The organism is Solwaraspora sp. WMMB762, assembly GCF_049179115.1.
Taxonomy (GTDB): Bacteria; Actinomycetota; Actinomycetes; order Mycobacteriales; family Micromonosporaceae; genus Micromonospora_E.
This window is the reverse complement of sequence record NZ_JBMHMD010000001.1, coordinates 6,946,932-7,060,007: the sequence shown is the minus strand read 5'-3', so window position 1 is coordinate 7,060,007 and position 113,076 is coordinate 6,946,932. Positions and strand designations below refer to the sequence as shown.

The 113,076-nt window shown below is 71.3% G+C and carries 111 protein-coding genes and 1 pseudogene (1 of these 112 cut by a window edge); 50 read left to right on the top strand and 62 right to left on the bottom strand.

The window, feature by feature from the left end:
- Positions 1-6 precede the first annotated feature (6 nt).
- The 14 genes from ACN27J_RS31835 to rimP form a co-directional block, all read right to left on the bottom strand.
- Entirely contained in the window at positions 7-2,352 is a 2,346-nt protein-coding gene (locus tag ACN27J_RS31835) for a polyribonucleotide nucleotidyltransferase (protein WP_421371849.1), read from the bottom strand.
- 238 nt (positions 2,353-2,590) lie between these two features.
- A complete protein-coding gene (gene rpsO / locus ACN27J_RS31830; RefSeq protein ID WP_123600601.1) occupies positions 2,591-2,860 on the bottom strand; it encodes a 30S ribosomal protein S15 in 270 nt (89 codons plus the stop codon).
- A 234-nt stretch (positions 2,861-3,094) separates the two neighbouring features.
- Positions 3,095-4,057: a bifunctional riboflavin kinase/FAD synthetase gene (locus ACN27J_RS31825; RefSeq protein WP_278167963.1), complete on the bottom strand. Its 963-nt coding sequence runs from the start codon at positions 4,055-4,057 to the stop codon at positions 3,095-3,097.
- 62 nt (positions 4,058-4,119) lie between these two features.
- Positions 4,120-4,962, bottom strand: coding sequence for a tRNA pseudouridine(55) synthase TruB (gene truB / locus ACN27J_RS31820; RefSeq protein WP_421372647.1), 843 nt, complete (start codon positions 4,960-4,962; stop codon positions 4,120-4,122).
- Between the two features lie 110 nt (positions 4,963-5,072).
- Positions 5,073-6,455 carry an MATE family efflux transporter gene (locus ACN27J_RS31815; RefSeq protein ID WP_421371848.1) on the bottom strand — a complete coding sequence of 461 codons (1,383 nt, stop codon included), beginning with the start codon at positions 6,453-6,455 and terminating at the stop codon, positions 5,073-5,075.
- A gap of 420 nt (positions 6,456-6,875) precedes the next feature.
- Positions 6,876-7,094 carry a DUF6186 family protein gene (locus tag ACN27J_RS31810; protein ID WP_421371847.1) on the bottom strand — a complete coding sequence of 73 codons (219 nt, stop codon included), beginning with the start codon at positions 7,092-7,094 and terminating at the stop codon, positions 6,876-6,878.
- Positions 7,091-7,498 (bottom strand): hypothetical protein, encoded by a 408-nt coding sequence (locus ACN27J_RS31805; protein ID WP_421371846.1) that lies wholly within the window; start codon positions 7,496-7,498, stop codon positions 7,091-7,093. Before ACN27J_RS31805 ends, ACN27J_RS31810 begins: the two co-directional genes overlap by 4 nt.
- A 121-nt stretch (positions 7,499-7,619) precedes the next feature.
- Entirely contained in the window at positions 7,620-8,654 is a 1,035-nt protein-coding gene (locus tag ACN27J_RS31800) for a DHH family phosphoesterase (protein WP_421371845.1), read from the bottom strand.
- On the bottom strand, positions 8,651-9,184 hold the full coding sequence (gene rbfA, locus ACN27J_RS31795; protein WP_421371844.1) for a 30S ribosome-binding factor RbfA: 534 nt from the start codon (positions 9,182-9,184) through the stop codon (positions 8,651-8,653). The genes ACN27J_RS31800 and rbfA overlap by 4 nt, the downstream gene beginning before the upstream one ends.
- A 100-nt stretch (positions 9,185-9,284) precedes the next feature.
- On the bottom strand, positions 9,285-9,578 hold the full coding sequence (locus tag ACN27J_RS31790) for a DUF503 domain-containing protein (RefSeq protein ID WP_278167956.1): 294 nt from the start codon (positions 9,576-9,578) through the stop codon (positions 9,285-9,287).
- Between the two features lie 169 nt (positions 9,579-9,747).
- Positions 9,748-12,708 carry a translation initiation factor IF-2 gene (gene infB / locus ACN27J_RS31785; RefSeq protein WP_421371843.1) on the bottom strand — a complete coding sequence of 987 codons (2,961 nt, stop codon included), beginning with the start codon at positions 12,706-12,708 and terminating at the stop codon, positions 9,748-9,750.
- 93 nt (positions 12,709-12,801) lie between these two features.
- Positions 12,802-13,101 (bottom strand): YlxR family protein, encoded by a 300-nt coding sequence (locus ACN27J_RS31780; RefSeq protein ID WP_278174420.1) that lies wholly within the window; start codon positions 13,099-13,101, stop codon positions 12,802-12,804.
- A gap of 42 nt (positions 13,102-13,143) precedes the next feature.
- Entirely contained in the window at positions 13,144-14,181 is a 1,038-nt protein-coding gene (gene nusA / locus ACN27J_RS31775; protein WP_278167954.1) for a transcription termination factor NusA, read from the bottom strand.
- Positions 14,178-14,825, bottom strand: a complete 648-nt coding sequence (gene rimP, locus ACN27J_RS31770; protein WP_421371842.1) for a ribosome maturation factor RimP — start codon at positions 14,823-14,825, stop codon at positions 14,178-14,180. Before rimP ends, nusA begins: the two co-directional genes overlap by 4 nt.
- Positions 14,826-15,115: 290 nt before the next feature.
- On the opposite strand from rimP, the gene ACN27J_RS31765 reads away from it, so the two are divergent.
- From ACN27J_RS31765 to ACN27J_RS31755, 3 genes are all read left to right on the top strand, one after another.
- Positions 15,116-15,724 carry a hypothetical protein gene (locus tag ACN27J_RS31765; RefSeq protein ID WP_421371841.1) on the top strand — a complete coding sequence of 203 codons (609 nt, stop codon included), beginning with the start codon at positions 15,116-15,118 and terminating at the stop codon, positions 15,722-15,724.
- Positions 15,725-15,757: 33 nt separating this feature from the next.
- Positions 15,758-16,171: a ferritin-like domain-containing protein gene (locus ACN27J_RS31760; RefSeq protein ID WP_421371840.1), complete on the top strand. Its 414-nt coding sequence runs from the start codon at positions 15,758-15,760 to the stop codon at positions 16,169-16,171.
- A 123-nt stretch (positions 16,172-16,294) separates the two neighbouring features.
- Positions 16,295-16,822 carry a PadR family transcriptional regulator gene (locus tag ACN27J_RS31755; RefSeq protein ID WP_421371839.1) on the top strand — a complete coding sequence of 176 codons (528 nt, stop codon included), beginning with the start codon at positions 16,295-16,297 and terminating at the stop codon, positions 16,820-16,822.
- Here ACN27J_RS31755 and map read toward each other — a convergent pair.
- On the bottom strand, positions 16,809-17,669 hold the full coding sequence (map, locus tag ACN27J_RS31750; protein WP_278167949.1) for a type I methionyl aminopeptidase: 861 nt from the start codon (positions 17,667-17,669) through the stop codon (positions 16,809-16,811). The genes ACN27J_RS31755 and map overlap by 14 nt on opposite strands.
- A gap of 128 nt (positions 17,670-17,797) precedes the next feature.
- Between map and ACN27J_RS31745 the strand changes: the two genes are divergently transcribed.
- Entirely contained in the window at positions 17,798-18,184 is a 387-nt protein-coding gene (locus ACN27J_RS31745; protein WP_421371838.1) for an STAS domain-containing protein, read from the top strand.
- Here ACN27J_RS31745 and ACN27J_RS31740 read toward each other — a convergent pair.
- Both ACN27J_RS31740 and ACN27J_RS31735 read right to left on the bottom strand, forming a co-directional pair.
- A complete protein-coding gene (locus ACN27J_RS31740) occupies positions 18,141-21,845 on the bottom strand; it encodes a SpoIIE family protein phosphatase (protein ID WP_421371837.1) in 3,705 nt (1,234 codons plus the stop codon). The two genes, ACN27J_RS31745 and ACN27J_RS31740, sit on opposite strands and share 44 nt — an antisense overlap.
- A gap of 159 nt (positions 21,846-22,004) precedes the next feature.
- Complete coding sequence (locus tag ACN27J_RS31735) at positions 22,005-22,559, bottom strand: pyridoxamine 5'-phosphate oxidase family protein (RefSeq protein WP_421371836.1); 555 nt, start codon at positions 22,557-22,559, stop codon at positions 22,005-22,007.
- Between the two features lie 201 nt (positions 22,560-22,760).
- Here ACN27J_RS31735 and ACN27J_RS31730 point away from each other — a divergent pair, with 201 nt between their 5' ends.
- Both ACN27J_RS31730 and ACN27J_RS31725 read left to right on the top strand, forming a co-directional pair.
- On the top strand, positions 22,761-23,744 hold the full coding sequence (locus tag ACN27J_RS31730) for a hypothetical protein (RefSeq protein ID WP_421371835.1): 984 nt from the start codon (positions 22,761-22,763) through the stop codon (positions 23,742-23,744).
- Between the two features lie 35 nt (positions 23,745-23,779).
- A complete protein-coding gene (locus ACN27J_RS31725; protein WP_421371834.1) occupies positions 23,780-24,298 on the top strand; it encodes a DUF309 domain-containing protein in 519 nt (172 codons plus the stop codon).
- Here ACN27J_RS31725 and ACN27J_RS31720 read toward each other — a convergent pair.
- The 7 genes from ACN27J_RS31720 to ACN27J_RS31690 all read right to left on the bottom strand — a co-directional run bounded on the left by ACN27J_RS31720 (position 24,249) and on the right by ACN27J_RS31690 (position 32,125).
- Positions 24,249-26,411, bottom strand: coding sequence for a putative bifunctional diguanylate cyclase/phosphodiesterase (locus tag ACN27J_RS31720; protein WP_421371833.1), 2,163 nt, complete (start codon positions 26,409-26,411; stop codon positions 24,249-24,251). The genes ACN27J_RS31725 and ACN27J_RS31720 overlap by 50 nt on opposite strands.
- A 2-nt stretch (positions 26,412-26,413) precedes the next feature.
- Complete coding sequence (locus tag ACN27J_RS31715; protein ID WP_421371832.1) at positions 26,414-27,235, bottom strand: SAM-dependent methyltransferase; 822 nt, start codon at positions 27,233-27,235, stop codon at positions 26,414-26,416.
- 186 nt (positions 27,236-27,421) lie between these two features.
- On the bottom strand, positions 27,422-28,627 hold the full coding sequence (gene pcaF, locus ACN27J_RS31710) for a 3-oxoadipyl-CoA thiolase (protein ID WP_421371831.1): 1,206 nt from the start codon (positions 28,625-28,627) through the stop codon (positions 27,422-27,424).
- Positions 28,628-28,656: 29 nt separating this feature from the next.
- On the bottom strand, positions 28,657-29,454 hold the full coding sequence (locus tag ACN27J_RS31705) for an ABC transporter ATP-binding protein (RefSeq protein ID WP_421371829.1): 798 nt from the start codon (positions 29,452-29,454) through the stop codon (positions 28,657-28,659).
- 63 nt (positions 29,455-29,517) lie between these two features.
- Positions 29,518-30,300 (bottom strand): ABC transporter permease, encoded by a 783-nt coding sequence (locus ACN27J_RS31700; protein ID WP_278167939.1) that lies wholly within the window; start codon positions 30,298-30,300, stop codon positions 29,518-29,520.
- Positions 30,297-31,166 carry an ABC transporter permease gene (locus ACN27J_RS31695; RefSeq protein ID WP_421371828.1) on the bottom strand — a complete coding sequence of 290 codons (870 nt, stop codon included), beginning with the start codon at positions 31,164-31,166 and terminating at the stop codon, positions 30,297-30,299. The genes ACN27J_RS31700 and ACN27J_RS31695 overlap by 4 nt, the downstream gene beginning before the upstream one ends.
- Positions 31,163-32,125, bottom strand: a complete 963-nt coding sequence (locus ACN27J_RS31690) for an ABC transporter substrate-binding protein (RefSeq protein ID WP_421371827.1) — start codon at positions 32,123-32,125, stop codon at positions 31,163-31,165. Before ACN27J_RS31690 ends, ACN27J_RS31695 begins: the two co-directional genes overlap by 4 nt.
- A gap of 154 nt (positions 32,126-32,279) precedes the next feature.
- Here ACN27J_RS31690 and ACN27J_RS31685 point away from each other — a divergent pair, with 154 nt between their 5' ends.
- The 12 genes from ACN27J_RS31685 to ACN27J_RS31630 all read left to right on the top strand — a co-directional run bounded on the left by ACN27J_RS31685 (position 32,280) and on the right by ACN27J_RS31630 (position 42,318).
- Positions 32,280-33,503 (top strand): 4-hydroxybenzoate 3-monooxygenase, encoded by a 1,224-nt coding sequence (locus ACN27J_RS31685; RefSeq protein ID WP_421371826.1) that lies wholly within the window; start codon positions 32,280-32,282, stop codon positions 33,501-33,503.
- Positions 33,504-33,539: 36 nt separating this feature from the next.
- Complete coding sequence (locus ACN27J_RS31680) at positions 33,540-34,379, top strand: CoA transferase subunit A (protein WP_421371825.1); 840 nt, start codon at positions 33,540-33,542, stop codon at positions 34,377-34,379.
- A gap of 38 nt (positions 34,380-34,417) precedes the next feature.
- Complete coding sequence (locus ACN27J_RS31675) at positions 34,418-35,143, top strand: CoA-transferase subunit beta (RefSeq protein ID WP_421372646.1); 726 nt, start codon at positions 34,418-34,420, stop codon at positions 35,141-35,143.
- A gap of 35 nt (positions 35,144-35,178) precedes the next feature.
- A complete protein-coding gene (gene pcaH, locus ACN27J_RS31670) occupies positions 35,179-35,925 on the top strand; it encodes a protocatechuate 3,4-dioxygenase subunit beta (protein WP_421371824.1) in 747 nt (248 codons plus the stop codon).
- Positions 35,922-36,509 (top strand): protocatechuate 3,4-dioxygenase subunit alpha, encoded by a 588-nt coding sequence (pcaG, locus tag ACN27J_RS31665; protein ID WP_421371823.1) that lies wholly within the window; start codon positions 35,922-35,924, stop codon positions 36,507-36,509. Before pcaH ends, pcaG begins: the two co-directional genes overlap by 4 nt.
- Entirely contained in the window at positions 36,484-37,929 is a 1,446-nt protein-coding gene (gene pcaB, locus ACN27J_RS31660; protein ID WP_421371822.1) for a 3-carboxy-cis,cis-muconate cycloisomerase, read from the top strand. The genes pcaG and pcaB overlap by 26 nt, the downstream gene beginning before the upstream one ends.
- Positions 37,929-38,747 (top strand): 3-oxoadipate enol-lactonase, encoded by an 819-nt coding sequence (pcaD, locus tag ACN27J_RS31655; RefSeq protein ID WP_421371820.1) that lies wholly within the window; start codon positions 37,929-37,931, stop codon positions 38,745-38,747. Before pcaB ends, pcaD begins: the two co-directional genes overlap by 1 nt.
- Positions 38,725-39,237, top strand: coding sequence for a 4-carboxymuconolactone decarboxylase (gene pcaC / locus ACN27J_RS31650; RefSeq protein ID WP_421371819.1), 513 nt, complete (start codon positions 38,725-38,727; stop codon positions 39,235-39,237). Before pcaD ends, pcaC begins: the two co-directional genes overlap by 23 nt.
- A gap of 29 nt (positions 39,238-39,266) precedes the next feature.
- Positions 39,267-40,073, top strand: coding sequence for an IclR family transcriptional regulator domain-containing protein (locus ACN27J_RS31645; RefSeq protein WP_421371818.1), 807 nt, complete (start codon positions 39,267-39,269; stop codon positions 40,071-40,073).
- A 115-nt stretch (positions 40,074-40,188) separates the two neighbouring features.
- Entirely contained in the window at positions 40,189-41,163 is a 975-nt protein-coding gene (locus tag ACN27J_RS31640; protein ID WP_421371817.1) for a hypothetical protein, read from the top strand.
- A gap of 46 nt (positions 41,164-41,209) precedes the next feature.
- The gene (gene rnhA, locus ACN27J_RS31635; RefSeq protein ID WP_421371816.1) at positions 41,210-41,707 is read left to right on the top strand and encodes a ribonuclease HI; all 498 of its coding nucleotides are present in this window, start codon (positions 41,210-41,212) and stop codon (positions 41,705-41,707) included.
- A 38-nt stretch (positions 41,708-41,745) separates the two neighbouring features.
- The gene (locus ACN27J_RS31630; RefSeq protein WP_421371815.1) at positions 41,746-42,318 is read left to right on the top strand and encodes a GNAT family N-acetyltransferase; all 573 of its coding nucleotides are present in this window, start codon (positions 41,746-41,748) and stop codon (positions 42,316-42,318) included.
- A 73-nt stretch (positions 42,319-42,391) separates the two neighbouring features.
- On the opposite strand, the gene ACN27J_RS31625 is transcribed toward ACN27J_RS31630, so the two are convergent.
- Positions 42,392-43,798 (bottom strand): MFS transporter, encoded by a 1,407-nt coding sequence (locus ACN27J_RS31625; RefSeq protein WP_421371814.1) that lies wholly within the window; start codon positions 43,796-43,798, stop codon positions 42,392-42,394.
- An 81-nt stretch (positions 43,799-43,879) separates the two neighbouring features.
- Between ACN27J_RS31625 and ACN27J_RS31620 the strand changes: the two genes are divergently transcribed.
- Positions 43,880-44,539: a TetR/AcrR family transcriptional regulator gene (locus ACN27J_RS31620; protein ID WP_421371812.1), complete on the top strand. Its 660-nt coding sequence runs from the start codon at positions 43,880-43,882 to the stop codon at positions 44,537-44,539.
- Positions 44,540-44,580: 41 nt separating this feature from the next.
- On the opposite strand, the gene ACN27J_RS31615 is transcribed toward ACN27J_RS31620, so the two are convergent.
- Positions 44,581-44,964: a PIN domain-containing protein gene (locus tag ACN27J_RS31615; protein WP_421371811.1), complete on the bottom strand. Its 384-nt coding sequence runs from the start codon at positions 44,962-44,964 to the stop codon at positions 44,581-44,583.
- Positions 44,961-45,209, bottom strand: a complete 249-nt coding sequence (locus ACN27J_RS31610) for a type II toxin-antitoxin system Phd/YefM family antitoxin (protein ID WP_421371810.1) — start codon at positions 45,207-45,209, stop codon at positions 44,961-44,963. Before ACN27J_RS31610 ends, ACN27J_RS31615 begins: the two co-directional genes overlap by 4 nt.
- A 143-nt stretch (positions 45,210-45,352) precedes the next feature.
- Here ACN27J_RS31610 and ACN27J_RS31605 point away from each other — a divergent pair, with 143 nt between their 5' ends.
- Positions 45,353-46,726 carry a hypothetical protein gene (locus tag ACN27J_RS31605; protein WP_421371809.1) on the top strand — a complete coding sequence of 458 codons (1,374 nt, stop codon included), beginning with the start codon at positions 45,353-45,355 and terminating at the stop codon, positions 46,724-46,726.
- Positions 46,727-46,755: 29 nt separating this feature from the next.
- Here ACN27J_RS31605 and ACN27J_RS31600 read toward each other — a convergent pair whose 3' ends face one another.
- The gene (locus ACN27J_RS31600; RefSeq protein WP_421371808.1) at positions 46,756-47,136 is read right to left on the bottom strand and encodes a MerR family transcriptional regulator; all 381 of its coding nucleotides are present in this window, start codon (positions 47,134-47,136) and stop codon (positions 46,756-46,758) included.
- Positions 47,137-47,230: 94 nt separating this feature from the next.
- On the opposite strand from ACN27J_RS31600, the gene ACN27J_RS31595 reads away from it, so the two are divergent.
- The gene (locus ACN27J_RS31595; RefSeq protein WP_421371807.1) at positions 47,231-48,007 is read left to right on the top strand and encodes an NADPH-dependent F420 reductase; all 777 of its coding nucleotides are present in this window, start codon (positions 47,231-47,233) and stop codon (positions 48,005-48,007) included.
- Here the strand turns inward: ACN27J_RS31595 and ACN27J_RS31590 are convergent.
- Complete coding sequence (locus ACN27J_RS31590; RefSeq protein ID WP_421371806.1) at positions 48,000-48,839, bottom strand: helix-turn-helix transcriptional regulator; 840 nt, start codon at positions 48,837-48,839, stop codon at positions 48,000-48,002. The genes ACN27J_RS31595 and ACN27J_RS31590 overlap by 8 nt on opposite strands.
- Positions 48,840-48,952: 113 nt before the next feature.
- On the opposite strand from ACN27J_RS31590, the gene ACN27J_RS31585 reads away from it, so the two are divergent.
- From ACN27J_RS31585 to ACN27J_RS31575, 3 genes are all read left to right on the top strand, one after another.
- Complete coding sequence (locus ACN27J_RS31585; protein ID WP_421371804.1) at positions 48,953-49,948, top strand: aldo/keto reductase; 996 nt, start codon at positions 48,953-48,955, stop codon at positions 49,946-49,948.
- Between the two features lie 205 nt (positions 49,949-50,153).
- Entirely contained in the window at positions 50,154-50,429 is a 276-nt protein-coding gene (locus tag ACN27J_RS31580) for a type II toxin-antitoxin system Phd/YefM family antitoxin (protein ID WP_421371803.1), read from the top strand.
- On the top strand, positions 50,426-50,689 hold the full coding sequence (locus ACN27J_RS31575; RefSeq protein ID WP_421371801.1) for a Txe/YoeB family addiction module toxin: 264 nt from the start codon (positions 50,426-50,428) through the stop codon (positions 50,687-50,689). The genes ACN27J_RS31580 and ACN27J_RS31575 overlap by 4 nt, the downstream gene beginning before the upstream one ends.
- Positions 50,690-50,695: 6 nt before the next feature.
- Here the strand turns inward: ACN27J_RS31575 and ACN27J_RS31570 are convergent, their stop codons facing one another.
- A complete protein-coding gene (locus ACN27J_RS31570) occupies positions 50,696-50,878 on the bottom strand; it encodes a DUF397 domain-containing protein (protein WP_281553935.1) in 183 nt (60 codons plus the stop codon).
- A complete protein-coding gene (locus ACN27J_RS31565; RefSeq protein WP_421371800.1) occupies positions 50,875-51,678 on the bottom strand; it encodes a Scr1 family TA system antitoxin-like transcriptional regulator in 804 nt (267 codons plus the stop codon). The genes ACN27J_RS31570 and ACN27J_RS31565 overlap by 4 nt, the downstream gene beginning before the upstream one ends.
- A 141-nt stretch (positions 51,679-51,819) precedes the next feature.
- Between ACN27J_RS31565 and ACN27J_RS31560 the strand changes: the two genes are divergently transcribed.
- Genes ACN27J_RS31560 through ACN27J_RS31540 form a run of 5 tightly spaced genes read left to right on the top strand, consistent with a single transcriptional unit; the run spans position 51,820 to position 55,238 of the window.
- A complete protein-coding gene (locus ACN27J_RS31560; protein ID WP_421371799.1) occupies positions 51,820-52,137 on the top strand; it encodes a hypothetical protein in 318 nt (105 codons plus the stop codon).
- Entirely contained in the window at positions 52,124-52,441 is a 318-nt protein-coding gene (locus ACN27J_RS31555; RefSeq protein WP_421371798.1) for a hypothetical protein, read from the top strand. Before ACN27J_RS31560 ends, ACN27J_RS31555 begins: the two co-directional genes overlap by 14 nt.
- 43 nt (positions 52,442-52,484) lie before the next feature.
- A complete protein-coding gene (locus ACN27J_RS31550) occupies positions 52,485-53,117 on the top strand; it encodes a DUF998 domain-containing protein (protein ID WP_421371797.1) in 633 nt (210 codons plus the stop codon).
- Between the two features lie 10 nt (positions 53,118-53,127).
- A complete protein-coding gene (locus ACN27J_RS31545; RefSeq protein WP_421371795.1) occupies positions 53,128-53,703 on the top strand; it encodes an ArsR/SmtB family transcription factor in 576 nt (191 codons plus the stop codon).
- Positions 53,700-55,238, top strand: a complete 1,539-nt coding sequence (locus tag ACN27J_RS31540) for a serine hydrolase domain-containing protein (protein WP_421371794.1) — start codon at positions 53,700-53,702, stop codon at positions 55,236-55,238. The genes ACN27J_RS31545 and ACN27J_RS31540 overlap by 4 nt, the downstream gene beginning before the upstream one ends.
- Here ACN27J_RS31540 and ACN27J_RS31535 read toward each other — a convergent pair.
- From ACN27J_RS31535 to ACN27J_RS31525, 3 genes are read right to left on the bottom strand one after another with little or no spacing between them, the layout of a single operon-like run.
- Positions 55,213-56,163, bottom strand: coding sequence for a glycosyltransferase family 2 protein (locus ACN27J_RS31535; RefSeq protein ID WP_421371793.1), 951 nt, complete (start codon positions 56,161-56,163; stop codon positions 55,213-55,215). The genes ACN27J_RS31540 and ACN27J_RS31535 overlap by 26 nt on opposite strands.
- The gene (locus tag ACN27J_RS31530; RefSeq protein ID WP_421371792.1) at positions 56,160-56,990 is read right to left on the bottom strand and encodes a sugar phosphate isomerase/epimerase family protein; all 831 of its coding nucleotides are present in this window, start codon (positions 56,988-56,990) and stop codon (positions 56,160-56,162) included. Before ACN27J_RS31530 ends, ACN27J_RS31535 begins: the two co-directional genes overlap by 4 nt.
- A complete protein-coding gene (locus ACN27J_RS31525) occupies positions 56,990-57,787 on the bottom strand; it encodes a hypothetical protein (RefSeq protein ID WP_421371791.1) in 798 nt (265 codons plus the stop codon). The genes ACN27J_RS31530 and ACN27J_RS31525 overlap by 1 nt, the downstream gene beginning before the upstream one ends.
- A 55-nt stretch (positions 57,788-57,842) precedes the next feature.
- Between ACN27J_RS31525 and ACN27J_RS31520 the strand changes: the two genes are divergently transcribed.
- From ACN27J_RS31520 to ACN27J_RS31510, 3 genes are read left to right on the top strand one after another with little or no spacing between them, the layout of a single operon-like run.
- A complete protein-coding gene (locus tag ACN27J_RS31520) occupies positions 57,843-58,988 on the top strand; it encodes an FAD-dependent oxidoreductase (protein ID WP_421371790.1) in 1,146 nt (381 codons plus the stop codon).
- Positions 58,967-60,013 carry a glycosyltransferase gene (locus ACN27J_RS31515; protein ID WP_421371789.1) on the top strand — a complete coding sequence of 349 codons (1,047 nt, stop codon included), beginning with the start codon at positions 58,967-58,969 and terminating at the stop codon, positions 60,011-60,013. Before ACN27J_RS31520 ends, ACN27J_RS31515 begins: the two co-directional genes overlap by 22 nt.
- 22 nt (positions 60,014-60,035) lie before the next feature.
- A complete protein-coding gene (locus ACN27J_RS31510; RefSeq protein ID WP_421371788.1) occupies positions 60,036-61,715 on the top strand; it encodes a hypothetical protein in 1,680 nt (559 codons plus the stop codon).
- A 4-nt stretch (positions 61,716-61,719) separates the two neighbouring features.
- Here ACN27J_RS31510 and ACN27J_RS31505 read toward each other — a convergent pair whose 3' ends face one another.
- The 5 genes from ACN27J_RS31505 to ACN27J_RS31485 are packed head-to-tail and all read right to left on the bottom strand — an operon-like array spanning position 61,720 to position 66,821.
- Positions 61,720-62,559: a GNAT family N-acetyltransferase gene (locus tag ACN27J_RS31505; RefSeq protein WP_421371787.1), complete on the bottom strand. Its 840-nt coding sequence runs from the start codon at positions 62,557-62,559 to the stop codon at positions 61,720-61,722.
- A gap of 57 nt (positions 62,560-62,616) precedes the next feature.
- On the bottom strand, positions 62,617-63,645 hold the full coding sequence (locus tag ACN27J_RS31500; RefSeq protein ID WP_421371786.1) for a LacI family DNA-binding transcriptional regulator: 1,029 nt from the start codon (positions 63,643-63,645) through the stop codon (positions 62,617-62,619).
- Positions 63,646-63,695: 50 nt separating this feature from the next.
- Positions 63,696-64,580, bottom strand: a complete 885-nt coding sequence (locus ACN27J_RS31495; protein WP_421371785.1) for a carbohydrate ABC transporter permease — start codon at positions 64,578-64,580, stop codon at positions 63,696-63,698.
- Positions 64,580-65,515 carry a carbohydrate ABC transporter permease gene (locus ACN27J_RS31490; protein ID WP_421371783.1) on the bottom strand — a complete coding sequence of 312 codons (936 nt, stop codon included), beginning with the start codon at positions 65,513-65,515 and terminating at the stop codon, positions 64,580-64,582. Before ACN27J_RS31490 ends, ACN27J_RS31495 begins: the two co-directional genes overlap by 1 nt.
- Positions 65,516-65,522: 7 nt before the next feature.
- On the bottom strand, positions 65,523-66,821 hold the full coding sequence (locus ACN27J_RS31485; protein ID WP_421371782.1) for an ABC transporter substrate-binding protein: 1,299 nt from the start codon (positions 66,819-66,821) through the stop codon (positions 65,523-65,525).
- Positions 66,822-67,002: 181 nt separating this feature from the next.
- Between ACN27J_RS31485 and ACN27J_RS31480 the strand changes: the two genes are divergently transcribed.
- From ACN27J_RS31480 to ACN27J_RS31470, 3 genes are all read left to right on the top strand, one after another.
- Positions 67,003-69,006, top strand: coding sequence for a beta-galactosidase (locus tag ACN27J_RS31480; RefSeq protein WP_421371781.1), 2,004 nt, complete (start codon positions 67,003-67,005; stop codon positions 69,004-69,006).
- A gap of 157 nt (positions 69,007-69,163) precedes the next feature.
- Positions 69,164-70,768: a glycosyl hydrolase 53 family protein gene (locus ACN27J_RS31475; protein ID WP_421371780.1), complete on the top strand. Its 1,605-nt coding sequence runs from the start codon at positions 69,164-69,166 to the stop codon at positions 70,766-70,768.
- Positions 70,765-72,375 carry a glycoside hydrolase family 53 protein gene (locus tag ACN27J_RS31470; protein ID WP_421371778.1) on the top strand — a complete coding sequence of 537 codons (1,611 nt, stop codon included), beginning with the start codon at positions 70,765-70,767 and terminating at the stop codon, positions 72,373-72,375. Before ACN27J_RS31475 ends, ACN27J_RS31470 begins: the two co-directional genes overlap by 4 nt.
- 102 nt (positions 72,376-72,477) lie before the next feature.
- Here the strand turns inward: ACN27J_RS31470 and ACN27J_RS31465 are convergent, their stop codons facing one another.
- Entirely contained in the window at positions 72,478-73,362 is an 885-nt protein-coding gene (locus tag ACN27J_RS31465) for a PaaX family transcriptional regulator C-terminal domain-containing protein (protein ID WP_421371777.1), read from the bottom strand.
- 211 nt (positions 73,363-73,573) lie between these two features.
- Here ACN27J_RS31465 and ACN27J_RS31460 point away from each other — a divergent pair, with 211 nt between their 5' ends.
- Positions 73,574-74,638, top strand: a complete 1,065-nt coding sequence (locus tag ACN27J_RS31460) for a cellulose-binding domain-containing protein (RefSeq protein ID WP_421371776.1) — start codon at positions 73,574-73,576, stop codon at positions 74,636-74,638.
- A 162-nt stretch (positions 74,639-74,800) separates the two neighbouring features.
- Here ACN27J_RS31460 and ACN27J_RS31455 read toward each other — a convergent pair whose 3' ends face one another.
- Together ACN27J_RS31455 and ACN27J_RS31450 are read right to left on the bottom strand one after the other, a co-directional pair.
- The gene (locus tag ACN27J_RS31455) at positions 74,801-75,259 is read right to left on the bottom strand and encodes a DUF5980 family protein (RefSeq protein ID WP_421372645.1); all 459 of its coding nucleotides are present in this window, start codon (positions 75,257-75,259) and stop codon (positions 74,801-74,803) included.
- A 247-nt stretch (positions 75,260-75,506) separates the two neighbouring features.
- Positions 75,507-75,854, bottom strand: a complete 348-nt coding sequence (locus tag ACN27J_RS31450) for a beta/gamma crystallin domain-containing protein (RefSeq protein WP_421371775.1) — start codon at positions 75,852-75,854, stop codon at positions 75,507-75,509.
- 121 nt (positions 75,855-75,975) lie between these two features.
- Between ACN27J_RS31450 and ACN27J_RS31445 the strand changes: the two genes are divergently transcribed.
- A complete protein-coding gene (locus ACN27J_RS31445) occupies positions 75,976-76,407 on the top strand; it encodes a hypothetical protein (RefSeq protein WP_421371774.1) in 432 nt (143 codons plus the stop codon).
- Positions 76,407-77,837 carry a hypothetical protein gene (locus tag ACN27J_RS31440; RefSeq protein WP_421371773.1) on the top strand — a complete coding sequence of 477 codons (1,431 nt, stop codon included), beginning with the start codon at positions 76,407-76,409 and terminating at the stop codon, positions 77,835-77,837. The genes ACN27J_RS31445 and ACN27J_RS31440 overlap by 1 nt, the downstream gene beginning before the upstream one ends.
- Here the strand turns inward: ACN27J_RS31440 and ACN27J_RS31435 are convergent.
- Positions 77,816-79,285 (bottom strand): SDR family NAD(P)-dependent oxidoreductase, encoded by a 1,470-nt coding sequence (locus tag ACN27J_RS31435; RefSeq protein WP_421371772.1) that lies wholly within the window; start codon positions 79,283-79,285, stop codon positions 77,816-77,818. The genes ACN27J_RS31440 and ACN27J_RS31435 overlap by 22 nt on opposite strands.
- Before the next feature lie 214 nt (positions 79,286-79,499).
- Between ACN27J_RS31435 and ACN27J_RS31430 the strand changes: the two genes are divergently transcribed.
- From ACN27J_RS31430 to ACN27J_RS31410, 5 genes are all read left to right on the top strand, one after another.
- A complete protein-coding gene (locus ACN27J_RS31430) occupies positions 79,500-80,051 on the top strand; it encodes an RNA polymerase sigma factor (RefSeq protein ID WP_199757477.1) in 552 nt (183 codons plus the stop codon).
- Positions 80,048-80,857 (top strand): hypothetical protein, encoded by an 810-nt coding sequence (locus ACN27J_RS31425; protein WP_421371770.1) that lies wholly within the window; start codon positions 80,048-80,050, stop codon positions 80,855-80,857. The genes ACN27J_RS31430 and ACN27J_RS31425 overlap by 4 nt, the downstream gene beginning before the upstream one ends.
- A 131-nt stretch (positions 80,858-80,988) precedes the next feature.
- On the top strand, positions 80,989-81,792 hold the full coding sequence (locus tag ACN27J_RS31420) for an ABC transporter ATP-binding protein (RefSeq protein ID WP_421371769.1): 804 nt from the start codon (positions 80,989-80,991) through the stop codon (positions 81,790-81,792).
- Entirely contained in the window at positions 81,789-83,201 is a 1,413-nt protein-coding gene (locus ACN27J_RS31415; RefSeq protein WP_421371768.1) for a hypothetical protein, read from the top strand. Before ACN27J_RS31420 ends, ACN27J_RS31415 begins: the two co-directional genes overlap by 4 nt.
- Positions 83,198-83,812, top strand: a complete 615-nt coding sequence (locus ACN27J_RS31410) for a hypothetical protein (RefSeq protein ID WP_421371767.1) — start codon at positions 83,198-83,200, stop codon at positions 83,810-83,812. The genes ACN27J_RS31415 and ACN27J_RS31410 overlap by 4 nt, the downstream gene beginning before the upstream one ends.
- Positions 83,813-83,884: 72 nt before the next feature.
- On the opposite strand, the gene ACN27J_RS31405 is transcribed toward ACN27J_RS31410, so the two are convergent.
- Together ACN27J_RS31405 and ACN27J_RS31400 are read right to left on the bottom strand one after the other, a co-directional pair.
- Positions 83,885-84,286, bottom strand: coding sequence for a hypothetical protein (locus ACN27J_RS31405; protein WP_421371766.1), 402 nt, complete (start codon positions 84,284-84,286; stop codon positions 83,885-83,887).
- A 108-nt stretch (positions 84,287-84,394) separates the two neighbouring features.
- Positions 84,395-84,808 carry a hypothetical protein gene (locus ACN27J_RS31400; RefSeq protein ID WP_421371765.1) on the bottom strand — a complete coding sequence of 138 codons (414 nt, stop codon included), beginning with the start codon at positions 84,806-84,808 and terminating at the stop codon, positions 84,395-84,397.
- A 390-nt stretch (positions 84,809-85,198) separates the two neighbouring features.
- Here ACN27J_RS31400 and ACN27J_RS31395 point away from each other — a divergent pair, with 390 nt between their 5' ends.
- The gene (locus ACN27J_RS31395) at positions 85,199-85,540 is read left to right on the top strand and encodes a DUF4212 domain-containing protein (protein ID WP_421371764.1); all 342 of its coding nucleotides are present in this window, start codon (positions 85,199-85,201) and stop codon (positions 85,538-85,540) included.
- Complete coding sequence (locus ACN27J_RS31390) at positions 85,537-87,222, top strand: sodium:solute symporter family protein (RefSeq protein WP_421371762.1); 1,686 nt, start codon at positions 85,537-85,539, stop codon at positions 87,220-87,222. Before ACN27J_RS31395 ends, ACN27J_RS31390 begins: the two co-directional genes overlap by 4 nt.
- Before the next feature lie 141 nt (positions 87,223-87,363).
- Here the strand turns inward: ACN27J_RS31390 and ACN27J_RS31385 are convergent, their stop codons facing one another.
- Positions 87,364-87,567: a hypothetical protein gene (locus ACN27J_RS31385; protein WP_421371761.1), complete on the bottom strand. Its 204-nt coding sequence runs from the start codon at positions 87,565-87,567 to the stop codon at positions 87,364-87,366.
- Between ACN27J_RS31385 and ACN27J_RS31380 the strand changes: the two genes are divergently transcribed.
- Positions 87,562-90,006 (top strand): low temperature requirement protein A, encoded by a 2,445-nt coding sequence (locus ACN27J_RS31380; RefSeq protein ID WP_421371760.1) that lies wholly within the window; start codon positions 87,562-87,564, stop codon positions 90,004-90,006. The genes ACN27J_RS31385 and ACN27J_RS31380 overlap by 6 nt on opposite strands.
- 48 nt (positions 90,007-90,054) lie before the next feature.
- On the opposite strand, the gene ACN27J_RS31375 is transcribed toward ACN27J_RS31380, so the two are convergent.
- On the bottom strand, positions 90,055-90,591 hold the full coding sequence (locus ACN27J_RS31375) for a DinB family protein (protein WP_421371759.1): 537 nt from the start codon (positions 90,589-90,591) through the stop codon (positions 90,055-90,057).
- A gap of 87 nt (positions 90,592-90,678) precedes the next feature.
- Between ACN27J_RS31375 and ACN27J_RS31370 the strand changes: the two genes are divergently transcribed.
- Positions 90,679-91,188, top strand: coding sequence for a MerR family transcriptional regulator (locus ACN27J_RS31370; protein ID WP_421371758.1), 510 nt, complete (start codon positions 90,679-90,681; stop codon positions 91,186-91,188).
- Between the two features lie 154 nt (positions 91,189-91,342).
- On the opposite strand, the gene ACN27J_RS31365 is transcribed toward ACN27J_RS31370, so the two are convergent.
- The 5 genes from ACN27J_RS31365 to ACN27J_RS31345 all read right to left on the bottom strand — a co-directional run bounded on the left by ACN27J_RS31365 (position 91,343) and on the right by ACN27J_RS31345 (position 98,111).
- On the bottom strand, positions 91,343-93,487 hold the full coding sequence (locus tag ACN27J_RS31365) for a cellulase family glycosylhydrolase (protein ID WP_421371757.1): 2,145 nt from the start codon (positions 93,485-93,487) through the stop codon (positions 91,343-91,345).
- Positions 93,488-93,773: 286 nt separating this feature from the next.
- Positions 93,774-94,946 (bottom strand): flavodoxin-dependent (E)-4-hydroxy-3-methylbut-2-enyl-diphosphate synthase, encoded by a 1,173-nt coding sequence (gene ispG / locus ACN27J_RS31360; RefSeq protein ID WP_278167805.1) that lies wholly within the window; start codon positions 94,944-94,946, stop codon positions 93,774-93,776.
- A gap of 6 nt (positions 94,947-94,952) precedes the next feature.
- Entirely contained in the window at positions 94,953-96,200 is a 1,248-nt protein-coding gene (locus tag ACN27J_RS31355; protein WP_278167803.1) for a M50 family metallopeptidase, read from the bottom strand.
- Positions 96,200-97,393, bottom strand: a complete 1,194-nt coding sequence (gene dxr, locus ACN27J_RS31350; RefSeq protein ID WP_421372644.1) for a 1-deoxy-D-xylulose-5-phosphate reductoisomerase — start codon at positions 97,391-97,393, stop codon at positions 96,200-96,202. Before dxr ends, ACN27J_RS31355 begins: the two co-directional genes overlap by 1 nt.
- A 91-nt stretch (positions 97,394-97,484) precedes the next feature.
- Complete coding sequence (locus tag ACN27J_RS31345; protein ID WP_421371756.1) at positions 97,485-98,111, bottom strand: Uma2 family endonuclease; 627 nt, start codon at positions 98,109-98,111, stop codon at positions 97,485-97,487.
- 177 nt (positions 98,112-98,288) lie between these two features.
- On the opposite strand from ACN27J_RS31345, the pseudogene ACN27J_RS31340 reads away from it, so the two are divergent.
- Positions 98,289-99,095, top strand: a pseudogene (locus tag ACN27J_RS31340) (YhjD/YihY/BrkB family envelope integrity protein); the annotation flags it as partial.
- Here the strand turns inward: ACN27J_RS31340 and ACN27J_RS31335 are convergent.
- Positions 99,082-101,277: an MMPL family transporter gene (locus tag ACN27J_RS31335; protein WP_421371755.1), complete on the bottom strand. Its 2,196-nt coding sequence runs from the start codon at positions 101,275-101,277 to the stop codon at positions 99,082-99,084. The pseudogene ACN27J_RS31340 and the gene ACN27J_RS31335 sit on opposite strands and share 14 nt — an antisense overlap.
- A 54-nt stretch (positions 101,278-101,331) precedes the next feature.
- Here ACN27J_RS31335 and ACN27J_RS31330 point away from each other — a divergent pair, with 54 nt between their 5' ends.
- Complete coding sequence (locus tag ACN27J_RS31330; protein WP_421371754.1) at positions 101,332-102,942, top strand: phytoene desaturase family protein; 1,611 nt, start codon at positions 101,332-101,334, stop codon at positions 102,940-102,942.
- A gap of 37 nt (positions 102,943-102,979) precedes the next feature.
- Here ACN27J_RS31330 and ACN27J_RS31325 read toward each other — a convergent pair whose 3' ends face one another.
- A complete protein-coding gene (locus ACN27J_RS31325) occupies positions 102,980-104,572 on the bottom strand; it encodes a Rieske 2Fe-2S domain-containing protein (protein WP_421371753.1) in 1,593 nt (530 codons plus the stop codon).
- A 282-nt stretch (positions 104,573-104,854) separates the two neighbouring features.
- Between ACN27J_RS31325 and ACN27J_RS31320 the strand changes: the two genes are divergently transcribed.
- A complete protein-coding gene (locus ACN27J_RS31320; RefSeq protein WP_416594474.1) occupies positions 104,855-105,076 on the top strand; it encodes a DUF2631 domain-containing protein in 222 nt (73 codons plus the stop codon).
- Positions 105,077-105,159: 83 nt separating this feature from the next.
- Here the strand turns inward: ACN27J_RS31320 and ACN27J_RS31315 are convergent, their stop codons facing one another.
- The 8 genes from ACN27J_RS31315 to ACN27J_RS31280 form a co-directional block, all read right to left on the bottom strand.
- Complete coding sequence (locus tag ACN27J_RS31315) at positions 105,160-106,284, bottom strand: DivIVA domain-containing protein (protein WP_421371752.1); 1,125 nt, start codon at positions 106,282-106,284, stop codon at positions 105,160-105,162.
- 37 nt (positions 106,285-106,321) lie between these two features.
- Positions 106,322-107,449 (bottom strand): 23S rRNA (adenine(2503)-C(2))-methyltransferase RlmN, encoded by a 1,128-nt coding sequence (gene rlmN / locus ACN27J_RS31310; RefSeq protein ID WP_421371750.1) that lies wholly within the window; start codon positions 107,447-107,449, stop codon positions 106,322-106,324.
- Positions 107,450-107,533: 84 nt separating this feature from the next.
- Positions 107,534-108,937 carry a phosphatidate cytidylyltransferase gene (locus ACN27J_RS31305; protein ID WP_421371749.1) on the bottom strand — a complete coding sequence of 468 codons (1,404 nt, stop codon included), beginning with the start codon at positions 108,935-108,937 and terminating at the stop codon, positions 107,534-107,536.
- On the bottom strand, positions 108,937-109,494 hold the full coding sequence (gene frr / locus ACN27J_RS31300) for a ribosome recycling factor (RefSeq protein WP_123604413.1): 558 nt from the start codon (positions 109,492-109,494) through the stop codon (positions 108,937-108,939). The genes ACN27J_RS31305 and frr overlap by 1 nt, the downstream gene beginning before the upstream one ends.
- 82 nt (positions 109,495-109,576) lie before the next feature.
- Positions 109,577-110,344: a UMP kinase gene (gene pyrH, locus ACN27J_RS31295; RefSeq protein WP_370461410.1), complete on the bottom strand. Its 768-nt coding sequence runs from the start codon at positions 110,342-110,344 to the stop codon at positions 109,577-109,579.
- Positions 110,345-110,540: 196 nt separating this feature from the next.
- Complete coding sequence (gene tsf, locus ACN27J_RS31290) at positions 110,541-111,371, bottom strand: translation elongation factor Ts (RefSeq protein WP_278167786.1); 831 nt, start codon at positions 111,369-111,371, stop codon at positions 110,541-110,543.
- Positions 111,372-111,410: 39 nt separating this feature from the next.
- A complete protein-coding gene (gene rpsB / locus ACN27J_RS31285) occupies positions 111,411-112,259 on the bottom strand; it encodes a 30S ribosomal protein S2 (RefSeq protein WP_123600508.1) in 849 nt (282 codons plus the stop codon).
- Between the two features lie 223 nt (positions 112,260-112,482).
- Positions 112,483-113,076: the 3' portion of a hypothetical protein gene (locus tag ACN27J_RS31280; protein ID WP_421371747.1), read on the bottom strand. The gene runs 300 nt beyond the window's last position; only the last 594 of its 894 coding nucleotides appear in the window; its start codon lies beyond the right edge, outside the window; the stop codon is at positions 112,483-112,485.

Here is a 113,076-nt window from a genome sequence, read left to right as displayed (position 1 = left end):
CCGGCGTCAGCTGTGCCGGTTACGTCGGCGGCGCTCGCCGCCCTCGCCACCGTCGCCCCGGCTGGGGCCCCGGTCGCCACGGTCCCGGTCACCACGGTCACGCGGCCCACGGTCGCCACGGTCGCGGCCACCGGGACGCTCGCCGCCGTCGGACGCGGCCGGCGCCTCGGCGCCCTCCGGGCGGACCTTGTCCAGGTAGATCTTGCCCCGGGCGTCGATGTCGGCGATCTGCACCTCGACCTTGTCGCCGACGTTGAGGTGGTCCTCGACCCGCTCGACCCGCTTGCCGTCGCCCACCTTGGAGATGTGCAGCAGGCCGTCGCGGCCGGGCAGCAGCGAGATGAACGCGCCGAACGCGGCGGTCTTGACGACCGTGCCGAGGAACTTGTCGCCCACCTTCGGCAGCGTCGGGTTGGCGATCGCGTTGATCCGCTCGACGGCGGCCTCGGCGGCCGGCCCGTTGGTGGCGCCGACGTAGATGGTGCCGTCGTCCTCGATCGAGATGTCCGCGCCGGTCTCGTCCTGGATCGCGTTGATGGTCTGGCCCTTCGGGCCGATCACCATGCCGATCTTGTCGACCGGGATCTTCACCGTGGTCACCCGGGGGGCGTGCTCGCTCATCGCGGCCGGGCCCTCGATCGCCTGGCGCATGACCTCCAGGATGGTCATCCGGGCCTCGCGGGCCTGCTGCAGGGCGCCGGCGAGCACGTCCGACGGGATGCCGTCGAGCTTGGTGTCCAACTGCAGCGCGGTGACGAACTCGGGGGTGCCGGCCACCTTGAAGTCCATGTCGCCGAACGCGTCCTCGGCGCCGAGGATGTCGGTCAGCGTGACGTACCGGGTCTGCCCGTCGACCTCGTCGGAGATCAGGCCCATCGCGATCCCGGCCACCGGGGCCTTCAGCGGCACCCCGGCAGACAGCAGCGACAGCGTGGAGGCACAGACCGAGCCCATGCTCGTCGAACCGTTGGAGCCGAGCGCCTCGGACACCTGGCGGATCGCGTACGGGAACTCCTCACGCGTCGGCAGCACCGGCACCAGGGCCCGCTCGGCGAGCGCACCGTGGCCGATCTCCCGCCGCTTCGGCGAACCGACCCGGCCGGTCTCGCCGGTGGAGTACGGCGGGAAGTTGTAGTTGTGCATGTAGCGCTTGGACTTCTCCGGGGAGAGGGTGTCCAGCGTCTGCTCCAGCCGCAGCATGTTCAGCGTGCTGACCCCGAGGATCTGCGTCTCGCCGCGCTCGAACAGCGCCGAGCCGTGCACCCGGGGCAGCACCCCGACCTCGGCGGTGAGCGGGCGGATGTCTCGCGGGCCACGGCCGTCGATGCGTACCTGCTCGCGCAGCACCCGGGCCCGGACCTCGGACTTGGTCAACGACCGGAAGGCCGCGCTGATCTCCTTCTCCCGGCCCTCGAACCGCTCGCCGAGCTCACCGGCGACCTTGTCCTTGATCCGGTCCAGCGCGTCCTCACGCTCCGCCTTCGAGGCGATCTTCAACGCCTCGGCGACCTCGTCGCGGCCGGCGGCCACGACCGCGTCGTAGGCGTCGTCACCGTAGTCGAGGAAGACCGGGAAGTCGGCGACCGGCTTCGCCGCCACCTCGGCCAGCTCGCTCTGCGCCCGGCACAGCTCGCGAATGGTCGGCTTGGCCGCCTCCAGCCCGCTGGCCACCACGTCCTCGGTGGGGGCGGTGGCGCCACCGGCGATCAGCCCGACCGCGTGCGGAGTGGCCTCGGCCTCGACCATCATGATCGCCACGTCACCGTCCGGCAGGGCCCGGCCGGCGACCACCATGTCGAAGGTGGCCCGGGACAGCTCGTCCAGGGTCGGGAAGGCCACCCACGCGCCGTCGACGTGGGCGATCCGGGTCGCCCCGATCGGCCCGGAGAACGGCAGGCCGGACAGCTTGGTGGACATCGATGCCGCGTTGATCGCGATCACGTCGTACGGGTGGGCCGGGTCCAGCGCCAGCACGGTGGCCACCACCTGGACCTCGTTGCGCAGGCCCTTGGCGAACGTCGGGCGCAGCGGCCGGTCGGTCAGCCGGCAGGTGAGGATCGCCTCCTCGCTCGGCCGACCCTCGCGGCGGAAGAACGAGCCGGGGATCCGCCCGGCGGCGTACATCCGCTCCTCGACGTCGACGGTGAGCGGGAAGAAGTCGAGGTGCTCACGCGGCTGCTTGCTGGCGGTGGTCGCGGAGAGCACCACGGTGTCGCCCAGCTGGGCGATCACCGAGCCGGCGGCCTGGCGGGCCAGCCGCCCGGCGGAGAAGGTGACCTCGCGGGTGCCGAAGGCTCCGTTGTCGATCACGGCGGTGCTGCGTTGGGTGCCGAGATTGTGCTGCTCGGTCATGGTTGGGTCGCGCTCCTTTACGCGTCGTGGGGCCACGACCTCGGGGAGCTGCTCAACCGGCCGGTCATCGATCGAAGCGCCCGGGGGAGCCGGCGTGATGGCCGGCTGGCCCGGGGGCCACTACCGAGGACCGGTACGTTGACCGGCTCCCTTCGACGGGTGGGGTCGTGGTGCCCGGTGTCGAATGGTGGTGGTGTGGCGCGGCGGGGCCGCGGACGGCCGCCGCCGCGCCGCTACGTCACCGCCGCAGGCCGAGCCGCTCGATGAGCGACCGGTAGCGGTTGATGTCCTTCTTCTGCAGGTAGTTGAGCAGCCGGCGGCGCCGGCCGACCAGCAGCAGCAGACCACGACGGCTGTGGTGGTCCTGCTTGTGCACCTTGAGGTGCCCGGTGAGGTCGGCGATCCGCTTGGTGAGCACCGCGACCTGGACCTCCGGCGAACCGGTGTCCGCGTCGGCGGTGGCGTACTCCTCGCGGATCTTGCGCTTGGCTTCCTGATCGAGCGCCATGGTCTCCCTGAATCTGTGTGGGGTCGTCCCTCGCCTCGCGCCCGCGGCGTCGTGCAGGCAGGCGAGACGAATCGTCGGTGGTCCGACGCTGCGTTCAGGCTACCAGCCGGTCGGCACGGGGGCCGGCAAGGCCACGGTGCGTCGTATCGCCGCTGCCCACCGGGGTTGCCGACGCCGGGGGCCAGGCCCCCGCTAGTCGGCTCGGGTCAGGCCCCGAGCACCGTACGGGTCGGGTCAGGCCCCGAGCACCGTCCGGACCTGGGCGACGTCCTCGTTCATCTGGGCGACCAACGGACCGACCCCGTCGAACCGGCGGGTCTCCCGCAACCGGGCGACGAAGTCGATCGCCACCTGCTCGCCGTAGATGTCCCGGTCGAAGTCGAGGACGTACGCCTCCACCCGGCGGTCGCGGCCGGCGAAGGTGGGGTTGGTGCCGATGGAGGCGGCGGCCGGCAGTCCGGGGCCTCCGCCGCTGAGCCCGTCCGGGCGGACCGGGCCGTCCGAGCGCACCAGCCGGGCCGCGTAGATGCCGTCCGCCGGCACCGCCGCGTATCGCGGGGTGAGCAGGTTCGCGGTGGGAAAGCCGATCTCCCGGCCGCGACGGTCGCCACGGACCACCACCCCTTCGAGGCGGTGCGGCCGGCCGAGCGCGGCGGCGGCGGCGGTCACGTCCCCGGCGTCGATACAGGCCCGGATGTACGTCGACGAGAAGACCGTGCCGCTGTCGGTGACCAGGCTGGCGTCCTCCACGGCGAACCCGAACCGGCGACCGAGCCGCGCCAGCAGCGCGACGTCGCCGGTGGCCCGGTGCCCGAACCGGAAGTTCTCCCCCACCACCACCACGGCGGCGTGCAGGTGCTCGACCAGCAGGTCGTGGACGAACTGCTCGGCGGTCAGCCGGGAGAACTCGACGGTGAACGGCAGCACGCAGAGCACGTCCACGCCGAGCGATTCGATCAGCTCGGCCTTGCGGGCCGGCCCGGTGAGTACCGCCGGATGGCTACCGGGCCGCACCACCTCCGCCGGATGCGGGTCGAAGGTCACCACCACGGACTGGATACCGAGGTCACGGGCCCGCTTGACGGCGTGCCCGATGGTTGCCTGATGCCCGCGGTGGATGCCGTCGAACACCCCGATGGTGACCACCGCGCGGCCCCAGCCGCCACCGGCCGCCTCCACTCCCCGCCACCGCTGCATGATGCCTCCCGCCTGTGCCGCCAAGGTTTGCCCAACCGGGTGACCGGCCGGGTTCGATGCTGTCACGCCGGCGCGAGCACGATCTCCGCCCGGGCCCGGCCGTCGCGTTCCGACACCACCGCGAGCAGTTCGCCGTCCGGGGCGTAGACCGCGTACGGTCCGGGCCGGCCGACCGGAGTTATCGGGCCACCGTGGCCGAGCACCCGGGCCTCCTCCGCGCCGACCTCACGGCCGGTGAGGAGCCGACCGGCGGCGGCCGCCATGGGCAACTGCACCACGTCCGGTGCCCGCTGCTCAAGCTCGGCCAGGGTGGCGGCTTCGGCCGCCGTGAACCCACCGACCGCGGTCCGGCGCAGCGCGGTGAGGTGCCCACCGACGCCGAGCGCGGCCCCCAGGTCCCGGGCGATGGCCCGGATGTACGTGCCGGACGAGCAGGCCACCTCGACGTCGACGTCGACGCTGCCGTCGGTCGGCGGGTGGACGGCGACCGCGTCGAGGCGGGAGATGGTCACCCGGCGGGCGGCCAGCTCGACCTGCTCACCGGAGCGGACCCGCCGGTACGCCCGCTGTCCGTTGATCTTGATTGCGCTCACGGCGCTGGGCACCTGGTCGATCTCCCCGGTCAGCGCGGCCAGGCCGGCCCGGATCTGCTCCTCGGTGACACCGTCCACCGGCGACCGCTCGGTGACCTCCCCCTCGGCGTCGTCGGTCACCGTCGACACGCCGAGCCGGATGGTGGCCGTGTAGGTCTTGCCGACGCCGATCACGTAGGTGAGCAGCCGGGTGGCCCGGTTCACCGCGACCACCAGCACGCCGGTCGCCATCGGATCCAGGGTGCCGCCGTGGCCCACCCGCCGGGTGCCGGCCAGCCGCCGGATCCGGGCGACGACGTCGTGCGAGGTCATCCCGGCCGGCTTGTCGACCACGATCAGTCCGTGCGTACTCACGACTGCCAAGCCTGCCAGATCCCGATGCGCCGTGGCGATCAGGTCCGGCCGGCCGACGGCCGCGGCGATCAGGTCCGGCCGGCCGGCACGCCGAGCACCGTCCACCGCGGCGACTTCAGCCGGTGGACCAGCCCGACCAGCCGGACCAGCATGAACACCGCCAGCCCGGCCCAGATGCTGGCCAGACCGAGGTCGAGCAGGTAGCCGGCCCAGATGACCGGCAGGAATCCGCCGAGCGCGCCGCCGATCGTGAGGTCACGCAGGTAACGCAGATCACCCGCCCCGATGAAGACCCCGTCGAGAGCGAAGACCACCCCGGCTACCGGTTGCAACGCCACGAACCACGGCCAGATGACCATCGCCTGGTCGTGCACTCCGGGGTCGGGGCTGAACCAGCCGGGAATCACCGGGGCACCGACGGCGAACAGCACCGCGAACCCGACGCCGGCAACGGCGCCGAACAGCACCAGCCGGCGGGCGAGCAGCCGGGCGCCCGCCGCGTCTCCGGCGCCCAGCGCCGCGCCGACCAGCGACTGCCCGGCGATCGCCAGCGCGTCCATCGCCAGCGCGGTGAAGAACCACAACTGGATGGCGATCTGGTGGGCACCGACCTGGATGGTGCCGTACCGGGCCGCGACTGCGGTGGCGGACAGGAAGCTCACCTGGAACGCGGCGCCTCGGATCAGCAGGTCACGTCCGACGGTGAGGTGGGTCAGCAGGAGGTGCGGCCGGGGGCGCAGCGGTGCCCCGGCCGTCACCAACGCCCGGACGAAGAGCAGACCGCCCAGGGTCTGCGCGACGACGTTGGCCACCGCCGATCCGGTCAGCCCCAGACCCAGCGGGTAGACCAGCACCGGGCAGAGCACAGCGGAGACGACGTTGGCCGCCAGCACGTACCGCACCGGACGGCGGGTCTCCTGCACACCGCGCATCCAGCCGTTGCCGGCGGCGGCCAGTAGCAGACCCGGCGCGCCCCAGGCAGCGATCCGCAGCCACTGCTCGGCAGCGTCGGCGACCGGGCTGTGCTGCCCGGCGAGCCCAGCGGTGATCGGACCGGCGAGGATCTGCAGCGCCACGGCGAGCAGCAGTCCGGCGAACGCCCCGAGCCAGGACGCCTGGACTCCCTCGGCCAGGGCGGCGGTCCGGTCGCCGGCGCCGTAACGGCGGGCGGCGCGGCCGGTGGTGCCGTACGCCGCGACGGTGCCGAGCCAGGCGGCGACCGACATCACGGTGCCGCCCACCGCGACGGCGGCGAGGGCCACCGGCCCGAGACGGCCGACGACGGCGGTGTCGACGAGGACGTAGATCGGCTCGGCCGCCAGCACGACAAAAGCGGGCAGTGCCAGGCGCACGATCCGTCGGGTGGACGCCGACTGTGGTTCGGGCCCCGGGCCTGGTTCGGGCCCCGGGCCTGACGGTGGAGATGGGGGCGCCGTGCGGGAGGTGGCCATCGAGGTACAGCCTGACAGCCGGTTGGTAAGGAGTGCTATTGCCTGGGTCACTTACCTAGGCGGATCACCGCACACCGAGGCGACGGCACCGGCCCAGGCCGCGCGGTTTCGTGCGACGACGCGGCCGGCGGCGGCCCACAGACGTTACTGGCGGGTATCCATCGACATCTGCAATGCCCGCCGGGCCTGCTCGCGCGCTTCGTCGGCGGATTCGGGCTTGGGCTTGCTGGGCATGACGCCACGACCTTCCCACAGGTTGACACCGGATTGCCGACGACGACACTTCCGGGATCACCGGGGCCGTGACCAGGCGGACAAGCGGCGGGCAGGTGTGGCCCGCACCACACCCAAGTTATCGTTCAGGTCCACATCCTGCGCACTGTTCCCAGAATGCGAGAGGATTATATTTGGCCACGTCGATCACCGCGCGAAGAAGTGCCACCCGACCCACCACCAGAAACCGAAGACCCCGATCCGACCAACCGGCACCCTGCCCACCTCGTACTGCATCACGTACGCGCAGACGTCACCGAACGTCGGAATCCGCGAGCCCGGCCGCCGGGCGAGCAGCTCCAGCACCCCGAACAGCGCCAGCGCGACGACGAAACCGCCGATCACCGCCGCCCGAACGGCGCTCATCGCCGCACCAGCACCCAGAACGCGGCCAGCCAGCCGAAGTACGCCGCCGACCGGGACACCTGACCGTCCAGCACCGGATCGGCCAGCTTGGAAAAGGTCGGGAAGTCGTCGGTCGAGCCCATCGCGAACGTGGCGCCCTCGACGACGGTGAACATCGCGACCGGCACGATCCACCACACCGCGCCGTCACCGAGTCGACGCGGGGTCGGCCGACGTGGCACCCGGTGTGACAGACCGAACCAGATCAGCGCCCCGCCGGTGCCGATGGTGTACAGGTTCGCCGCCGTCGAGAACGACGGCAACTGCCCGCCCACCAGCGACAGCACGGCAATGACCGGGATCGAGACGACCGGTCGGTCCCAGGCCCGCGGCACCTCCGCAGTGAGCTCAGATGACTGCTCCATCACTCGATTGTCCCTGGTCGGTGACGACGAGTGAAGTGTCTATGCAGGCGGTCGAGGCTCGGTTGGCGGAATCCGGCACCCGTGGACACCGGCCCGCGCCCGGGTCAGCGGTCGGGGTCACTCAGCCAAGCTGGGCGCGGATGGCGGCGATGACCTCGTCGGCACTGCCGGCGCCGGTGAAGCCGGCGGCGAGCCGATGCCCACCGCCGCCGAGCGCCACCGCCACCGCACTCACGTCGACACCGCCCTTGCTGCGCATCGAGACCGCCCAACCGGTCTCGCTCACCTGCTTGAGCACGCAGCTCACGTCCGCCTCGACCGTGCACCGGACCGAATCGATCAACGCCTCAAGCACGTACGGCGGCTGGTCGTAACGTTCCAGATCGGCCAGGGTGGCATGGGTCCAGACAAGACCCTGGCCGCCGGCTGCCGCCGGCTCCAGGACGCTACGTTGCAGCACCGCACCGAAGAGCTGGACCGCCCCGAAGGGTCGGCTGTCGAAGACCCGCCGGGAGACCTCGGCCGGGCTGATGCCGGTGGCCAGCAACCGGGCGGCGAACTGGTGCACCGCCGGGGTGGTCATGTCGAACCGGAACGAACCGGTGTCGGTGATCAGCGCGACGTAGAGACACTCGGCGATCTCCCGGTCCAGCGGTACGCCGAGCCGGCCGAGCAACTGGTCGACCACCACCGAGGTGGCCGCCGCGGTCGGGTCCACGAGATGGATACCGCCGAACCGGGTGTTGGAGGCATGGTGGTCGACCACGATCGCCGTCCGGGCCGTCATCCGATCGGCGAGGGCGTCCAGCCGGGACGCGCTCGCGACGTCGAAGCAGAGCGCCAGATCCGGATCGGCCCACGCCTCGTCCGGCTGGACCAGCAGGTGGGAGCCAGGCATTCCGCGCAGGGACGGCGGCAGCTCCTGATTGCCGGGAAACGCGGCCTGCACCGCGCAGCCGCCGAGCCGGGCCAGGCCCAGCCCGAAGCCGAGCATGCTGCCGAGCGCGTCACCGTCGGGATTGACGTGGCACAGCAGCAGGACCCTCCCGCCGGGCGGGACCGCACGGACTGCGGCGACCGCGGCCGCCCACTCGTCCCCGGTCGGCCCGGTCGCCTGGTCGGCGACCGGGCCGACCGGGGACGGAACGCTGATCATCGAGGTCGCCCGTCCGAATGGGGCTGGCCGGACCCGGCTGCCTCGGCGGTCGCCGCGCCCTTCGGGGCCCCCTCCGCCGGGTCCTCGTCGTCCGCTGCGTCCTCGTCGTCGTCCGACTCGGCCCGGTACGGCTGGGCGTCACCGGCGTACTCGGCGTTCGCTGCCAACCGTTGCACCTCGGCGTCGGCGCTGCGGGCGGCGGCGAGCAGATCGTCGATGTGCTTGGCGTGCTCCTGCACGTTGTCGAGGACGAAGGTGAGCGTCGGTGAGTGGCGCAGCCCGAGCGCCTTGCCGACCGTGCTGCGCAGCAGCCCGTTCGCGCTGTCCAACGCCGCCTTGGTGCCGGCCTGGGCGGCGGCGTCACCGAGGACCGTGTAGAAGACCGTCGCGTCGCGCAGATCAGCGGTGATCCGCGCGTCGGTGATGGTGATCATGCCGAGTCTGGGGTCCTTGATCTGGGTACGTACCACCGAAGCCACCAGCTCGCGCACGCGCTCCGCGTGCCTGCGCACCCGCGCCGGGTCCGTCATCTCTACCTCCGCGGTGTCCGGTCAACGTGTCGACCCTACCTGTGCGCCGTACGCCGGACCGGTCGGTGCGCCTGCGTGCCGGACCGGTCGGTGTCGTAGATCAGTCGTCGGCACCGTAGAGCCGGCGCCGGACGGAGAGCAGCTCGATCTCGGGCCGACCGGCCACCGTCCGTTCGCAGTTGTCCAGCACTTCACGTACGTGCGCCGCGTCGGCCGCGACCACGGCCACCGCGATCTCCGCCCGGCCGTGCCGGTCGAGCGCGCCGACCTCGGCGGCGGAGACCTCGAAGCGACGCAGCGCGGCGACGATCGGGCGTACGTAGGAGCGTTTCGCCTTCAGCGACTGGGAGTCGCCCGGCAGCAGCATGTCGAAGGTGGCAGTTCCGGTGAACATCGTCCCGAAGGATACGCGGTGACCGGCGGACTCGACCGGCACCCGACGCCGACCGGCCGGCGGCACCCGACCGACAGGCGGCACCGACGCCGACAGGCGGCCGGCAACCGGTGAGCTGCACCGGTCGCGGACCGCCTGTCGGCGTACTGCGAGCCCTACGCCGCGCGGATCAGGTACGTACCTTCTCCCGCATCTCGAAGGTCTCGATGATGTCGCCCACCTGGATGTTGTTGTAGTTCCCCAGGGTCAGACCGCATTCGAAGCCCTCCCGGACCTCAGTCGCGTCGTCCTTGAAGCGCTTGAGCGAGCTGATGGTGACGTTGTCCGCCACCACCGCGCCGTCGCGCAGCAACCGGGCCTTGGCGTTGCGTCGGATGATGCCCGAACGGACCATACAGCCGGCGATGTTGCCGATCTTGGACGAACGGAACACGTCGCGGATCTCCGCGCTGCCCAGCTCGACCTCCTCGAACTCCGGCTTGAGCAGGCCCTTGAGCGCCGCGTCGATCTCCTCGATGGCCTGGTAGATGACGGTGTAGTACCGGATCTCCACGCCTTCGCGGTCGGCGATCTCCCGGACCTTGTTGGAGGCCCGGACGTTGAAGCCGATGATCGTTGCCGCCTCGGCGGACGCGCTCGCGAGCATCACATTGCTCTCGGTGATCGCACCCACACCCCGGTCCAGGATCCGCAGCTGGACCTCGTCCGGGATGTCGAGCTTGAACAGCGCGTCCTCCAACGCCTCGACCGAGCCGGAGACATCGCCCTTGAGGATCAGGTTGAGCGAGGTCTTCTCGCCCTCCTTGATCTGCTCCATGAGCGTCTCCAGGGTGGCCCGGCCGCGGGAGTTGGCGAAGCTCGCCGCCCGCCGTCGGGCCTGCCGCTGCTCGGCGATCTGCCGCACCGTCCGGTCGTCCTGCGCGGCGAGGAAGGTGTCGCCGGCGCTGGGCACCGCGGTGAGGCCGAGCACCAGCACCGGTCGGGCCGGACCCGCCTCGGCGACCTGCTTGCCGTTCTCGTCGAGCATGGCCCGGACCCGGCCGTGCGCGCCGCCCGCCACGATCGAGTCGCCGGTACGCAGGGTGCCCTTCTGCACCAGTACGGTCGCCACCGCGCCCCGGCCCTTGTCCAGGTGCGCCTCGATCGCGATGCCCTGCGCCGGGCCGTCGACCGGAGCGGTGAGCTCGAGCGCCGCGTCGGCGGTCAGCAGCACCGCCTCCAGCAGCTGATCGATGCCGGTGCCGGGCTTGGCCGCCACGTTGACGAACATGGTCTCGCCGCCGTACTCCTCGGCGACCAGACCGTACTCGGTCAACTGCTGACGAACCTTGTCCGGGTTGGCCTCCGGCTTGTCGATCTTGTTGACCGCGACCACGATCGGCACGTCGGCCGCCTTGGCGTGGTTCAGCGCCTCGATGGTCTGCGGCATGACTCCGTCGTCAGCCGCGACCACCAGCACCACGATGTCGGTGACCTGCGCACCACGGGCACGCATGGCGGTGAACGCCTCGTGACCCGGGGTGTCGATGAAGGTCAACGCGCGGTCCACCCCGTCGTGCGGCACGTGCACCTGGTAGGCACCGATGTGCTGGGTGATGCCGCCGGCCTCGCCCTCGACCAGGTTGGTCTGCCGGATCGCGTCGAGCAGCTTGGTCTTACCGTGGTCGACGTGACCCATCACGGTCACCACCGGCGGTCGGGTGACCAACCGGTCGGAGTCCACCTCGGCGTCGAGGTCGATGTTGAACTGCGCGAGCAGTTCGCGGTCCTCGTCCTCCGGGCTGACGATCTGCACGTTGAATCCGAGGTGCTCACCCAGCAGCTGCAGCGTCTCGTCCGAGCAGGACTGGGTGGCGGTGACCATCTCGCCCAGGTTGAACATCTCCTGGACCAGCGACCCCGGATTAGCGTTGATCTTGTCAGCGAAGTCCGACAGCGACGCCCCACGCGACAGCCGTACCGCCTGGCCCTGGCCACGCGGCGCACCGGAACTCATCGTCGGCGCGGAGAGGTTGTCGAATTCCTGTCTGCGCTGCTTCTTGGACTTGCGGCCCCTGGTCGGACGGCCTCCCGGCCGGCCGAAGGCACCTGCGGTGCCGCCACCACGGCCACGACCGCCGCCACCGGGCCGACCGCCGCCACCGGCAGGGGCACCACCACGGAAGCCGCCGCCGCCACCGGGGCCGCCACGGTAACCGCCGCCGCCACCGCCGCCGCCACCGGGGCCGCCACGGTAACCGCCGCCACCGCCGCCGCCGGGGCCGCCACGGTAACCGCCGCCACCGCCGCCGCCACGGCCGCCACCGGGACCGCCGGGGCGACCGGCGCCACCGGGACCACCCGGGCGACCCGGGCGTTGCGACGGCATCGAGGCCGGACTCGGCCGCGGGGGCATCGACGCCGGACTCGGCCGCGGGGGCATCGACGCCGGGTTGGGCCGCTGCCCGCCACCGGCGGCGGGTCGTTGCCCGCCACCCTGGCTGATGCCGAACGGATTGTTGCCGCCCCGCGCCGGCGGGCGGGCACCCGGCCGACCGGGTGCCCCAGGCGACGGCGCACCGGGCGTCGGCGGCCGACCACCGGCCGAGCGACCGGCTGCCGGGCTACCCGGACGCGGCGGCACCGACCCCGGCCCGGGCTTGGGTCGGGGACCGCCGTCCGCCGGGGGCTCCCGCCGGCCGGTGTCCCGCTGCTTCGCCGCCTGCTGGGCGGCCTTGACGTTGGCCTCCTGCTCGGCCTTGAGCGCTGCCGCCCGCGCTTCGGCGGCGGCCACCTCGATGTCGTGCGCACTCGCTGGCTTGGCCACCGGGGCCGCCGACGGCGGCGGACCGGGCACCGGGGCCTTGGGGCGCATCGACGACGGCGCCGCCGGCCGGCGCGGTGGCGCCGGCTTGGCGGAGACTCTCGGCTCGGTGCTGTTCGTCGGCGACGCGGCCGGTCGGGCCGGTGCCGACGGCGACGACTGGGAAGCCGCCGCGAACGCACCACGGAGGCGTCGGGCGACGGGTGCTTCCACCGTGCTCGACGCGGATTTCACGAACTCGCCCATCTCCTTGAGCTTGGCGAGAACGGTCTTGCTTTCGACCCCGAGCTCTTTGGCGAGCTCGTGTACGCGGGCCTTGCCTGCCACTGCACTCCTCACTCCGAGGTCGTGCGGGCAGCACCCGCAGCGACCTCACTCGTGCACTAGAAGCCTGCTCATTGCTGGGACTTCATCGTGTGCTCATGTCGGTCGTCCTACCTTGCTGTGCGACCCTCGTCCGGCCGGATGACCGGACGTAGCGGTTGACGTGCTGATGTACTCGGCCAGCTCGCCGGTGTCGACGACACCGGACACTCGCAGCGCCCGCCCGAAGGCGCGACGCCGCTGCGCCAGCTCCAGACATGCCGGATCGGGATGCAGGTGCGCACCCCGCCCCGGCAGACCACGGATCGGATCAGGTCGCAGGCGCGACACGTCCTCGCCTCCAACTACGACAACCCGTAGCAGCTCGTGAACCGGTGCACGTCGTCGGCAGCCCACACAGGTGCGCACCGGCAACGCACGTCGTACCACGAGAAAAGTCTACCCCGACGCGCCAGAGACCGCGCCGCCCGGTTCCGGGGCCGGATCCCGACCGGCGGAACCGGCCTCGGTGTCCGGCCGGATGTCGATCCGCCAGCCGGTCAGTCGGGCAGCAAGCCGGGCATTCTGCCCTTCCCTGCCGATGGCCAGCGAGAGCTGGAAGTCCGGGACCGTCACCCGGGCGGTACGGGTAGCCGCGTCGACCACCTCGACCCGCAACGCCTTCGCCGGCGACAGCGCGTTGCCCACGAAGGCGGCCGGGTCGTCGGACCAGTCGATGATGTCGATCTTCTCGCCGTGCAGTTCGCTCATCACCGCCCGCACCCGCTGGCCCATCGGACCGATGCAGGCGCCCTTGGCGTTGACCCCGGAAGCGGTCGACCGTACCGCGATCTTGGTCCGGTGGCCCGCTTCCCGGGCGATCGCCGCGATCTCCACGGTGCCGTCGGCGATCTCCGGGACCTCCAGCGCGAACAGCCGCTTGACCAGATTTGGGTGGGACCGGGACAGGGTGATCTGCGGCCCTCGGAACCCTTTGGCCACGTGCACCACCACGCACCGGATCCGCTGGCCGTGCGGGTAGGTCTCGCCCGGCACCTGCTCGGCGGCCGGCAGCACCGCCTCCAACTTGCCCAGGTCGACGGTGACGATCCCCTTTTCGGTACGTGCCTCATGGGCCTGGATCACCCCGGTAACGAGGTCACCGTCGCGCCCGGCGTACTCCCCGAAGTGAACTTCGTCGGTCGCTTCCCGCAACCGCTGCAGAATCACCTGTTTGGCAGTCATCGCGGCGATCCGCCCGAAATCATGCGGTGTGTCGTCCCACTCGCGCAGCACCGCGCCCTCGGCGTCGAGATCCTGGGCGTAGACCAGCGCCATCCCGCTGCGCCGGTCGATCTCGACCCGGGCATGGGTCTGCGCACCCTCGGTGTGCCGGTACGCGGTCAGCAGCGCGGCCTCGATCGCCGCGAGAATCGTGTCGAACGGGATCTCCCGCTCGCGCTCCAGTGCGCGCAGCGCCGCGAGGTCGATGTTCACCTCTCCTCGTCCTCCACTTCGTCGTCGTCGGACGGGTCGTCGACATCCGCCGGGTCGTCGTCGACGACCTCGTCGAGGCGGTTGAACTCCACCTGGACCCGCCCGGGGCCGAGGTCGTCGTAGGGCCACCGCTGGACGCCACCGTCGACGTCCAACTGCACCGATTCGTCGTCGGCGGTGACGATCCGGCCGGTCACCTGGCGCTGGGCCGCGGTCACCCGCACCAGCCGGCCGGCGTTGCGGCGCCAGTGCCGGGGCAACCGCAGCGGCCGGTCCACGCCGGGCGAGCTGACCTCGAGCTGGTACTCGCCGGCGATCAGCTCCGTACCGGCCGCCGACTCGGCCTCGTCCAGGGCCGCCGAGACCGCACGGGACACCTCGGCCACCGAGTCGAGCCCGACACCGCCGTCGGCGTCGACGATCACCCGGACCAGGTGTCGACGACCCACCCGGGAGACCGAGACGTCCTCCAGATCGAAGCCGGCCGCCCGGACCACCGGCTCGACGATCGCCCGCAACTGGTCGCGCCGGGCCGCAGCTGCGACCTGGGGCCGTTGGGCGCCGTCCGGACGGGGCCGTGGGGTGGCGGCCCGGCGGGCGCGGGAACCGGGTGACCTGCCACCGGCACGGTCACGCTGTGTCATCTCCGCACCCTTCCACCGTTATCTTCTTCGTTGGCCGCTCGAGGCGACACCAGCAGTGCCGTCGGATGTTACTCCGACGCGACTGGGCAGAGCGTAACGCGCGGCCGAGGCGATCGACCCCCCGGCGCACCGAGGGAAACCGGACACCCGACCGCAAGCCGACACGGGTAGCCACCGGGACAGCAACGACCACACTGAGTCGCTACTGCAGGACTTTCCGGATAGGCTCTCGCGGACCGATCCCCGGGAGGCGCGGACCGATTGCGGCGCCGATGGTGTTGACTGGTCCGGTGTTCGCGAACCAACCAGGCCGGCGGGCGATCGGCAGGACCGCGTACCCGGCCACCTCCCCGGCCGGCCGCTGCAGCCGACGTGGAGTGCTCCGGGGTGCCGTCGGTGCCACCGTCGCCGTCGCCGTCCCGGCCGGGCTGGCCGGATGCGGCCTGCTCGGCGGTGAGCCGGAGCCCGCACCGGAGCCGGATCCACTCGCCGGCCTGCTCGCCGCCACGCTGGACCTGGTAGGTCGCTACGACGCCGCGATGACCACCACAGCCGAGCTCGGCCCGCTGCTGACCCCGGTCGTCGCCACCCACCGGACGCACGCCGAGGAGCTCAGCCAGCTGACCGGGATCGCCCTACCCGGCCCGACGACGACCGCCGACCCGGGCGGCCAGCCCAGCGCTCCGGGCTCCGCCGTACCGTCGGGCACGGCCACACCGGGGACCGGCACCTCGGCCCCGCCAGTCGACCGGGCCGCCGCACTCACCGCGTTGCGGTCCGCAGAGGAGGCCGCCGCAGCCGAGGCCGCCGCAGCGTGCCACACCGCCGCAGCCGACCGGGCCGCGCTACTGGGCTCGATCGCCGCGGCCCGCGCCTGTCACCTCGAGGTGCTCCGATAAACGTGGACCACCGAATCAGAAGGAGCGCCGACCGTGGCTGACGGATGGGAGCAGGCACTCACCGCCGAGTACGCGGCGATCTTCGCCTACGGCGTGCTCGGGGTCCATCTCGACGGCGACGCCGCTGCCCGGGCACGCGACGCCGAGGCCGCCCACCGGGACCGGCGCGACCAGCTGATCCTGCGGGTCGGTGCCGCCGCGCCGCCGGTCGAACCGGCCTATCAACTGCCGTTCCCGGTCACCGACGCGACCAGCGCCCTGCGGCTGGCCGCCGAGGTCGAGGAGCGGGCCGCCGCCGTCTGGCGGGCGGTGCTGCCGGTCACCTCCGGCGCGGACCGCGAGGCGGCGCTCACCGTCCTGATCGAGTACGCGGTCCGCGCGACCCGCTGGCGACAGGCGGCCGGCGTCACACCGGCTGTGCCGACCTGGCCGGGCCGGCCCGGCTGAGCGTGACCTGGCCAGTCCATCCCGGCGCAAGCGCGACCGGGCCGGGCCGGCGCAAGCGTGACCGGAACCGCGATTCATGATCCCGGTTGCCGCCCACCTACCCGGTATGCATACTCAGCTGGCATGTCGATCCGCCACGGACTGCTCGCGCTGCTCGACCGGGGCCCGATGCACGGGTACCAGCTCCGGGCGGCCTTCGAGGAGACCACCGGTGGGGCGTGGCCGCTCAACATCGGACAGGTGTACACCACGCTCGCCAGGCTGCAACGCGACGGGCTGGTGCGTGCGCTGGCGGGCAACTCGGCCGGGCAGCGACCGTTCGCCATCACCGCCGCCGGCCGGGACGCGCTGGCCGCCTGGTTCAGCAGCCCGGTCGGCCGCGTCGGCCAAGGCCGCGACGAACTGACGGTGAAGATCGCCCTCGCGCTGAGCACGCCAGGGGCGGACGTACGCGGGGTGGTCGCGACGCAACGGGCGGCAACCCTGGACGCGGTACGGGAGTTGACCCGTGCCAGAGCGAGGTCCGCCGACGTCGACCGCGTCGGCCGGCTGGTGCTCGACGCGGTGCTGTTCCGGGCGGAGGCGGAGATCCGCTGGCTCGACCACTGTGAGACCAGTCTGCTGGGCCCCGGTCCGGTCAGGGCAGGGTAAGGATCTCGAAGCCGTCCTCGGTGACCACGATCGTGTGCTCGAACTGGGCGGTCCACCGGCGGTCCTTGGTGACCACCGTCCAGCCGTCCCGCCACATGTCGTACTCGTGCGTGCCGAGCGTGATCATCGGCTCGACGGTGAACGTCATCCCCGGCTCCATCACGTCCGTGGGTCGTGGACTGTCGTAGTGCGGGACGTACAGCCCGCTGTGGAACGCCTCGCCGATGCCGTGGCCGGTGAAGTCGCGTACCACGCCGTAGCCGAACCGCCGGGCGTAGGACTCGATCACCCGGCCGATCACGTTGATCTGCCGCCCCGGGGCCACCGCCCGGATGCCCCGCATCATCGCCTCGTGGGTCCGCTCGACCAGCAACTGGGCCTCCTGCGAGACCTCACCGACGCAGAAGGTCGCGTCGGTGTCGCCGTGCACCCCGCCGATGTAGGCAGTCACGTCGACGTTGACGATGTCGCCGTCGGCCAGCACCGTGGAGTCGGGGATGCCGTGGCAGACGACCTCGTTGAGGCTGGTGCAGCAGGATTTGGGGAACCCCTTGTAGCCCAGGGTCGACGGGTAGGCGCCGTTGTCACAGAGGAAGTCGTGCACCACCGCGTCGATCTCGTCGGTGGTGACCCCCGGTTTGCAGTGCTCACCGGCGAGCTGCACGGCCCGGGCGGCGAGCCGACCCGCCACCCGCATCCGCTCGATGGTGTCCGGGGACTGGACGTGCGAGCCGCGCCAGGGCGCGGGCTGCTTGCGACCGACGTACTCCGGCCGGGTGATGTGCGCCGGCACCGGCCGCCACGGTGAGATCTTTCCAGGGGTCAGCGGAGCGCGGACGGAGGTCATGCGTCCAGCCTAGCGCCGTCGGTGCCGACCCGACCGGCCGGCGACCGGGCCGCCACCCACACGCTGAGCAGTCGACCGTTTACCGCCGAATCTTGCTGGATCCGCACAGTTGTGCCATCTTAACGTTCGTGGATCAGCAGGGTCCGGAGCAGCTCTTCTCCGTCACCAGTGACCTGGACGGTGACCACCTGACCGTCACTGTCAACGGCGAGGTGGACATGGCCACCGCCGAGCACATGTACCAGGCCGCGATCCACGAGGACGCCGGCAAGGTGACCCTCGATCTGCGTACGGTCTCGTTCTTCGATTCGGCGGCCATCCACGCGCTGCTCCAGCTCACCGACCGCTACCCGCAGGCGCTGACGGTGCTGCCGTCCCGGCAGGTCCGCCGGGTCCTGGACATCTCCGGCCTCGGCGGGCAGCCGTGGCTGGCCGCCGAGGCGATCCGGGCCGGCAGCCCGGCCCGGATGATCAGGCCGGATCCGGTCGGGGAGCCAGTCGACGGCGCAACGTGACCTCGCTGCCCTGCCCGTCCCGGTCGATCCGCAGTTCGGCCAGGGCGGCGATCAACGCCAGTCCCCGACCTCGAAACCCGGTGTCGGAGGCCTCCCGCCAACCGCCGCTGTCCCGCACGCTCGCGACCAGGTCGTCCCCGTCGATACCGACCTCCAGCCAGATGTCCGGCCGCGCGGGGGTGACCGGGTGCTCGATCGCGTTGGCCGCCGCCTCGGAGATCGCCACGGTCAGATCGAACTGGTCGGTGTCGCCGATCCGGTGCGCGGCAAAGAAGTCCGCCAGCCGTCGACGCAGCAGCGCCAGTGCCCGCGCCTGCGCCGGCAGCCGCATCCTGAGACGGTCCAGGTCGGTCGCTTCCAGCACCAGCACCGCGACGTCGTCACGACGGGGCCGGCGGGCCACCCGGCGCAGCAGCCGGTCGGCGAGCTCCTCGACGTGGTCACCGCCGGCTCTGGCGTCGGCCCGGACCTGGTCCAGACCGGCGTCGATGCCCACGGTGCGGTCCTCGATCAGCCCGTCCGTGTAGCAGATCAGTCGGCTGCCGACGTCGAGCCGGTCGGTCGACGTGTCGTAGCGGCTGCCCCGGATCGCCCCGATCGGTGGGCCGAGCGCCCGGTCGTGCAGCAGCCCCACCGTTGCGCCGTCGGCCACCACCGGTGGCGGATGGCCGGCGCTGGCGTAGCGCAGCACACCGCTCGACGGTTCGAACCACAGGCAGACCACGGTGGCGAGGGAGCGCCGGCCCATCGTCGTGACCAGCCGGTTCAGCCGGGTGAGGGCGTCACCGGGCGAGAACCCCTCCAGAAGGTACGCCCGCAGCGCGTTGCGCAGCTGGCCCATGGTGGCCGCCGCGTTCACACCTTTGCCGACCACGTCGCCGATCACCAGGACCAGCCGGCCACCGCCGACCTCCACCACGTCGTACCAGTCGCCGCCGACCTCTGCCTCGGCGTTGCCGGGCAGGTAGCGGCTGGCGATCAGCGCGCCGGGCACCCGGGGCAGCGTCTGGGGCAGCAGGCTGTGCTGCAGGGTGCTGGCGATGCGGTGTTCCGCCTCGTACAGCCGGGCGTTGCCCAGTCGTAGCCCGACCATCCGGGCGAATTCCGCCAGCGCCGCCTCGTCGGTGTCCGGATCGGCGCCGGCGCCGTCGAAGGGCCAGACCGACAACTCGCCCAGCCGTTCCCCGTCGGCACCGATGAACGGGGTGACCGTCGCCGGGTCGGCGGAGGGCTGGCCGCCACCGTCCGCCTCGTAGCGGGCACCCGGGGCGGTGGCGACCACCTTCGACGCCCGGACCAGCTGCTGGATGTGCTCGACCGCGACCCGCAGCACCTCGCTGGTGGTCTGCGCGGTGTTGACCGCGACGGCTGCGTCGGCGAGCGCCCGCAGCTGGTGGATGATCCGGCCGCGCAGCTGACCCAGTTCGACGTTGGCCCGCACCCTGGCGACGAGTTCCTGCGCCGCGAACGGCTTGACCAGGTAGTCGTCGGCACCGGCGGACAGGCCCTGCACGGCGGCCTCGGGCCCGGCCCGGGCGGAGAGCACGACGATCGGCACATGCCGGGTCCGCCGGTCCGCACGCAACGCCGTTACCAGGCCGAAACCATCCAGTTCCGGCATCATCACGTCGGTCAGGATCAGATCGAAGGGGGTACGGGTGGCGAGGGCCAGCGCCGCGGCACCGTCGGCCGCAGCGACCACCTGCCAGTGCGGTGCCAGCAACCGGGTCACGTGGTCCCGCAGGTCGGCGTTGTCGTCGGCCACCAGGACCCGCCCGACGGGCTGGTCGACCCGTGGCTGCTCGATCACCTCCCGCGCCGGCCCGACGCTCCACCGCTGCGTCTCGGCCAGGTACAGCTGTCTGGTGTCGCCGACCTTGTCGCGCCCGGCCGGGCGTTCAGGGTCCTCGCCGGCCGGCGGGGTCGGCCCGGTGCCGACCGGGATCTCGACCGTGAAGACACTGCCCTGACCGGGTTCGCTGCGGACCGTGACGGTCCCGCCGTGCAGTTGGACGAGTTCACGGACCAGCGCCAGCCCGATCCCGGTGCCTTCGTGGCTGCGGGCCCGGGTGCCGGCTACCCGGTGAAACCGTTCGAACAGGTGCGGCAGGTCAGCGGCGGGAATACCGACCCCGGTGTCGGCGACGGTGAGCTCGACCGACGTGTCGAGCGCCCGCAACCGCACGGTGATGGTGCCGTCGAAGGTGAACTTCACCGCGTTGGACAGCAGGTTCAGGACGATCTTCTCCCACAGATCCGGGTCCACCTGCACGGTCCCGGGCAGCGTTGGGCAATGCACGACCAGGTCCAGCCCGGCCCGCTGGGCAGCCGACCGAAACGTGCTGGCCAGCCGGTTCGTCAAGTCGGCCAGGTCGACCGGCTGCAGCGCCGCCCGGGCCCGACCGGATTCCAGCCGGGAGAAGTCCAGCACGGTGTTGACCAGCTTGAGCAGGCGCAGGGCATTGCGGTGCATCATCTCGGTTCGCTCGCGATGTGGCACCGGCAGGTCCACGTCGGCGAGTTGGTCCTCGATCGGGCCGAGCAGCAACGTCAGCGGGGTCCGGAACTCGTGACTGACGTTGGCGAAGAAGTCGGTCTTGGCCTGGTCGATCACGGCGAGCTCGGCGGCCCGGGCCCGCTCGTGCAGATAGGCCCGCTGGCTGGTCACCGCACTGGAGATCTGGGTGGTTAGCAGGTCGAAGAAGTCTCGGTAGTCACTGGTGAACGGCAGGTGCCGGCTGCGGCCGAGGACGAGGGCACCGACCGGTTCGGTCGCCGCGCTGATCGGCAGGACGAGCACCTCCAGCGCCGCCGTGTCCGGTGGTACGGCGACGAAGTCCGCCGCCCGGGCGGTCTGCGCGGCACCGCTGTGCAAGGCGTCCAGCAGCGCCGACGGGGCGTCGCCCGGGCTCGGCTGCGTCGGCGCGGTGACGGTCTGCGCCGCGACGCCGGTGCAGCCGGCCAGCCGTGCGGAGTCCGCGTCCGATCCGAGGTAGAGCAGGGCGAACGGGATGTCGCCGCGGCAGGTGTCGAGCACCTCCAGTACGCCACGGCGCAGGTCGGCCTGGCTCTGCAGGTCGGACAACCGGCTGCCCAGCCCGGCCAGGGTGCGAATCCGGCGCTCGCCGAGCACCCGTCCGGTGGTCTCGCTGACGATGCAGAAGATGCCCCCGACGCTGCCGTCCTCGACCCACAGCGGGTCGTAGGAGACGTCGAAGTAGGTCTGCTCGAGGAAGCCGTGCCGTTCGAGCAGGAACGGATGGTCGGTGCCACGGTAGGAGGTTCCGCTCTCGACCACCCCGGCGAACAGCGGCTCCAGCACGTCCCACAGCTCCGACCAGTGCTCGGCGGCGGGTTCGCCCAGGGCGGCCGGATGCTTCGCGCCGATGGTGGGCAGGTAGGCGTCGTTGTAGAAGGCACGCAGCTGCGGCCCCCAGTAGAGCACGATCTGGGCCTGCGACGAGAGCATCATGCCGACCGCCTGGCACAGACTGGCCGGCCAACCGTCCAGCGCGCCGAGTGGGCTGCTGCTCCAGTCGCGGTCGCGGATCAGCCGGTTGGTCTCGCCGGCCCGGTCGAGGGCGGCGGCAAGCAAGGCGGGGACGGCCGGTCGAGGAGCCGGCACCGGCGGCGGGCCGACCGGTCGCTCACCCTCTGTCATCGCTGGTCACCCTCGCTCGTCGAACCATCACCCGACCACCGCCACCGCGTCCACCTGCGGAGTCCGCCACGCCCGCCGGCCGGGCCGGGCCCGGTGGTGCGGCGTGGGTCGCCTCCTACCCCGGCGCCGCACGAACGTAACGTGTGGTCGACTGGGCGGTCAGGAGAAGGCGGGCAGATCGTCGATGCTGGCCGCGTTGCGGGTCGCCCGGTACTCGGCGAGGTCCTCGGCGGTCCGCCGGGAGTGCGCCCGGACCAGCAGGTCGCGATCCCCGCGATAGTCCATCAGCGGGACGCCGTACCCGCAGGAGTCACTGACCCGCTGCACGTCGACGACGATCACCGCTCGCACCCCGTGCTGATCGGGCGCGTCGCCGAAGGCACCGGCCAGCGCGGCGAAGCGCCGGTCGTCGACGGGCACCACCGTGCCGACGCCGTGCAACCGGACGACCAGGGGCGGACCGTCGAAGGCGCAGAACATCACCGTGATGCGGCCGTTGTCCCGCAGATGTGCCACGGTTTCGACACCGCTGCCGTGGTAGTCGAGGTACCCGACCTGATGCTCACCGAACACCACGAACGCGCCCCGCATCCCCTTGGGCGACACGTTGACGTGCCCGTCCCCACCGGAGGGCGCGGTGGCCACGAAGAACATCGGTTGGGCTTCGATGAATTCGCGCAGACGACCGTCGATCCCGGCGTGCAGTCTGCCCATGCCACCAATCGTCGCACGTCGGAATCGGCCGTTGACCTGGAGTGTGCTCGAGGCGATGGCGCACCGCCGATGGCTGGAGGCGGTCCGGCGCGGTCTGTCACCGGACCGCCCGGCCGGGACGTCATGCCGGGTACGGGCGCCGAACCGGCGCCGGCGGACATGGCCAGCGGCACCGGAGAGGCGGTCACCGTGGCAGGTGAGATGAGGCGACTGCTGGAACAGGAGCTGGCCGCGCGGCCGGCCCCACCAATCGGGGATCTGGTCACCGAGTCGGTGCGCCTGGGGCGGCGGCGCCGCCGCAACCGACGGGCCGCCGGCGTCGGGATCGCCGCCGCCCTGGCGACGGGTGCCGTCCTGCTGGGTCCGACGGTGGTGGGGGGCGGGCTGCCGGTGCCGGGCGATGGACCGCCCGACGTCGGTGCGCCGGGCGTCGGTCAACCGGCGGCGCCGGCCGGATCGGTCACCCCCGACGCGAAACTGGCCGGGGCGACGAGCATCGCACCTGTGTCGCCGGCCACCGGCGAGCCGACGGTCCGGTCCGGATGTGACATCAACGGCGGCACGGCCACGGTGACCGCACTGCCGGCCGCGCCCACCGAGGTGGCCAACTGTCCGGTCGCTGTGTGGGACCTCGACATCCCGCCGGTCGCCATCGGCGACACCGCACCGGTCACCGCGGAGGGTGCGCTGGAACTGCTCACCCGGCTGCTGCCGGCCGGCCGAATCAGCGGGTACGCCAAGGGCGACCCGGCCGGGTCGGCTGGCGTGGCCGTGCAGCTCCAACTGGACCGGGGAGACGGCCCCCTGCTGATCCGGTTCTCGTTGTCGGCCGACCAGTTGCCGGACGACGTGCTGGCGGCGGGCTGCGCCGCCGGCCAGATCTGCTACCCACTGGCCAACGGCGGCACGGTGATTTTCGATGATGTCTCCGACGCCTGCCTCGGTGGCCGCTCGGTGCGGTACCACCGAGCCGACGGCACCCTGATCCGGCTGGATCTGGCCCGATGCCGCGGTGGCCCGGCCCGGAGCACTGCGCTACCGACGGCGTTGACCGGCCAGGAGGCCCTCGCCGTCGTCCTCGATCCGCGCTGGGGTGGCCGGCTGCCAGCGGACCTGGTACGCGAAGGCGCCGTCAGATTCGGCGAACTGCCCGTGGCCGAACACCCGCTGACCGGCACCCGCTGACCGGCCGGCCCCGTCGCCCGCACTACTGTTGACCGATGGCCCGTCCGTCGCCAGGTGACCACCGTCCAAAGCGGGACCGTGACCCAGCGGGTCGGCCACGCAACGCCCGGCCGCGCGACGAGCTGGGTCGGCCGTTGCCGCCGGGCGCGTCGGGCGTACCGACCATGCCCGACGACCTGGCGCTCACCCCGCACGACGCGCTCGACGAGGCGCAGCGGCTGCTCGACGCCGGCCGGCCGTTCCACGCCCACGAGGTGCTGGAGTCGGCCTGGAAGGCGGCGCCGCCGGTGGAGCGTGAGTTCTGGCGCGGGCTGGCCCAGTTGGCGGTCGGGCTCACCCACGCGCGGCGGGGCAACCTGGCCGGTGCGGCGCGGCTGCTGGCCAGGGCCGCGGACCGGATCGCGCCGTACGCCGGGCAGCGGCCGTACGGCGTACCCGTGCCGGATCTGGTGCGGTTCGGCCGGGAGACGGCCGACCGGCTCGCCCACGACGCAGCCGTCGACCTCACGGTCCGGTTACGGTCCGGTCCGGGCCACGCGACAACCGCTCGGTGATCTCCCCGGCCGGCACCGGACGGCCGAAATGCCAGCCCTGGGCCTGGTCGCAGCCGAGTGCCACCAGCCGGTCCGCCTGTTCGCCGGTCTCCACCGCCTCGGCGGTGACCGTCAGGTTGAGCGCGTGAGCCAGCCGGACCAGCGCGTCGACGATCCGCTCGTCGCGGTCGCCCTCCGGACCGGCCACCCGCATCCCTTCCACGAAGGGACCGGCGAGTTTCAGCACGTGGATCGGCATCCGCCGCAGGTAGGCGAGGTTGGAGTAGCCGGTACCGAAGTCGTCGATGGCCAACCGGACACCGAGCCCGGCCAGCCGGCGCAGTGCCGGCAGCGGCTCGCCGCCGGTGGCCATCACCGCGCTCTCGGTCAGCTCCAGCTGCAGCAGCTCCGGTGGCAGACCGGTCCGGGTGAGTACCCCGGCCACCTCCCCGACGAGCTGCGGGTCGCTGACCTGGCGGGCGGAGATGTTGACGCTGACCACGATCGGAGCCTGCGGGTGCTCGGCCCGCCACCGGCTGGCCTGCCGGCACGCCTGTTCCAGCACCCACCGGCCGAGCCGGACGATCAGCCCGGTCTCCTCGGCGAGGGCGACGAACCGGTCCGGCCCGAGCCGGCCGAGCTGCGGATGCTGCCAACGGACCAGCGCCTCGACGGCGGACACCGTCCGGTCGGACAGCCGGGTGATCGGCTGGTACTCGACGACGAACTCGCCACGGTCCAGCGCGGCCGGCAGCGCGGCGGCGAGCGCCGAGCGGGTGACGTCGCGCGCGCCGCGTACCGGATCGAAGACCGCCCACCGGCCCCGTCCGTCGGCCTTGGCCCAGTACAGCGTCGTGTCGGCGGCCTTCATCACCTCGGTGGGGGTGGTGCCGGCCGTCGGCGACGCGACGACGCCGATGCTCGCCGACACGGTCAGCTGATGCCCGTCGACCTGGGCCGGGGCGGCCAGCGCGGCCAGGGCGGCCTGGGCGACACCGACCAGTTGCGGCGTGCCGGTGCAGCGGGTCACCAGGATCACGAACTCGTCGCCGCCCATCCGGGCAACCAGGTGCCCGGAGTCGGCGGCGCTGTCGGCGAGCCGCCGCGCCACCACGGCGAGCAGTTGGTCGCCGACGTCGTGGCCGAGCCCGTCGTTGATCGACTTGAAGCCGTCGAGATCCAGGAAGCAGACGCCGACCTGACCGTCCGGGTCGGCCAGCGCCAGGGCGAGCCGGTCGAAGAAGAGCACCCGGTTGGGCAGCCCGGTCAGCGGGTCGTGCTCGGCCTGGAAACGCAGCCGCTCCTGCAGCTCGTACCGGTCGGTGATGTCCTCGACCATCGCGACGGTGAACCGGGGTCGGCCGTCGTCGTGCCGGATCAGCGACACCGCGAGGTCCGTCCAGATCGGTGCGCCGTCCTTGCGGTAGTAGCGCTTCTCCACCCGGGCGCGGTCGTGCTTGCCCTCGATGAGTTCAAGGTAGAACTGGTACATGCCGGGCGCGTCGTCCGGGTGGAACAGCTGCCCGACGTTGATCTCCCGCAGTTCCGCGATGGTGTAGCCGAGCATGTCGGCGAACGCCTGGTTGACGTCGATGATCCGCCCGTCGAGGTCGGCCAGCCCGATGCCGATCGCCGCGCCGGTGAATACCGCCCGGAACCGGACCTCGCTGTCCCGCAACGCCTGCTCGGCAGCGTCCCGGGCGGACCAGGCCGCCTGCCGGATGCTGGACTGCTGCGCGAAGGTCCGGTTACGCAGCGCCCCGGCGTACCCCTCGGCGAGCGCGCCCTGCAGGTGGCTGATCCGTTCCCGGGCCGGTGCCGACGTCGCCAGCTGCGGCAGCACCAGCGGCAGGAAGTCATCGCCGAGGGCCTGGACGGTCCAGCCCAGCACGGCCGGTTCGGTCAGGTGGCCCTCCACCAGCCAGCGCCCGACGTCCCGGCCGGCCTGGCCGTCGAACGTCCCGGCCAGCACCGCCGCGGCCAGCCGCAGCGTGTGCCCGTGCAGGATGTCGGCGGTCTCGGCAAAGCTCAGCGGCAGATAGCCGAGCCCGGCGGCGGCCGCCGCCCAGTTCCGGGCGAAGCGTCGCACACCCTCGGGATCGGCACCGCCATCGCCCGTCTCGGACGTCGCCATGGTCAGACTGCGGCGGCGTCCAGGCGGGCGACGCCGCCGAATGCGCCGAACCGCTCCGGGTGCGCGTCCACGTCGGCGTCCGGGTCCGGCCGCCACAGTGGCAGATGGACCACTCCCGGGTCGACGATGGCGAAGTCACCGAACATCGCGGTCACCTCGGCTCGCGAGCGCAACGTGATCTCGGTGTCGGTCCGGGCCGACAACCGCTGCGCAGCCAGCACTTCCGGCGGCTGGTCCTCGTAGGTGGCGTGGGAGATCACCAGGTAGCTGCCGACCGCCGCGGCCGACCTCAGCCGCCGCAGTACGCCCTGCGGATCGTCGGCGTCAGGCACGAAGTGCGCCACCCCGGCGAGCAGGATGCCGACCGGCCGGGCGAAGTCGATCAGACCGGTCGCGGCGGCCCGCGCGCAGATCGCCTCCGGTTCGCGCAGATCGGCCTGCAGGACCGCGGCCCGCTCGACTTCAGCCAGAATGCTCCGACTGTGCGCCACGGCCACCGGGTCGATGTCCACGTAGACCACGGTGGCCGCAGGGTTGACCGCGTGGGCCACCTCGTGGACGTTGCCCACCGTCGGGATGCCGGAGCCGATGTCCAGGAACTGGTCGACGCCGTCGGCGAGCAGCGCCCGCACCGCCCGACGCAGGAACGCCCGACCGGCCCGCATGGTCTCCGCCAGGTGCGGCGTCATCGCGGCGATCTGCTCGGCGAGTTGACGGTCCACGTCGAAGTTGTGGGCCCCGCCGAGGAAGTAGTCGTAGACCCGCGCGGCGCTGGGGCGACTCAGGTCTACTCCGGCCGGGACTCCACTGGCCTGCTCCGCCATCCTGCCTCCAGCTCGTTCGCGACGTCCGCGTCGGCCCTGGCGTGACGGGCGGGGTCGGCACGGGCACCAGCCGTCCGCACCGGGCGCCGGCCCATGCTAACGCCACGACGGTGGAATGTGCACCGTTGGCAGGTTCACGACATTGTCCTAATCCGGCCCGACACCCGCCCACCGGATCGGGCTCGGTCAGCGGGCCGACTCGAGCAGCAGCGAGATGCCCTGCCCGACCCCGATGCACATCGTGCACAGCGCCCGGTCGGCGTCGCGGACCCCGAGCTCCAGCGCGGCGGTCAGCGCCAGCCGCGCCCCGCTGGCCCCGAGCGGGTGCCCGAGGGCGATCGCCCCGCCGTTCGGGTTGACGTGCTCCGCCTCGGCCGGCAGGCCCAGCTCCCGCAGCACCGCCACCGCCTGCGCGGCGAACGCCTCGTTGAGCTCCACGACGTCCACCTCGGACAGCTCGACGCCCAGCCGACCGAGCAACCGGCGGGTGGCCGGTACCGGCCCGATGCCCATCACCCGGGGCTCGACGCCAGCGGTGGCCGCGCCGGCCACCCGGGCCAGCGGGGTGAGACCGTACCGCCGGACGGCCGCGTCACTGGCCACCAGCAGCGCGACCGCGCCGTCGTTGACCCCGGAGGAGTTGCCGGCGGTCACCGTGCCGCCGGAGCGGAACGGAGTCGGCAGGGCGGCCAGCTTCTCCAGCGACGTCTGCCGGGGGTGTTCGTCGACCGAAACGGTCACCGTGCCCTTACGGCCCTGCGGCACCTCGATCGGCACGATCTCGGTGGCCAACCGGCCGCTCGCCTGGGCCTGGGCGGCCCGCTGCTGGGACCGCAGCGCGAAGGCGTCCTGCGCAGCCCGGTCCACGCCGTACTCGGCGGCCACGTTCTCCGCAGTCTCCGGCATCGAGTCGGTGCCCCAGCCGGCCCGCATCAGCGGGTTGACCAGCCGCCAGCCGATGGTGGTGTCGTGGATCTCCGCGGTGCGCGCGTACGCCGTGGCCGCCTTCGGCAGCACGAACGGCGCCCGGCTCATGCTCTCCACCCCGCCGGCGACGACCAGGTCCGCCTCGCCGGCGACCACCGAGCGGGCGGCGATCGCCACCGCGTCCAGCCCGGAACCGCAGAGCCGGTTCACCGTGGTGCCGCTGGTCCGGGTCGGCAGGCCGGCCAGCAGCGCCGCCATCCGGGCCACGTTGCGGTTGTCCTCGCCGGCCTGGTTGGCGCAGCCGAGCACCACGTCGTCGACGGCGTCCCAGTCGACCGAAGGGTGCCGGGCGACGAGTTCGCGGATCACGTGGGCGGCCAGGTCGTCCGGACGCACCGGGGCGAGCGCCCCGGCGTAGCGGCCGAACGCCGTGCGCACCCCGGCGACGAGATAGGCGACGGGCATCTCGGTCCTCCTCGGAAGGGCGGAAAGGGTCAGGGCCGGCCGGCCTGGGCGGGCGGTCGCTGCCCCCGCTTGGCCGCCTGGATCTGCTCGTAGACGTGCCCGCGCAGCTGGGTGAAGCGCGGCTCGGCGCGGGTGTGCAGTTGGTCGCGGGTGTCCGGCAGGTCGATCCGCAGGCTTTCCTGCACCACGGTCGGCGACGAGGACAGGATCAGCACCCGCTGCCCCAGGTAGACTGCCTCGTCGATGTCGTGCGTGACGAACAGGATGGTCACCCCGAGCCGCTGCCACAGCTGGCGGATCAGGTCCTCCAGGTCCGCGCGGGTCTGGGCGTCGACCGCCGCGAACGGCTCGTCCATCAACAGCACATCCGGCTGGTACGCGACCGCGCGGGCGATCGCCACCCGCTGCTGCATGCCGCCGGACAGCTGCCACGGGTAGGCGTTGTGGGTGTCGGCCAGACCGACGGCGGCGAGCGCCTCGTCGACCAGTTCCCGGCGCTTGCCCCGGGCGATGCGCTTCTGCCGCAGCGGCAGTTCGACGTTGTCCCGCACGCTCATCCACGGGAACAGGCTGCGCCCGTACTCCTGGAAGACGACCGCCATGCCGGGCGGCGGCCCGGTGATCGCCCTGCCGCGCAGCCGGACCTCGCCGGAGGTCGGCGGCAGCAGCCCGGCCATGCATTTGAGCAGGGTGGTCTTGCCGCAGCCGGAGGGCCCGACCAGGCAGACCAGGTCGCCGTCGTCGATGGTGAAGGTGAGGTCGCGCACCGCCTCGACCTGGCGTTGCCGCCCGTCGTAGACCTTGCGCAGGCCCTGGACATCGAGCATGGGCTCGTTACCTCTCTATCGTTTCCGGCGCGGCCGCACCGGACGGCCGCGCCGGGCAGCGGGTCATGAGCTGCGCTGCGCCTGGCGCAGGCCGTGGTACCAGGCCAGCGCCCGCATCTCGACGAAACGGAAGAGCACCGACAGGGCGAAGCCGAGCAGGCCGAGCAGCAGGATGCCGGTCCACATCTGCGGGATCGCGAAGGTGCGCTGGAACTGCACGATGGTGAACCCGAGACCGTTGCTGGCCGCGAACATCTCGCTGATCACCATCAGGATGATGCCGATCGACAGGGCCTGGCGCATGCCGGCGGCGATCTGCGGGCTGGCCGCCGGCAGCACCAGGTGCCGCAGCCGGGCCGGGCCGGTCAGGCCGTAGGAGCGGGCCGTGTCGGAGAGCACCTCGTCGGTGGCGCGCACGCCCTCGACGGTGTTGAGCAGGATCGGCCAGACGCAGCCGGCGGCGATCACCACGATCTTCATGGTGTTCTCGATGCCGGCGAAGAGCATGATGATCGGTACCAGCACCGGCGGCGGGATGGCCCGGAAGAACTCCAGCACCGGCTCCAACGTGGCCCGCACGGTGCGGATGCTGCCGACCAGGACGCCGAGCGCGACGCCGACGAGCACCGCCACCGCGTAGCCGGCGGCCAGCCGCAGCAGGCTGGGCAGTACGTCGGCCCGCAGGCGCTCGACGGTCCAGGTCTCGGCGAAGGTGCCGAGGATCTTGCTCAGCGGGGGCGCGTAGAAGCTGGTGCTGCCGGCGCTGCTGAACCACCAGACGGCGAGCAGCACGGCCGGCAGCGCGACGACCAGCCCGGCCCGCTTCAGCACCCCGGCCGCCCTCACACGATCACCTCGCCGCGCATCGACTGGTGCCAGGACAGTGCCCGCCGCTCGACCGCCCGGGCGATCAGGTTGATCCCGACGCCGAGCAGTCCGGTGACCACCACCAGGGCGTACATCAGGTCGACGGCGCCGGAGGTCTGGGCGACCGCGATCCGGTTGCCCAGCCCGGGTGCGCCGATGACCAGCTCCGCGGTGATCGCCAGCACCAGGGCGACCGCGGCGGCGAGCCGCACACCGGTCATCACGTACGGCAACGAGGTCGGCCAGATGACGTGGCGAATCCGGGCCCACCGGCCGAGGCCGTAGCTGCGGGCGGTCTCGTCAGCGACCGGGTCGACGTCCTGTACGCCGTACAGGACCTGGACCAGCACCTGCCAGAACGCGGCGTAGACGACCAGCAGCAGGGTGGATTCCAGCCCGGTGCCGTAGAGCAGCACGGCGAGCGGGATCAGCGCGACCGACGGGATCGGCCGCAGGAACTCGATGGTCGAGGCGGTGACCGCGCGCAGCGCCGGCACCGAGCCGATGAGCACGCCGAGCACGATGCCGGCGGTGACCGCGACGGCCAGGCCGATCGCCCAGCCGGTCAGTGTGTCGCCGAGCGCCGACCAGAAGGCACCGTCGCCGAGCAGCTCGACCAGGGCGGCGAGAATCTCGGTGGCCGGCGGCAGGTAGCGCGACGAGACGAGCGGGGTCGACGGGAGGATCTGCACCAGGACCAGCAGGCCGACCAGGCCGGCGACGCCGAGCAGCGCTGTCGGTGGCCGGCGACGCCGGGTGGGTGCGGCCCGGTGGCTTGGCGCTGACGTGCCCCGGTCGGGGCCGGCTCCGCCGGCCCCGACCGGGGTGTTGTCGACCGCTGTCACGGCAGCAGCGCGTCCAGATCGGGCTCGGACTCGAAGACGCCGTCGGCGAGGCCGAGCTCGGCGACCCGCTCGATCGACGCCCGGTTGATCTCAGCCGGCCACAACGGCAGCGTCATCGCGTCCAGGATCGCCTGGTCGATGTCGGTGTAGCTGCGCAGCACGGTGCGCACCTCGTCGGGGTGCGCGTTGGCGTAGGACAGCGACTCGGCCATCGCCTCCTGGAACCGCTCGACCAGCTCGGGGTTCTCCTGGGCGAGCTTGGTGCTGGTGAAGTAGACCGCGACGGTCAGGTTCGGGGCGGTGTCGACGAAGTTCCAGGCGACGACCCGGCCACCGGCGTCCTTGGCGATGGCGAGCGACGGCTCGACCATCCAGGCGGCGTCGACGTCACCGTTCTCGACGGCGGCCGGCATCTGCGGGAACGCCATCTCGACGAACTCGATGTCGTCCGGGTTGCCGCCGGCCTTGCGCACCGACTCGCGGACGCTGGTGTCGCCGATGTTCTTCAGCGTGTTCACCGCGACCTTCTTGCCGGCCAGGTCGGCGGCGGTCTGGATCGGGCTGTCCTCGCGGACCACCACGCCGCCGAAGTCGGCGTCGGGGTTGCCGGTCGAGGCAACGCCGTTGGCGACGATCTGCACCGGCACGTCACGGGTCTGCGCGGTGAGCAGGGAGGTCACGTTGCTGAAGCCGAACTGGAACTGCTCGCTGACCACGCCGGGGACGATCGCGGCACCACCTTGACCGCTCTCCATCGTCAGGTTGATGCCGCGCTTGGCGAAGAAGCCTTTCTCCTCACCGAGGTAGATCGGTGCGACGTCGACGATCGGGATGATGCCGACGGTGACGTCGGTGACGTCGTCGGTGCCGCCGGCCTCGTCGGTGGACGAGTCGGAACCACAGGCGGCGGTGACCAGCAGCGCGGTAGCCAGGGTGAGGGCGACGAGGGGCCGTCGCATGGGACCTCCAGGGGATGGGTTCGAGGTTGAGTCGGTCAGGGGTGTTCGCTGACCGAACGGTGGTTCTTATGATGAACGTACGGCCCGACGAGGGCCCGCGTCAATGTCACATATCGGAAAACTCCCTGCCAATCCGGCAGGTGGAGGGAGCGTCGTGCGAACCCAGGTTGGCATCATCGGAGCGGGACCAGCGGGCTTGATGCTCGCCCACCTGCTGCATCTGGAGGGTATCGACTCGGTCGTGCTGGAGACCCGCGGGCGGGCGTACGTGGAGAGCCGGGTCCGGGCCGGGGTGCTCGAACACGACACGGCGCAACTGCTCGCCGACACCGGCGTCGGTGCCCGGATGCGCCGCGAAGGACTCGTGCACACCGGCCTTGAGCTGCGCTTCGAAGGCGTCAGCCGACGGATCGACCTGGCTGCGCTGACCAGCGGTCGAGGGATCACCGTCTACGGTCAGCAGGAGGTGGTGAAGGACCTGATCGCCGCCCGGCTGGCAGCCGGCGGCGAGATCCTGTTCGATGTCACCGACGTCGAGCTGGCCGGGATCGACAGCGATGCCCCGGTCATCCGGTTCGCGCACGAGGGCACGATACGCGAACTGAACTGCCTGGTGGTTGCCGGATGTGACGGTTTCCACGGGGTCTCCCGGGACAGCATCCCCGCCTCGGCCCGGCGCACCGTCGAGCACACCTACCCGTTCAGCTGGCTCGGGGTGCTGGCCCAGGCCACCCCCTCGGCGCACGAGCTGATCTACGCCCAGCACGAACGCGGATTCGCCCTGCACAGCATGCGCAGCCCCGAGGTGACCCGGCTCTACCTGCAGGTGCCCAACGGGACCGAGCTGAGCGACTGGCCGACCGCGCGGATCTGGGACGAGCTGCACACCCGGCTGGCGACCAACGACGGCTTCACCTTGAAGGAGGGCCCGATCCTGGAGCAGGGGGTGACCCCGATGCGGAGCTTCGTTACCGAACCGATGCGCTACGGCCAGCTGTTCCTGGCCGGTGACGCGGCGCACATCGTGCCGCCGACCGGCGCGAAAGGCCTGAATCTGGCGGTCGCCGACGTCCGCTTCCTGGCCGAGGCGCTGACCACCTGGTTCCGTCAGGGACGCGAGACCGGGCTGGACGAGTACTCGGCCCGGTGCCTGCGCCGGATCTGGCGGGTCCAGCACTTCTCGTCCTGGATGACCGGGCTGCTGCACCGGCCCACCGACGCCGACGAGTTCAGTCACCGGCTCCAGGTGGCCCAGTTGGAGTATGTGGCGACCTCCACCGCCGCGGCGACCACCCTGGCGGAGAACTACGTGGGGCTACCGCTGGACTGGAGCAGCCGCGTTGACAGGCCGGCGACCCCGGCCGTACCGTTCGCTTAGCGAACTTTTGTTCATCACACGCACCGGGAATGATGCATGGCTGAAATTTCCTCGCTGGCTGACGCTGTCGCCGACCTGGTCCACGACGGCGACAGCGTCGCCCTAGAGGGATTCACCCACCTGATCCCGACCGCAGCCGGGCAGGAGATCATCCGGCAGCGCCGACGCGACCTCACGCTGATCCGGATGACCCCGGACGTCGTCTACGACCAGCTGATCGGCGCCGGCTGCGCCAAGAAGCTGATCTTCAGCTGGGCCGGCAACCCCGGCGTCGGTTCGCTGCACCGGTTCCGCGACGCGGTGCAGCGCGGCTGGCCCCGTCCGCTGGAGATCGAGGAGCACAGCCACGCCGGGATGGCCAACCGGTACGTCGCCGGCGCCGCCGGCCTGCCGTTCGCCGTACTCCGCGGCTACGTCGGCACCGACCTCGTCGAGCGCACCCCGACCATCGCGCCGATCACCTGTCCGTTCACCGGCGAGCTGCTCACCGCCGTACCGGCGCTCAACCCCGACGTCGGCATCGTGCACGCCCAACGCGCCGACCGGCACGGCAACGTGCAGATCTGGGGCATCACCGGCGTGCACAAGGAGGTCGTGCTGGCGTCCGCACGGTCGCTGGTCACCGTCGAGGAGATCGTCGACGAGCTGACCCCCCGCCCCGGCGCGGTGGTGCTGCCCGGCTGGGCGGTCACCCGGGTCGCCGAGGTGCCCGGCGGGGCGTACCCGTCGTACGCGATGGACTACAGCGACCGGGCCAACGACTACTACCAGCAGTGGGACGAGATCAGCCGGGACCGGGACACCTTTACCCGCTGGCTCGGCGAACACGTCCTGGCCACGGCGGGGGCCGATCCGACGTACGGTGGTGCCGAGTGAACGAGCAACCGGCCGTCGAGGGGTTCACCCGCGACGAGATGATGACCGTCGCCGCCGCCCGGGCGCTGCGCGACGACGCCCGCTGCTTCGTCGGCATCGGCCGGCCCAGCACCGCGGCCAACCTGGCCCGGCGGACCCACTCCCCCAACCTGGTGCTGGTCTACGAGTCCGGCACCATCGGCGCCAAGCCCGGCCGGCTGCCGCTGTCCATCGGTGACGGGGTGCTCGCCGAGACCGCCGACACCGTCGTGTCGGTGCCGGAGATCTTCAACTACTGGCTGCAGCCCGGCCGGATCGACGTCGGTTTCCTCGGCGCCGCGCAGATCGACCGGTACGCCAACATCAACACCACGGTGATCGGCGACGACTACACCGACCCGAAGGTACGGCTGCCCGGCGCGGGCGGAGCCCCGGAGATCGCCGCCTCGTGCGGCGAGGTGATCGTCATCGTGCCGCAGAGCCGGCGTACGTTCGTCGACCGGGTCGACTTCGTCACCTCGGTCGGCTTCGGCGCGGGCCCCGGCGACCGGCAACGCCTCGGCCTGCGCGGCCGGGGTCCCACCCTGGTCATCACCGACCTCGGCATGCTGCGCCCGGACCCGGACACCTGCGAGCTGACCCTCACCCAGCTGCACCCCGGAGTGGGCGTCGAGCAGGCCGTGGCGGCCACCGGCTGGCCGCTGAAGGTCGCCCCCGACCTGACGACCACCGACGAACCCACCCCGCAGGAGCTGGCCACCCTGCGCCAACTGCTGAACCCCTGACCCCGGCGGGTAGAGCTGATCAAGGAGGCACCGCCATGCCCGACACCACGCCCGTACGGGCCGACCGCCCCGGCGGGCTGCTCCTGCCGCGCTACCGGCGCGACGACACCGCCGTGCACCCGCCGCTGCTCTCCCCCGACTACAAGTCCACCGTGCTGCGCGCCCCGGCCGAGTCGCCGGTGCTGCTCGCCCAGACGCTCACCGAGATCACCGGCCCGCTGCTCGGCGAGGGCCGGGTCACCGCCGCCGACGCCGACCTGAGCCGCAGCGGCGACGGCGAAGCCCAGGGGCAGCGGATCATCGTGCACGGCCAGGTCCGCGACAGCGACGGCCGGCCGGTGCCGGACACCCTGGTGGAGGTCTGGCAGGCCAACGCCGGCGGGCGCTACCTGCACAAGCTCGACCAGCATGACGTACCGCTCGATCCGCACTTCACCGGCGTCGGCCGGGCGGTGACCGACTCGATGGGCCGCTACCGGTTCGTCACCATCAAGCCCGGCGCGTACCCGTGGCGCAACCACTTCAACGCGTGGCGGCCGGCGCACATCCACTTCTCGTTGTTCGGTCGGGCCTTCACCCAGCGGCTGGTCACCCAGATGTACTTCCCCGACGACCCGCTGTTCGCCTACGACCCGGTCTTCAACTCGATCCCTGACCCGGCCGCCCGGCAACGGCTGATCGCCAGCTTCGACCTGGCCAACACGGTCGAGGAATGGGCGCTCGGCTTCCGGTTCGACATCGTGCTGCGCGGCACCGAGGCGACCCCGATGGAGGAATCGTGACCACCAGCGTGCCCGCGTCGGACTGGGACCGGCAGACCGGGCTGACCCCGGCGCAGACCGTCGGGCCGTACCTGGGGATCGGATTGCCCTGGCCGGACGGGCCGTTCGTGGTCGACGAGACCGACCCGGCGGCGGTCTGGCTGCGCGGCCGGCTCCTCGACGGCGCCGGCGACCCGGTGCCGGACGGTCTGATCGAGACCTGGCAGGCCGACCCGCAGGGCCGGTTCGACCACCCGGACGATCCGCGCGGCGCGGTGGCGGGGTTCCGCGGCTTCGGCCGCTGCCCCACCGACGAGACCGGCGGGTGGGCGGTACGCACCCGCAAGCCGGGGCCGGTGCCCGGCCCGGACGGGCGGCCGCAGGCCCCGCACGTCGCCGTGTCGGTGTTCGCCCGTGGGCTGCTGCACCGCGTCGTCACCCGGATCTACTTTGCGGACGAGGTCGACGCGAACGCCGCCGACCCGGTGCTGGCCGGGCTGCCGCAGGCCCGACGGGATACGTTGATCGCGACCGCCGAGCCGGACGGCTACCGGTTCGACATCCGGCTACAGGGCGAGCATGAAACCGTTTTCTTCGCCGTCTGACTCGGAGTCGACCGTCGACGGTCGGCGGGTCGTCGATGACAAGGCGCCGCTCGACGGCGAGGTGCCGCTCGACGATCCCGCGCCGGCCGGGCTGTTCGACCCGCTGCTCGCCGCCGGCGGGGTCCGGGCCGCCGTCGACGATCGGGCCTGGCTGCGCGCCATGCTCGACGCCGAGGCGGCGTTGGCCCGCGCCCAGGCGGCCGGCGGGTCGGTGCCGGCGGCCGCCGCCGCGGCTATCACCGCCACCGCCCGCGACCACCGGTTCGACCCGGCGGCGATCGGCGCGGGTGCCACCAGCGCCGGCAACCCGGTGGTGCCGCTGGTCGCCGCGTTGCGCGCCGCCGTCGGACCGGACACCGCCCGGTACGTCCACGCCGGGGCCACCAGCCAGGACATCCTGGACACGGCCGCCATGCTGGTGGTCCGCCGGGCGCTGGGGCCGATGCTGGACGACGTACGGCGGGCCGCCTCGGCCGCCGCCCGGCTGGCCGAAACGCACCGGGACACCCAGCTGCCCGCCCGGACCCTGCTGCAGCAGGCGCTGCCGACCACCTTCGGACTGGTCGCCGCCGGCTGGCTGACCGCGCTGGACACCGCCGCCCGCCGGCTGGCCACCGTCCGCGACGAGGTCCCCGCCGTCCAGCTCGGCGGTGCCGCCGGCACCCTCGCCGCGTTCGGCGCCGACGGCCCGGCCCTGGTCGACCGGCTCGCCGCCGAGCTCGACCTGGCCGCCCCGCAGCTGCCCTGGCACACCGACCGGAGCCGGCTGGCCGACCTGGCCGGCGTGCTCGGCGGCACCGCCGGCAGCATCAGCAAGATCGCCCGCGACGTCACGCTGCACGCCCAGACCGAGGTCGCCGAACTGGCCGAGGAACGCCCCGGCGGTTCGTCGACCCTGCCGCACAAACGCAACCCGGTCGCCGCCGTCACCGCTATCGCCTGCGCCGGCCAGGCCCCCGGCCTGGTCGCCACCCTGCTGGCCGCGATGACCCAGGAACACCAGCGGGCGGCCGGCGGCTGGCACGCCGAGTGGCGGGCGCTGCGCCACCTGCTGGAGTCGGTCGGCTCAGCCGCCTACTGGCTGCGAACCTGCCTGGAGGGGCTGCGGGTGGACGCGGTCCGGATGCGGGCCAACCTGGACGCCACCGGCGGCGCGCTGCTCGCCGAACGGGTCAGCGGCGCGTTGGCCGGGCAGCTCGGCCGGCAGCGGGCCAATGAGATCGTCAAGGCGGCGGTCACCGGCGGGCCCGTCACCGGACTGGCCGAGCGGCTGGCAGCCGACCCGCAGGTCAGCGCGGTGCTCAGCCGGGCACAGCTGGACGAGCTGCTCGACCCGGCCGGCTACCTCGGCGCGTACGGCGAGCTGATCGACCGGGCGCTGCGCGACCACCGCAGCCGACCGACTCAGGAGGACCGTTGATGACCACCGACAGCCACCCGGTGGCGGTCGACCACGAGATCGTCGGACCCGACGGTGCGCCGGTGGTGCTGCTGGCCAACTCGCTGGGCAGCACCCGGGCGATGTGGGATCCGCAGGTGCCGGTGTTCACCGGTGCCGGGCTGCGGGTGCTGCGCTACGACACCCGGGGGCACGGCCGCTCCCCCGTACCGCCCGGTCCGTACAGTCTGGACGATCTCGGGGCCGACGTGCTCGCCCTGCTCGACCGCCTGGAGCTGGACCGGGTCCACGTGGCCGGGGTGTCCCTCGGCGGGATGACCGGAATGTGGCTGGCCGGACACGCCGGTGCCCGAGTCGACCGGCTGGTGCTCTGCTGCACCTCGGCGCTGCTCGGCCCGGCCCAGGCGTGGGCCGACCGGGCGGCCACGGTGCGGGCCGAGGGCACCGGGGCGGTGGCCGACGCGGTGGCGGCCCGCTGGTTCACCCCCGGGTTCGCCGCGCGACGCCCCGACGTCTTCGCCGCCGCCCGCGAGATGATCGCGGCCACCCCGGCCGAGGGGTACGCCGGATGCTGCGTCGCGATCGGACAGATGGACCTGACCGGGCTGCTGCCGAGGATCACCGCGCCGACCCTGGTGATCGCCGGCGCCGACGACCCGGCCACCCCGCCGTCGCACAGCGAGACGATCGTCGCCGGCATCCCCGACGCCACCCTGCGGATCGTCGCCGACGCCGCGCACCTGGCCAGCGTCGAGCAGGCCGAACAGGTCTCCGAGCTGATCCTGACGCATCTCACCGGACAGGAGGTGACCGGCGATGGCGACCGACCCGCCGGCTGACACCGCGACCCCGACGCCCGGTCCCCGGACCTCGCCGTCGCCGTCGTCGCCGGATCCGAGGTACGACGCCGGGATGGCGGTACGCCGGGCGGTCCTCGGCGACGCGCACGTGGACCGGGCGGTGGCCAACACGACCGAGTTCACCGCCGACTTCCAGGACTTCATCACCCGGTACGCGTGGGGCAGCGTCTGGACCCGCGACGGGCTGGACCGGCGGACCCGCAGCTGCGTCACGCTCGCCGTACTGACCGCGCTGCACTGCACGGACGAGCTGGCGATGCACGTGCGGGCCGCGCTGCGCAACGGGTTGACCGCGCAGGAGATCAACGAGGTGCTGCTGCACACCGCGGTCTACGCGGGCGTGCCAGCCGCGAACAGCGCCTACGCGGTGGCACAGCGGGTGCTGGCCGAGAACACGGGACCGGATGGTCGGATCTCCGACAGCGCAACAAGATCATCGTCGGATCCGGGCACGGTGGAACCCGGTTAGGGTTCTGCGACCATCACCACAGGAGAAAAATGACCGAGCACGGGCGGGAAGCTCATTTCGTGCAGTCGTTGGAGCGTGGCCTGGCCGTGATCCGTGCCTTCGACGCCCAGCATCCTGAGTTGACACTCAGCGAGGTGGCCCGGATCTGCGACCTGACCCGCGCCGCCGCCCGCCGGTTCCTGCTCACCCTGGTCGACCTCGGCTACGTCCGCACCGACGGGCGGATGTTCTCACTCACCCCCCGGGTGCTGGAGCTGGGCTACGCGTACCTGTCCAGCATCTCGCTGCCCGAGGTCGCCGAACCACATCTGGAACGGCTGGTCGCCCAGGTGCACGAGTCGTCGTCGGTGTGCGTGCTGGACGGCGACTCGATCGTCTACGTCTCCCGGGTGCCGACGTCGCGGATCATGACGGTGTCGATCAACGTCGGGACCCGGTTCCCGGCGTACGCGACCTCGGTCGGCCGGGTGCTGCTGGCGCACCTGCCCGAGGAAGAGGCGATCATCCGGCTGGAGCGCAGCCGGCTGGACCGGCTCACCGGCCGTACCGTCCACACCATGGCGGCGTTGCGGGCGGAGCTGAACCGGGTCCGCGCCCAGGGGTACGCCATCGTCGACCAGGAGTTGGAGGAAGGTCTGCGGTCGGTGGCGGCACCGATCCGGGACCGGGCCGGCAAGGTGGTCGCGGCGGTGAACATCTCGGTGCACGCCAGCCGCAACACCGTCGAGTCGATCCGCCGCGAACTGCTGCCGCACCTGCTGGCCACCGCCGCGAAGATCGAAGCCGATCTGCGGATCGCGGCGCCGGGCCGCACCGCGCGGCTGCCCGGCGCCTGACCGCCCGTACCCGCCGGTGACCGCGCCGAACCGGGGCCGGGGGACCCGGTCGAAACGGCCCGTCCGGGACCTTCGGCCCGATGCCGGCGCAGCGCCGGGCGGCCACTGTTGAGGTATGGGCTCAACCACCGGGCTTTCCGGGCCGACCAGGTCCCACCCGTGGACGGTACGGGTGGCGGCCGGTCTGCTGATCCTCGTCGGCGTCACGGCGGTCGCCGGTGGCGTGGAGATGTGGCTGTACCCGTACGGCAACGAATTTGTCCGTACGGAGTGGCTCCGTGACCTGCCGTTGGTCGACACCTGGCGGCTACCCGGACTGGTGCTGGGGCTCGGTCTCGGGGTCGGCTCGCTGGTCGCCGCGTTCGGGCTGCTGCGCAGACCACGGTGGCGCATGCTCGCCCCGGTGCAACGGGTGACCGGCCGGCACTGGTCGTGGGCCGCCACCGCACTGGTGGGGATTGCGCTCGGCGGGTGGATCCTGCTGGAGGTCGTCCTGCTGCCGCAGCGGTCGACGATCGAGGCGCTCTACGGTACCCTGGCGGCCGGGCTCGTCGGACTGTGCTCGACCGCGTCGTTGCGCCGCTCGCTGGCGCTGACCCCGGACCGGGACGTCGTGCCCGGTCAGCAGGTGGTTTCGGCCACGCCGGAGCGTGGACTGCCCGGCCGGAAGCGGATCCTCCGCCGGGAGCGGGTCCTCATCGGGCTCGAAACGATCCTCGCCGTCAGCGCGCTGGGCGGTGCCATCGGGCTGGTGACCGGCGGCATCGACCTCGGGCCTGTCACCGGTGACCTGCCGTTCGCCTCTGCGGTGCTGGCCGGTGCCGCCTTGGCGGTGGTCAACGGGGCCCTGCCCGGCGTCGTGGTGGTCGCGACGGTCAGCCGGCGGTCGTGGGCACCGGCCGGTCACCTCGTCGTCGGGGCCGCACTGGTCCTGTGGATCATCGTCCAGGTCGCCGTCATCGGTCTGGTCTCCTGGCTCCAACCCGTCTTCCTCGGGTACGGCCTGGCCGTTGTCGGCCTCGCACTCCGCCTGCCGCTGCGCCCGACGGTTGGCACTGAGGAAACGGTTATGCCGGGACGACTGCGGTGAAGCCGACCAGTAGGTTGTCCGGGTGGCGGGGCTAAGGACGACACGTGTGCAGATCTGGACCGACGGCGCGTGCAGCGGCAATCCGGGGCCGGGCGGTTGGGGTGCCCTGCTGCGCTACGGCGACGCCGAGAAGGAGCTCTGCGGCGGTGAGGCCGGCCAGACCACGAACAACCGGATGGAGCTCACCGCCCCGATCCGGGCGCTGGCCGCGCTGACCCGGGCATCCACCGTCGACCTCTACACCGACAGCACGTACGTCCGTAACGGCGTCATGTCGTGGATGGCGAACTGGAAACGCAACGGTTGGCGTACGAAAGCGGGCGAGCCGGTCAAGAACGAAGACCTGTGGCGGGAGCTCGACGCCGCCATCGCCCGCCACCACGAGGTCGTCTGGCACTGGGTGAAGGGCCACTCCGGCCACGTGGAGAACGAGCGCGCCGACCGGCTCGCCGCGCGCGGTCAGCGGGAGGCGCTGGAGGCCGCCGGCCTCCCGGTGCCGCCGGTGCCGCAGCCGCGCCGCCGAGCCGCAACGGGCCGCAGCTGACCGACCGTGTGTCGGTGGACGGTGGCAGGGTAGGCGTCATGACGATCGAGGTACGCCCCGCGACGGTGTTCGAGGACGTCGCGGCTGTCGTCGGCCCGAAGCGACCGGACGCGAACGTGTGCTGGTGCCTGAGCTACCGCATCGGCTCGAAGGAAAACCTGCTGCTGCGCGGACCGATGCGCGGTGACCGGGTGCGCGAACTCGTCGGGCTCGATCCACCTCCCGGAGTACTCGCCTACGACGGCGACGAGGTCGTCGGCTGGGCGGCGGTGCACCCGCGAGCCGCAACGAGCTTCGCGCGCAACAGGCGGATCCCGCACATCGACGATCTCGATGTGTGGAGCGTGTGGTGCTTCCGGGTTCGGCCGGGCAACCGCAAACGGGGTGTCGTGCACCACCTGCTCGCCGGTGCCGTCGCCTTCGCCCGCGAGCGCGGCGCACCGGCGATCGAGGGCTACCCCGTCGACAACCGCGGCGAGAAGGTGGACCTCACGATGGCCTACGTCGGTACCCGCGCGGTCTTCGAGCACGCCGGTTTCGTGAAGGTAGCCGACACCGCCTCGGTACTCGCCGGGTTCGCGCGGGTGCTCATGCGGCTCGATCTGCGGTGACGTCGATCCCGGAGCCGAGCATCACGGCGGTCGGCTCCTGATCCGCTACCGCCGCGCGCAGGCGAGGCGGAGATCATTGTCGATCACGCTGGGTGGGCAGCGCCAGTGCGACGACCGCCACGGCAATCATGATCACGGCGATTGCGGAGAACGCGCGGTTGTAGGCGTCGATCTGTGCGGCCGGGCCGGTGCCGGGCCCGGTCGCGACAGTGACCAGAGCCGCCAGCCCCAGCGCGCCGCCGACCTGTTTGGTGGTGTTCATCAACCCGGACGCCGCACCTGCGTCCGACGTCGGCACACCAGAGGTGACCGCGTTGGTGATCGGGGTGTTCAGCAGTCCACTGCCGATGCTGAACACGACGGCCGGGCCGAGGATCCCCGCGAGGTAGCTGCTCTGCACCGTCAGGTGGGACTGCCACCAGAACCCCGCCGCCGCCAGCAACGACCCCACCGCGATGAGGATCCGCCCGTCGACGTGGCGCATCAGCCACGGCGTCGCGAGAGCGCCCACTACGACCGTCACCACCGTGTGTGGCAGGAACGCCAGCCCGGTCCGCGCCGGGCTGTAGGCGAGCGCGTTCTGCATGGACAGCGTGAGGAAGAACCACATCGGGTTGAGGCACGCCCCCGCCAGCAGCATTGCCACGTTGCCCACCGACACCGAGCGGATCGTGAACAACCGCAACGGGATCAACGGCGACGCCGCCCAGCGTGCCTCGACCGCCACGAACGCCGCCAACAGCACCGAGCCGATCACCAGGCCGGCAACCGCCGACGGCGAGGACCACCCGGCGTCCGCCGCCTCGGCGATTCCGAACGCCAGCCCTCCCAACCCTGCTGTGGCCAGCACCGCCCCGGTCACGTCCAGTCGTGGACGTACGGCCCCGGGGCGGTCGGCGACCACATGACGCACAGCCAGGAAGGCCACTACCGCCCCGATCGGCACGTTGATTAGCAACGTCCACCGCCACGACAGGTACTCCGTCAGCGCGCCGCCGGCAAGGTTGCCTGCCGTACCTCCGGCGACACCGACGGCGGTCCAAACCGCCAACGCTTGCGTCCGCACCCGCCCTTCGGGAAGAGAAGCGGTCAGAATCGTCAGCGTCGCTGGCGCCAGCACCGCCGCCCCCAGCCCTTGCACGGCGCGCGCGGCGACCAGCAGCGTCGCCGAGCCGGCCAGGCCCCCGACGAGACTCGCTCCGGCGAACAGCACCAGCCCGATCAGGAAGATGCGACGGTGCCCGAACGAGTCGGCCAGCCGTCCGCCGAGCAGCAGGAACCCGGCGAACGTCAACGCGTAGGCGTTGACCACCCACTGCTGGCTGGCTTCGTCGAACCGCAGCGCGTCGCGGATCGACGGCAACGCGACATTCACCACCGAGATGTCGAGCACCACCATGAACTGCGCGACACACGCCACCGCCAGCACGGCCTTCGCTGCTACCCCAGCACCGACATCGGCAGCCCTTTTCTGCGCCATGCCCCTCCCGTAGTGATACAACCGTATCAAGCAAGAGGTCGGCATAGGGTAGCCAGACCGAACACAACGAGAGGGACCGCGGTGCCCAGGACCACCGACCACGCCGTGCGGCGGGCCCAGATCGCCGACGCCCTCGTCCGGCTCGCCGGCCGGGAAGGCCTGCACGCCGTGACCATGCGCTCGGTCGCTGCCGAGGCAGGCGTGTCACTCCGGCTCGTGCAGTACTACTTCCAGAACAAGGAACACCTGTTGATCGGTGCCCTGCGGCACCTGGAAGGGCAGAGCCACCACCGTTGGGCGCAGCGCCTGGCCGGACTCCCCGACCCGCCACCGCCGCGAGCGGTCGTCGAAGCGTTCCTGCTCGAAGCCCTGCCGACCGACGAACCCAGCCGCGTCTTCCACCTGGTCGGCACGTCCTACGCCGTCCTGGCGATGACCGACCCGCAGGTCGCCGAACAACCCTTCATCCGGGGCGTCGACCGCTTGGAGCAACAACTCGCCGACACCCTGACCCGCGCGCGCGCCACCGGCCTCCTGGCACCCGACGCGGACCCCGCCCTCGAAGCTGGCCGGCTGATCGCCCTGGCCAATGGTCTCGGCACCAGTCTCCTGGTCGGCCAACGCACACCGGAGGAGGCCACCGCAGTGCTGCGATACCACCTCGATCGCCTGTTCGATGACGACGGGCGGACTGCCGCAGCGGAGAATCGCAAGTACGGCTCCTCCGGCCACACTGCCTGATCCTGATCGGGAACACCTACGGGCTCGTGGCCGCGTTCGAGTCAGATCGAGTGGATCGTGATGAGATCTTCGAGCCCTGCGAGATCGTCGGCATTGCGGGTGTAGACGGCGGCGTCATGGGCGTGCGCGGTTGCCGCGATGAGCAGGTCCATCACCCTGGCTCGCGGCTGGCGCCCGATCTCGACGACACGCGCGGCCAGCCGTGCGTAACTGTCGGCGATCGCATCGTCGACGGGAAGCGGATCGAACCGGCGCTGAATGGCGCTCAACCGCGCCAACCGCAGCGCCCTCGCCTCGGCGGTCTTCGCGACCAGCACACCGAACTGGAGTTCGGCGAGGCTGGCGACGCTGATGGCCAGTTCGCCGGGGATCGGGGTCACATCTGTGGCAATGAGGACACTGGTGTCGAGGATGCCACGGCTCACCGCTCGGCCCACGGATCGGTGACGGCGCCGTCGAGCAGGTCCCGGTCATCCGCCCACCCTGGGTCGGTGGGCTGATCGAACACGCCGGCGAGATCGTCCCACTCACGCCAGGTACGAGGACTGACCGGGCCGAGTACGGCTGCCGGTCGCCCGGCGACGGTGATCGTCACGCGTTCGCCGCCCTGCGCCCGGCGTACCAGGTCGCTGGCGTTCTGCCGCATCTCCCGCAGCCCGACCTCATGCATACACCTGACCGTAGCACATGTGCTACCAGCCGCTGGTGGAGGCACACTGACCGCTGACGGACGCTCCTCGGCACGTCCGGCGGTCCGCCCTGCGGCAGCCCAGCTGCGATCGGCGAGTTGCCGGGTTGGATGATGATGAATGGGTGAATCTGCGCCGTCCAGTCAGCTCCCGAGTGCTTGCGGTGGTTCTCGCCGCGTCGCTGGGTGGACTCGGCTGTTACCTGGTGAGCCTGCAGTTCGCTGCCGGCGTTCCGGTGTCCGGTCGGCTCTGTATCGGGGTGACCTCGCTGATCGCCCTGCTCATGGCGGCCTTCCTTCTTCAGTACGCGTCGCAGGAGTTTCGGGTCGATGTCGACCGGGACGGCTGGACGGTGCGGATCGGCCGGTACCGACATGACCTGCGGTGGGCCGAGATCTCGATGGTGGTGATCCAGAACCGGGAGGTCGACGGGCAGAGTCACCGTAAGCCGATTCCCGCGCTCTACCTGGTGCCGGACCCGGGCGTCAGCCTGGACGCTCCAGGTGATCTTCAGGCCAGCGTGGATGGACGACCAGCGGTACGGCTGTTCGACCTGGCCGAACCGAAGATCGAGGAGAAGCAGTTCATCCGCGACCTGGCAGGTCTGGCCGGTGACCGCCTCCAGATTCGGGTCCACCGCCTCAACCTGATGCTGCCGAGCGAGGACGCCCGGCAACGACTGAACGGCGGGAGGACAATCCCCGCCTTCCCGCCTGGCGTAGCGGGCGTACGGACGCAGCGCTGGCTGAACCGGCGGCGCTTCCCGCTGTTCGTCGGCTGGTACCTGTTCGCCGTCGTCCCCGCGCTGCTGCTCACCGGCTTCGCGGCCCAGCTGCACGAGTTGCTCGGAACCGCAGTAGCGGTACTCGGCCTACTCGCGGTCGTCGCCGCGTACGCCCAGTTCGTCACGCTGTTCAGCGATGCCGCCGACCTCGTTGAGGCCGAGGTAACGATCGCCGGTACGGAACTCGTTCGGGCGATCGGTGATCGCACCCAACGCGACGACATGCACGGCGGCAAAGCCGTGGTGCGGCCACCGGGAACGAGACGCGGCTACGGCAAGGCCTGGCTGCTCGGGTTCCCACGCCCCGTGGTGCTGCTCGGCGATCCGCGAACCGGACGGCTTCGCGACCCGGCCGACCTGCGCGCCCTGTCGGCGGTGCTGCGCGAGTCGCCGCATGAGACCGACCGAGCCGCCGCCCGAGACATCGACAGCATCGCCCCGCAGTCCCAGGTCGACGACTTGACAAAGCCAGGCGGTGCCGGAATCGCCCGCATGTGGGTCTCGCTGACCAAAGCCGGCCGCGTCCTGGCCTGGGCCGTCGTCGTGGGCTCCGTCCTGCTGGCCGGCGGCTGGATGGTGGAGAGCACCCGCTACCTGGGAGGCGCGGTCGTCCTCACCGGTGTTCTTTTGGCCGTGCTGTGGGCGCTGTACGCGCTGTACCGGATACTCGCGCTGCTCGGCGCGGCGTGGCATGCGGTCCGGAGGAACCACTGACCAGCTTCGAACACCCGCAATGTGGTCTATCAAACCCTTTGGTGATGTCGTGGGGGTGCGTCGCATCTCCAGGTGGGATCTGTGGCGATGGCGATGACTTCGTCGAGGCGGACCCGGGCCTGGGTCATCGCGGCGATCTGCGCCTCCAGCCGCTCCCGCTCGGCGTCCAGCAGGGCTCGTGACCGAGGAAGGCACTCGGCCTCGAGCAGCGGCAGCAGATCGGCGATCACCCGGCTGGACAGGCTGGCCGAGAACCCCCGCCGGATCAGCGCGACCCGGGCGACGGCCGTCTCGGCGTAGCGGCGGCGGCCCGCCGAGTCCCGGTCGGCTGTCAGCAGGCCCTGCTCCTCGTAGTAGCGCAGCGACCGCACGCTCGCACCGGTGCGGGCCGCCAGCTCTCCGATGCGCACTATGACCACCACCACATCGTCGAGACCTCACATCAATGGCAGCCCCTAGCGTAGCCACGGCAGCCCTTTCATCCCCTTACGGAGGAGTCGTCACATGGCAGGAACGCTGGGCATCATCGGCAGCGGCAACATCGGCTCCGCCATCGCCCGCAGCGCGGTCGGCGCCGGTTGGCACGTGGTGATCAGCAACTCGCGCGGGCCGGAGAGCCTCGGCGACCTGGTCGCCGAGCTTGGTCCACTCGCCCGCGCCGCCACCCCGACCGGGGCGGCGCAGGCAGGCGACCTCGTGGTCGCGACCATCCCGCTGGCCAACTACGAGCAACTGCCACAGGAGGCGCTCGCCGGCAAGACGGTGATCGACACCATGAACTACGCGCCGGCGGTGACGGGTTGGGCGCGCCCGGAGCTCGACGCCGACGAACTCACCTCCAGCGAACTCGTGCAACGGTTCCTGTCCAGCTCATCGGTGGTCAAGGCGTTCCACGACGTCAACGGCAGGCTGTTGCGCGAACTTGCCCGCCCGGCCGGTGCTCCGGACCGCACCGCCCTGCCCATCACCGGCGACGACCCCGCCGCCAAAGCACAGGTCACCGAGCTGATCGACGACTTCGGCTTCGACACCGTCGACGTCGGCGGCCTCGCCGAGAGCTGGCGCATCGGCCCCAACACCCCGCTGTACTTCGAGGCATTCGTCGGAGCGGTCCCGCCGGGCCTGAGCCTGCCGGAAATCTACGCCTGGCTGGCCACCACCCCACTGATCCCCACCCCGGCCGCCACGGTCGCCGAACTGGCCGCCACGACCGAGCGTCAACCGGCAGGCTTCCAGCTCACGCCCTCGGCCCAGCCGGTGGCGACCCGGCCGGTCAGCTGACCGGGAACTCTTCGACGCCCAGCACCCGCAGTAGGTCGAGGCGCTCGCGGGACTCGGTGTCGGCCGGTGTCAACACCACCAGCTCCTGACCCAGGTCCGGAGTCACCAGCGTCTCGCAGTCCAGCACGATCGGCCCGACGCGGGGGTGCACGAACGTCTTGCGATCCGCCCGCCGGGTGCCGACCTCGTGCTCGGCCCACAGCCGGCGGAACTCGGAGCTTGCTGCCTGCAACCGGGCGATCAGGCCGGTCACCGTCGGATCGTCGCAACGTCGGCCCGCGACGACACGCAGGTCGGCCACCAGCTGGCGGGAATGGCGCTCCTGCTCCACGGGCGGGTGGACCGGGCGGGAGTCGGGTTCGGCGAACCAGCGGTAGGCGAGATACCGCCGATCACCGGTGAACCCGGTGTGGTCGCCGGTCAGCAGCTTGGCGGTCGCGTTCTGCGCCAGCACCTCCCCCAGGTCGGACACGACCATCGCCGCCGTGTCGCCCAGCAGGTCCAGCATGCGGACCAGGCCGACGCGGGCGAGGCGGGCCACGCCGTCGGCGGGCGGGGGCTGGTGGCCGGCCAGATGGAACAGGTGGTCGCGTTCGTCGTCGGACAGCCGCAGGGCGCGGGCCAGGGCGCCGAGCAGTTGCGTGGAGGGCTGGCTGCTGCGGCCCTGCTCGAGACGTACGACGTAGTCCACCGACATGCCGGCCAGCATCGCGACCTCCTCGCGCCGCAGGCCCGCGATGCGGCGGCGCGGGCCGACGGCGATGCCCACCTCGGCGGGGCGGATTGCCTCGCGGCGGCGGCGCAGGAAGTCGGCGAGCTGCTCACGCTGCATGGTCTCCATGCTCCCCTGCGGCTGCCCCACGCGCGAGGGACGAGGCAGGGAGCGGCGCTCCCACGATAAACGCTCCGCTACCGGCCGTCCGCTGGCGGAAGCAGGGTGGGCGCATGCAGAAACGAACCTTGGGAACGACTGGTCCGGCCGTCGGCGCGCTGGGTCTGGGTGCGATGGGGATGACCAGCGGCGTCTACGGCGTCTCCGACCGCGCCGAGAGCATCGCGACCGTACATTCGGCGCTGGACACGGGGCTCACGCTGATCGACACCGGCGACCACTACGGCACCGGGCACAACCAAATGCTGCTGGCTGAGGCGCTACGCGGTCGGCCGAGGGACAGCTACATGCTGAGCGTCAAGTTCGGGGCGCTGCTCGCGCCGGGCGGCGGTTTCCTCGGGCAGGACAGCCGGCCGGCGGCGGTGAAGAACTTCCTGATCCACTCGATGACCCGGCTGGGCGTCGACTACGTCGACATCTACCGGCCGGCGCGACTGGACCCGGAGGTGCCGATCGAGGACACGGTGGGTGCGATCAAGGACATGATCGAAGCCGGGTACGTGCGGCATGTGGGACTTTCCGAGGTGGGCGCTGAGACGATCCGCCGGGCGCACGCCGTGCACCCGGTCGCCGACCTGCAGATCGAGTACTCGCTGATCTCGCGCGGGGTGGAGGCCGATGTGCTGCCGACGCTGCGGGAACTGGGCGTCGGGATGACCGCGTACGGCGTCCTGAGCCGAGGCCTCATCTCGGGCCACTGGCAGAACACCGAAGCGCGACCGGGTGACCACCGCCGCCGGATGCCACGGTTCTCGGGCGACAACGTCGAACACAACCTTGCCCTGGTGGAGGCGCTGCGGCGGGTGGCCGAGGAGAAGGGCTGCACCGTGGCTCAGCTGGCGATCGCGTGGGTGGCAGCGCAGGGCGGCGACATCGTCCCGCTCGTCGGCGCCCGTACCCGCAATCGGTTGACCGAGGCCCTGCCCGCCGCCCACCTGGTACTTTCCGCAGACGACCTGGCCGAGATCGAGAAGGCCGTACCGGCCGGCTCGGCACGGGGCGACCGCTACCCGGCCGCGATGATGGCCAACCTCGGCACCGGCAACTGACCCCGACGACGCAAGCACGTCGCCCGGTTGGCTGACCGTCACGCTGCGCTATCGCCGGGTTTGGTGCCTGAAGCGCCGCCTCGTACGCATCCTCGACGCCAGCCCGGCATCCGCCGCGCGCTTCGCCATTCAGCGACCAAGGTCGTACATGTTTTAGGTACGATAATGGTACGGTATTCCTGTACCGGCTGGAAGGAGCGCAACCATGTCCATCAGCGCAAGCGAGGCACGGCAGCGCCTGTTCCCCCTCATCGCGCAGGTCAACGACGACCACGACCCGATACGCATCAGCTCGCGCAGCGGGGACGTGGTGCTCATGTCGGCGGACGACTACGACGCCTGGCAAGAGACCGTGTACCTGCTTCGGTCTCCCGCGAACGCGAGGCGGCTCATGGAAGCCGTCGCCCGGGACCGAGCAGGCGGCCCCTCGATCGCCAGGACCATGGATGAGCTACGGGAGATGGCCGGGGGCGAGGAGTGACGGAGGTCGACTTCGATCCCGACGCATGGGAAGACCTGCTCTTCTGGCTCGCCTCGGATCGGAAGAAGGCGCGCCGGATCACCCGCCTGATCGGCGAGATCCAGCGTGACCCGTTCACCGGCGTCGGCAAGCCGGAACCCCTGAAAGGCGACCTGTCCGGCTACTGGTCACGGCGGATCGATGACGAACACCGCCTCGTGTACCGGGCCGACGAGAAGGAAGTGAAGATCATTAAGGCCCGGTACCACTACAGCGACTGATGCGGCTCAGCGCTTGACGGTGGCGACGAAGGCGGACCAGGCGGGCGGGTCGAAGGCCAGGGTGCCGCCGGTGCGGTCCTTGGAGTCGCGGACCAGCACCCGGCCGGGCAGGTTGTCGGCGACCTCGACACAGTCACCGCCGGAGGCGTTCGAGCGGCGGGACGTGCGCCACATCGGCTCGGTGGTCATAGCTCCCTCACCATCTGCCGGATCAGATCCCGGGACTGGGCCGCGTTCAGGGCGAGCGCGTTGACAGTGTGCCACGCCCGATCGAGCCCGGTCACCCGCGCCGGCTCGGTGACAAGCCGGCCCTCGAAAATATCCTCCATGTATCCAGCGAGTGCACCGTTGTCGAGCGAGGCGAGGACGAACGACACCGACCGGCCGATGTGCATGCCGACCCCGTCCGGCACCACGTGCACGAAGGTCCGGTGGCGCTCCGAGTCGACCAGCAGCCGCTCCAGCTGTGCCTTTGCCATCGCCGGGTGCGCCGAGCGCAGCGCCGCCATGTCCATCATGAACACGCAGATCGCCGGATCCTCGCGGCCCAGCACGACGGACTGGCGCTCCATCCGGACGGCGAGCAGCTCGTCGACCTCGCGCTGACTGCGCAGGCCGCTGTCCAGCACCGACCGGGCGTACTCCTCGGTCTGCAGCAGGCCAGGGATGAGGGACGCCTGGTAGTACCGCAGGGTGGTGGCGGACTCCTCCAGCTGGCCCCACGGGCGGAACCAGACCGCCTGGGCCATCCGACGCCGCTCCCGCTCCAGCTCACGGGCCTCGGCCGCCTCGGCCGCCGCCTTGCGGACCCGGTCGCCCGAGCCAAAGAACTCGTCCAGTCGCGCGGCGGTGTCCGGTTGCGGGACCAGCCGGCCCTGCTCGAAGGCGGCGATCAGCGAACCGGAGACCAGGATCGCCTCACCGACCTGATCCTGGGTGACGGAGCGCTCGCTGCGCAGCTGACGGAGGATCTCCGGAAGTGTATTCACGGTGCACACCTTTCGGATACAGGCGATTGTCCGGTAGATGGGTGCGGATTGCCGCTGACCTATCTTCCGCTGACCGGCTGAAGAAGTCCAGGGTGGAATGTAGGGAAATTAGACTCGACACTCCACCTGGGAGGTCAACGGATGCCGAGAAACGACGGGATCGGCGGACTACCGCGACAACTACGCCGGCTGCCCGGCAACGCCGGGCCGCAGCACACCACCGCACACGATGACGTGATCACCCACGCCCGACGGCTGGTCACCCGGCACATGCCCCGCCGCAATGACGGCTGCCTGCCATGCGGGCAGGTGTACTGCCGGCCGTTCCGTAAGGCGCTGGCCTACCTCGACCGGCACCGGGACCCGGCGGCCAGAAGGGTCCGCGCGGTGCTGCAACTACACGGCCTGCAACCACCGGAAATAGTGCCGGAAAGGATGGACGACAATGAGCAACAGTGATCTTCCGGTCGAGGTCGGCGACGTGATCAAGATGTCGGAAACCGATTACCGGTACGGCATCGGCGCGCTCCGACTGCGGGTGCAGCACGTGGGCGACGTGTCGATCGAAGACGGGATCCGATGGGTGCAACTGATCGGCGCGCAGATCAATTTCGACGGTCGGGACGGCGTCACCCTACACATCCAGGCCCGGCTGGTGGCGCTGCTGCGGCCGGGCGCGGTGATCCGGCCGGTCCGGCACCACCGGCCGGCACCACCGGCACACCCGGCGGGCGGGGACACCGACCCGGGCTGGCGCACGTGACACCGCAACCACGTGAGCCAGGACCACGTGACACCGTAAGCAGGTGAGGCGTACCAGGTGGTGGGCGGTCGGGGCGGCGGTCGGCGCGGTCGGCGGCGCGGTGACCGTGACGGTCGCGGTGGTCGCCGGTCCCGGTCCGGGACTGCGCGGGTACGTCAGCGAGTCCGGGGTCGGCGACAGCGGCTCCGTAGTGGCGTACCAGTCGGGGCTGCTCGCCCTGGCGGTGAGCCTGCTGCTGCTCGCCGGGGCGCTGCGCCCGGTCCGCGCCGCCGCCCGGCTGCTGGTCGCGGCGGCCGGTGCGACGACGGTCTCGGCGACTGTGTCCTGCCGGGACGGCTGCCCGCTGCCGCCGCACGATCCGGTCACCGCGACCGACCTGGTGCACGGCGGGGCCAGCATCGTCGCCGTCGCCTGCTGCGTCTTCGCGATGATCGCCGTGTTCTGGTCGCCGGTGTCGACCTACCGGCTGCGCCGGCTGGCGCTGTTCGGGGCCGCCGCCGCGCTGCCGCTGTCCGCCGCGGTCGGGCTGGGCATGCTGCTGGTCGGTGGTGGGCTGCTGGTCGGCACGCTGGAGCGGCTGCTGTTGCTGCTGATCGTGGCGTGGTGCGTGGCGACGGCGGGGCAGGTGGCCCGCGACCCGACCCACTCCGATTGCAGAAATTACGTAACTACGTAATAGTGGGGTGATGGCTGAGCCGGAGTTGACCGAGCGGGTCGCCGCCCTGGAGCGGACCGTGCAGGACCTCGTCGCGCGTCTCGACGCCGACCGAGCCGTTGACGCCGACCGAGCCGTTGACGCCGACCGAGCCGTTGACGATGCGCCGACCGGCCCGAACGCCGGCGGACCGGACACCGGCAACCCGTTCTGGGCGCTCGACGGGCTCAAGGCCCAGGTCGGCGGCACCCCCGGCGCGGTGCTCTACACCGGCACCGTGACCCTGCCGACCGGCGAGCACTACGACTGGCAGTACGGGCACACCGTCGACGACCTGCTCGACACCGACTGGACCGGGTACGCCGACACCCTCACCGCGCTCGCCCACCCGGTGCGGCTACTGCTGGTCCGGCACATCCTGGCCGGCACCCGGACCGTCGCCGCCCTGGCCGAGGTCGACGGGCTCGGCACCACCGGTCAGCTCTACCACCACCTGCGGCAACTGGTCAGCGCCGGCTGGCTGCGCACGTCGACCCGGGGGCAGTACGCCGTACCGCCGGAGCGGGTCGTCCCCCTGCTGATCGTCCTGTCCGGAGCACACCGGTGACCCCGGTCCGTAACCGCGCTCTGATCGTCGCGCCGGCTGTCGCCGTCGTCGGCGGGCTGCTCGCCGCGCTGATCGCGCCCTGGCCGGCCCGCCTCGGCGACGCCGACAGCGGTGACCTCGGGCTCGCCGCCGAGGTCCGCGCGGTGATCGACGACCCCGGTGGCTACCGGGGTCTGGCGGTGGCCCGGATCGCCGACGGGCAGGTACGGGTCGCCGGGCTCGGCGACCGGGCCTCCGGTCTGACCGGCGGCGACCCGGTGCGGCCGGACACCCCGTTCGAGATCGGCTCGATCGGCAAGACGCTGACCGGGATGCTGCTGGCCGACCAGATCGCCGCCGGGCAGGTCGACGGCGACACCACGCTCGCCGAAGCGCTGCCCGGTCAGGAGTTCGCCGACCCGGCGGTCGGGCAGATCACCCTGGCTGAGCTGGCCAGCCACCGGTCCGGGCTGCCCCGGCTGCCGACAGTCGGCGCAACCGCGACGCTCACCATGACGCTGGGGGCGCTGCGCGGCACCGACCCGTACGCCGGTCTGGACGTCGACCGGATCCGCGCGGCGCTGGCCCGCGCCCGGGTCGGCGACGGCCGAGGCGAGGTGCACTACTCCAACTTCGGGGCGGCGCTACTCGGCATCGCGCTGGCTGAGCAGGCCGGGAGTGTTGGAGAGGCCGACGCCGGCTCCTACCCGGCGCTGGTCGAGCGGCGGCTGTTGGACCCGCTCGGCATGGGCGACACCGGCTACGCCCTCGACGGTGCCGAACCGCCGGCCGGTGCGGCGACCGGATCCACCGCTGGTGGCCGCACCACCGACCCGTGGCAGGGTTCCGGGCTGGCCGGTGCCGGCATCGGCCTGTGGTCCACGGCGCCGGACCTGGCCCGGCTGGTCACCGCGTTGCTCGACGGCTCCGCGCCCGGCGCGGACGCCGCCCAACCCCGGTTCACCGCCGACGACGACACCCGCCGGATCGGCTACGGCTGGTTCACCACCACGTACGACGGTCGGGCGATCACCTGGCACAACGGCGGGACCGGCGGTTTCCGGTCGTACGTCGGCTTCGACCCGGCCACCGGCGACGGCGTGGTGGTGCTCGGCAACACCGACAAGGGTGTCGAGCCGATCGGGCTGGCGCTACTCGGGGTGGCCAGCGACAGCGACGCCGCCGGGGCCGGGCCGCTGCTGATCGGCGTCACCGTGGTGTTGCTGCTCGCCGCCGCGGTCACCCCGGCGGCGACCGCGTTCGGCGGCCGACGTCGGTGGCTGCCGGTCACCGACCGGCTCAAGGTGATCGGCTCGGCGTCGACCGCGCTGCTCTACCTGCTGATCGGGTACCTCGCCGGCGCCTGGCACGACGTGTGGGCCGGCTGGTGGGCGGTGGCCGCCGGGCTCGCCGTCGGTGGGGTCGCGGTCGGGGTGCTGCGCTGGCGGCGGCTGCCGGTGACCGGGTCCGGCCGGCCGTGGCTGCGCTGGACAGGGCTGGTGGCCACCGTCACCGTCACCGCCGTCGCGCTCACCCTGACCCTGCTGCTGGCCTGAGCTCCGCCGGGCGTCCGCCGCTGGCTTGGTCAGGTACCGGGTCGTAGCGGCCGGTGGCGGCGCGGGCGGCGACGGCCAGCAGGTCCAGGTTCCCGGACCAGCCTTTGATCTTGGTCGGCACCGCTCCCGCCGGGTAGGCGCGGGTCACCGGCACCTCGCAGACCCGCAGCCCCAGCCGGGCCGCCCGCACCGGCAGGTACGCCAGCAGTTCGTACGCGTCGAACACGTCCCGGAACACGCCCACCCGGGGATCGGCGAGCAGCCGGGCCGAGTGGCCCCGGAAGCCGTTGGTCGTGTCGGTGTACCAGGTCCGCGCGCCGGCCGACAGCATCGGCGCGTGCAGCAGCCGGATGCCGAGGTACCGGGACCAGGGCGTGTTGACCGCCACGCCGCCCGGGACGAACCGGGAACCCTGCACGTAGTCGTACCCGGCGTCCAGCCGGTCCCGGAACCGGCCGATCGCCTCGACGCCGTCCTTGCCGTTGCCGTCCACGGTGACCACCCCGTGGTAGCCGTCGTCCAGGGCCGCGGCGAAGGCCATCCGCAGTTGCGCGCTGAGCCGGCCCGGACCGCGTTTGACCAGCACCGACCGTACGCCGTTGGCGGCCAGGAATTCGTCGGCGAGGGACCCGTCCGTACTGCCTCCGTCGGCGATCAGCACGTCCAGGCCGTGACCGTGGTCGTGCATCCGGCGCAGCTGCGCCCGCAGCCGTTCGCCTTCGTTGAGTACCGGCACCACCACCGCGTACCGGCTACGCCGGGGGGCGAAGTCGCGTCGGTCGTGGCGCGGGATCCGCCGGTCGTGGTTCCGGGAGAGCGCCGGCACCGGGTCGCCTGGCACCTGGTCGTCTGGTACCTGCTCGTCTGGTACCTGCTCGTCTGGTACCTGCTCGTCTGGGACGTCGAGCTGTCGGGTGCCGGTCATCGCCGCTCACCACCGCACAGTGCCACGGCGTACCGGGCGGCGCGATCGACGGCGGCGAGCGGGTCGACGTCCGACGGGCGCATCTCCACGCTGAGGTACCGGTCGTAGCCGACGGCCCGCAGCGCGGCGACAAAGTCGGCGTGGGCGCGATCAGGGTTGCCGACCGCCGCCAGGTCGGGCTCGCTGAGATGGGCGTGACGCAGCAGCGGAGCGAAACTGTGGGCGCAGGCCGCCGCGTCGTCGCCGGCCAGCGCCATGCAGGCGGTGTCCAGGTGCAGTCGCAGCCCCGGCGAGTCGACCGCCGCCACCAGCCTCGCCGCCTCCTCCGCCCGGACCAGGTAGTCGGCGCCGTACTCGGCGGGGTTGGCCTCCAGGCACAGGCTCGTCCCGGCGCCGTGTGCCCGGCGGGCCAGCCGGCCGAAGACGTCGGCGGCGATCCGGTCCGCCATCTCGTCCGGCAGGCCGTTGCGTCGCCGGTTGCGCGGGCTGCCGAAGACCAGGGCGGTGGCGCCCATCGCGGCGCACAGGTCGATCACCCGGCACAGGTACGCGACGAGGTCCTCCCGGCGCGGCCCGAACACCGTGAGTTCGGGGCGTCCGTACAGCAGGGACTGGGCGGCGACCACCGGCAGGCCGGCGCGGGCCCATGTCCGCCCGTACGCGTGTGCCTGGTCGAGGGAGACCTCGGTCAGGTCCGGCCAGATCTTCGTGGGTGCCACCTCGACGCCGGCGACCCCCGCGTGGCGCAGCAGGTCGGCGACCTTCTCGTCGTCGGCGGGCTGCCAGGCGATGTTGCTGACCGCCACCTTGATGGTCGACTCGGACATCACGCCGCCACCCGCTCCCCGGCCGGTCGCGCACCCGCCGCCTGGCTGTCGGCGAACTCGCGCAGCCGGGCGATCGTCTCGTCGCGGCCGCTGACGTACGGCCCGTCGGCGCCGAACACGGCGGCGTGCCGGGTACGCATGTCGTAGTCGACCCGGGCCACCGTGTCGCAGGTCAGGGTGCGTCCGAAGACCTGCTGTGCCACGGTCTGCGCGGCGAGCGGCTCGGTCGCCAGATTGACCACGCTCAGTCCGGCGGCGACGGCCCGGTCCAGGTCGGCGGTGAGTCGCCGCAGGTCGTAGAACTGGAACGTCGAGTCGCGGTGGCAGAACTCCTCGGTCCGCCCGGTCGCCAGGTCGTAGACGAGGTTCTTGCGCAGGTCCGGCCCGAACAGGGCGGGCAGTCGGACCACCAGGCTGCGCGGGTAGTGCCGCTGGACGAAGCGTTCCAGCCGGATCCGGTTGTGGCCGTACGCCTGTGGATGGTCGGCCGGTTCGACGGACGTCGTCTCGTCGACGCCCTGCGGCTGGGGGTAGACGTCGATGGTGGAGATGAGGACGGCCTCGTCGGCTGTCGTGGTGCGCAGGTGGGTGGTCAGGGCGTCGATCGCGGCGCGGTCGGCGTCCGGGTCGGCGTTCGCCCGCCATTTGACGCCTGGCGCGGCGCTGATCACCAGCCGGGTGAACCGCTGCCCGTCGATGGCCGCGACGGTGGCCCGGTTGACTTCGAGCTCGTAGCTGCGTTGTCGGGCCAGGTTGCCGCCGACGAAGCCGGTGTGGCCGACCAAACCTGTGAGCATGACTCACCTCTCGCTAAGCGACAAATCGGGACAAGATGGATGCTAGCTTTCTGCCGTGAGCAGAGGGGGTATTTCTGTTGATACGCTCATATTCGGCGCGGGAGTCTTCGGACTGTGGGCCGCCCGGCGGCAACTCGCCCACGGCGAGTCCGTCGCGGTGGTCGACATCGACCGGCGACCGCTGGTCCGGGCCAGCCTGATCAACCAGGCCCGCGGCCACAACGGCTACCACTACCCGCGCAGCGTGTACACGGCCCTGCGGTCAGCCGGCTACTACGAACGGTTCCTCCGCGACTTCCCCACCGCGGTCAACCACCACTTCCGAAGCGTGTACGCGATCGCGACGGAAGGTTCCTTCGTGGATGCCGCCTACTTCGAGAAGTTCTGCGCCACCGTCGGCGTGCCGGCCAGTCGGATCGACCCGGCGGAGTTCTTCCTGAACGGCACCGTCGAGGCTGCGTACGAGACCGATGAGTTCAGCTTCGACGCACCGGCGCTGCGGACGGAGCTGCTCGCCCGACTCGACGCCTTCCCGGGCCGGCTGCGGTGGTTCCTCGGCGACACCGTCGTCGAGGCCGGACGCGACGGTACGGTCTGGCGGGCGACGCTGCGCTCCGGCACCCAGGTGGAGGCCGGCGCGGTCGTCAACGCGACCTACGCCGGCACCAACGCCCTGCTCGCCACGTTCGGCCTGCCGCCGGTGCCGCTCAAGTACGAGCTGTGCGAGATGGTGCTGGTCGACGCCCCGGCCCACCGGGACGTGGCGGTCACCGTACTCGACGGGCCCTTCTTCTCGCTGATGCCGTTCGGGCACACCCCCTGGCACAGCCTCAGCGCCGTGGCCTACACCCCCCGCCTGACCAGCACCGACACCCTGCCGACGTTTCCCTGCCAGCGCCGGACGCCGGACTGCGCGCCGGCCGCCCTGGCCAACTGCGGGACCTGCCCCGCCCGGCCGGCCAGCGGCTACCCGTACATGCACACCCTGACCCGCCGTTTCCTGCCGACAGCCGGACAGCTGCGCCAAGCGGAGAGCCTGTTCACGGTCAAGACCGTGCTGCGGACGGCGGAGGTCGACGACTCCCGTCCGACCCTGATCCGGACCGAGAGCGAGCACCCGCCGTTCGTCACGTTGTTCAGCGGGAAAGTCAACACGATCTACGACCTTGATGAGGCGCTGTGGCGTACCAGACCTTCGTGAGCTTCGTGCTCTACTGCCGCGACGAGTCGAACCTGGACAGTTTCCTGGCACAGGTGGGGCCGTGGCTGGCCGGACACTTCGACCTGCACGAACTGGTGGTGGTCGACGACAACTCCACCACCGATGCCACCCCGCTGGTACACGGGTGCGCGACCCGGTACCAGTTCAACGCGGTGGTGGTCCGGCTGGCCCGGCGGCACGGCGTGGAGGCCGGCATGAAGGCCGGGCTGGACCGGGCGATGGGTGACTGGATCTTCGAGTTGGAGAGCCCGACCGTGGACTTCCCGCTGGACACCCTCGCCCGGATGTACGAGCACGCCACCACCGACGGCTGCGACATCGTCACCGCCAGCGGCGACGACGGGCCGCTGCGCAGCAGGGTGTTCTACCGCCTGGTCAACCGGTACAGCGACCTCGACACCCCGCTGCGGACCGAGCGCCTGAGGCTGACCTCACGGCGCACCCTGTCGGCGATGCTCGCCATGCGGGAGAAGGTCCGCTACCGCAAGGCCCTGTACGCGATCCTCGGGCACCGGCACGAACACCTGCGGTACAACCGGACCTCGGTGGACAATGTCGCGCGTCGGCGGCTCGACCGGGAGACGTCGAGCCTGGCCTTCGACATCCTGCTGTCGTTCTCCGATTTCGGGCCACGGGTGGCGCACCGGCTGTCCCTGACGTTCGGCGCGCTGTCGCTCGCCGGCATCGCGTACGCGGTCGCGGTGTTCCTCGTCAAGGCCGACCCCGTCGAAGGATGGACCACCCTGGCGATCCTGGTGGCCGGCGGATTCACCGGCCTGTTCCTGATCCTCGGGGTGCTCGGCGAGTATCTGGTCCGGATCCTGGTCGAGGTGCGGGCCCGGCCGACGTATTCGGTCCGGGACGTGGTGGTGTGCCAGCCGGCTGAGACGCCCGGCCGGACCGCCGGACCACCGGGGCCGTACCTGCACGAACAGGTAACCGACGCACCTGCCCGGCAGACCGCGCCGGGCGACCGTCCGGCGACGGTCGGGGCGCGGGCGTGAGCACGCACACCCGGCTCATCCGATGAGCACACTCACCGCCCCGCACACCGGACGACCGACCGGCGGACCGACCAGCGCACGGGTTGACACCGGGCGGACCCTGGCGGTGCCCGGCTGGCTGCCCGCCGCCGGCTGGCCCGTGCTCGTCGGCGTACTGGTCGTCCTGCTGGCGTACTACTGGGACGGCCCGCCGTACAACCCGGACTCGTGGCGCTACTACGAGCTGTCCCAGACCCTCGGCGGCGACTTCTTCCGGATCGCCTCCCGGCACAGCTACCAGTCGACCGAGCCGTACTCGATGGGTTGTGGTCCACTCTGGCCGATCCTGGTCGGGGTCACCGCCGCGCTGACCGGCACCGGGCCGCAGGCCGGTCTGCTGGCCGCCGCCGGATGCGTGCTGGCCATGGCGGCGGTGCTGTCGGTGCTGGGCCGGCGCATCGGCGTACCCGGGCTCGGGCCGCTCGTCACGGTGGGCCTGCTCGGCTTCGTGCCGTTCCTCGACGAGATGATCACCGCGCGGACCTTCCCGCTGGCCGGGCTGCTGCTCAGCCTGTTGATCCTCGCGCTGGTCAGCACCGACCAACGAGCGGCGACGGCCTGGCCGGCCGCCGGGGCCGCCGCCGGCGGCCTGGTGCTCACCCGGCCGGACACCCTGCCGGCGGTGCTGCTCCTGGCGGTGCTGCTGGTCGTGATCCGCCGCCGGGACTGGCGCTGGCTGGTGCCGGCCGGTCTGGTCCTCGCCCTCGTGATGTCGCCGTGGGCGGTCTACGGGCTGGCCCACTTCGGAACGCCGTTCCCGGCGGACAACCGGATCATCGCGATGGCCGTGCCACAGCTGTACGTCACCGACGTGATCGACGTCGATCAGCTTCCGACCGCCACCGACGACCCGGTCGGCTGGCTGGCCCGGCTCGCCGGCAACGCCCCGGCGGCGGTCCTGCAGGCGGCCAAGGCAGCGGTGTGGGCACCCACCGTCGTGGCCACCACCGTCGCCGCCGGCCTGCTGCTGCTCCGCAGCCGCGGACTGCAGCTGTTCCGCAGCCGCGGACTGCAGCTGCGCCCGCGCCGCAGACCGCTGCGCCGAGGATCGCGGTGGTTGTCGGTGAGCCTGGCCGCGCTGGCCGCCTGCACCGCACAGGTCGCCTTCTCCGAGATCAGCACCGGGTACCTGAGCCGGCGCTATCTCAGCCTGGCCGTACTGCTGATGCTGCTGAGCGCCGTCGCGCTGATCTGGCGGACGCCGGCCCCGGCCCGGCTGGCCGGGCGGCGTACCGGGCACGTCGTCGGCGTGCTGCTGCTGACGCTGCCGGCCGGCTGGGCGCTCGGATACCAGCTCACCACCGTGCCGCCGGACCCGGAAAGCCTCACCGGTGGCGTCGTCGAGCAGGAGCTGCGGCGGTGCCGCAGCGACGGGACGCTGACCATCGTCACCAGCACGGAGGTCGGCCGGCACAGCGCCCTGACCGGCCGGCCGACGGCCTTCTTCCCGGACAACTTCGCCGACATCCCGGTCGCGCAGCGGCGCGACTGGATCGCCACCTGGGGAATCGACCAGCTCTACCTGCTGCCGCTGCCGGCGGACGCCGATCCGCAGACCGTCCAGCGCCACGACGAGCCACGGTCGTTGCTCGCCACCGCCGCCCGGGTGACCCCGGACCCGTGCGCCACGGCGGGCCGGCTCTACCAGGTCTCGCTCGAATAGCCGCTCAGAACAGGACGGTGGCAAAGGAGCCGACCCGGCGGAAACCGCACCGGTCGTAGACCCGGCGGGCGGCGGTGTTGTAGTCGTTGACGTACAGGCTGACGGTCGGCGCGACCCGGCGCAGCGCGTCGCGGACCACCGCCGCCATCGCCGGGGTGGCCAGCCCCCGGCCGCGCCACACCGGATCGACCCAGACCCCTTGGACCTGCGCGGTGTGCCGGGTGACGACGGCCAGCTCGGCCTTGAAGACCACCGTGCCGTCGACGATCCGGGCGTACGTGCGACGGGCCCGGACCAGCTCGGCGACCCGACGCCGGTAGCCGCGCCCGGCGTCCTCGGCGACCGGGGAGACACCGACCTCCTCGGTGTACATCGCCACCGCCGCCGGGAAGAGCAGGTCGATCTCGTCGGGCCGGACCAGGCGTACCCCCGGGTCAGCCGGCACCGCCGGCGGCCGGTCGGCGATCAGCAGCGGCTGGTCGGCGCGGATCTCCCGGGCCGGACCCCACTGCCCGCCGATCCGCTCCCACAGCCCGAGCACGGCGTCGGCCCGACCGACGATCGACGAGCAGACCCGTTCCTCGATGGCGAGCCGGTCGGCGAACGCCGCGACTGCGGCCGGCGAGGCGTGCACCGGGGTGAGATGCCCGCCGAGCCAGCACAGCGACTCGAGTTGGCGGCGCGGCCCGTAGCCGAAGACCCGGCCGTCCGTACGCCACCAGGCCAGTCCGCGCGCGGCGATCCGCTCCGCGACCTGCGGCGCGGCATAGGGGTCGAGGTCGAGGATCCGCTCCACCGCCCCACGCTCGGTCTCCCCGAGCTGCCGCACCGGCACCGTCAGCACAGTTACCAGCCTGCCAGATGCGATGCCGCCCGGCAGACCCGATCCGGGCACCAGGGGTCAGGCGCTGCCACGCACCACCAGTTCGGTCGGCAGGATCACGGCGGCGTGTGAGTCGCCGGCCAAGTGGCCGAGCAGCAGCCGGACCATTTCGGCGCTGATCCGCCCCAACGGCTGGCGGATGGTGGTCAGCGGCGGCAGCGACGCGGTGGCCACCTCGGAGTCGTCGAAGCCGCCGACCGCGACGTCCTGCGGCACCCGGCGGCCGGCCCGGTGCAGCGCGGCGATCGCCCCGGCGGCCATCAGGTCGGAGCTGACGAAGACGGCGTCGAGGTCGGGGGCCTGGCGCAGCAACTGCTCCATCGCCGCCTCTCCCCCGGCCCGGGTGTAGTCGCCGGTGACCACCAGCCGCGGATCGGTGTCACCGAGCACGTCGTGGTAGCCGGCGAGGCGCTCGACCCCACCCGGGGTGTCCAGCGGGCCGGTGATGGTAGCGATCGTCCGGTGCCCCCGGGAGCGCAGATAGGAGACCATCTGCCGGGCGCCGTCGCGGTCGTCGGCGGCGACGTAGCTGACGTCACGTTCGTGGCCGAGTGGTTTGCCGCAGACCACGAACGGCAGACCCCGCCGTTTCAGCTCGTCGATCAGCGGGCTGCCGGCGTGGGTGGAGACCAGCAGCGCGCCGTCGACGTGGCCGGCGGTGACGTAGCGGCCGACCCGTTTGCGGTCCTCGGAGGTGCCGGCGATGGTCAGCAGCAGGGTGATGTCGCGTTCGGCGAGGGCCTGGGTGCAGCCGCGCAGCAGGGCGTTGAAGTTCGGGTCCTCGAAGAGCCGGTCCTGCGGCTCGGACAGGATGAACGCCACTGAGTCGGACCGCTGGGTGACCAGGCTGCGGGCGTGCTGGTTGACCACGTACCCGGTCTTGCGGATGGCCCGTTCGACGGCGTCGGCGGCCGGGCCGCTGACGTTGTGCCCACCGTTGAGCCACCGCGACACGGTGCCCCGGGACACCCCGGCGACTGCGGCGACGTCGTCCATGGTGGGGCGGGCCCGCGCGGGGCGGGCCCGGTTACGCTCGGTTCCGGCCACGGTCACATTGTCTTCCTTGTACCTTGATCGATCTCACGCCTCGATCGCGCTCATGCCTTGATCGATCCGGACAGCAGGTCGATCCGCCAGTACCGCTGCAGGGAGAGGAAGAGCGCCACCAACGGGATGATCGACAACAGCGATCCGGTGATCACCAGACTGTACAGGGCCGGGGTGGTCGAACCCTGGTTCAGCAGGGTGTACAGGCCAAGTGTGACGGGAAACTTGTCGTCGTCAGCCAGCATGATGAACGGCAGCAGGAAGTTGTTCCAGATCGCCACGAACTGGAAGAGGAACACCGTGATCAGGCCGGGGATCATCATCGGCACCGCGATCCTGCGGAAGATCCGGAACTCGCCGGCGCCGTCGGTACGGGCCGCCTCGATGACGGTGTCCGGCACCGCCGCCGCCGCGTAGATCCGGGCCAGGTAGATGCCGTACGGGCTGATGATGCTGGGCAGCAGCACCGACCAGTAGGTGTCGGCCAGCCCGATCTTGGCCAGCAGCAGGTACTGCGGCACGGCGAGGATCACCCCGGGCACCAGCACCCCGGCAAGCAGGGTGTTGAAGATCGCCGACCGGCCGACGAAGTCGTACTTGGCCAGCGTGTAGCCGCTGAGCCCGGACAGCGCCGCCGAGGCCAGCGCGCCGACCCCGGCGTACAGGGCGGTGTTGGCGACCCAGCGCCAGAACTGCCCGCCCCGGTACGCGGACAGCTCGGCGATGTTGGCGAACAGCGCGTCGCCGGGGGCGAAGGTGAAGGTGCTGAACAGGCTGGACCCGCTCTTGGTGGCGGCGACCAGCACCCAGGCCACCGGCAGCAGGCAGTAGACCGCGCCGATCAGCAGCACGATCGTCGGCACCAGCTGCGGCCGGGTCCGGTGCGGTCGTCGGCGGCCGGCGGCCGCCGCCGGCTGCGGATGGGCGGTCGCCATCACCGCTCCTGTCCGAAGGCCCGCCGCTGCACCAGCCGCAGGAAGCCGAACGACAGCACCAGGGTGACCAGGGCGACGATCACCGAGGTCGCGGCGGCGGCGTACCGGTCGTCGGTGGCGAACGCGTCGCGGTAGATCTTCATCAGTGGGGTCCAGGTCGACGAGATCGAGTTGGTCAGCGGGCGCAGCGTCATCGGTTCGCTGAACACCTGCAGGGTGGCGATCATGGTGAAGACGGTGGTCATCACCAGCGCCGGGACGAGCAGCGGGATCTTGATCCGCCAGGCGATCTGCAGTTCCGAGCAGCCGTCGATGCGGGCCGACTCGTACAGCTCCGCCGGGATCGCCCGCAGCGCGGTGAACAGCACGATCATGTTGAACCCGACGCCGCCCCAGAGCGCGATGTTGACCACCGCGTAGAAGACGGTGCCGGTGCCGAGCAGGTCGGGCTGCGGGCCACCGAGCCAGCCGAGCGCGTCGTTGAGTGGGCTGGTGGCGGGCAGGTAGAGGAACCCCCAGAGCAGGCTGGCGATCACCGCCGGCACCGCGTACGGCAGAAAGATCGCGACCCGGCTGACGCGTTGCAGGCCGACCCGGGGACGATCCAGCAGCAGGGCGAACAGCAACGCCAGGCCGAGCATCACCGGCACCAGCAGCGCGCCGTAGCCGAAGACCCGCAACGCGCCGGTCAGCAGCGTCGGGTCCGCCAGCGCGGCCCGGTAGTTCGCCAGTCCGGCGAAGACCTCGGTACGTGAGCCCCGGCCCAGGCCGAGGCCGGAGACCTGCACCTTGCGCAGGCTCAGATAGACGGCGTACCCGATGGGTAGCAGGAAGGTCAGCACGAACAGCGCCACCGCCGGGGTGAGGAAGACGTACGGCACCGCCGTACGTCTTCCCCGGCGGCCGCCGCTGCGGGTCCGGACGGCCACAGGCATCACTGGCTCATTCCGCGATCGAGAAGCCGTTGTCGCGCATGTCGCCGACGGTGGCGGTCTGCATCGCGGCGACCGCGTCGACGAACGGCGTACCGTCGGTGATCGCCGCCGCGAACGAGTCCATGTACGTCTGGTAGGTGACGTTGACGTTCGGCCCCCAGGTGAACCCGGCGGCGGTGTCGGCGATCTCCTGGGCGAGGGCGTAGAAGTCGGGCTGGTTGGCGAAGAACGCCGGTGGGTCGGCCAGCGCCGGTCCGGTCTGCGCGTCGCGGGCGGCCGGGTAGATGGCGGATTCGCGCACCAGCAGTTCGGTGGCGGCCGGGTCGGTGTTCATCCAGGTGGCGAACTTGACGGCGGCTTCCCGGTGCGGGGACTTCTCGGTGACCCCGGTGGACGAACCACCCCAGTTGCCGGTGACGTTTGCCCCGGCGGTCCACTGTGGCAAGGGTGCCATCTCCCACCGGCCCTCGGTGTCGGCGGCGTTGCCGGCCAGCACACCCGGCCCCCAGATGGCGCTCGGCCAGGCCAGCAGGGTGCCGTCGTTGAGCGCCTGGTTCCACTCCGGGGTGTACATCGGCTGGTCGTCGACCACGTCCTCGGTGACCAGGCCACCCCAGAACTCGGCGACCTGCCGGGTGGCCGGGTCGTCAACGGTGACCCGCCACGCCTCGCCGTCGATCGCCCACCAGGCGGCACCGGCCTGCTGGGCCAGTCCGGCGAACCAGCCCGGGTCGTTGGCGGAGAACGTGGTCAGGTAGTGGTCGGTGGTCTGCGCCCGCAGGTCCCGGGCGGTCTGGGCGAACTCGTTCCAGGTGGTCGGTACGGTCAGGCCGAACTGCTCGAACAGGTCGGCGCGGTAGTAGAGCATCATCGGCCCGGCATCCTGCGGAATGGCGTAGACGGCGTCGGTGCCGAGGGTGACCTGCTGCCAGACCCCGTCGGCGAACGCGCTCTGCGCGTCACCGGCCAGGTCGGCGATGTCGGCGAGCACGTCGTTGCTGACCAGAGTGGGCAGCGACTGGTACTCGACCTGGGCGAGGTCCGGCGGGTTGCCGGCCTGGTTGGCGGTGAGCAGCTTGGTGACGATGTCGCCGCCGCCGGCCTGCTTACTCAATGTAACCTTGATGTCTGGATTGTCCGCGTTCCAGGCGTCAACGACCTGCTCGATCTCGGGAGCCCAGGACCAGAACGTCAACTCGACCGGGCCGTCGTCGCCGGAGTCGGAGCCACAGGCCGCGACCAGGCTGGTAGCAAGGCTGGCGGCGAGCGTCGTGACCATTATCTTCGCGCCGAGGGAGCGTCTCATCTCAACCTCTCATCTCTCACCCGTCATCGGATGGTGATCAGGGGGAAACATCTGTGAGCGCTCACAGTCTTGGTGCCCACTCCATCTGTGTCAAGAGCCACATTGGGACTGCCTTCGCTGCTCCTACATGTGCAATCATGCCGTTACATCGTTGGGAGCGCGTACAGTTTCGGAGCGTCACATGGTGCAGAGACCACCGATCCCCCGGCTCGACCAGCTGGCGTACGGCGGGGACTACAACCCCGAACAGTGGCCGGCCGAGGTCTGGGCCCAGGACGTGGCGCTGATGCGCGCCGCCGGCGTCAACCTGGTCAGCGTCGGGATCTTCTCCTGGGCGCTGCTGGAGCCGGCCCCCGACGAGTTCGACTTCAGCTGGCTGGACAAGGTGCTCGGGTTGCTGCACGACGGCGGGATCCGCGTCGACCTGGCCACCCCGACCGCCGTACCGCCGGCCTGGCTGCGTCGCACGCACCCGGACACCCGGCTGGTCGACCGGACCGGCGCGGTGCTCGGCGGCGGTGCCCGGCAGTCGTTCTGCCCCAGCTCACCGGCGTACGCGCAGGCCGCAGCCCGGATCACCGAGGCGATCGCCGCCCGGTACGCCGACCACCCGGCGCTGGCGCTGTGGCACGTGCACAACGAGTACGGCGGGGTCAACGCGCTCTGCTACTGCGCCGGCTCCACCGAGGCGTTCCGCGACTGGCTGCGCGGGCGCTACGACGACGACCTGGCCGCGCTCAACGCCGCCTGGGGCACCAGCTTCTGGGGCCAGCGCTACGGCGACTGGACGGAAATCGAGGCACCGACCGCCGCACCGACCGCCGTCAACCCGGCCCAGCAGCTGGACTTCCTGCGCTTCTCCTCCGACGCGCACCTGGCCAACTTCCGCCGCGAGCGCGACATCCTGCGCCGGCACACCCCCGACGTGCCGGTGACCACCAACTTCATGCTGGCCAACTGCAAGACGTTGGACTACTGGCGGTGGGCCGACGAGGTCGACGTGGTCGCCAACGACCACTACCTGCAGGCCGAGCGGGCAGACAACGTCATCGAGCTGGCGATGTGCGCCGACCTGACCCGCTCGGTGGCCGGCGGCCGGCCGTGGCTGCTGATGGAGCACTCCACCTCGGCGGTCAACTGGCAGCCGCGCAACATCGCCAAACGCCCCGGCGAGCTGGCCCGCAACAGCCTCGCCCACCTGGCCCGCGGCGCCGAGTCGGTGCTGTTCTTCCAGTGGCGGGCCGCCCGGTTCGGGGCGGAGAAGTTCCACTCGGCGATGGTGCCGCACGGCGGCACCGGCACCCGGATCTGGCGTGAGGTAGTCGCGCTCGGCACCGAGGTGCTGCCCCGACTTGACGAGCTGCGCGGCACGACGGTGGTCGCCGACGCGGCGATCCTGTGGGACTGGCAGTCCTGGTGGGCCGTGGAGCTGGAGTGGCGGCCCTCGGTCGACCTGGACTTCCGGGAGCGGGTCGAGGCCTGCTACGAGCGGCTGTGGCGCGACCGGTTGACCGTCGACTTCGCCCACCCCGAGAGGTCATTGGACGACTATCCCCTGGTGGTGGTGCCGAGCCTGTACCTGACCACCCCGGCGGCGGCGGATAACCTGCGCCGCTACGTCGCGCGCGGCGGCACCCTGCTGGTGTCGTACTTCTCCGGCATCGTGGACGCCACCGACACCGTGCACCCGGGGGCGTACCCGGGGGCGTTGCGGGAGCTGCTCGGGTTGACCGTGGACGAGTTCCTGCCGCTGCGTGCCGGCGAGACCGTGACCCTGGCGCAGGGCCTGACCGGTGACGTGTGGGCCGAGGCGGTGGAGCTGGCCGGGGCCGAGGCGGTGCTGCGCTACACCGACGGTCCGGCTGCCGGGGGCCCAGCGGTCACCCGGCACTCCTACGGCGCCGGCACCGCCTGGTACGTCTCCACCCGCCTCGACGCGGCCGCGCTCGGCTCGGTCCTGCCCCGGGTGTACGCCGAGGCGGGCATCGCACCGCCGGACGGCGTACCGGGCGGGGTGGAACTCGTCCGACGGTCCGGGCCGGCGGCCGACTACCTGATCGCGATCAATCACACCGGCGACGACGCGGTGTTGCCGGCCGCCGGGACGGAGCTGATCACCGGCGCGAGCTGCGCCGATACGGTAGCTGTGCCGGCCGGGCAGGTGCGGGTGGTACGCCGGGAGTGACGGCACCTCTTGACAGGGATCGGCAGTGATGATTCTGTGAGCGCTCCCAGTGTTACATCGTTGTGACGGGCTCACATCGGGCGCATTACCACCTAACAGCGGAGTAGTGCGACCGTAAGCGCTCCCAGAGCCGGTCCGTTCCGAGAAGGGCGCAGGCATGCGCATCCGTAGCCACCTGTCCGCTGCGGTCGCCCTGGCGACCGCCATCGCCATCGTCATCGTCACGCCGGGCGCGTCCACCGCAGGCCGCCCGTCACCGGAACTCGTCAACCCCGGCTTCGAATCCACCGACGACCTGGTCGCCCCGGTCGGCTGGACCGAGACCGGCGACCGCGACGCCTCCTACGTGGAACCCGGCGGACGCACCGGCGACCAGCGGCTCAGCCACTGGTCGGCGGCGGCGTACCGGGTGCAGACCCGCCAACAGGTGACCGGGCTGGCCCGGGGCACCTACACGCTACGGGCAGCGGTGCGCTCCAGCGGCGGTCAACGCTCGGCGTACCTCGAACTGGCCGGCTGCGGACGCGGCCCGGCGCAGCGGGTCGACCTGCCGCGCACCGGCGACGAGTGGTGGGTGGAGTTGGCGCTCAGCGTCACGGTCACCGCCGGCCGCTGCACCGTGAGCCTGGTCTCGGATGCCGCCGCCGGCCAGTGGGCCAACCTCGACGACGTCAGCTTCACCCGTACCGACGGCAGTGCAGGCCTGCCGGTGGCGATCGGCGGCGCCGACGTGTCGCACCTGACCAAGAACGAGGCGTACGGGGCCGTCTACCGCGACGCCCGTGGCCGCCCGCGTGACGCGCTGCGGATCCTGGCCGACAACGGCGTCAACTACGCCCGACTGAAGGTGTGGGTCGACCCGGCCGACGGGTTCAGCGACAAAGCGGACGTGCTCGCCAAGGCGAGACGCGCCAAGGCGCAGGGCATGAAACTGATGATCGACTTCCACTACTCCGACACCTGGGCCGACCCGGGCAAGCAGTACAAGCCGGCCGCCTGGGAAGGGCTGGACTTCGACGAGCTGCGCCAGGCCGTCTACGACCACACCTACGACGTGGTCGCCGCGCTGCGCCGCCAGGGCACCCCGCCCGAGCTGGTCCAGGTCGGCAACGAGATCAACGGCGGAATGCTCTGGCCGGACGGCCGCTGGGACAACTGGGACGGCCTCGCCGCCCTGCTCACCGCCGGTTCCACCGCCGTCACCGACGCCTCGCCACGCAGCAAGGTGGCGCTGCACCTGGCCGAGGGCGGCAACAACGGCGGGCACCGCTGGTGGTTCGACAACGCCGTCGCATACGGCGTGCCGTTCGACATCATCGCCGTGTCGCACTACATCTACTGGCACGGGCCGCTGGGCTACCTGCAGGCCAACCTGTTCGACCTGACCGCCCGCTACGGCAAGCCGGTGCTGGTGGCCGAGACCGCGTACGGGTTCACTCTGGACGAACACGACCACGAACCGAACATCTTCACCGCCGCGTTGGCCGCCGAGGGCGGCTACCCGGCGACACCGCAGGGCCAGGCCGAGGCGTTGCGCGACATCGTCAACGTGGTCGCCGCCGTACCGGGCGGGCAGGGGCTGGGCGTCATCTACTGGGAGCCGACCTGGACCGCCGTCGACGGCGCCGGCTGGGATCCGGCCGACCCGACCTCCGGCGACGGCTGGGAGAACCAGGCACTGTTCGACTACTCCGGCAAGGCGCTACCCGGCCTGCGGGTCTTCGCCGACACCGTGGCACACGACAAGGGAGGCAAGCGATGACCATACGTACCCGTGGATTTTTCGGACGCGCGGCGCTCGCGCTGGTCACGGTGGCCGCGACCGGCGCGGCCGCGTTCGGTGTCGGCCTGGCCGGCGGTACGCACGGCACCGCGCACGCCGCCACGACGCTGACCAACGGCGGATTCGAGGCGGGCGGTAGCACCGAGACCCCGTCCGGCTGGGGCGAGTACTCGTCGACCGGGCACACCGGCGCCAGCTACACCGAATGGGGCGGACGCTCCGGCAACTACCGGCTGTCGCACTGGGCGTCGGGTGCCTACCAGGTGGAGACGTACCAGTACCTGTCCGGGCTGGCCAACGGCAGTTACACCGCGCGGGCCTGGGTGCGCTCCGGCGGCGGGCAGTACGAGGCGTTCATGGCGCTGCGCAACTGCGGCGGCACCGAGGCCCGGGTGGCGATCCCGACCACCGGCAACTGGACGCAGATCTCAGTCTCCACGACGGTGACCAACGGGCAGTGCACGGTCAGTTTCGTCTCCAACGCCCGCGCCGGGAACTGGATCAACGTGGACGATGTGGAGTTCACCGGCGGGTCGACCGGCAACCCGGGCGTACCCGGCGGTTTCATGGTCGGCGCCGACTTCTCGACGTTGGCCAAGAACGAGGACCGGGGCGCGGTCTACCGCGACGCCGCCGGCAACCAGCGGGACGCGGTGCAGTTGCTGCGCTCGGCCGGCGTCAACTACGCCCGGTTGAAGGTGTGGGTGAACCCGACCGACGGCTACAACAACAAGGCCCGGGTGCTGACCATGGCCGCCCGGGCGAAGGCGCAGGGGATGCGGCTACTGGTCGACTTCCACTACTCCGACACCTGGGCCGACCCGGGCAAGCAGTACAAGCCCCGGGCCTGGGCGAACTACAGCGTCAACCAGCTGCGCGACGCGGTCTACAGCCACACGTACGACGTGTTGAGCGCATTGAAGGCGCAGGGCACCACCGCTGACATGGTGCAGGTCGGCAACGAGATCAACGACGGCATGCTGTGGCCGGAGGGGCGCAGCAACAACTGGGCCAACCTGGCGACGTTCCTGACCGCCGGGGCGCAGGCGGTCAAGGCGGTGGACGGCTCCACACAGGTGATGCTGCACCTGGCCGAGGGTGGCAACAACAGCCAGCACCGCTGGTGGTTCGACCAGGCCACCTCGCGCGGGGTGCCGTTCGACGTGATCGGGGTGTCGCACTACCTGTACTGGCACGGCTCGATCACCAGCCTGCGCACCAACCTCAACGACCTGGCGTCGCGCTACCAGCGGCCGGTCGTGGTGGTGGAGACCGCGTACGGGTTCACCACCGCGCAGAATGATCACGAGCCGAACATCTTCAACTCCTCGCTGGCCTCGGCCGGCGGCTACCCGGCGACCCCGCAGGGCCAGGCCGACGCGCTGCGCGCGGTCTTCGACGCGGTCAAGGCGGTGCCGAACGGGCGCGGCCTCGGCGTCTTCTACTGGGAACCGACCTGGACGGCGGTATCCGGTGCCGGCTGGGATCCGGACGACCCGTCATCGGGCAACGGCTGGGAGAACCAGGCGGTGTTCGACTACTCCGGTCGGGCGTTGCCGGCGCTGGCCGTCTTCGGCCAGGTCTGACCCGCCCCGGTCCGACTGTTTCGTCGGGCCGACGTCGCCGCACCGGTCCGGGTCCCGGCCGCTCGACTGTCCGGGACCCGGACCGCCAATCGTCGTCCGACGCTACGACGCTTCCTGGCTGATCCGTTCCCACTCGTGGATCGCCGCGGGTTCCCATCTGCTGTGCCGATCGTGGAACAACCGCACGGCGCGTTCGCCGATCCACGGTGCGGGCAGCAGTTCCGCCGGCAGCACCGGGTCGATCAACGGCAGCCGACGCCAGGTGTGGACGAGCCGGGTGAACCGCACGATCGGGTCGTCCGCCTGCGGGTCGGTGAACTCGTCGATGAACTCCTGATAGGCCCGTTCGATGCCGGCGAGGTCCCACGACTGGCGGACCAGACTCGGCAGGTCGCCGCCGCCGAGATGCTCGGAGAGGAAAATCTGCGCCTGCTCGTAGGCGCCGGCCTCGCGTAGGAGGAGCTCGACCTCCTTGACCCGTCCGGTGTGCGTACTGATCCATGCCCCGGGTGCGGGCCGTCCGAAGCCCAGCCAGCCGAGCCTGGTGTGCAGCAGGTGCCGCACCGGCCGGTCGCCTTCCGGAACGCGGGCCAGCAGGAGCAGCCAGCGGCGGTCCCAGTCGTCCTGGGCACCGGTGAACCCGAGGATCCGGCCGGCACCGATGTCGAGGAACCGTGCGAACGCCGGGCTGAGTCGCCACCAGGTGTATCTGCCATCGCGGTGGGAGGTCAGCCAACCGTCCGCCGCCGCCCGCACCAGCGACTGCCGACAGGCGGCCTCGGCGACGCCGAGCCGACCGAGCACGTCGATGAAGGCCGACGTCGGTGCGGCGTGCCGGGTCGGACGGACGTAGTCGCCGAGCACGGTGATCAGCAGTCCCCGGACCCCACCGGTGCCGGCGGCGTACCGGCGGGAGAGCACGAACCGCTCCCGGGACGCGCTGCCGAACGGATTGGGTGTGGCGTCGTCCGCTCCCGGTTCAGTCATGCCTGAATCGTGATCCGCTGATCCAGCGGCTGCCGACGGCGCTTCGCATCGGGCGATTGTATGGCCGGCCCGGTCGGGGCCGGCTGGGCGGCCGCACCGGCACCCGCCCAACCCGGCGTCATTTGACAAAACTATTGACCTACGGCACGCATCTGTCACATGCTTACATCGACAGACATCCATCGATTGATGAGTTCCCAGGAGGCTAGCTGTGCGTTCGCACCACCACAGAGCAGGAGTCCGCCTGTTCGTCGCGGTCGCCATGTCCATAGCGGTCACAGCCGCCGTCAGCGCGGCCGTGGCGGCACCGGCAGCTGCCGCCCCCGGCTGCCGCGTCACCTACTCCGTCAGCTCACAGTGGCCCGGCGGCTTCACCGGCAGCATCGACATCGCCAACATCGGCGACCCACTCAGCAGCTGGTCCCTTACCTGGACGTTCAGCGCGGGTCAGCGGGTGACCCAGGCGTGGAACTCGACCGTTTCGCAGAGCGGGTCCCAGGTCACCGCCCGCAACGCGGCATGGAACGGCAGCCTCGGCACCAACGCAAGCACGAACATGGGCTTCAACGGCTCGTGGACCGGCAGCAACCCGGCACCGACGAACTTCGCGCTCAACGGCACCGTCTGCAACGGCACCACCCAGCCGTCGCCCACTGTCGGTCCGACGGGCAGCCCGACCCCCAGCCCGAGCCCGAGCGCCAGCCCGACGCCCAGCCCCAGCGTCAGCCCGACCGGCGGGCCACCGGCGGCCCGCTCGATGGGCTTCATCGGCTGCTCGATGGCGGAGAACGTATCGCAGGGCTACGTCGCGATCGGCGGCCAACGCATGTGGGGCCCATACGGCACCGGCGGCGCGGTCGTGCAGTCCTGGACCAACACCAACTCCAGCTCGTGGCAGGCGTTCGACCGGCAGGCCGCCCAGTACGGCCGGCCGACCGCCGTATGGGTGCAGATCTGCATCTTCGCCCAGGCCGGGGCGACCTACAACGAGGTGCGCCAGCTCATCGCCAACGCCCGTCAGCACGCGGCCCCCGGCGCAACGATCTACATCTCCGGGCAGCCGCTCTACGACCCCGGCCAGACCTGTTTCCTGGCCGGCGCCAACGGCCCGGAGCTGACCGACAGCCTGGCCCGGCAGGCCGGCAACGACGCGTCGCAGAACGTGGACTACGTCGGGACCTTCCACCTACGCAGCAACGAGGTCTCCGACGGCTGCCACGCCAACACCGCCGGCCAGCAGTCCCTCGGCCGGCAGGCACTGGCGTACTGGGGTTAGTCGGCGGTCCAGGCGACTGACCTGGCCACGCGAGTCGGCGGCCACAGCGGTGCCTCGGCACACCTGCCGGTGCCGAGGCACCGCCCCGGTAGTCCCGCGATCGCCGAGTCGCTGCCCGCCCGGTGAGTCACCACCCGTGGCGGGCGGGCAGCGAATGTCGGCTCAGCAGCCCCAGCGCTCCTGCGCGCGGATCAGGATCGGCATGGTCTGGGTGCTCGACCCGTCGGTCACCGTCATCACGGCCGGATAGTCGCCGTAGTCCAGTGGCGGCAGGTCCACGCTGACCCAGGCGGTGCCGATGTACCGGTCGCCGTTGTCCCTCGGCGCGATCGGCGGGTGCGGCAGGCTGGTGACGGTGCCCTCGGGCAGGCCCTGCACGTCGACCTGCAGCGGCGTCGACCAGCTGCCGGCGATGAAGCCGACGAAGTACGTCCAGTACGGAGCGTTGGCCGGAATGCAGGCCTTCTGCTGGTAGTCCGACAGGTCCCAGGTCGCCGCCGCGCCGGCGGTGACGGACCCCGACGCGGCGGTGTCGGCGGGTGCTGCGGCCGCCGGGCTGGCGGTCACCATCAGCGCCAGCCCGGTCGCCACGGCGAGCATCAGTCGGACGGTACGGGACATCGATCTCACGACGAGCCTCCCTTTGATCCTCTACTTTGGGCAGCCTCCGACCCCAGCACCCGCTGTCTCGCCCAGGGCGCCGCCCCTTGTAAACGGAGTATTACCACCACGTTGATCGATCGCCAGAAATCCCTCGGGGATCACCCACCTGTCCGTCGGAAACGCCCGGCTCCGTCGCCGTGGGGTCCACCCACCACGGGAGGCAGGACGCGGCAGGGCGGGCCGACGGCAGGCGGTCAGTCGCTGGTCACCAGATCCGCACCTCGTACACCCGGACCCGGGTCCCGGCGAAGTCGGTGCCCCACCACTTGTCCAGCGTCTTGCTGTAGTACCGGCCACCTCGCTCGTAGTTGACGGTCGCCTTGTTGTTGCCGGTGTCGAACCGGTAGACACCGCCGATGTTCACTGCCATCGCTCCGGAGTTGGCGAAGCACCGAGCGGTGCCGACGCCGCCACCGAGATCGATGTGCAGAGTCAGGAAGTCGGTCCGGTTTCCGCAGCCGACCTGGTTGATGGCCATGGCTGGGTTCGGCGGCAGACCGAAGGTCAGGGCGGCGACCGCCAGCAGCCCGACGGCGATCCTCGTGAGGCGCATCCTCATCCGGCACGGTGCCCGCCAGCGTCCGCCCATGATCACGCCGGCCGAGTTACCCGTCGGCCTGGCTGAGCGTTTACCTACCTGTCGCCTGCCTCGTGGACCAGGAACAGGAGCGCCAGTGGAACTACGACGATCACGCCCGAGCCGACAGCTGGCTCAGGTGCTCGTGGTCATGCTCGCCCTGCTGTGTGTGGTGCTCGCCGGCCGGGGAGCCTACGACGCCGGTGTCACTGGTGTCGGATACGCCCGGTCACCGGGTCAGATGGCGTCGGACCGACGTCTGCACCACGACTTCGAGAAGATCCGCCGCGAGTTCGTCGCGACCGTGCCGCCGGGCAGTCGGGTGCTCATCGATCCGCCGCTCGAGCATCTCTGGCTGCAGCGTTTCAGTGAGTTCACCGCGCTGGCCGGCGGCACCGTGGTCACCAACCGCCGGGACGCCGACTACCGGGCCAGCCTCGTCCACCGGGACACCACGGTGGGACGCCGGTTCGACGTCGAGCTGACGGTGCTCCAGCCGACGGTGCCACAGCCGACGGTGCTCGACTGATGTCCGTCGTTCACCTGCTGACGGTCGCGCTCATCGTGGCAGCCGGACTGCCGCTGGCGTTCGCGATCGTCCGGTCCGTTCCTGTCGCCCTGCTGCTCGCTCCGCTCGCCACGGCGCTGGTCAGCACGGTCGCGGTGGTACTGATGCTGGTCTTCGGCGCCAGCTTCCGCAGCTGGCTGGCGGTAGCCTTCATGATCACCTGGGCGGTCTGCGGCTGGTGGCTACGCCGGACCTGGTGGCTGCGCCGGAAACAGCCGGCTCCGCCCGCCGTACCATGGCCGGCCGGCGCACCGTGGCTGGCCTTCGGCATCACGGCCGGCGTTCTCGCCGTACCGTTCCTTCTCGTCCTGCATCCGCCGACAAGTTGGGACGCGCACTCGATCTGGTGGCTGCACGCCGGGTACTTCACCTACGACGGCGAGATCGCCCGAGCGGCGATGGCCAGCCCCGGCTTCGCCTTCTCGCACACCGACTACCCGCCACTGGCCTCGGCCCCGGTCGCCGCGGCCTGGACCCTGTTCGGCCAGGGCTACCGGACCGCGCAGTTGGTGTCGGCCGTGACCACGTTCTCGGCGGTCGCCGCCACCGTCGTGGCGGTCGCGACCGCCTTCGCCCGGAGCCGGCCCTGGCTCGCCTGGGCCGCCGGGGTCGCGGTCGGACTGGCGACCTGGGCGACCGGAGCGGAGTACGTGGCCGCCGGCTACGCCGACGCCCTGTGGTCAGCGTGTCTGGTCGGTGCCGCTGCGGCTCTGCTACTCGGCCGCGATCCGTTCGTCCGTCCCGCTCTCGGGCTGGTGCTGCTGACCGCCGCCGTCCTCAGCAAGAACGAAGGGCTGGTGGCCGGCGGCATCCTCGCCGCCCTGGTGACGGTCCGGGAACGCCGTGACCTCGGCCGGGCGTGGCTGGTCTGGCTGCCGGTCGGGTCGGGCCTGGCCTGGGTCGGGCTGTCCCGCCTGGTGGGTTCGACATCGGACATCGAGCAGGCCGAGCCGCTGGTCAGCCTGTTCGGCGACACCGCCCGCCTGACCAGCCGCCTGCCCCCCACCCTCGACGCGCTGTGGGAAACGGTCGGTCCGCTGGTGGCCGTGGCCGCCTGCTGTTCGCTGGCCGGGGCCCTGCTGGTCCGTCGGCGACGTGCCGCACTCGGAACCGGGTCGGACCTTTGGATCTGGCTGCTCAGCTGCGGGTACGCGACGACGCTGGTGGCCACCTACGTGACCGGGCCGTCGGACGTCGACTGGTGGCTGGGCGCGTCGGCGGACCGGGTCACCGTCCCGATCGCCATGCTCGCCTGTCTGAGCGCCGTGTCGTGGCTGCTGGCCGCCGTGAGCGACCGCGACGGGCCGGCCGGTACGCCGGAGCGGTCGGGAGAGTCCTCGGCCGGTGACCACCCGCCTGCGGCTGCGGCCTACCAGGCGGCCGGTGCATAGTCCTTCAGGAAGCAGCCGAACAGGTCCTCGCCCTGCTCGCCACGGACGATCGGGTCGTACACCCGGGCCGCGCCGTCGACCAGGTCCAGCGGTGCGTGGAAGCCCTCGTCGGCCAGCCGCATCTTCGTCGGGTGCGGCCGTTCGTCGGTGATCCAGCCGGTGTCGACGGCGGTCATCAGGATGCCATCGGTCAGCATCTCCCGCGCGCTGGTGCGGGTCAGCATGTTCAGCGCGGCCTTGGCCATGTTGGTGTGCGGGTGACCGGGCCCTTTGTAACCACGGCTGAACACCCCTTCCATCGCCGACACGTTCACCACGTACTTGCGCCGGGCCGGCGCGGCGGCCATCGCCGGCCGGAGCCGGCTGATCAGGATGAACGGGGCGACGGAGTTGCACAGCTGCACCTCCAGCAGCTCCACCGCGTCGACCTCGTGCACCCGCTGCACCCAGCTGTTCACCGGGTCAAGGTCCGGCACCAACCCACCGGCGTCGATCGCGGTGGCCAGGGCGATCCGGTCCGGAGTGGCCGAGCCACTGGTCAGCGCCAACGCGGTAAGCGCCTGCGGGGTGATCGCCGACGACTGCGACGGTCCGGCGATCGCCGTCGCGGCGGTGCCCCGGCCACCGACCGAGGCGAAGCTGACGATCTCCGGCAGCGGCCCGTCGGGCAGCGGCGCCGACTCCGCGGCGACCAGCTGGGCGTACGCGCCGGGGCTGCGCCGGACGGTCTGCGCCGCGTTGTTGATCAGGATGTCCAGCGGACCCTGCGCGGCCACCGAGTCGGCGACCGCGATCACCTGGGCCGGGTCGCGCAGGTCGACGCCGACGATCCGCAGCCGGTGCAGCCACTGGTCGCTGTCGTCCATCGCGGCGAACCGGCGGGCGGCGTCCTGCGGAAACCGGGTGGTGATCGTGGTGTGCGCGCCGTCGCGCAGCAGCCGCAGCGCGATGTACATACCGATCTTGGCCCGGCCGCCGGTGAGCAGCGCCCGCCGACCGGTCAGGTCGGTACGGGCGTCGCGGCGCTCGTGGTTGAGCTTGGCGCACGGCGGGCACAGCTGGTGGTAGAACGCGTCCACCTCGCGGTAGCGCTCCTTGCAGATGTAACAGGCGCGGGGCTGGCGCAGGATGCCGGCGGTGGCGCCGACGGTCGACGACACCAGTGGGATGCCTCTGGTCTCGTCGTCGATGCGCCCGGGTGCCCCGGTGGCGGTGGCTGCGGTGACGGCCCGGTCCGCGGTGAGGACGGCGTCGCGCCGCTCGGCCCGCCGCTGCCGCTTCACCGACTTGTACAGCTTCGCGGTGGCCCGCTGCACCCGCACCACGTCCGGGTGGTCGGACGGCAGCGCAGACAGCGCCTTGATGACGTCGAGGCAGACCGCCAACTGCGCGGGATCGACCCCGGCCAGGGCCGACTCACCAAGCGGCCGTACGTCGTCCACCGTCATGTCCGTACCCGTCTCATCCCTGGAGCGTCACCGATGCGACCTGAAACTCTACGCACCGGGCCGGATGGGCCGCGAGAGCGTTGCGCCGGGGACAGCGGCGTTGCGCACATCGAGGAACCTCTGTCGTCGGCGAAACCGGCGATTGACGACATAATGTGACCCAGCTCACGCAAGATGGAAAACCACGGTAGGGACGCGGATCGTCTTGCCTGTTGTGAGACGGAGCTTGGACGCACTCGACGAGGGTGAGCTGCTGCGCCGCATCGCCCGGGGCGATCGGCGGGCCTTCGACGAGCTGTACCGCCGGACGTCGCCCTGGTTGACCGCGCGGCTACGCCGGCGGTGCGCCGACGACGACATGGTCGCCGAGGTGCTGCAGGACACCTACCTGGCGGTATGGCGGTCGGCCGGCAGCCAGGCCCAGGACGCGGCGAAGGGTAGCGCGGTCGGCTGGCTGTGGACGATCGCCGCCCGCCGGCTGGTCGACGCGTTCCGCGCCCGGGCCCGCCGGGAACGGGTCCCGGCGGTGCAGACCGCCGCCACTGTCGCCCCGGCCGCCGAGGACGAGGCGCTGGCCGGCCGGATGAACGCCGACCTGGAACAGGCGCTGCTGGCCCTGCCGGCCAACCTGCGGCAGGTACTGCGCGCCATGGTGCTCGACGGTCTGACCACCCGGGAGACGTCGGTGCTGCTCGGCATGCCGGAAGGAACCGTGAAGACGTATGCGCGGCGGGCCCGGATCGCGCTACGGGAGGCGTTGTCATGACCACCCACCCCACCCCGACCCTGATCTCCCGCTACGCGTCCGGTGACCCCCGGGTCGACGACGCCACCGTCTGGGCAGTCGAAGCCCACCTGGAGTCCTGCGCACCCTGCCGGACGCAGCTGTCCGACAGCGTCGGCCCGGCCGACCGGCAACTGCTCGACCGGGTGGCCGTCGGCGTCGCAGCCGGGATCGAGGCCGGCCCGGCACCGGTACGCCGTCGCCGGCTGCGGCGGTCCGGGGTCGCCGCCCGGATCCTCCCCTGGCTGGCCACGGCGGTCGCGTTGATGCTGATCGCGGTCCTGTTCGAGACCACCTTCGCCAGCCTGCCCTCGCTGGTGCTGCTGGTCGCTCCGGTGGCTCCCCTGCTGCCGGTGGCCGCGGCGTGGAGCCGCCGTACCGACCCGGCCTGGGAGCTGATGGCGACGATGCCCCGGACCGGGTTGCCGTTGCTGCTGCGCCGCACCCTCGCGGTGCTGACCGCGGTCGTGCCGGTGCTCGCGGCGGCCGGCTGGTCGACCGGGCAGTCCCCCGCGCTGTGGCTCCTGCCCGGTCTGGCCTTCACCGCCGGCGCGCTGGCGCTGGGCGGGCTGGTCGGAGTGGACCGGGCCGCGCTCGGGTTGACGGTCCTCTGGTCGGTAGGAGTGATCCTGCCCAGTCTGGTCGGCCGGCAACTCCCGGTCATCCTGGAGTCCGGCAGCTGGCCCGGCTGGGCGGTGGCCACCGTGGCGTTGGTGGCCGTCACGGCCGTACGGGCCGGCGACCACAACCGGCTACGCCTCGGCCGGATCTCGTCCAACCGGTCCTGACTCCGCGACGCCGGCCGGTCGGTCGGTCGGACACACGGTCGGTTCGGACGCACGGTCGGCCGGTCGGCTCACATCTTCCCCACCTGGCGGTGGTCCGCCAGGCGCCATGAGTTCCACCGAAGGAGAGATTGATGATGCGTGCGGTCAGCGCGGCAGAGACCGCACCCCCCACGTACGCGTGGGCGGTGCACGCCGAACGTCTGGTCGTCCGGGCCGGCCGGCACCTTGCCGTCAACGGGCTGGACCTGGCGTTGGGCACCGGCGTGCACGGCCTGCTCGGCCCGAACGGCGCCGGGAAGACGACCCTGATGCGGGCCCTCGCGACGGTGCTGAAGCCGGCCGGCGGCCGGCTGACCCTGCTCGGCGAGGAGGTAACCGGTCGGGCGGACCTGCGTCGGGTTCGGCAGCGGCTGGGCTACCTGCCGCAGCATTTCGGCTTCTACCCGCGCTTCACGGTACGGGAGTTCGTCGAGTACATGGCCTGGCTGAAGGAGATGCCGAAGGCCGCCGTTCCCGGTGCCGTGCAGCGGGCCGTCGACCGGGTCGGGCTGACCAGCCGGGCCGACTCCAAGTTGAAGACGCTCTCCGGCGGGATGCTGCGCCGGGCCGGGATCGCCCAGGCGATCGTCAACGACCCGGAGGTGCTGCTGCTCGACGAGCCGACCGTCGGGCTCGACCCGGAACAGCGCCTGGACTTCCGGGAGCTGCTGCGCGAGATCGGCTCGGACAGCTGCGTGCTGGTCTCCACCCACCTGGTCGAGGACGTCGCCGCGGCCTGCACCGACGTGGTGCTGGTCAACGAGGGCCAGCTGGTCTGGCAGGGCACCAGCGGCGAACTGGCCGCGCAGGGCAGCGCCGGCGACGCCGGGGACAGCGCCACCGAACGCGGCTACTCGGCGCTGCTGCGCGCGTACCGAGGGAAGGTGCCGGCGTGACCGGGCGAATCATGAAGACGGAGGTACGCCGGTCGGCGGTACCCGGCATCGCCATGCTGCTCCTGGTGGTCGGCGCGGTGTTCACGCTGACGTCGACCGAGTTCTTCGCGGGACGGTGGACCCAGCTGGCCCTCTACAGCCGGGGATCGCTGCTGTTGCTGATCCCGCTGGCGTTGGCCGGCGGCGCCTGGCTCGGTCGCCGGGACCGGCGCAGTCGCGTCGGTGAGCTGTTCGCCACCACGGTGCGGCCGCGCTGGCAGCGGACCCTTCCGCTCACCGTCGGGTACGCCGCGATCATGGTCGTGGTGTACCTGTTGGCGACCGCGGTCGGGGCGATCTGGGTGGCCCCGACCGCCGCCTACCTCTCCCCCACCGTGCTCGGCATCACCGCGGTCGGCGCGCTGGGCATGGTCGCCGCCAGTTGGCTCGGCATGGCCGCGGGTCGGGCCGTGCCCCGGATCGTCACCGCGCCGGTGCTCGCCGTCGTCGGGTTCGCCGTGGTGGCGCTGCTGCCGGACTTCGTCTCGATGTCGGGCTACGACGCCAACTTCGTCAAGGCCCGGCCGGATCCCTCCGCGTTGCTGCTCACTCCCGCTTTCCCCGGCGGCTTCGACGACCTGCAGACCCTCCCGACCTCGGTCAGCGCGCTGCAGGCTGTGTGGTTGGCGGCGCTGGCCGGCACCGCCCTGCTGCTGATCGGCGCCGCACGCCGCAGCGTACTCGCCGTTGCGGTGCTGCCCGCAGTGATCGGTGCCGCAGTGGCGGTGCCGCTGCTGCCCACCGGCGGCTACTACGGGGCGGCTGTAGTCGACCCCACCGCCGCCGAGCTGGTCTGCGACGACAACGGCCCACCGGTGTGTGTCCGTAAGGTGCACGCGGCGCTGCTGCCCGACATCGTCGGGCCGGTCCGCGAGGTGCTCGCGCTCGCGGCGGCCAAGCTGCCCAACCCGCCGGTACGCGCGGAGGAGACCGCGCGACTGGACGCGTACGCGGCACCGGACCAGCCAGCGGTACGGCACGACGCGGACACCCTGGTCTTCGACTGGCCCGGGTTCACCTCGAGCGGGAAGCCCGATCTCGGCGACGGGTACTTCCGGACGGAGCTGCTGGCGTCGGTGTGGTCGCAGGAGTGCCAGAACGGCGGCAGCGCAACCGGCCAGGTGGCTTTCGCTGCCGACTATGCGCCCTTCCAGCCGGAGGCGGTGGCGACGGCCTGGCTGACCGGCGGGCCTCCGCAACCGCAGGACTGGTGGCGGCCCCAGGACCAGCAGAAGATCGAGGCGGCGCACCAGGCGCTGACCGCGCTGCCGACGGATGAGCAGCGCCAACTCGTCGGGCAGGCCCGCGCGGCGGCCCTCGACTGTGACTACGACCGGTTCGAAGCGCTCCTGATGGCGGGCGACCGGTGAGGTTCGTCAGTCTCTTCCTGCGGTCGCGCCGGTTGCCCCTCGCTGCGGTCATCGCGATCGGCGCCGTCGCGCTGACCTGGGTCGCCTGGCCGCACTTCTCCGACGGGCAGACCGTCAACACCCGGATGATCAGTGTCGTCGTGTTGATCGCGGCGGTCGCGCTCGGCACCACGCTCAGCGGCGCCGACGACTCCTTGGACCACTCCGCCTCGGCCCGCTGGCCGGTCCGCCGCGCTGTTCACCTGCTGCTGACCGCCGTCGCGGTCGTCGCGCTGCTGCTGGTCACCACGGTGACCGAGGCCCGGTTCGAGCCGCTCGACGTGGTGATACGCAACACCGCCGGTCTGCTCGGGTTGACCGCGCTCGGCGCCACGCTGTTCGGCGCGGCGCTGTCCTGGATCGCGCCGCTGACCTGGACCCTGATCGCGATCATGCCGTGGATGGGGCCGAGTGAGCAGCTGCGGATGCAGGTGGGCGCGTGGCTGATCCAGCCGGCCGGGACCACCGCCGCCACAGTCTGCGCGACGGTACTGGCGGTGGCCGGGCTGGTGGCGTACACGGTGCGTGGCTGCCCGCTGCGGCCGGCAGCGGAGACGCTGCCGGACCACTGATCGTCAGGTCGACCGGCAGACCCACCGACGGGGTCGACCGGGCGCTGACCGGCGGCGGTTGCCCGCCGCCGGTCAGCGGTGGCCGGACAGCAGCCGCGAGTTGTACCTCTCGGTCGCCCGCAGCGCCAGGACCGGGCCGGCCACCAGATAGGCCACCCAGGTCATCGGCAGGGTGATCCAGCCGATCACGATGAACGTGAGCAGGACGTTGATCCAGAAGAACACCCAGAACGAGACCATCAGCACGATGCCGGTCGCCATCTTGCCGGCGTAGATGTTGCCGATCCCGAAGATCCCGAACAGGCCGGGCACCAGTTCCAGGGCGACCGCCGCGCCGGCCGATTTCGGCACCGCCGGGCCCTGGCCCGGGACGGGGGCGTAGCCGCCCGGTTGGTACGGCTGCCCCTGGTACGGCTGCCCCGACGTGGGCATCGGCTGCTGCGGCCCCGACTGGTAGGGGTTCTGGTAGGTCACCGGCTCAGTCTCCCAGCTCCCGCAGAGATCAACACCGTACGTTCGGTCGTCCGCCGCCGGTCTTCCGTCGCTGCTCGGCGGCCAGCCGGCGGCCGGCCGACCGGGTCGTCAGCGGATCGAGATCAGCCGGATCGCGGTACGCAGCAGTACGACTGCGGCACCAGCCACCATGACCATCCCGATCCCGGGCATCAGCTGCCCCCAGCTGCCGGTGGTCGAGCTGAGGTAGACCAGTCGGGCAGCCTGCCAGCCGATGATGACGGCGACCGCCAGCCCGGGTAGCAGGGCGTGCGCGATGGCTACCTTGCGGTACGGCAGCAGCGCGCCGGCGACGGCGATGAAGCCTGCGGACAGCGTCCACAGCCCGGGACCAGCGGTGCCGGAGAGCGACCCGAACGGGGTGATCACCCAGGGGAGCAACGAGCCGACCAGCGCGAGCAGGCCGCCGACGATCATGCCGAGGCTGCCGGCGTGCAGGATGCGCCGACGGGCAGGGGCGGCGGTGGATGCGGTGTCAGCCATGTCCGGATGCTAGGCCGGGATCCCTGGCGTGACCCAGCCGGCAATCGGTGAGTGGTCGAGCGGGGCCGCTGGACGGCCAGATAGTCACCACAAAACGTACGAACCGGGCGACGCCCCTCCACTTGTCCACCACCGCCGACCGCTCACAGGCCCGGGTAGACCGTTCACCGCCCCAACCCGGCGTAAGGCAGATCAACTATTGCCTGTCCGGGCCGGGTCACGTTCTCTTCCCAGATTAAGGGTGTGACCGACCGCACAAGCCGTCGGGCGGTCCCGACTGACCAGCGGAGGTGCGGATCGGACAGCGGCACAGTCGCGGCACGGTGGCCTGCCGGTCGCCGCGCCACGGCCCGTCACCTGCCGTTCCCATAACGACTAGGAGGCCCCACAGTGACTGACGTAACCCCCGATAAGAACGTCGGTGGCGGAGAACCGCCACCGACGACGTCACCGCCGGACAACGGTTGGCGCCAGGAGTACTGGCGCAAGAACCTGCGCCTCATGGTGATCCTGCTCGCCATCTGGTTCGTCGTCTCGTTCGTCTTCGGAATCCTGCTGATCCAGCCGTTGAACAACATCGAGATTCTCGGATTCCCACTGGGGTTCTGGTTCGCCCAGCAGGGATCTATCTACACCTTTGTGATCCTGATTCTGGTCTACGCGAAGATGATGGACCGGATGGACGACCAGTTCGGTGTCAGTGAGCGACCGGCGGAAGGGGGAGAGAAGTGACCCAGATCCAGGGCTGGACGCTCGGCTTCATCATCCTCACCTTCGCCCTCTACCTCGGCATCGCCTGGCGCAGCCGGGTGAAGGAAACAACCGGCTTCTACGTGGCCGGTCAGGGAATCCCCACCGTCGCCAACGGTGCGGCCGTCGCCGCCGACTGGATGTCGGCCGCGTCGTTCATCTCGATGGCCGGTCTGATCGCGTTCCTCGGTTCGGACGGTTCCATCTACCTGATGGGCTGGACCGGCGGCTACGTACTGCTGGCTCTGCTCATCGCCCCGTACCTGCGTAAGTGGGGCAAGTTCACGGTCCCGGAGTTCGTCGGCGACCGCTACTCGGAGACGGTACGGACGATCGCCGCCGTGGCCGCGATCATCATCTCCTTCACGTACGTGGTCGGACAGATGCGCGGCGGCGGCATCGTGTTCAGCCGGTTCCTCGGGCTGGACATCACCGGCGGTGTCATCGTCGCGGCGCTGATCATCTTCGCGTACGCGGTGCTCGGTGGCATGAAGGGCATCACCTGGACTCAGGTGTCGCAGTACACCGTGCTCATCATCGCCTACCTGATCCCGGCGATCGCGGTGGCGCAGCAGATGACCGGGCTGCCGATCCCGCAGGTCACCTTCGGGCAGATCCTCGGCGAACTCAACGCACTCAGCACCCAGATGGGGCTGAGTCAGTTCACCGAGGCGTTCTCCGCCCGACCGCAGATCGACGTGTTCCTGGTGACGATGTCACTGATGATCGGTACCGCCGGTCTGCCGCACGTCATCATCCGGTTCTACACGACGAAGACGGTCCGGGGCGCCCGCTACTCGGCGTTCTGGGCGCTGTTCTTCATCGCGCTGCTCTACACCACCGCTCCGGCGGTGGGCGCGTTCACCAAGCTGAACCTGCTGCAGGACGTCAACGGGGTCGCGGCGGACTCGCTGCCCCGATGGATCGAGAACTGGGCGGCGACCGGGCTGGTCACAGTCAACGAGAACGCGCAGACGATCCAGACGGTCAGCAACAGTGCGACGTCCGGGGCCGATCTGATCGTCAACAACGACATCCTGGTGCTGGCCAGTCCGGAGATCGCCGGCCTGCCGGCACCGATCGTCGGCCTGGTGGCCGCCGGCGGCATGGCGGCCGCGATGTCGACCGCCGCCGGTCTGCTGCTGGTCATCTCCTCGTCGTTCTCGCACGACCTGTACTTCCGCCGGGTCAAGCGGGACTCGACGGACAAGCAGCGGCTGCTCGCCGGCCGGATCGCCATGGGCCTGGCGGTACTGATCTCGGTGTACGCCGGCATCAACCCGCCGGCGTTCGTGGCCCAGGTGGTGGCGTTCGCGTTCGGTCTCGCCGCAGCGAGCTTCTTCCCGATCATCGTGCTCGGCATCTTCTGGAAACGATGTAACGCCACCGGCGCCGCCGCAGGCATGGTGTCCGGCATGGCGTTCACCGCCGCGTACATGATCTACACGTTGGAGGTGTTCGGCACTTCGGCGAACCCGCACATCTTCGACATCAGCCCGGAGGCCATCGGCACCATCGGTGCGATCGTCAACTTCATCGTCACGATCGTCGTGTCGAAGATGACGGCACCGCCTCCGGAGGAGATCTCCGAGATGGTGGAGAGCATCCGTTACCCGGCGGCCCGCCGCGCCGTGCCGGCCGGCTCCACCGGCGACTCGGCCTGATCCGGACTGTCTTTCCGATCCCGGACAGCCCCGCAGGGCGGGCCCCGACAACGACGTCGGGGCCCGCCCTGCGGCCAGACCCGACCGGAGGGCGGGTGGCCGGCCCTCCGGCCGATCTGGCCGTCAGTTCCGGTGCGGACGTCAGGTTTCGGCGGCGCCGGCCGCGACCTCCCGATGCACCACGTCGAGCAGGTGCCGCTTCATCTGGTTGAACTCCGGTGAGGTGACGTCCCGCGGTTGCGGCAGGTCGATCGAGCTGATTTCGGCGACACGGCCGGGTACGCCGTGAGGTTCCGGCGATCCGCTCCGGTGCGGGGCGATGGTTGCCAGAGTTGGGGTGTGCACGACGACAGCCCGCACCCGCATCCGACCGCCGGCGGCCTCCGCCTGGTGCGCCGGAATCCGCTGGTCACCGGCGATGTCAGCTGGATGGAGCTGTTCGTCGACCTGTTCTTCGTGTTCGCGTTCCTGAAGATCACCACCTTGATGGCGGCCGATCTGACTGCGGTCGGCATGCTCCGCGGGGTCTTGGTGATCCTGCTGCTGTGGCACTGCTGGACCCCGTGCGTCTGGCTCGGCAACGTCGTCCACCTGGACCGGGGCGGTATGCCGCTGATGATGGCCGGCATCGCCACCGTCCTGCTGGTGATCGGCGTGTCCGTGCCCGAGACGTTCGTCGACACGCCGGGCAGGCTGCCGGGACCGGTCATCGTGGTGGTCGGCTACCTGGCGATCCGGGTCAGCGTGCTCGCGGTCCTCACCCGGTCGCGGTGGTCGGAAGGGCCGGCCGGCCGCCGGCCGGCCGCGATCGCCTGGTTGACGCTCGCCGCGTCCGCGTCGGCGCTGCTGACCGCCGCGCTGCTGCCGCCGCACCTGCCGGCCCGGTTCGACGCCGACCTGGTACGGCTGGTGCTGTTCGCCCTGGCCCTGGCCATCGACTTCGTGGTGCTGACCGCGGTCGGCCGGGGCAGCTGGCAGATCGTCTCGCCGTGGCACCTGTCCGAACGGCACGCGCTGATCGTCCTGATCGCGTTGGGCGAAACGATCATTTCGATCGGCACCGGCGGTGGGGTCGGTGCCGACATCCCGGTCACCTGGCAGTTGCTCGCCGCCGCCACGCTCGGCCTGGTCGTCGTATCCGCCCTGTGGTGGACCTACTTCGACCTCGCCAAGATCCTCGCCGAACACGCCCTTTCCCGACGCTCCGGCGTCGACCAGACCCGGATGGCCCGGGACGTGTACAGCGGGCTGCACCTGCCGATGATCGGTGGGCTGATCTTCTTCGCCCTCGGGCTGAAACACGTGGTCGCCACCATGCCCGGCGGCTCCGAACACCCCTGGACCACCGCCGAGGTGGTCATCATGTACGGCGGGGTGCTGCTCTACCTGCTGGCACTGGTCGCCTTGGAATGGCTGTCCGGACGCCTGCTGGGTCGCAGCCCGATCCTCGGCATCGCCCTGCTGCTGGGTCTGCTCCCGGTGGCCACCCGGGTCCCGGCGTTGGGCGCGTTGGCGCTGCTGGCCGTCGGCGTCGTGGCGATGCTGATCGCCGACCGGACCGTGTTCCATCACCGGCACAAACAGCTGCACCGGCTGACCGAATCCGAGACGTCCCGGCTGCACGGGGTCACCCCCCGGGAGCTCTTCCTCGACCTGGTCTTCGTCTTCGCGTTCATCCAGGTAACCACGCTGATGACCCGTGACGCCTCGGTCCTGGGCATCGTCCGGGGTCTGACCCTGCTGGCGCTGCTGTGGTGGGCCTGGACCTCCTACTCCTGGCTCAGCAACGCGGTCCGCAGCGAGACGGTCCTGGTCCGGTTCACCACGGTCGGCATCGCCGCCTCGGTCCTGGTGATCGGCGTCGCCATCCCGCAGGCGTTCGAGCCGGCCCCGGGCAGCCTGCCCGGCTCCCTGATCGTCGTCGCCGGCTACCTCACCGCCCAGCTCATCCAGACGGTACTGATCCTGCAGGCGTCGCGCACCGAACCGGTGCTCCGAGCACTCGCTCGGCAGAACGCCGTCCCGTCCACCACCGCGCTGCTGCTGCTCGCCGGGTTCGCCGTGGTGGAGTTGGCGACGCCCGACCGGCTCGCCGGGAGCCCGGCCGTCACGCTGCTCTGGGTCGCCGCGCTCACCATCCAACTGGCCGGCAGCTACCCGACCGGGGTGAACTCCTGGCGGCCCCGCTCCACCCGGCACTGGGTGGACCGGTACGCGCTGATCCTGCTGATCGCGTTCGGCGAGGCGATCATCTCGGTCGGCCTGGCCGTCGCGGACCAGCCGGTCTCCACCACAGTCATGGTCATCGTCGTCACAGCGGCGGTCGCCGTCGGGGCCCTCTGGTGGCCGTACTTCACCACGATCGACTCGGCCCGGCTCGCCCTGGAGGCGCAGACCGGCGTCGACCGGGCCAAACTCGCCCGGGACGGGTTCACCTACCTGCACCTGCCGATGGTCGCCTGCGTCATCCTGATCGCGTACGGCCTGCATCAGGCCGCCGTGCCGCACGATGAGACCGGCATCCGGTTCGGCCACTACGCCTTCTACTGGGGGGTGGGGTTCTACCTGCTCGCCAACCAGGTGTACTGGTGGCGGACCTGGCGCGCGCTCAGCTGGTACCGGATCGTCAGCGCCGTCGTGGTCATCGTGCTGGCGTTCCCGACCGCCGCGCTGCCCGCCGTCTGGACGCTGCCGGCGCTGACCGTGTTCGGGCTGATCTCCGCGGCAGCCGAGCTCCTGCGGGTCGGTGATCTGCGGACCCGGCCGCCTCAGCCGACCCGCTGACGTTCGGCGGGGCGGCCGGCGGGGCGGTCAACGGTGGACGGGGAAGTTCTACTGGCCGACCGCCCCGTCGATGCATTCCCGCAACAGGTCGGCGTGGCCGTTGTGCCGGGCGTACTCCTCGATCATGTGTGTCAGCACCCAGCGCAGCGAGATCGGGCCGCGCCGGTCGGAGCCGGTGACGTCCAGTCCGGCGGCGTCGGCGACGAAGCGTTCGGCGTACTCGACCTCCTCCCGCCATGCCGCCCACGCCCGGGTGACGGCCGCCGGGTCGGCGACGGAACCGTCGAAGTCGTCGTTGGGCGCGGTCTGGGAGTAGAAGCGTGGCGGGGCGTCCTCGCCGGCCATCACCTGTCGGAACCAGTACCGTTCCACGTCGGCGAGGTGTCGCACCAGCCCGAGCAGCGACAGCGCCGACGGCTGCACCGACCGGCGGGCCAACTGCTGCGGGTCGAGTCCGCCGCACTTGAGCTCCAGGGTCCGGCGGTGCCAGTCGAGAAACCCGGCGAGGGTGGCCCGCTCGTCGCCGAGCCGGGGCGGAATGGCACGCGGATCGGCGTCCGGGTCGGTAAACATGTCGATCGTCATGTCGGCCATCATCGACGGGCCGCTCCGGCACGGCCAGCAACTTTCGGCTTGACCTTGGAGCGCGCTCCAAGGTCTACCGTCGCCATCATGACCACGGGCACCAGAGTCGAGATTCTCGACCGCACCAGCTGCGCCGCCGGGGCGGGCGACGCGTCCGGGACCGGTGGATCCGGGGCCGCTGCCGAGCGGAGCGGCCTGCGGGTCGCCGCGCTCGCCGCCGCTGTCGGTGTGTCACCGGACACCGTCCGCTACTACGAACGGGCCGGGCTGCTGCACCCGCCGGAGCGGACCCCCACCGGTTACCGGGTGTACGGCACCGCGGCGGTCGACCGGCTCCGGTTCATCCGGGGCTGTCAGCGGCTCGGGCTCCGGTTGCGGGAGATCGCCGATCTGCTCGCCGTCCGGGACACCGGCGTTTGCCCGTGTGAGCCGGCGGAGCAGCTACTGCGCCGCCGAATCGCCGAGGTCGACGTGGAGCTGGCCCGGCTGACCGCGCTACGGGCGGAGATGGCGGAGATGGCCGAGAAGCTGCCGACGGCGGCCTGCCCGCCGCCGGAACCGGGGCGATGGTGCCCACCGGATGGGGACGGGAGGTGATCACGATGCTGGAGCTGACCACGCGCTGCGACTGCGAGCCGGACTGCTGCGGGCCGGACTGCTGCTGACCAGTCGGCCCTCAGGGCCGGGTAGGTACCGGGCCGGTGGGTGCCGCCGGGTGTGTCGGCGGCACCCACCGGGTGCTGGGAAGATGCTACGAGGTGGTGCCGGTCACCGACGAACCGTTACGTACGACGGTGTAGGTGATCGTCGTGCCGCTCCAGAAATGGAAGGTGAGCGTCACCGGGGCGCCGTCGTTGACCTCGGCGAAGAACTCCGACGTCAGGGTGATGGTGTTCGCGGCGTAGTTCGGCCGGAAGGTGACGTCGAACTCCTTGTATGACGTCCAGTTGTGCGGGCCGGCGTTGGAACCGTCCGCGTACCGCGCCTCCATGGTGGCCAACTGGTCACCGCGGAAGGTCGTCGGGATGTTGAACGACGAGGTGGTGCCGCTCGCGTTGGCCAGTACCGGCGGATCCGACGAGATGATGTTGATCCGCCACGGCACGCCGGACGAGAAGCGGGCGTGCAGCGTGGCGTTCACCCCGTACGCCCGATTGCCGACCAGGCGGGTGACGGTCGACGCGGGCAGCGTCAACTGGTTGCCGCTGACCGTGTAGTCGGTCCCCCGGACCAGGTCGGTGCTGCCCTGCCGCAGCCCTTGGAAGGTCAGCCCGTTGAGGTTCAACGCGAGGGTCTTCGCGGTGACGCCGCCGGTCCGCGGCACGAAGATCATGTCGCTGGCGGCGGTGCCGGAGCGGGTGGTCCAGGCCGACTTGATCTGGGCGATCAGCTCCGGGTCGCTCCACTGGAAGCTGGTCCGGCCGAGGTGCTGGCCGTTGTCCCACAGCTGGGTAGCGATGCCGCGGGTCCGGGTGTGGTAGCCGAAGAACTCGAAGAACTTCAGTTTCTCGCCCTGCTGGATGGTGCCGGTGTGCCGGTCGAAGCCGAGCAGGCCGAACTCGCCGATGACGACCGGGATGCCCCGGGAGACGAAGGTGTTCTGCACCCGGTTGAGCGAGTCGATCACGTCCTGCTGGGCGGTGGCGTCGAAGCGGTAGCCACCGGCGACGTTGACGCTGAACGGCCAGTAGCCGTAGTAGTGCACCGTGGCGATCAGGTTGGGGTCGTTCAGCGCGGTGAAGGTGCTGGCGAGCTCGTCGAGCCGGGCCTGGTCGGATGAGGTGTGCAGGGTCGGCAGGATGAGCAGCCGGGTGGCGTTGTTGCCGCCGGAGTTGCGGACGATCTGGTGGAACCTGCGGTTCAACTCGTCGAGCAGCTGGGCGTTCTGGGCATCGCCGGAGCTGTTGCTGAACTGCGGCTCGTTGACGCTCTCGAAGTGCAGCTTCGGCGACGAGTCGCGGAAGGTGTTCGCCAGCTGGGTCCACAGCGCCGAGTAGCGGTCCAGGACGCCGGTGCGGTTACTCGGCATCGTGTTGATCCACTGCCACGAGTCGTGGTGCAGGTTGATCATCACGTACAGGTCCTCGGCGAGGGCCCAGTCGACGATCTGCTTCACCCGGGCGAGCCGGGTGGGGTCGATCGTGTAGTTTGGCGCGCCGCCGTGGTGGTGCGTCCAGGTCGTCGGGATCCGGATGCTGTTGAAGCCCTGCGACTTGATGGTGCGGATCAGGTCCTGGGTGACCAGCGGGTTGCCCCATGAGGTCTCGCCGCTGCCGCCGACGTTGTCGCCGGTCGCGTCGAGAGTGTTGCCCAGGTTCCAGCCCGGCTGCATCGCGTCGACGACGTCCTGCGGGTCGCCCGGCGGACGCGGGGTGGCGGTCGGCGTCGGGGACGGCGGCGCGGTGGTCGGCGGCACCGTCGGCGACGGTGGGTCGGTCGGTGGCGGCGTGCTGGGTCCGACGCTGCCGGTGCAGGTGACGCCGTTGAGCGCGAACGAGGTCGGCGCGGTGTTGCTACCCGACCAGGAGCCGTTGAAGCCGAACGAGACGGTCGCGTTGGTGCCGAGGTTGGCGTTGTAGCTGACGTTGGTCGCGGTTACCTGGCTGCCCGAGCTGGTGACGGTGGCGTTCCAGGCCTGGGTGACCTGCTGTCCGGACGGGAAGGCCCAGGTCAGCTGCCAGCCGTTGAGCGGGTCGCCCAGGTTGGTGACGTTCACGCTGGCGGTGAAGCCGCCGGGCCACTGGGCGGGCGCCGAGTAGACCACCCGGCAGCCGGCGGCCGCGTGCGCGCTGGCCGCGACGGCGACGCTACCGCCGACCAGTGCGGCGGTCACACCGCCGGCGATCAGGCCGGCACGCCACCGTCTGCCGCGAGCCGTCGTTGTCTGTTGAGTCATGTCGCTCCTCGCCGTGGGGTGTGCCTGCGGGTCAGGCACGGAGGGACGGGCACCGGCGGTCGCAACGCACAGCCAGCACCAGCGAAGTGGCCGCAGACTAAGTCGGGAGCCTAAACTTTGTCAATCGGCGTACGCCGATGTGGACGGCCGACGGTGAACCGCCACGGCCGCCCCGCCACCACCTGCGGACGCCCTCTGACCAGCACGAAAAGATCCCGCTGGCGGACCAACGTCCGCCAGCGGGATCGAAACGAACCACCGGCCCCGGGCCGGCGCGCGTCACGCCTCAGTGCACCGTCACCGTCGGCCCGGGAAGAAGCTCACGCATCTCCGCCGGCAACTCGGCACCCATCTCGTCGGCGATCCGCAGCGCCTCCTCCACCAGGGTCTCCACGATCTGCGACTCCGGCACCGTCTTGATCACTTCGCCCTTGACGAAGATCTGGCCCTTGCCGTTGCCGGACGCCACCCCGAGGTCGGCCTCCCGAGCCTCACCCGGCCCGTTCACCACGCAACCCATCACCGCCACCCGCAGCGGCGCCGGGAACCCGTCCAGCGCGGCGGTCACCTGGTCGGCCAGGGTGTACACGTCCACCTGCGCCCGGCCACAGGACGGGCAGGAGACGATCTCCAGACCACGCTCACGCAACCCGAGCGACTCCAGGATCGCCGTACCGACCTTGATTTCCTCCACCGGCGGCGCGGACAGTGACACCCGGATGGTGTCGCCGATCCCCTCGGCCAGCAGGGCGCCGAACGCCACCGCCGACTTCACCGTGCCCTGGAACGCCGGGCCGGCCTCGGTCACCCCGAGGTGCAGCGGGTAGTCGCACTGCTCGGCCAGCAGCCGGTACGCCCGGATCATCACCACCGGGTCGTTGTGCTTTACCGAGATCTTGATGTCCCGGAAGTCGTGCTCCTCGAACAGCGAGCACTCCCACAGCGCCGACTCGACCAGCGCCTCGGCGGTCGCCTTACCGTGCTTGGCCAGCAACCGCTTGTCCAGCGAACCGGCGTTGACGCCGATCCGGATCGGCGTCCCGGCCGCCGACGCCGCCTTGGCGATCTCGGCCACCTTGTCGTCGAACTGCCGGATGTTGCCCGGGTTGACCCGCACCGCCGCACAGCCGGCGTCGATCGCCGCGAAGACGTACTTCGGCTGGAAGTGGATGTCGGCGATCACCGGGATCTGCGACTTGCGGGCGATCGTCGGCAGCGCGTCCGCGTCGTCCTGCGACGGCACGGCGACCCGCACGATCTGGCAGCCGGACGCGGTCAGCTCGGCGATCTGCTGCAGGGTGGCGTTGATGTCCGAGGTCACCGTGGTGGTCATCGACTGTACGGAGACCGGCGCACCGCCACCCACCGGCACCGGACCGACCATGATCTGCCGGCTGGCCCGGCGCGGCGCCAACGGCGGCGGCGGCACCACGGGCATGCCCAGACTGACTGCGGTCACTTCAACTCACCTCGAGAACAGCGTGATCGGGTTGACCACGTCCGCGGTGATGGTCAGCAGCGTGAACGCGCCACCGATCAGCAGAACCGCGTACGTGAGTGGCATCAGTTTGAAATAGTCGACCCGGCCCGGATCGGGCCGGCCGAGCACCGCGTACAGCCAGGACCTGGCCTTCTCGAACCAGGCGATCGCGATGTGCCCGCCGTCCAGCGGCAGCAGCGGCAGCAGATTGAACACCCCGACGAAGAAATTCAGCGAGATGAACAGCAGCACGAACAGCTCCCAGGCGTCATTGGCCACCGCCTCCCCGCCGAGCCGGCTGGCACCGACCACGCTGATCGGGGTGTCGATGTCGCGCTCCGCGCCAGTGATCGACGCCCACAGCGCCGGGATCTTCTCCGGGATCCGCATCATCGCCTCGACGGTGCCGACCGCCATCTGGCGCAGGTAGTCGCCGGTCGCGCCGAATGCCTCGATCGGCCCGTACGTCACCATGCCCGGCTTCTCGATCCGCAGCCCGACGCCGAGCGCGGCGACCGTGCTCAGCGGGCCTTCGTCGGTGCCCAGCTCGGGGCGCTGCACCGCGGCGAGCTCCGCCTCGACCGTGCCGGTCGTCCCGTCCCGCTCGTACCGGACGGTCGCCGGCCCCGGATCGGCACCCCGGATCGCCTCCAGCATGTCACCCCAGGTGTCGACCGGGGTGCCGCTCACCGCGAGGATCCGGTCGCCGTCGCGCAGGCCCGCCTGCGCGGCCGGGCTGGCCGGGTCGCCGGCCTCGCAGGCGCGGGCCACGTACTCGACGACCACGCAGTCGGTGACCGCGACCACCGCCGGCTCCTGGCGGGCCTGCTCCTCGGTGGCGGGGAAGTCCGGATTCGGCAGGCCCATGAAGACCGCAGCCAGCCAGAGCGCGACGATCGCCAGCCCGAAGTGGGTCACCGACCCGGCGGACATCACCACCGTCCGCTTCCACACCGGGAAGCGCCACATCACCCGGGACTCGTCGGCGGGTGCCACGTCGTCGTCCTGCGGGGTCATGCCGACGATCTTGCAGAAGCCACCCAGCGGGATGGCCTTGAGACCGTACTCGGTCTCGCCGCGGCGGAACGACCAGATGGTGGGGCCGAAACCGACGAAGTACCGGGTCACCTTCATCCCGAACTTCTTCGCGGTCACCATGTGACCGGCCTCGTGCAGGCTGACCGAGATGAGAATCGCGAGGGCGAAGAGAACCACCCCGAGCAGGTACGCCATCAAGCTCCCTCCGCCGATGCACCGATCAGCTCCTGCGCCCGGGTTCGCGCCCAGGATTCCGCAGTGAGCACATCGTCGACCGTACCCGGTTCGCCGAAGTCCGGTGCCGACTGCAGCACCCGCTCCACCGTGTCGACGATGCCGAGGAACGGTAGCCTGCCGGCGACGAACGCCGCCACGCACTCCTCGTTCGCCGCGTTGTATACCGCCGGCCGGCAGCGGCCGTCCGCGCCGGCCTGCTTGGCCAGCGCCACCGCCGGGAACGCCGTCTCGTCGAGCGGGGCGAACTCCCAGCTGTGCGCCCGGGTCCAGTCGACCGGGGCGGCCGCCGCCGGCACCCGGGCCGGCCAGCCCAGGGCCAGCGCGATCGGCAGCCGCATGTCCGGCGGACTGGCCTGGGCGATCGTCGAACCGTCCACGAACTCCACCATCGAGTGGATCACCGACTGCGGGTGGACCACCACCTCGATTCGCGGGTACGGGACGCCGAACAGTTCGTGCGCCTCGATGATTTCCAGGCCCTTGTTCACCAGCGTCGCCGAGTTGATCGTGATGACCGGGCCCATGTTCCAGGTGGGATGGGCCATCGCCTGCTCCGGAGTGACGTCGGTCAGCTCGGCACGCGGCCGCCCCCGGAACGGGCCGCCGCTCGCCGTCACCACCAGTTTGCGCACCTCGTCGGCGGTGCCCGAACGCAGGCACTGGGCGAGCGCCGAATGTTCGGAGTCCACCGGCACGATCTGGTCCGGGCGCTGCATCGCGGCCCGCACGATCGGGCCGCCGGCGATCAGCGACTCCTTGTTGGCCAGCGCCAGGGTCCGGCCGGCCCGCAACGCCGCCAACGTCGGGGCCAGCCCTCGGGAGCCGTCCACCCCGTTGAGCACCACGTCGCACGGCCACTCGGCGAGTTCGGCCATCGCCGACGGGCCGGCCAGAATCTTCGGGATCCGGAACCCACCGGTCGGGTAGCCGCGCCGGGACGCCTCGGCGTAGAAGGCGAGCTGCAGGTCCTGCGCCGCCGAGGCCCGGGCCACCGCCACCACTTCGACCTGCAACTGCAGTGCCTGTACGGCGAGCAGCTCGACGTTGCCGCCGCCGGCGCCGAGCCCGACGATCCGGAACCGGTCAGGGTTGCGGGTGACGATGTCGACCGCCTGGGTGCCGATCGAGCCGGTGGAGCCGAGCAGGACGATATCCCGTGGGGAGGAAGTCACCGACCTATTGTCCCGCAGCGGCGCAGCCGCCCGGCCGCCGGGCGCGCCGCCGAGTCACCGGGACATCGCGTCACCGTGCGCCGTCGTCGGCCTCGTCGAGCAGATCGGCCGGATCGATGGTGAACTCGAACGGCTCCTTCATCACGAACGTGGTCCCGGCTGCGGCCGCCGCCACCGGCCGGTACTCCCCGTCGCTCAGCTCGTGCAACGCCAGCGCCGGCACCCGGTTGCGGAAGTCCGCCCGGAGAAAGAAGGGCACGCCGGCTGCGGCGTACTGCCGGGGCCGGTCGATCACGTCCTTGCGCCGGTTGCCCTTGGAAACGATCTCGCCGAGCAGCACGGCCTCCGAGATGGGCATCGAGACGTGACCTCCACCAGGTGAGCGGAGCACCACGATGTCGGGGATGTACAGGTCGTCGCCCGAGACGACGTTGACCTCGTGGTACAGCCAGAGCTTCGCCCGGCGCGCTGCCTGCTTCAACAGATACGCCAGATCCAGCTCGATCGTCTGATGGTCGTACCCGGCATGTGGTGTCACGATCACGCTCCCGCTGAGAACCTCGACCTTGGGACCATTGGTCTCCGGCAACAGGTCAAGGGCGAGCTGCGCGGTCCACGGCTCGTCGAAATCGCCGAGTACGTCGAACGACGGCTCACGCGGCGGCTCCGGATCGGGCACGAATGCCGGCTGTGCCAACGTGCTCACCCCTTTCCGCGGGACATGATGCACCGACCAGACTAGCCGCGCCGCCCCGCCACGGCGGCGCACCGGGCCATGTCGGCTAGCCGACCGTCGCCGGGCCGAACCGGCCACCCGGTCGGCCCACCGCCCGTACGGGAGTGGCGACCGCCCCGGTGGGGAAAGCTAGGGGACATGGTCTCCCGAGGGCGCCGGCTGGTCCGGGCAGCGTTCCGGCCGCTGCGCGGGCGGGACCTGTCGTTGCACGCCGCCTCGATCACCTTCTTCGGCGCGATCGCGGTCGTCCCGGTGGTGCTGCTGGCGATCTGGCTGACCGGGCTGTTCGCCGGTGCGGGCCGGATCCGCCGGCTCACCGACCCGGCGATCGACACCCTGCCCGGACAGATCGGCGCCGATCGGGCCGCCGCCGCCCTGATCGACGCCGGCCTGCATCTCACCCCGATGCTGGCGCTGGCCGCGCTGCTACCCGCCTCGCTGTACGGCGAAGGGCTGCGCCGGGCGTTCGTGTCGGTGGCGCCACCACCGGAGCCGGCCGAGTCGATGGTCGGCTGGCGGGGACGGGTACTGCTGCTGCCGCTGCTCGGCGCGGCACCGGCGCTGATGCTGCTGGTGCTGCTGGCCCTACCGTCGGCCGCCGGGCTGTTCGCCCGGGGCGGCTGGGCCGGCGCGCTCGGGGTGGTGGTGTCGTTCCTGGCCGTCTGGCTGGGGCTGAGCCCGGTGCTGGTCTGGGTCTTCCGGGTGGTCGGGCCGGGCAAACCGGACTGGCTGGCCACCGTCGCGGTCGGCTCGTTCACCGCCGCCAACCTGTCCGGTTTCCTGCACGGGTTCATCCTGTTCTGCTCGCTGCCGCTGGACCTCGGGGTGCCGTTCGGCGGGCTCGACCAGGTCGGCGCGGCGGTCGCGGTGCTGCTCTGGCTCTACCTGCTGCACGTGATCGTGCTGGCCGGCTACTCCACCACGCTGGCGTTCAGCCGGTGGCGCCGTCGGCACCGGCACCGGAGCCGACCGACGCCAACTGCGGCTGCGCCGGGGTCTCGTGCAGGCCGAACCGGCGGTACAGCCGGCCCAACGGACCCGGCGCCCACCAGTTCCACCGACCCAGCAGCCGCATCGTCGCCGGCACCAGCAGTACCCGCACCAGGGTCGCGTCGACGACGATCGCCACGATCATCCCGACCCCGATCAGCTTGATGAACGAGATGCCGCCGGTGGCGAAGCCGGCCACCACCACGATCAGCAGCAACGCGGCGGCGGTGATGATCCGCCCGGTGTGCTGCAGCCCGGCGGCGACCGACGCGGTGTTGTCGCCGGTGCGGTCCCACTCCTCCCGCACCCGCGACAGCAGGAACACCTCGTAGTCGGTGGCCAGGCCGAACAGCACCGCCAGCATCAGGATCGGGTTGGTCGGATCGATGAACCCGGTCGGGGTGAAGCCGAGCCAGTCGGCGAAGTGCCCGTCCTGGAACACCCAGACCACCACGCCGAACGAGGCACCGATCGACACCAGGTTCATCAGCACCGCCTTGACCGGCAGCACCACCGAGCCGAACGCCAGAAACAGCAGCACCATGGTGGCGGTGGCCATCAGCAGCGCCATCCACGGCAGGTAGCTGCCGAGGCTGTCCAGCATGTCGATGTCGGCGGCGGTGCGGCCACCGACGAGGACCTCGGCCCCGGCCGGGGGCGGCAGGTCCCGGATGGCCCGCACCAGTGCTTCGGCCTCGTCGCCGGTCGGCTCGCCGACGTAGCTGACCCGAATCAGCGCCGAGGCGTCGCGTACCGCCGCGATCTGGGCACCGGTTGCGCCCGGCAGCCCGGCGATGTCCTCGGCGAAGGCTTGCGCCAGGTCGGGGCCGGCACCGGAGACCAGAACTTCGATCGGGCCGATGCTGGCACCGTCGGGGAACTCCTCGGCGATCGTCTCGGCCACCACCCGCGACTGCGCACCGGCCGGCAGCACCCGCTCGTCGAAGCCGCCGAACTCGGCCCGCAGGAACGGGGTGGCCAGCAGCAGCAGCCCGACCACCACGACGGTGGCGTACCGCACCGGACGCCGCATCACGCTACGGGCGATCCGCGCCCAGGCACCGACCCGGGCGGCCTCCCCCGGCGGTGGCGGCACCGACCGGCGTCGCCACGGCAACGGTACGGCGAGCGCGTTGATCCGCGGGCCGAGCACCGCCAACAGGGCGGGTAGCGCGGTCACCGAGGCGAGCATGGCGACCAGCACCGCGGCCATCCCGCCGAAGCCGATCCCGGTCAGGAACGGCTGCGGGAAGATCAGCAGGCTGATCAGCGAGGTACCGATGATCAGGCCGGAGACCGCGACGGTACGCCCGGCGGTGGCGACCGTGCGCACCAGCGCTTCCGGGGTCGGATACCCGGCGGCCAACTCCTCCCGGAACCGGCTGACCACGAACAGCGCGTAGTCGATCGCCATGCCCAGCCCGATCAGGGTGATCACGTTGATCGCGAACACCGAGACCTCAGTGACCAGGGTCAGCGCCCGGACCGCAACGAACGCACCGAGGATGGCGAGCACGCCGACCAGCAGCGGCATCGACGCCGCGACCAGCCCGCCGAAGATCAGCACCAGCAGCACCAGCAGGATCGGCAGGGCGATCAGCTCGGCCCGGGTGATGTCGCGGATGGTCTGCTCGTTGGCCTGGTCGAGGAACGGCACGGCACCGCCGGCCCGGGTGGTCAGCCCCGGCGCGTCCAGCAGCGGCCGGATCTCGTCGTAGGCGGCGGTCTTGGCGTCCTCGTCGTCGCCGGCGAGCTGTACCAGGGCGTAGGTGGCCCGCCGGTCGGTGGCGACCAGCGCCGGCGACTCGGTGTCGTAGTAGCTGGTGACACTGGTCACCTCCGGCCGGGTGGCCAGCGATGCCAGGGTCTCGGTGACCGGCTCGCGGAACGCCGGGTCGTCGACGGTGGCCGTGTCACTGCGGTACAGCACCAGCACGTCGACGTCCTGGTTGCCCAGCTCGGCGTTGATCCGCTCCCGGGCCTGCGTCGACTCGGCCGCCGGGTCGGCGAAACCGCCACCGGAGACCGCCCCGAACAGGCCGGTCCCCCAGGTCACTCCGACGACGACCAGCAACGCGGCAGCGCCCAGCACCACCCATCGCAACCGGACCACGGTCCGTCCCCACCACGCGAACACGTTTCGACTATCGCAGGCCCATCATGGACGCCGCACGGCGACTAGGGTCGGGACATGGGTACGTCACATTCCCTGCCGGCCCGGGCCGACGTGGTCATCATCGGGTCCGGGCACAACGGTCTGGTCGCGGCGGTCCTGCTGGCCCGGGCCGGGCTGGACGTGCTGGTGCTGGAGGCGGCCGAGGTGATCGGCGGTGCCACCCGCACCGAGCAGCCGTTCACCCGGGTGCCAGGGCTGCGCCACTCGACCGGCTCGTACCTGCTCGGGCTGATGCCGCCGGAACTGCTGGCCACCCTCGACGTGACCATCCCGGTGCTGCGCCGCGACCCGCACTACTTCCTGCCCACCCCAGGCGGGCCGGGGTCGCCGTACCTGCTGTTCGGCACCGACCGGGCCGCGACCCGGGCGCAGATGGCGGCGACTTTCTCCGCCGCCGACGTGGCCGCCGACGACGCCATGCAGGCTGAGCTGGCGGCGCTACGCGACGACCTGGCGCCGGCCTGGCTGGCCGAGCCGCTGCCGGTCGAGCAGACCGCGCAACACTACGTCCGCCCGGCGCTGCGGCAGGTCTTCGTCGACCTGGTCCGCGGCTCGGTCGCCGACTACCTGGCCCGCTTCGAGTTCCGCTCCGAGCTGCTGGTCGCCATGTACGCCGTCACCGACGGGCTGAGCGGGCTGACCGCCGGGCCGGACGACCCGGGCACCGGCCACAACTTCCTGGCCCACAACATGTGCCGGCTACCCGGCTCGGACGGCACCTGGATGATCGCCGCCGGCGGGATGGGCACCGTGTCGCGGACCTTCGCCGACGCCGCCCGGGCCGCCGGGGCGCGGATCGTCACCGACACACCGGTCACCGGGATCACCGTGGACGCCGGCAACGCCAGCGGCGTCGTCGTCGCCGACGGCCGGTCGGTCGCCGCCGAGGTGGTGCTCGGCGCCTGCGACCCGTACCGACTGCTGGAGCTGGCCCCCGACGGCGCGCTGCCGGCCGAGTTGACCGACCGGGTGGCCGCAACCCGGCGGCCGGGCAGCACGTTGAAGGTCAACCTGGCGCTGACCGGGCTGCCCCGGTTCAGCTGCCTGCCGGACGCCGCGCCCAGCCCGTTCGGGGCCACGATCCATCTGCTGCCCGGGTCGGCGTCGCTGCTGCCCGGCGGCGGCGAGTCGCCGATGACCGCGCTGCGGGCGATGTGGGCCGATGTGCTGGCCGGCCGGCTGCCGGCCGAGCCGACCATCGAGTGGTACCTGCACACCACCGTCGACCCGTCGCTGCGTGACGCCGCCGGGCATCACTCGTCGGCGTTGTTCGTCCAGTCGGTGCCGTGGCAGCCGGCGGGTTCGTCGTGGTCGACCGAGCTGCCCGGGTACGTCGAACAACTGCTGGCCGTCTGCGACCGGTACGCGCCGGGCACCAGCGCGCTGGTCGCCGACGCGGTGCCGCTCGCCCCACCCGGCATCGAGGCGCACTTCGGCATCACCGGCGGGCACATCCACCACATGGACAACACCGTGTCGTTCACCGACCGGATGCCGTACGCCACCGGGCTGCCCGGCCTGTACGCGGGCAGCGCCGGCTGTCACCCGGCGGGCAGTGTGATCGGCGCCGCCGGGCACAACGCCGCCCGGCGGATCCTCACCGACCTGGGGCGCGGCGGACGTTAGACGCGGCGGTCCCCAGGCCCCCGGCGCCAGGCAGGTGCTAGGCCTGCGCCGCCGGCTCGCCGGCCGGGGTCTGGGACTCCGCCGGTGCCGGGGTGCCCGCCCGGCGGGCCCGGATCTCGTGCCCGACGCTGGTCAGGCACCGCCCGCTGGTCAGGTCGAACCGCCAGCCGTGCAGCTGGCAGGTGAGCTGGTCGCCGTCGATGATGCCGAACCGGGTCAGGTCGGCCTTCAGGTGCGGGCAGCGGCGCTGCACGATCCAGTCACCGATCTTGACGTCCTCGGCGTCCGGGCGTTGCTCGGCGTACCAGCCCTCGGCGTACTGCAGCCGCTCTGTGGACAGGCACTTGAAGAAGGCGTAGACGAACTCGTTGTACTGGCCGATCCGCGCGGCGGAGAACCGGCAGGACAGGAAGAGCGAGTTGACCCAGTCGACCTCGCCGGTGTGCAGCAGGTGCTCCACCAGGGCCCGGTCGGTGCGGAACCGGTAGCGGACCTTCTCGTCGGCGTACGGCCGCACCTGCTTGCCGGGGAAGTCCACCACGATCGACTCGACCGACTCGCCGTCGTAGTCGACCAGGTCGAACCGGACCGGGCCGCCGACCCCTTTGGCCAGGTAGACCGACTCCTCCAGCAACGGCTCGATACGACGTTTCATCTCGCCCAGTACGTCGATCTCCGGGTGCCGCCAGGAGGCCTTCTCGGCCTCGATGACCGGGCGCTTGCGCTCCCGCATCTCGACCAGGTGGGCCTGCTTGTTGGCGAAGAACTCGTCGACCGGCTGCGGGTGCGTGGTGCGGCAGTCGTCGGCGGTGACCTCGGCGACCGAACCGGGCAGCAGCACCACTCCGTTGCTGCCGCCGACCTTGGCGTACTCGGACAGGAAGACCTGCTGGTCGGGGAAGATGTTGCCCTCGTCGCCGTGGATGTCGTTGAACTGCCACAGCGCGTCGTCGAGGAAGCAGGGCGGCCCGGCGATCGGGAAGACGTACGACGCCTTCAGATCGTCGATGTACCGCCAGGTGCGATCGAACTGGCGCTCCCGTTTCTGCTTGCCGAACGCGGTCTTGGCGTTGGTGGGCAGTTCGTAGACCATCGGGTACCAGATGGCGCCGGAGAACTGCAGCAGGTGGGCGTGCACGTGGCCGAGCGCGGCGAAGACCGACAGATCGGTGGGACGGGCGTCGTTCTGGTTGAGCAGTCGGATACCGTCGTGTTCAACCCACAACGACGAGTCACCGATCGGGCCGTCGGTCGGGCTGGTCAACGCCTGGATCATGACGTTGAGGCCGCCGTCCAGCTCGACCACCTCGTTGGTCTTCGTCCGCAGGAAGCTGGTGAAGCCGAGCTCACGCAACTCGTCCTCCAGCTCCGAGGTGGGGTACTCGGGCAGCAGCACGGTCGCCTTCTTAGACACGAAGCGCTTGAGGTGCGCCGCGTCGAAATGGTCCCGGTGCAGGTGGGAGACGTACAGATAGTCGACCTGTCCGAGGGATTCCCAGTCCAGCTGGGAGTTGTCCGGAAAGGGAAACCATGAGGCGAAGTAGGCCGGGTTGACCCACGGGTCGCACAGGATGCTGCCCGCAGCCGTGTCGATCCGCATACTGGCGTGCCCGGTTCCCGTCAGTCGCACCGTACAGACCCCCTCGGTCACAAGCGATGTGTACGCCGGAAACGCTACCGGAGGCAGCAGTCGCCCCGGCTGGCGACGTCCGGATCCGCTGGCTCCCGGCGCTGCCTGCCCGGATGACGCGTGGCTCCCGGCGCTGCCTGCCCGGATGACCGGCGCCTGCACGGATCCCACGGCGGGGTCGCGATGCCGCGTCCGCCGGCACCATGCCAGACTGGGCGGGATCCATGCGAGCGACCGGGCTCCGTTCATCGGAACGGGCCGGTTCGAGAAGGAGGACCAGCCGTGGCCGGAACCGAGCCGGTGACCTCACCCGACCAGCACAAGCCGGGCCATCGCAAGTTGGGGCGGATCGGTGCTGTCGTTTCGGCGTTGGTGTTGCTCTCCATGCTGATCGGCAACCATGAGGGCCGCGTCGAGGACATCTGGCTGATCGGCCTGGCCGTTGGACTGCTGGCCATCGTCGTCGGCGACGCCGTGCTACGACGCAACGGCTTGCGTTCCTGACCCCGGGCCCGGGCCGCACCGCTGGCGCTGATCCGGCGCCTGACCGCTGGCGCTGATCCGGCCAGGGCGGCCGCAGCCGGCGGTCACCGGCCGCGCTGCAGGATGTCCTGTACCTCCTTCAGCGCGGCGTCGACCTCGGCCTCGAAGTAGCCGCCGGTGACCAGCCCGAACTGCACCGTGTCGAGTTCCGCCGTGTCCACCGGCATCGGTCCCCGGCCGGCCATCGCGGTAAGGAGTTCCTCGAACAGCCGGTCCACCTGCGCCGGGTCGTAGCCGCTGCCGAACCGGCGGACCTGGAAGGTCCGCCGGATCTGGTCCACCCGCTGCAGGCTGCCACCACCGGACGGTCCCGCCGGTCCGCCCGGCAGGTGGCCGGGGCTGCCCGGCCCACCCGGGTAGCCGGCGACGCCGGGCTGACCCGGCATCGCCGGGTGGCCGCCCGTCATGCCCTGGTGGCCACCGCCGGGAGGGCCGCCCATTCCGGGGTGGCCGCCGGGGGAACCACCCATGCCGGGATGGCCGGGGTGTCCACCCGGCGGCGGACCGGACGGGCCAGATCGCCGATCCGGGAAGTAGATCTCGGCCGTCATGTCGGCCTTGCCGTGCCGGCCCTGCTCGAAGCCGTCGAACCGACCGTCCGGGCCAGGGCCGAAGCCGCGGTGCGGCCCGCCCGGTGCCGGGACCGGCGGGCCGCCTGCCGGAGCGCCTGGCGGGTAGCTGCCCCGGGGGTCCTCGTAGCGGCCATAACTTCCGGTCGGCTGGTCGGCATAGTGGCCGTACGGATCGGGGGCCGGCCCGGGCTGACCGGGCATCGGCCCAGGCTGACCGGGCATCGGCCGCGGCGGCAGCGCGGCGGCGGCCGACGGCACCGGACGGTCGTCACGCATCGGACGATCGTCCCGCCCGGCCGGGGTCAGCCGGTCGGGCCGGCCGGCACGGGTCTCCGCGCCACGACCGGCTGGGCCACGCTCCTCCAGCTCGGTCAGCTGTCGTTCCACCCGGTCCAGGTGCAGGTCGACCTGCCATTCGTCGTAGCCGTTGAACCGGACTCTGAATACGACATCGTGCACTTCCTGCGCGGAAACCGGTGACCCGACCGGCTCGCCGGCGAGTGTGGCCTCGACACGGTCGAGGAAGGCATCCACTTCGTCGACCTTGTAGCCCCGACGAAGCGCCCGGCGCCGGAAGCGCTGTCCCTGACTCGCCACTACGTCTCCTGATTCACTCGCTGATCACACCGGTAGCTCATGACGCCGTCTCAGCGGCAGCGAGCTGCCCGCATGCTCCGTCGATCTCCCGGCCCCGGGTGTCGCGGACGGTCACCGCGACACCGGCTGTACGCAGCCGACGAACGAATTCCCGCTCGACCGGCTTGGGACTGGCGTCCCAACGACTGCCCGGAGTCGGATTGAGCGGAATTAGATTCACATGGGCCATGCGACCAGCCAGCAATCGACCCAGCAGATCGGCTCGCCATGGCTGGTCGTTCACATCCCGGATCATCGCGTACTCGATGGACACCCGCCGGCCGGTACGGTCCGCGTATTCCCACGCGGCGTCCAGGACTTCGGCGACCTTCCACCGTTGGTTGACTGGCACGAGTTCGTCGCGCAGATCATCATCGGGCGCATGCAACGACAGCGCAAGAGTCACCGATAGGTCTTCCCCGGCGAGACGGCGCATCGCCGGCACCAGTCCGACGGTCGAGACGGTCACATGCCGCTGCGACAGGCCCAGCCCTTCCGGTGGTGGCGCGCAGAGCCGGCGGACGGCGGCGATCACCCGGCCGTAGTTGGCCAACGGTTCGCCCATCCCCATGAAGACGACGTGTGACAGCCGGGGCGGTGACCCGGTGACGCCACCCGCCGCAGCCACTCCCGCAAGGTGGACGACCTGGTCGATGATCTCCGCGGTGGACAGGTTTCGGGTCAGCCCGGCCTGACCGGTGGCACAGAACGGACAGGCCATCCCGCACCCGGCCTGGCTGGACACGCAGACGGTCACCCGGTCCGGGTAACCCATCAACACGCTCTCCACCAGGGCTCCGTCGTGCAACCGCCAGAGCGCCTTGCGGGTGGCACCGCTGTCACACGCGCTTTCGCGCACCGGAGTGAGCAGGGTCGGCAGCAGCCGTTCGGCGACCCCGGCCCGGACGGCGGCCGGCAGATCCGTCATCGCCTGCGGGTCCCGGGTCAGCCGGCCGAAGTAGTGCGTCGAGACCTGCTTCGCCCGGTACGCGGGCTGGCCGAGCCCGGCCAGCAACGTCTGCCGCTGGCCGAGATCGAGATCGGCCAGGTGCTGGGGCGGCAGGGCGGGGCGACCGTCGGACGCGGCGGTCACCGGACGACTCGGGGTCAGCGGCAGGCTTCTCATGGCAGGACCAGTCTCCCACGATCCCGCCGTGGCCGGCTCGCCACGGTGGGCGGATCGACCGGCCACCCCCTTCTGAACGACCGCTCAGCCGACCAACGCGATCAACGACAGCACGAGGTAGGAGACCGGCAACGCGAACAGGATCGAGTCGAGCCGGTCCATCAGCCCGCCGTGTCCGGGTAGCAGGTTGCTCATGTCCTTGACCCCGAGATCCCGCTTGAGCATGGACTCGCCGAGGTCCCCCAGCACAGCCGCGACCGACACCGCCACGCCGAACAGTGCCCCCCACAGCGGCATGACGTCGAGCAACAGAAACAGCAGCACCGCGCTGCCGATCCCGGCGGCGGCCACCGACCCGGCGAAGCCTTCCCAGGACTTCTTCGGGCTGATCGTCGGAGCCATCCGGTGCCTGCCGTAGAAGACGCCAGCGGCATAGCCACCGGTATCGGAGAGGATCACCGCAGCCAGGGTGACCAGAATCTGCAGGTCGCCGTCCGGCCGACTGGCCAGCAACGCGGCGAAACCACCCAGAAACGGGACGTAGACCGCGATCAGCGTGGCCGTGGCCGCGTCCCGCTGATACCCGGACGGTCCGTCGCCCAGCCGCCAGATCAGCATCGCCAGGACCGTCACCAGCAGCCCGAGCGCCAGAGCATCCGGGCCGATCCGCCAGGCCAGCACGGACATCAGCGCGCCGCCGGCGAGCAACGGGGTCGTCGGCGGGCGGGCGCCGCTGGTGCGCACCGCTCGGATCATCTCCCAGGTGCCCAGGCTGACGGCGGCCAGCAGGACGACCAGGAAGGCTGGCCGCCACAGGAACAACGAACCGAGCACCACGACGACCAGCCCGAGGCCGACGCCGATGGCGGCCGGCAGATTTCGACCGGCCGACGGCCGACGGTCGGCAGCCGGCGATGCGTTCCCGGCCTCGCCGGGCGGATCCTGACCGGCCCGACGAGAGCCGGTCGGCTCCGGCAGCGGCTGATCCGGGTCGGAGCGCTCGGTCGCCGGCCGGGCCGGACCGGACCGGCCGGATCGACGGCGTCGCGCGCCGGCCCGCCGACGCGCTGCCGAGCTGTCGGGCCCGGCCTGCGGATCCGGGTCCGTCGACGGCTCTGCCTGCTCGCCGTCCCGGTACCCGGTCGACCAGTGACTGCTGCCGTGACCGTTGCCGGTCGGCGCGCCGGCCTGGGGCAGACCGCGGTTGCCGAGGTGGGAACCGGCGTACGGGAATTCCCCGGTACCGGTGTACGGCCCGGTGGGGACGGGACCGCCATGGGCCGCACCCCCGTACGCGGCGCCACCGTAACCGGCGGTGCCGTAACCGGCGCCGGGCACTCCGTTCGGGCCGCCGTACGGCTGGGACCGCTCGGCCAACGGGTGGCCGTTACGGGTCTCCGGAGCTGACGGTTCGGGCGCGGCGCCGGGGTGCCGCGCCCTCGTTCGAGCGTCCGGTTGATCGCCGCCAGCGGTCTCGGGGTAGGACATCAGACCTCGAGCAGCTCGGTTTCCTTGTGTTTGACCAGATCGTCAACGCTGGACACGTACCGGTGAGTGAGATCGTCCAGTTCCTTCTCGGCCCGGCGTCCCTCGTCCTCGCCGGCCTCGCCGTCCTTGACGATGCGGTCGAGTTCTTCCTTGGCCTTGCGACGGACGTTGCGGATAGCGACCTTGGCGTCCTCGCCCTTGCCGCGCGCCACCTTGATCATCTCTCGCCGGCGGTCCTCGGTCATCTGCGGCAGCAGGATCCGGAGCTGGGTCCCCTCGTTGTTGGGGTTGACTCCGAGGTCCGAGTCGCGGATCGCCTTCTCCATCGCGGCGAGCTGCGACATGTCGTACGGCTTGACGATGGCCATCCGCGGCTCGGGCACCCCGACGGATGCCATCTGGGTGATCGGCGTCGGGGTCCCGTAGTAGTCGAGCACGATGCGGGAGAACATCGCCGGAGTGGCCCGGCCGGTCCTGATCGCGCCCAGCTCCTCCTTGGCGTGCTCGACGGCGCGCTCCATCTTCTCCTCTGCTTCGAGCAGAGTCTCCTCGATCACCTGTTCCGTCGCCTCCTTCTGATGGTCCGGTGTCCCTGCTGGCACCTGCCGATACGGATCCGCCGTGCGCGGCCCGGACCGGTCAGGTCGTGATCAAGGTACCGATGCGCTCGCCGGCGACCGCGCGCACGATCGTGTCGTCGCCCTGCGCCCCGAAGACCAACATCGGCAGGTCGTTGTCCATGCAGAGGCTGAACGCGGCGGCGTCGGCCACCCGCAGCCCGCGCCGCAGCGCCTCGGCGAAGGTCACCGTGTCGAGCTTGCTGGCGGTCGGGTCGGTCCGTGGATCGGCGGTATACACCCCGTCCACGCCGTTCTTGCTCATCAGCACCACGTCGGCGTGGATCTCCAGGGCACGCTGCGCCGAGACGGTGTCGGTGGAGAAGTACGGCATACCGGCACCCGCGCCGAAGATCACCACACGGCCCTTTTCCAGGTGCCGGATCGCACGCAGCGGGATGTACGGTTCCGCGACCTGGGCCATCGTGATGGCGCTCTGCACCCGGGTCTCGACGCCTTCCTTCTCCAGGAAGTCCTGCAGGGCCAGGCAGTTCATCACGGTGCCCAGCATGCCCATGTAGTCGGCCCGGGCCCGGTCCATGCCGCGCTTCTGCAGCTCGGCACCGCGGAAGAAGTTGCCGCCGCCGACCACCACCGAAACCTGGACCCCGAGCCGGGAGACAGTCGCGATCTGCCGGGCGATGTCCTGCACCACATCCGGATCGACGCCGATCGCTCCGCCGCCGAATACCTCACCGGACAGTTTCAGCACCACCCGCCGGGACCGCCCGGGTGGGGGCGCGGTCGGGTCGTCCGCCGCCAGCGTGTGTCCACTCATTACCTGCGTCATCCGACCCGCCCTTCGCTAGCTGCCCTCAGCGCCGCCGTACTCACCCTCGTGCCCACACTACGGAACGAGGAGGCCGTGGTGCCTGTCACGTACACCAACGGCCTCCTCTGTCGATCGATCGTCTCGATCCTCACCGGGGACCTGTCTGCGTCGGCCGCCGACCGGCCGACGCGCCGGACACCCGGCCCGGACCGGGTCAGGCCTGGCCGACCTCGAACCGGACGAACCCGGTCACGTCGATGCCGGCCTCGGCCAGCACCTTCTTGACCGTCTTCTTGTTGTCCGCCACCGAGGCCTGCTCCAGCAGGACGAAGTCCTTGAAGAAGGCGTTCACCCGGCCCTCGATGATCTTGGGCATGGCCGCCTCCGGCTTGCCCTCCTCGCGGGCCGTCTGCTCGGCGATCCGGCGCTCCGACTCGACCGTCTCCGCCGGCACCTCCTCACGGGTGAGGAAGCGCGGCCGCATCGCGGCGATCTGCATCGCCACACCGCGGGCGTCGGCGTCGGCCGCCTCGTCCTCCTTGCCGGAGTACGCCACCAGGACGCCCACCTGCGGCGGCAGGTCCTGCGCCTTGCGGTGCAGATAGACCGTGACGGTGCCGTCGAGCCGGGCGAACCGGTTGAGCACCAGCTTCTCGCCGATCTTGGCGGACTGCTCCTGAACCGCGTCGGCGACCGGCCGGCCGTCCGGCAGGGTGGAGCCGAGCAGCGCCTCCGCGTCGGTGGCCTTGATCTGCTCGCCGTGCTCGACCAGCAACTGCGCGAAATCGATGAAGTCGGTGTTCTTCGCGACGAAGTCGGTCTCGCAGTTGAGCTCCAGCAGCGCCGACCCGGCGTGGGCCACCAGGCCGTTCGCGGCGGTACGGCCGGCCCGCTTGCCGACGTCCTTGGCGCCCTTGATCCGCAGGATCTCGACGGCCTTGTCGAAGTCGCCCTCGGCCTCCTGCAGCGCCTTCTTGCAGTCCATCATGCCGGCGCCGGTGAGGTCGCGGAGCTTTTTGACGTCCGCGGCGGTGAAGTTGGACATGACTCTCTCTTCAGTCTCGTCAGACGGCTTGGGTGGTCGTCATTCCGCAGCGGCGGCAGCGGGCTCGTTCTCTTTGCCGGCCGAGGGCTCGTTCTCCTTGTTGGCCGGCCCCTCGAGCAGCTCGCGCTCCCACTCGGGCAGCGGCTCGTCGGTGGCGACGGCGCCCGGCTCCGGCTTCTCCTCGGCACCACGCGACTTGCCGGAACGGGCGATCAGACCATCCGCCACGGCGGCCGCGACGACCCGGGTGAGCAGCTCGGCGGAGCGGATCGCGTCGTCGTTGCCCGGGATCGGGAAATCGACCTCGTCCGGGTCGCAGTTGGTGTCGAGCACCGCAATCACCGGAATGCCCAGCTTGCGGGCCTCGTCAACGGCGATGTGCTCCTTCTTCGTGTCGACGACCCAGATCGCCGCCGGCACCTTCTGCATGTCCCGCAGGCCGCCGAGCGTACGGCTGAGCTTGTCCTTCTCCCGGGACAGCTGCAGGGTCTCCTTCTTGGTGTAGCCCTGCGCGGTGCCGGTCAGGTCCAGCGCCTCCAGCTCCTTCATCCGCTGCAGTCGCTTGTACACCGTCTGGAAGTTGGTCAGCATGCCGCCGAGCCAGCGGTGGTTGACGTACGGCTGACCGACCCGGGTCGCCTGCTCGGCGATGGCCTCCTGCGCCTGCTTCTTGGTCCCGACGAACAAAATGTTGCCGCCGTCGGCCACCGTGTCACGGACAAAGGTGTACGCCTTCTCGATGTAGTCGAGGGTCTGGCGCAGGTCGATGATGTAAATGCCGTTACGCTCAGTGAAGATGAACCGCTTCATCTTCGGGTTCCAGCGCCGGGTCTGGTGCCCGAAGTGCACACCGCTCTCCAGCAGCTGACGCATGGTCACCACGGCCATGGTGTCTTCTCCCTGTATGTCCCTGGTTGTCACGCCGGCCGGCGGCCGGGCGTCCTGGCGCCCGGTCGGCGGTCATGGTGGGCCTGAGTGATCAGGACCAGGGGACCGTCGCCCCCACGGCTGTCGCCGGGGAGAAGGGCGCGCGAGGTCGACCGCGCGAGGCGGTCGCCGGTTGTCAAGTGTACGCCCTGCGCCGGGTCGCGACCCGGCCAGCCCGCATGGTTCAGCCCGCGAGTCCGGCCACCACGAACAGCAGCAGGCCGACCAGCAGATGCGCGGTCGGCGGACGCAGCCACGCCTCGACCGGGGAACCCACCTTGGTCGCCCCGGTGGCCAGCGCGTAGAGACCGATCCCGAACGCGGGCAGTCCGATCATCAGCGCCGTACCGGCGACCACCGCGCCGACCTCGGCCGGATCGGCCAGCGCTCCGTCCAGCAACAGCCGCAACGCCGGCACCTCGAAGATCATCACCAGGACGGCGAACAGGATCCCCAGCGCAGGACGTCGACTGCGGTACACCCCGTCGCTGACGACGCTGCCCACCGGTGCCCGCCGGCCGCCGTACTCCCCCATCGACGGCGGATCACCGGCCGGACGGGGGGTGACCGGCGGCATGAGCCCGGTGGGAATGTCGACCGAACTGGCCGACTCGTCCGGCCGCGCCTGGTCGGACCGCCGACCGGGGTCGGACCGCCTTGCGGACTCGGACCGCCGGCCGGCATCGACCGCCGGACCCGGCTCCGGCCGGGGCTCCGGGGTCGCAAACGGTGGACCGCTCGCCGGCCCGGGAGGTGCCGACGCCGGCGGAGCGAACGG

Bases quoted from the DNA above. Each gene is read 5' to 3' on its own strand.
- ACN27J_RS31835 (WP_421371849.1), bottom strand. From the start codon at position 2,352: ATGACCGAGCAGCACAATCTCGGCACCCAACGCAGCACCGCCGTGATC.
- rpsO (WP_123600601.1), bottom strand. From the start codon at position 2,860: ATGGCGCTCGATCAGGAAGCCAAGCGCAAGATCCGCGAGGAGTACGCC.
- ACN27J_RS31825 (WP_278167963.1), bottom strand. From the start codon at position 4,057: ATGCAGCGGTGGCGGGGAGTGGAGGCGGCCGGTGGCGGCTGGGGCCGC.
- truB (WP_421372647.1), bottom strand. From the start codon at position 4,962: ATGACCTCGCACGACGTCGTCGCCCGGATCCGGCGGCTGGCCGGCACC.
- ACN27J_RS31815 (WP_421371848.1), bottom strand. From the start codon at position 6,455: ATGGCCACCTCCCGCACGGCGCCCCCATCTCCACCGTCAGGCCCGGGG.
- ACN27J_RS31810 (WP_421371847.1), bottom strand. From the start codon at position 7,094: ATGAGCGCCGTTCGGGCGGCGGTGATCGGCGGTTTCGTCGTCGCGCTG.
- ACN27J_RS31805 (WP_421371846.1), bottom strand. From the start codon at position 7,498: ATGGAGCAGTCATCTGAGCTCACTGCGGAGGTGCCGCGGGCCTGGGAC.
- ACN27J_RS31800 (WP_421371845.1), bottom strand. From the start codon at position 8,654: ATGATCAGCGTTCCGTCCCCGGTCGGCCCGGTCGCCGACCAGGCGACC.
- rbfA (WP_421371844.1), bottom strand. From the start codon at position 9,184: ATGACGGACCCGGCGCGGGTGCGCAGGCACGCGGAGCGCGTGCGCGAG.
- ACN27J_RS31790 (WP_278167956.1), bottom strand. From the start codon at position 9,578: ATGTTCACCGGAACTGCCACCTTCGACATGCTGCTGCCGGGCGACTCC.
- rimP (WP_421371842.1), bottom strand. From the start codon at position 14,825: ATGACACAGCGTGACCGTGCCGGTGGCAGGTCACCCGGTTCCCGCGCC.
- ACN27J_RS31755 (WP_421371839.1), top strand. From the start codon at position 16,295: ATGTCGATCCGCCACGGACTGCTCGCGCTGCTCGACCGGGGCCCGATG.
- map (WP_278167949.1), bottom strand. From the start codon at position 17,669: ATGACCTCCGTCCGCGCTCCGCTGACCCCTGGAAAGATCTCACCGTGG.
- ACN27J_RS31740 (WP_421371837.1), bottom strand. From the start codon at position 21,845: ATGACAGAGGGTGAGCGACCGGTCGGCCCGCCGCCGGTGCCGGCTCCT.
- ACN27J_RS31735 (WP_421371836.1), bottom strand. From the start codon at position 22,559: ATGGGCAGACTGCACGCCGGGATCGACGGTCGTCTGCGCGAATTCATC.
- ACN27J_RS31730 (WP_421371835.1), top strand. From the start codon at position 22,761: ATGAGGCGACTGCTGGAACAGGAGCTGGCCGCGCGGCCGGCCCCACCA.
- ACN27J_RS31725 (WP_421371834.1), top strand. From the start codon at position 23,780: ATGGCCCGTCCGTCGCCAGGTGACCACCGTCCAAAGCGGGACCGTGAC.
- ACN27J_RS31720 (WP_421371833.1), bottom strand. From the start codon at position 26,411: ATGGCGACGTCCGAGACGGGCGATGGCGGTGCCGATCCCGAGGGTGTG.
- ACN27J_RS31715 (WP_421371832.1), bottom strand. From the start codon at position 27,235: ATGGCGGAGCAGGCCAGTGGAGTCCCGGCCGGAGTAGACCTGAGTCGC.
- pcaF (WP_421371831.1), bottom strand. From the start codon at position 28,627: ATGCCCGTCGCCTATCTCGTCGCCGGGGTGCGCACGGCGTTCGGCCGC.
- ACN27J_RS31705 (WP_421371829.1), bottom strand. From the start codon at position 29,454: ATGCTCGATGTCCAGGGCCTGCGCAAGGTCTACGACGGGCGGCAACGC.
- ACN27J_RS31690 (WP_421371827.1), bottom strand. From the start codon at position 32,125: ATGCGACGGCCCCTCGTCGCCCTCACCCTGGCTACCGCGCTGCTGGTC.
- ACN27J_RS31680 (WP_421371825.1), top strand. From the start codon at position 33,540: ATGGCTGAAATTTCCTCGCTGGCTGACGCTGTCGCCGACCTGGTCCAC.
- ACN27J_RS31675 (WP_421372646.1), top strand. From the start codon at position 34,418: ATGATGACCGTCGCCGCCGCCCGGGCGCTGCGCGACGACGCCCGCTGC.
- pcaH (WP_421371824.1), top strand. From the start codon at position 35,179: ATGCCCGACACCACGCCCGTACGGGCCGACCGCCCCGGCGGGCTGCTC.
- pcaB (WP_421371822.1), top strand. From the start codon at position 36,484: ATGAAACCGTTTTCTTCGCCGTCTGACTCGGAGTCGACCGTCGACGGT.
- pcaD (WP_421371820.1), top strand. From the start codon at position 37,929: ATGACCACCGACAGCCACCCGGTGGCGGTCGACCACGAGATCGTCGGA.
- pcaC (WP_421371819.1), top strand. From the start codon at position 38,725: ATGGCGACCGACCCGCCGGCTGACACCGCGACCCCGACGCCCGGTCCC.
- ACN27J_RS31645 (WP_421371818.1), top strand. From the start codon at position 39,267: ATGACCGAGCACGGGCGGGAAGCTCATTTCGTGCAGTCGTTGGAGCGT.
- ACN27J_RS31640 (WP_421371817.1), top strand. From the start codon at position 40,189: ATGGGCTCAACCACCGGGCTTTCCGGGCCGACCAGGTCCCACCCGTGG.
- ACN27J_RS31630 (WP_421371815.1), top strand. From the start codon at position 41,746: ATGACGATCGAGGTACGCCCCGCGACGGTGTTCGAGGACGTCGCGGCT.
- ACN27J_RS31625 (WP_421371814.1), bottom strand. From the start codon at position 43,798: ATGGCGCAGAAAAGGGCTGCCGATGTCGGTGCTGGGGTAGCAGCGAAG.
- ACN27J_RS31610 (WP_421371810.1), bottom strand. From the start codon at position 45,209: ATGCATGAGGTCGGGCTGCGGGAGATGCGGCAGAACGCCAGCGACCTG.
- ACN27J_RS31595 (WP_421371807.1), top strand. From the start codon at position 47,231: ATGGCAGGAACGCTGGGCATCATCGGCAGCGGCAACATCGGCTCCGCC.
- ACN27J_RS31590 (WP_421371806.1), bottom strand. From the start codon at position 48,839: ATGCAGCGTGAGCAGCTCGCCGACTTCCTGCGCCGCCGCCGCGAGGCA.
- ACN27J_RS31585 (WP_421371804.1), top strand. From the start codon at position 48,953: ATGCAGAAACGAACCTTGGGAACGACTGGTCCGGCCGTCGGCGCGCTG.
- ACN27J_RS31580 (WP_421371803.1), top strand. From the start codon at position 50,154: ATGTCCATCAGCGCAAGCGAGGCACGGCAGCGCCTGTTCCCCCTCATC.
- ACN27J_RS31570 (WP_281553935.1), bottom strand. From the start codon at position 50,878: ATGACCACCGAGCCGATGTGGCGCACGTCCCGCCGCTCGAACGCCTCC.
- ACN27J_RS31560 (WP_421371799.1), top strand. From the start codon at position 51,820: ATGCCGAGAAACGACGGGATCGGCGGACTACCGCGACAACTACGCCGG.
- ACN27J_RS31555 (WP_421371798.1), top strand. From the start codon at position 52,124: ATGAGCAACAGTGATCTTCCGGTCGAGGTCGGCGACGTGATCAAGATG.
- ACN27J_RS31545 (WP_421371795.1), top strand. From the start codon at position 53,128: ATGGCTGAGCCGGAGTTGACCGAGCGGGTCGCCGCCCTGGAGCGGACC.
- ACN27J_RS31535 (WP_421371793.1), bottom strand. From the start codon at position 56,163: ATGACCGGCACCCGACAGCTCGACGTCCCAGACGAGCAGGTACCAGAC.
- ACN27J_RS31530 (WP_421371792.1), bottom strand. From the start codon at position 56,990: ATGTCCGAGTCGACCATCAAGGTGGCGGTCAGCAACATCGCCTGGCAG.
- ACN27J_RS31525 (WP_421371791.1), bottom strand. From the start codon at position 57,787: ATGCTCACAGGTTTGGTCGGCCACACCGGCTTCGTCGGCGGCAACCTG.
- ACN27J_RS31510 (WP_421371788.1), top strand. From the start codon at position 60,036: ATGAGCACACTCACCGCCCCGCACACCGGACGACCGACCGGCGGACCG.
- ACN27J_RS31495 (WP_421371785.1), bottom strand. From the start codon at position 64,580: ATGGCGACCGCCCATCCGCAGCCGGCGGCGGCCGCCGGCCGCCGACGA.
- ACN27J_RS31490 (WP_421371783.1), bottom strand. From the start codon at position 65,515: ATGCCTGTGGCCGTCCGGACCCGCAGCGGCGGCCGCCGGGGAAGACGT.
- ACN27J_RS31485 (WP_421371782.1), bottom strand. From the start codon at position 66,821: ATGAGACGCTCCCTCGGCGCGAAGATAATGGTCACGACGCTCGCCGCC.
- ACN27J_RS31480 (WP_421371781.1), top strand. From the start codon at position 67,003: ATGGTGCAGAGACCACCGATCCCCCGGCTCGACCAGCTGGCGTACGGC.
- ACN27J_RS31475 (WP_421371780.1), top strand. From the start codon at position 69,164: ATGCGCATCCGTAGCCACCTGTCCGCTGCGGTCGCCCTGGCGACCGCC.
- ACN27J_RS31470 (WP_421371778.1), top strand. From the start codon at position 70,765: ATGACCATACGTACCCGTGGATTTTTCGGACGCGCGGCGCTCGCGCTG.
- ACN27J_RS31465 (WP_421371777.1), bottom strand. From the start codon at position 73,362: ATGACTGAACCGGGAGCGGACGACGCCACACCCAATCCGTTCGGCAGC.
- ACN27J_RS31455 (WP_421372645.1), bottom strand. From the start codon at position 75,259: ATGTCCCGTACCGTCCGACTGATGCTCGCCGTGGCGACCGGGCTGGCG.
- ACN27J_RS31450 (WP_421371775.1), bottom strand. From the start codon at position 75,854: ATGCGCCTCACGAGGATCGCCGTCGGGCTGCTGGCGGTCGCCGCCCTG.
- ACN27J_RS31440 (WP_421371773.1), top strand. From the start codon at position 76,407: ATGTCCGTCGTTCACCTGCTGACGGTCGCGCTCATCGTGGCAGCCGGA.
- ACN27J_RS31435 (WP_421371772.1), bottom strand. From the start codon at position 79,285: ATGACGGTGGACGACGTACGGCCGCTTGGTGAGTCGGCCCTGGCCGGG.
- ACN27J_RS31425 (WP_421371770.1), top strand. From the start codon at position 80,048: ATGACCACCCACCCCACCCCGACCCTGATCTCCCGCTACGCGTCCGGT.
- ACN27J_RS31420 (WP_421371769.1), top strand. From the start codon at position 80,989: ATGATGCGTGCGGTCAGCGCGGCAGAGACCGCACCCCCCACGTACGCG.
- ACN27J_RS31400 (WP_421371765.1), bottom strand. From the start codon at position 84,808: ATGGCTGACACCGCATCCACCGCCGCCCCTGCCCGTCGGCGCATCCTG.
- ACN27J_RS31375 (WP_421371759.1), bottom strand. From the start codon at position 90,591: ATGACGATCGACATGTTTACCGACCCGGACGCCGATCCGCGTGCCATT.
- ACN27J_RS31370 (WP_421371758.1), top strand. From the start codon at position 90,679: ATGACCACGGGCACCAGAGTCGAGATTCTCGACCGCACCAGCTGCGCC.
- ACN27J_RS31365 (WP_421371757.1), bottom strand. From the start codon at position 93,487: ATGACTCAACAGACAACGACGGCTCGCGGCAGACGGTGGCGTGCCGGC.
- ACN27J_RS31355 (WP_278167803.1), bottom strand. From the start codon at position 96,200: ATGGCGTACCTGCTCGGGGTGGTTCTCTTCGCCCTCGCGATTCTCATC.
- ACN27J_RS31330 (WP_421371754.1), top strand. From the start codon at position 101,332: ATGGGTACGTCACATTCCCTGCCGGCCCGGGCCGACGTGGTCATCATC.
- rlmN (WP_421371750.1), bottom strand. From the start codon at position 107,449: ATGAGAAGCCTGCCGCTGACCCCGAGTCGTCCGGTGACCGCCGCGTCC.
- ACN27J_RS31305 (WP_421371749.1), bottom strand. From the start codon at position 108,937: ATGTCCTACCCCGAGACCGCTGGCGGCGATCAACCGGACGCTCGAACG.
- pyrH (WP_370461410.1), bottom strand. From the start codon at position 110,344: ATGACGCAGGTAATGAGTGGACACACGCTGGCGGCGGACGACCCGACC.
- tsf (WP_278167786.1), bottom strand. From the start codon at position 111,371: ATGTCCAACTTCACCGCCGCGGACGTCAAAAAGCTCCGCGACCTCACC.
- rpsB (WP_123600508.1), bottom strand. From the start codon at position 112,259: ATGGCCGTGGTGACCATGCGTCAGCTGCTGGAGAGCGGTGTGCACTTC.